At 64.4% G+C, this 109,965-nt stretch carries 113 protein-coding genes and 1 tRNA gene (1 of these 114 cut by a window edge); 46 read left to right on the forward strand and 68 right to left on the reverse strand.

The window, feature by feature from the left end; genetic code table 11:
* The 4 genes from CGZ66_RS09295 to CGZ66_RS09310 form a co-directional block, all read left to right on the forward strand.
* Positions 1 to 108 carry the 3' portion of a DUF1330 domain-containing protein gene (locus CGZ66_RS09295; RefSeq protein WP_095083689.1) on the forward strand. Its footprint begins 180 nt before the window's first position, so the window shows 108 of its 288 coding nt (coding positions 181-288); the start codon falls outside the window, past its left edge; the stop codon is at positions 106 to 108.
* 307 nt (positions 109 to 415) lie between these two features.
* Complete coding sequence (locus CGZ66_RS09300) at positions 416 to 736, forward strand: ArsR/SmtB family transcription factor (protein WP_095084355.1); 321 nt, start codon at positions 416 to 418, stop codon at positions 734 to 736.
* Entirely contained in the window at positions 733 to 1,197 is a 465-nt protein-coding gene (locus tag CGZ66_RS09305) for an SRPBCC family protein (protein ID WP_095083690.1), read from the forward strand. The genes CGZ66_RS09300 and CGZ66_RS09305 overlap by 4 nt, the downstream gene beginning before the upstream one ends.
* A gap of 43 nt (positions 1,198 to 1,240) precedes the next feature.
* Positions 1,241 to 1,654 carry a GFA family protein gene (locus CGZ66_RS09310; protein ID WP_095083692.1) on the forward strand — a complete coding sequence of 138 codons (414 nt, stop codon included), beginning with the start codon at positions 1,241 to 1,243 and terminating at the stop codon, positions 1,652 to 1,654.
* A 99-nt stretch (positions 1,655 to 1,753) separates the two neighbouring features.
* Here CGZ66_RS09310 and CGZ66_RS09315 read toward each other — a convergent pair whose 3' ends face one another.
* From CGZ66_RS09315 to CGZ66_RS09355, 9 genes are all read right to left on the reverse strand, one after another.
* Positions 1,754 to 2,827, reverse strand: coding sequence for a D-alanine--D-alanine ligase family protein (locus CGZ66_RS09315; RefSeq protein ID WP_095084356.1), 1,074 nt, complete (start codon positions 2,825 to 2,827; stop codon positions 1,754 to 1,756).
* A gap of 119 nt (positions 2,828 to 2,946) precedes the next feature.
* Positions 2,947 to 3,828 (reverse strand): SMP-30/gluconolactonase/LRE family protein, encoded by an 882-nt coding sequence (locus tag CGZ66_RS09320; RefSeq protein WP_095083693.1) that lies wholly within the window; start codon positions 3,826 to 3,828, stop codon positions 2,947 to 2,949.
* Positions 3,828 to 4,466, reverse strand: coding sequence for a 2-dehydro-3-deoxy-6-phosphogalactonate aldolase (locus CGZ66_RS09325; protein ID WP_095083695.1), 639 nt, complete (start codon positions 4,464 to 4,466; stop codon positions 3,828 to 3,830). The genes CGZ66_RS09320 and CGZ66_RS09325 overlap by 1 nt, the downstream gene beginning before the upstream one ends.
* Entirely contained in the window at positions 4,463 to 5,422 is a 960-nt protein-coding gene (locus CGZ66_RS09330) for a 2-dehydro-3-deoxygalactonokinase (protein ID WP_095083697.1), read from the reverse strand. Before CGZ66_RS09330 ends, CGZ66_RS09325 begins: the two co-directional genes overlap by 4 nt.
* Positions 5,419 to 6,186 carry an SDR family NAD(P)-dependent oxidoreductase gene (locus tag CGZ66_RS09335; RefSeq protein ID WP_095083698.1) on the reverse strand — a complete coding sequence of 256 codons (768 nt, stop codon included), beginning with the start codon at positions 6,184 to 6,186 and terminating at the stop codon, positions 5,419 to 5,421. The genes CGZ66_RS09330 and CGZ66_RS09335 overlap by 4 nt, the downstream gene beginning before the upstream one ends.
* A 215-nt stretch (positions 6,187 to 6,401) precedes the next feature.
* Positions 6,402 to 7,751, reverse strand: a complete 1,350-nt coding sequence (locus CGZ66_RS09340) for a putative bifunctional diguanylate cyclase/phosphodiesterase (RefSeq protein WP_095083700.1) — start codon at positions 7,749 to 7,751, stop codon at positions 6,402 to 6,404.
* Between the two features lie 149 nt (positions 7,752 to 7,900).
* Positions 7,901 to 9,727 (reverse strand): polysaccharide biosynthesis protein GtrA, encoded by a 1,827-nt coding sequence (locus tag CGZ66_RS09345; protein WP_095083705.1) that lies wholly within the window; start codon positions 9,725 to 9,727, stop codon positions 7,901 to 7,903.
* A gap of 100 nt (positions 9,728 to 9,827) precedes the next feature.
* Entirely contained in the window at positions 9,828 to 10,226 is a 399-nt protein-coding gene (locus CGZ66_RS09350) for a GtrA family protein (RefSeq protein WP_095083708.1), read from the reverse strand.
* Positions 10,223 to 11,509 carry a glycosyltransferase family 2 protein gene (locus tag CGZ66_RS09355; RefSeq protein WP_245331046.1) on the reverse strand — a complete coding sequence of 429 codons (1,287 nt, stop codon included), beginning with the start codon at positions 11,507 to 11,509 and terminating at the stop codon, positions 10,223 to 10,225. The genes CGZ66_RS09350 and CGZ66_RS09355 overlap by 4 nt, the downstream gene beginning before the upstream one ends.
* Before the next feature lie 237 nt (positions 11,510 to 11,746).
* On the opposite strand from CGZ66_RS09355, the gene gshB reads away from it, so the two are divergent.
* Both gshB and CGZ66_RS09365 read left to right on the forward strand, forming a co-directional pair.
* Positions 11,747 to 12,688, forward strand: coding sequence for a glutathione synthase (gene gshB / locus CGZ66_RS09360; protein ID WP_095083711.1), 942 nt, complete (start codon positions 11,747 to 11,749; stop codon positions 12,686 to 12,688).
* A gap of 387 nt (positions 12,689 to 13,075) precedes the next feature.
* A complete protein-coding gene (locus CGZ66_RS09365; RefSeq protein ID WP_095083714.1) occupies positions 13,076 to 14,605 on the forward strand; it encodes a YifB family Mg chelatase-like AAA ATPase in 1,530 nt (509 codons plus the stop codon).
* Between the two features lie 72 nt (positions 14,606 to 14,677).
* Here the strand turns inward: CGZ66_RS09365 and CGZ66_RS09370 are convergent, their stop codons facing one another.
* The 7 genes from CGZ66_RS09370 to CGZ66_RS09400 form a co-directional block, all read right to left on the reverse strand.
* On the reverse strand, positions 14,678 to 16,849 hold the full coding sequence (locus CGZ66_RS09370) for a malate synthase G (RefSeq protein ID WP_095083718.1): 2,172 nt from the start codon (positions 16,847 to 16,849) through the stop codon (positions 14,678 to 14,680).
* A 230-nt stretch (positions 16,850 to 17,079) separates the two neighbouring features.
* Positions 17,080 to 19,122: a hydantoinase/oxoprolinase family protein gene (locus tag CGZ66_RS09375; protein ID WP_095083720.1), complete on the reverse strand. Its 2,043-nt coding sequence runs from the start codon at positions 19,120 to 19,122 to the stop codon at positions 17,080 to 17,082.
* Between the two features lie 267 nt (positions 19,123 to 19,389).
* Positions 19,390 to 20,016, reverse strand: coding sequence for a CDGSH iron-sulfur domain-containing protein (locus CGZ66_RS09380; protein ID WP_095083722.1), 627 nt, complete (start codon positions 20,014 to 20,016; stop codon positions 19,390 to 19,392).
* Between the two features lie 169 nt (positions 20,017 to 20,185).
* Entirely contained in the window at positions 20,186 to 20,557 is a 372-nt protein-coding gene (locus CGZ66_RS09385) for a hypothetical protein (protein WP_095083724.1), read from the reverse strand.
* Positions 20,558 to 20,672: 115 nt separating this feature from the next.
* The gene (locus CGZ66_RS09390) at positions 20,673 to 21,050 is read right to left on the reverse strand and encodes a hypothetical protein (RefSeq protein ID WP_245331047.1); all 378 of its coding nucleotides are present in this window, start codon (positions 21,048 to 21,050) and stop codon (positions 20,673 to 20,675) included.
* A 28-nt stretch (positions 21,051 to 21,078) separates the two neighbouring features.
* On the reverse strand, positions 21,079 to 22,563 hold the full coding sequence (locus CGZ66_RS09395; RefSeq protein ID WP_095083725.1) for a pyridoxal phosphate-dependent decarboxylase family protein: 1,485 nt from the start codon (positions 22,561 to 22,563) through the stop codon (positions 21,079 to 21,081).
* A 12-nt stretch (positions 22,564 to 22,575) separates the two neighbouring features.
* The gene (locus CGZ66_RS09400; RefSeq protein ID WP_095083726.1) at positions 22,576 to 23,664 is read right to left on the reverse strand and encodes a PLP-dependent cysteine synthase family protein; all 1,089 of its coding nucleotides are present in this window, start codon (positions 23,662 to 23,664) and stop codon (positions 22,576 to 22,578) included.
* Between the two features lie 215 nt (positions 23,665 to 23,879).
* Between CGZ66_RS09400 and CGZ66_RS09405 the strand changes: the two genes are divergently transcribed.
* The 3 genes from CGZ66_RS09405 to CGZ66_RS09415 all read left to right on the forward strand — a co-directional run bounded on the left by CGZ66_RS09405 (position 23,880) and on the right by CGZ66_RS09415 (position 26,676).
* Positions 23,880 to 25,898, forward strand: a complete 2,019-nt coding sequence (locus CGZ66_RS09405) for a transcriptional regulator (protein ID WP_167392044.1) — start codon at positions 23,880 to 23,882, stop codon at positions 25,896 to 25,898.
* A 117-nt stretch (positions 25,899 to 26,015) separates the two neighbouring features.
* Positions 26,016 to 26,195 carry a hypothetical protein gene (locus tag CGZ66_RS09410; RefSeq protein ID WP_164548818.1) on the forward strand — a complete coding sequence of 60 codons (180 nt, stop codon included), beginning with the start codon at positions 26,016 to 26,018 and terminating at the stop codon, positions 26,193 to 26,195.
* Between the two features lie 100 nt (positions 26,196 to 26,295).
* Positions 26,296 to 26,676, forward strand: a complete 381-nt coding sequence (locus CGZ66_RS09415) for a YkvA family protein (protein WP_095083729.1) — start codon at positions 26,296 to 26,298, stop codon at positions 26,674 to 26,676.
* Between the two features lie 52 nt (positions 26,677 to 26,728).
* On the opposite strand, the gene CGZ66_RS09420 is transcribed toward CGZ66_RS09415, so the two are convergent.
* The gene (locus CGZ66_RS09420; protein WP_095083731.1) at positions 26,729 to 27,271 is read right to left on the reverse strand and encodes a phosphatase PAP2 family protein; all 543 of its coding nucleotides are present in this window, start codon (positions 27,269 to 27,271) and stop codon (positions 26,729 to 26,731) included.
* A 38-nt stretch (positions 27,272 to 27,309) separates the two neighbouring features.
* Between CGZ66_RS09420 and CGZ66_RS09425 the strand changes: the two genes are divergently transcribed.
* Complete coding sequence (locus CGZ66_RS09425; protein ID WP_095083733.1) at positions 27,310 to 27,792, forward strand: DUF2127 domain-containing protein; 483 nt, start codon at positions 27,310 to 27,312, stop codon at positions 27,790 to 27,792.
* 116 nt (positions 27,793 to 27,908) lie between these two features.
* Positions 27,909 to 28,082 (forward strand): hypothetical protein, encoded by a 174-nt coding sequence (locus tag CGZ66_RS39820; RefSeq protein WP_167391996.1) that lies wholly within the window; start codon positions 27,909 to 27,911, stop codon positions 28,080 to 28,082.
* A gap of 178 nt (positions 28,083 to 28,260) precedes the next feature.
* On the opposite strand, the gene CGZ66_RS09430 is transcribed toward CGZ66_RS39820, so the two are convergent.
* From CGZ66_RS09430 to CGZ66_RS09485, 12 genes are all read right to left on the reverse strand, one after another.
* A complete protein-coding gene (locus CGZ66_RS09430) occupies positions 28,261 to 29,631 on the reverse strand; it encodes an IS1182 family transposase (RefSeq protein ID WP_095081263.1) in 1,371 nt (456 codons plus the stop codon).
* Positions 29,632 to 29,739: 108 nt separating this feature from the next.
* On the reverse strand, positions 29,740 to 30,048 hold the full coding sequence (locus tag CGZ66_RS09435) for a UBP-type zinc finger domain-containing protein (protein ID WP_095083735.1): 309 nt from the start codon (positions 30,046 to 30,048) through the stop codon (positions 29,740 to 29,742).
* Positions 30,048 to 31,742: an FAD-dependent oxidoreductase gene (locus CGZ66_RS09440; protein ID WP_095083736.1), complete on the reverse strand. Its 1,695-nt coding sequence runs from the start codon at positions 31,740 to 31,742 to the stop codon at positions 30,048 to 30,050. The genes CGZ66_RS09435 and CGZ66_RS09440 overlap by 1 nt, the downstream gene beginning before the upstream one ends.
* Positions 31,743 to 31,891: 149 nt before the next feature.
* Positions 31,892 to 31,976, reverse strand: a tRNA-Leu gene (locus CGZ66_RS09445).
* Positions 31,977 to 32,106: 130 nt separating this feature from the next.
* A complete protein-coding gene (locus tag CGZ66_RS09450) occupies positions 32,107 to 32,727 on the reverse strand; it encodes a 2,3-bisphosphoglycerate-dependent phosphoglycerate mutase (RefSeq protein WP_095083738.1) in 621 nt (206 codons plus the stop codon).
* 47 nt (positions 32,728 to 32,774) lie between these two features.
* The gene (gene dapB / locus CGZ66_RS09455) at positions 32,775 to 33,587 is read right to left on the reverse strand and encodes a 4-hydroxy-tetrahydrodipicolinate reductase (protein WP_095083740.1); all 813 of its coding nucleotides are present in this window, start codon (positions 33,585 to 33,587) and stop codon (positions 32,775 to 32,777) included.
* Entirely contained in the window at positions 33,584 to 35,443 is a 1,860-nt protein-coding gene (locus CGZ66_RS09460) for an ABC transporter ATP-binding protein (RefSeq protein ID WP_095084359.1), read from the reverse strand. Before CGZ66_RS09460 ends, dapB begins: the two co-directional genes overlap by 4 nt.
* Before the next feature lie 80 nt (positions 35,444 to 35,523).
* Entirely contained in the window at positions 35,524 to 36,570 is a 1,047-nt protein-coding gene (locus CGZ66_RS09465; RefSeq protein ID WP_095083741.1) for a glucokinase, read from the reverse strand.
* A gap of 188 nt (positions 36,571 to 36,758) precedes the next feature.
* Entirely contained in the window at positions 36,759 to 37,850 is a 1,092-nt protein-coding gene (gene mepA, locus CGZ66_RS09470; RefSeq protein ID WP_095083744.1) for a penicillin-insensitive murein endopeptidase, read from the reverse strand.
* Between the two features lie 64 nt (positions 37,851 to 37,914).
* On the reverse strand, positions 37,915 to 38,817 hold the full coding sequence (locus CGZ66_RS09475) for an SDR family oxidoreductase (protein ID WP_095083746.1): 903 nt from the start codon (positions 38,815 to 38,817) through the stop codon (positions 37,915 to 37,917).
* Positions 38,814 to 39,968, reverse strand: a complete 1,155-nt coding sequence (gene queG / locus CGZ66_RS09480; protein WP_095083748.1) for a tRNA epoxyqueuosine(34) reductase QueG — start codon at positions 39,966 to 39,968, stop codon at positions 38,814 to 38,816. Before queG ends, CGZ66_RS09475 begins: the two co-directional genes overlap by 4 nt.
* The gene (locus CGZ66_RS09485) at positions 39,949 to 40,641 is read right to left on the reverse strand and encodes a glutathione S-transferase family protein (RefSeq protein WP_095083750.1); all 693 of its coding nucleotides are present in this window, start codon (positions 40,639 to 40,641) and stop codon (positions 39,949 to 39,951) included. The genes queG and CGZ66_RS09485 overlap by 20 nt, the downstream gene beginning before the upstream one ends.
* A gap of 160 nt (positions 40,642 to 40,801) precedes the next feature.
* Between CGZ66_RS09485 and CGZ66_RS09490 the strand changes: the two genes are divergently transcribed.
* Complete coding sequence (locus CGZ66_RS09490; RefSeq protein WP_095083752.1) at positions 40,802 to 41,608, forward strand: undecaprenyl-diphosphate phosphatase; 807 nt, start codon at positions 40,802 to 40,804, stop codon at positions 41,606 to 41,608.
* Between the two features lie 89 nt (positions 41,609 to 41,697).
* Here CGZ66_RS09490 and CGZ66_RS09495 read toward each other — a convergent pair whose 3' ends face one another.
* Both CGZ66_RS09495 and rsmI read right to left on the reverse strand, forming a co-directional pair.
* Positions 41,698 to 42,075 carry a YraN family protein gene (locus CGZ66_RS09495; protein WP_167392045.1) on the reverse strand — a complete coding sequence of 126 codons (378 nt, stop codon included), beginning with the start codon at positions 42,073 to 42,075 and terminating at the stop codon, positions 41,698 to 41,700.
* The gene (gene rsmI / locus CGZ66_RS09500; RefSeq protein WP_167392046.1) at positions 42,068 to 42,979 is read right to left on the reverse strand and encodes a 16S rRNA (cytidine(1402)-2'-O)-methyltransferase; all 912 of its coding nucleotides are present in this window, start codon (positions 42,977 to 42,979) and stop codon (positions 42,068 to 42,070) included. The genes CGZ66_RS09495 and rsmI overlap by 8 nt, the downstream gene beginning before the upstream one ends.
* A gap of 148 nt (positions 42,980 to 43,127) precedes the next feature.
* On the opposite strand from rsmI, the gene CGZ66_RS09505 reads away from it, so the two are divergent.
* Positions 43,128 to 43,313: a hypothetical protein gene (locus CGZ66_RS09505; protein ID WP_095083758.1), complete on the forward strand. Its 186-nt coding sequence runs from the start codon at positions 43,128 to 43,130 to the stop codon at positions 43,311 to 43,313.
* Positions 43,314 to 43,320: 7 nt separating this feature from the next.
* Positions 43,321 to 43,509, forward strand: a complete 189-nt coding sequence (locus CGZ66_RS41705; RefSeq protein ID WP_095083760.1) for a hypothetical protein — start codon at positions 43,321 to 43,323, stop codon at positions 43,507 to 43,509.
* Between the two features lie 122 nt (positions 43,510 to 43,631).
* Here CGZ66_RS41705 and CGZ66_RS09515 read toward each other — a convergent pair whose 3' ends face one another.
* The 5 genes from CGZ66_RS09515 to rph all read right to left on the reverse strand — a co-directional run bounded on the left by CGZ66_RS09515 (position 43,632) and on the right by rph (position 47,091).
* The gene (locus CGZ66_RS09515; protein ID WP_095083762.1) at positions 43,632 to 43,955 is read right to left on the reverse strand and encodes a low molecular weight protein tyrosine phosphatase family protein; all 324 of its coding nucleotides are present in this window, start codon (positions 43,953 to 43,955) and stop codon (positions 43,632 to 43,634) included.
* Positions 43,956 to 43,958: 3 nt separating this feature from the next.
* Positions 43,959 to 45,122: a radical SAM family heme chaperone HemW gene (hemW, locus tag CGZ66_RS09520; RefSeq protein ID WP_095083764.1), complete on the reverse strand. Its 1,164-nt coding sequence runs from the start codon at positions 45,120 to 45,122 to the stop codon at positions 43,959 to 43,961.
* The gene (rdgB, locus tag CGZ66_RS09525) at positions 45,119 to 45,766 is read right to left on the reverse strand and encodes an RdgB/HAM1 family non-canonical purine NTP pyrophosphatase (RefSeq protein ID WP_095084360.1); all 648 of its coding nucleotides are present in this window, start codon (positions 45,764 to 45,766) and stop codon (positions 45,119 to 45,121) included. The genes hemW and rdgB overlap by 4 nt, the downstream gene beginning before the upstream one ends.
* Before the next feature lie 14 nt (positions 45,767 to 45,780).
* Complete coding sequence (locus CGZ66_RS09530) at positions 45,781 to 46,191, reverse strand: VOC family protein (RefSeq protein WP_095083766.1); 411 nt, start codon at positions 46,189 to 46,191, stop codon at positions 45,781 to 45,783.
* A gap of 183 nt (positions 46,192 to 46,374) precedes the next feature.
* The gene (gene rph / locus CGZ66_RS09540) at positions 46,375 to 47,091 is read right to left on the reverse strand and encodes a ribonuclease PH (RefSeq protein WP_095083768.1); all 717 of its coding nucleotides are present in this window, start codon (positions 47,089 to 47,091) and stop codon (positions 46,375 to 46,377) included.
* Positions 47,092 to 47,289: 198 nt separating this feature from the next.
* Between rph and hrcA the strand changes: the two genes are divergently transcribed.
* From hrcA to CGZ66_RS09570, 6 genes are all read left to right on the forward strand, one after another.
* Positions 47,290 to 48,375, forward strand: coding sequence for a heat-inducible transcriptional repressor HrcA (hrcA, locus tag CGZ66_RS09545; protein ID WP_095083770.1), 1,086 nt, complete (start codon positions 47,290 to 47,292; stop codon positions 48,373 to 48,375).
* 23 nt (positions 48,376 to 48,398) lie between these two features.
* Positions 48,399 to 48,596 carry a hypothetical protein gene (locus tag CGZ66_RS09550; RefSeq protein ID WP_095084361.1) on the forward strand — a complete coding sequence of 66 codons (198 nt, stop codon included), beginning with the start codon at positions 48,399 to 48,401 and terminating at the stop codon, positions 48,594 to 48,596.
* A 92-nt stretch (positions 48,597 to 48,688) separates the two neighbouring features.
* Positions 48,689 to 50,059: a PQQ-dependent sugar dehydrogenase gene (locus CGZ66_RS09555; protein WP_095083774.1), complete on the forward strand. Its 1,371-nt coding sequence runs from the start codon at positions 48,689 to 48,691 to the stop codon at positions 50,057 to 50,059.
* A 113-nt stretch (positions 50,060 to 50,172) separates the two neighbouring features.
* On the forward strand, positions 50,173 to 50,790 hold the full coding sequence (locus CGZ66_RS09560) for a LysE family translocator (RefSeq protein WP_095083777.1): 618 nt from the start codon (positions 50,173 to 50,175) through the stop codon (positions 50,788 to 50,790).
* Positions 50,791 to 51,004: 214 nt separating this feature from the next.
* A complete protein-coding gene (gene cysK / locus CGZ66_RS09565; RefSeq protein ID WP_095083779.1) occupies positions 51,005 to 51,985 on the forward strand; it encodes a cysteine synthase A in 981 nt (326 codons plus the stop codon).
* A gap of 418 nt (positions 51,986 to 52,403) precedes the next feature.
* The gene (locus CGZ66_RS09570; protein WP_095083782.1) at positions 52,404 to 53,030 is read left to right on the forward strand and encodes a glutathione S-transferase family protein; all 627 of its coding nucleotides are present in this window, start codon (positions 52,404 to 52,406) and stop codon (positions 53,028 to 53,030) included.
* A 20-nt stretch (positions 53,031 to 53,050) separates the two neighbouring features.
* Here CGZ66_RS09570 and CGZ66_RS09575 read toward each other — a convergent pair whose 3' ends face one another.
* The 4 genes from CGZ66_RS09575 to CGZ66_RS09590 all read right to left on the reverse strand — a co-directional run bounded on the left by CGZ66_RS09575 (position 53,051) and on the right by CGZ66_RS09590 (position 55,670).
* Complete coding sequence (locus tag CGZ66_RS09575; RefSeq protein WP_095083786.1) at positions 53,051 to 54,298, reverse strand: RNA polymerase sigma factor; 1,248 nt, start codon at positions 54,296 to 54,298, stop codon at positions 53,051 to 53,053.
* Positions 54,295 to 54,669: a YciI family protein gene (locus CGZ66_RS09580; protein WP_095084362.1), complete on the reverse strand. Its 375-nt coding sequence runs from the start codon at positions 54,667 to 54,669 to the stop codon at positions 54,295 to 54,297. The genes CGZ66_RS09575 and CGZ66_RS09580 overlap by 4 nt, the downstream gene beginning before the upstream one ends.
* Positions 54,670 to 54,876: 207 nt before the next feature.
* Positions 54,877 to 55,263: a thiol-disulfide oxidoreductase DCC family protein gene (locus CGZ66_RS09585; protein ID WP_095083790.1), complete on the reverse strand. Its 387-nt coding sequence runs from the start codon at positions 55,261 to 55,263 to the stop codon at positions 54,877 to 54,879.
* A gap of 266 nt (positions 55,264 to 55,529) precedes the next feature.
* Entirely contained in the window at positions 55,530 to 55,670 is a 141-nt protein-coding gene (locus CGZ66_RS09590) for a hypothetical protein (protein ID WP_095083793.1), read from the reverse strand.
* A gap of 378 nt (positions 55,671 to 56,048) precedes the next feature.
* Here CGZ66_RS09590 and ku point away from each other — a divergent pair, with 378 nt between their 5' ends.
* Both ku and ligD read left to right on the forward strand, forming a co-directional pair.
* Positions 56,049 to 56,915, forward strand: a complete 867-nt coding sequence (gene ku / locus CGZ66_RS09595; protein WP_095083798.1) for a non-homologous end joining protein Ku — start codon at positions 56,049 to 56,051, stop codon at positions 56,913 to 56,915.
* Positions 56,916 to 56,934: 19 nt separating this feature from the next.
* Entirely contained in the window at positions 56,935 to 59,484 is a 2,550-nt protein-coding gene (ligD, locus tag CGZ66_RS09600; protein WP_095083802.1) for a DNA ligase D, read from the forward strand.
* A gap of 247 nt (positions 59,485 to 59,731) precedes the next feature.
* Here ligD and CGZ66_RS09610 read toward each other — a convergent pair whose 3' ends face one another.
* Positions 59,732 to 60,406 (reverse strand): ArsR/SmtB family transcription factor, encoded by a 675-nt coding sequence (locus CGZ66_RS09610; RefSeq protein ID WP_095083807.1) that lies wholly within the window; start codon positions 60,404 to 60,406, stop codon positions 59,732 to 59,734.
* Between the two features lie 68 nt (positions 60,407 to 60,474).
* On the opposite strand from CGZ66_RS09610, the gene CGZ66_RS09615 reads away from it, so the two are divergent.
* The 3 genes from CGZ66_RS09615 (at position 60,475) to CGZ66_RS09625 (ending at position 61,455) form a co-directional block, all read left to right on the forward strand.
* Positions 60,475 to 60,684, forward strand: coding sequence for a DUF1127 domain-containing protein (locus CGZ66_RS09615; RefSeq protein WP_095083811.1), 210 nt, complete (start codon positions 60,475 to 60,477; stop codon positions 60,682 to 60,684).
* Between the two features lie 97 nt (positions 60,685 to 60,781).
* On the forward strand, positions 60,782 to 61,114 hold the full coding sequence (locus CGZ66_RS09620) for an NIPSNAP family protein (RefSeq protein ID WP_095083814.1): 333 nt from the start codon (positions 60,782 to 60,784) through the stop codon (positions 61,112 to 61,114).
* Entirely contained in the window at positions 61,111 to 61,455 is a 345-nt protein-coding gene (locus CGZ66_RS09625) for an antibiotic biosynthesis monooxygenase family protein (RefSeq protein ID WP_095083818.1), read from the forward strand. The genes CGZ66_RS09620 and CGZ66_RS09625 overlap by 4 nt, the downstream gene beginning before the upstream one ends.
* A gap of 162 nt (positions 61,456 to 61,617) precedes the next feature.
* Here CGZ66_RS09625 and mbfA read toward each other — a convergent pair whose 3' ends face one another.
* Positions 61,618 to 62,601, reverse strand: coding sequence for an iron exporter MbfA (gene mbfA, locus CGZ66_RS09630; protein ID WP_095083821.1), 984 nt, complete (start codon positions 62,599 to 62,601; stop codon positions 61,618 to 61,620).
* A gap of 171 nt (positions 62,602 to 62,772) precedes the next feature.
* Between mbfA and CGZ66_RS09635 the strand changes: the two genes are divergently transcribed.
* Both CGZ66_RS09635 and CGZ66_RS09640 read left to right on the forward strand, forming a co-directional pair.
* The gene (locus CGZ66_RS09635) at positions 62,773 to 63,096 is read left to right on the forward strand and encodes a hypothetical protein (protein WP_095083822.1); all 324 of its coding nucleotides are present in this window, start codon (positions 62,773 to 62,775) and stop codon (positions 63,094 to 63,096) included.
* Positions 63,097 to 63,224: 128 nt separating this feature from the next.
* Positions 63,225 to 64,202, forward strand: coding sequence for a threonine/serine dehydratase family protein (locus CGZ66_RS09640; protein ID WP_095084363.1), 978 nt, complete (start codon positions 63,225 to 63,227; stop codon positions 64,200 to 64,202).
* A gap of 248 nt (positions 64,203 to 64,450) precedes the next feature.
* Here CGZ66_RS09640 and CGZ66_RS09650 read toward each other — a convergent pair whose 3' ends face one another.
* From CGZ66_RS09650 to CGZ66_RS09665, 4 genes are read right to left on the reverse strand one after another with little or no spacing between them, the layout of a single operon-like run.
* Positions 64,451 to 65,587, reverse strand: a complete 1,137-nt coding sequence (locus CGZ66_RS09650; protein WP_095083823.1) for an ABC transporter permease — start codon at positions 65,585 to 65,587, stop codon at positions 64,451 to 64,453.
* Positions 65,584 to 66,504, reverse strand: a complete 921-nt coding sequence (locus CGZ66_RS09655; protein WP_095083824.1) for an ABC transporter ATP-binding protein — start codon at positions 66,502 to 66,504, stop codon at positions 65,584 to 65,586. The genes CGZ66_RS09650 and CGZ66_RS09655 overlap by 4 nt, the downstream gene beginning before the upstream one ends.
* Positions 66,501 to 67,454, reverse strand: a complete 954-nt coding sequence (locus CGZ66_RS09660) for an HlyD family secretion protein (RefSeq protein ID WP_095083825.1) — start codon at positions 67,452 to 67,454, stop codon at positions 66,501 to 66,503. Before CGZ66_RS09660 ends, CGZ66_RS09655 begins: the two co-directional genes overlap by 4 nt.
* A gap of 13 nt (positions 67,455 to 67,467) precedes the next feature.
* A complete protein-coding gene (locus tag CGZ66_RS09665) occupies positions 67,468 to 68,160 on the reverse strand; it encodes a CerR family C-terminal domain-containing protein (RefSeq protein ID WP_095083826.1) in 693 nt (230 codons plus the stop codon).
* 104 nt (positions 68,161 to 68,264) lie between these two features.
* Between CGZ66_RS09665 and CGZ66_RS09670 the strand changes: the two genes are divergently transcribed.
* The 3 genes from CGZ66_RS09670 (at position 68,265) to CGZ66_RS09680 (ending at position 70,608) form a co-directional block, all read left to right on the forward strand.
* The gene (locus CGZ66_RS09670; RefSeq protein ID WP_095083827.1) at positions 68,265 to 68,738 is read left to right on the forward strand and encodes a CYTH domain-containing protein; all 474 of its coding nucleotides are present in this window, start codon (positions 68,265 to 68,267) and stop codon (positions 68,736 to 68,738) included.
* Complete coding sequence (locus tag CGZ66_RS09675; RefSeq protein WP_095083828.1) at positions 68,735 to 69,676, forward strand: CHAD domain-containing protein; 942 nt, start codon at positions 68,735 to 68,737, stop codon at positions 69,674 to 69,676. Before CGZ66_RS09670 ends, CGZ66_RS09675 begins: the two co-directional genes overlap by 4 nt.
* A 104-nt stretch (positions 69,677 to 69,780) precedes the next feature.
* Positions 69,781 to 70,608: a C40 family peptidase gene (locus tag CGZ66_RS09680; RefSeq protein WP_095083829.1), complete on the forward strand. Its 828-nt coding sequence runs from the start codon at positions 69,781 to 69,783 to the stop codon at positions 70,606 to 70,608.
* A gap of 71 nt (positions 70,609 to 70,679) precedes the next feature.
* Here CGZ66_RS09680 and CGZ66_RS09685 read toward each other — a convergent pair whose 3' ends face one another.
* Entirely contained in the window at positions 70,680 to 72,053 is a 1,374-nt protein-coding gene (locus tag CGZ66_RS09685; RefSeq protein WP_095083830.1) for an adenylate/guanylate cyclase domain-containing protein, read from the reverse strand.
* A 353-nt stretch (positions 72,054 to 72,406) separates the two neighbouring features.
* Complete coding sequence (locus tag CGZ66_RS09695; RefSeq protein WP_095083831.1) at positions 72,407 to 73,207, reverse strand: helix-turn-helix domain-containing protein; 801 nt, start codon at positions 73,205 to 73,207, stop codon at positions 72,407 to 72,409.
* Between the two features lie 113 nt (positions 73,208 to 73,320).
* On the opposite strand from CGZ66_RS09695, the gene CGZ66_RS09700 reads away from it, so the two are divergent.
* The 4 genes from CGZ66_RS09700 (at position 73,321) to CGZ66_RS09715 (ending at position 76,300) form a co-directional block, all read left to right on the forward strand.
* On the forward strand, positions 73,321 to 74,175 hold the full coding sequence (locus tag CGZ66_RS09700; protein WP_095083832.1) for an SMP-30/gluconolactonase/LRE family protein: 855 nt from the start codon (positions 73,321 to 73,323) through the stop codon (positions 74,173 to 74,175).
* 91 nt (positions 74,176 to 74,266) lie between these two features.
* A complete protein-coding gene (locus CGZ66_RS09705; RefSeq protein WP_095083833.1) occupies positions 74,267 to 74,647 on the forward strand; it encodes a nuclear transport factor 2 family protein in 381 nt (126 codons plus the stop codon).
* 18 nt (positions 74,648 to 74,665) lie between these two features.
* Complete coding sequence (locus tag CGZ66_RS09710; RefSeq protein ID WP_095083834.1) at positions 74,666 to 75,265, forward strand: DNA-3-methyladenine glycosylase; 600 nt, start codon at positions 74,666 to 74,668, stop codon at positions 75,263 to 75,265.
* Between the two features lie 108 nt (positions 75,266 to 75,373).
* Positions 75,374 to 76,300 (forward strand): DMT family transporter, encoded by a 927-nt coding sequence (locus tag CGZ66_RS09715; protein ID WP_095083835.1) that lies wholly within the window; start codon positions 75,374 to 75,376, stop codon positions 76,298 to 76,300.
* 12 nt (positions 76,301 to 76,312) lie between these two features.
* Here the strand turns inward: CGZ66_RS09715 and CGZ66_RS09720 are convergent, their stop codons facing one another.
* From CGZ66_RS09720 to CGZ66_RS09730, 3 genes are all read right to left on the reverse strand, one after another.
* Entirely contained in the window at positions 76,313 to 76,792 is a 480-nt protein-coding gene (locus CGZ66_RS09720) for a VOC family protein (protein ID WP_095083836.1), read from the reverse strand.
* Between the two features lie 178 nt (positions 76,793 to 76,970).
* Positions 76,971 to 78,119, reverse strand: coding sequence for an amidohydrolase (locus CGZ66_RS09725; protein WP_095084364.1), 1,149 nt, complete (start codon positions 78,117 to 78,119; stop codon positions 76,971 to 76,973).
* A gap of 130 nt (positions 78,120 to 78,249) precedes the next feature.
* Complete coding sequence (locus CGZ66_RS09730) at positions 78,250 to 79,146, reverse strand: aminoglycoside phosphotransferase family protein (RefSeq protein ID WP_206073694.1); 897 nt, start codon at positions 79,144 to 79,146, stop codon at positions 78,250 to 78,252.
* 467 nt (positions 79,147 to 79,613) lie between these two features.
* On the opposite strand from CGZ66_RS09730, the gene CGZ66_RS09735 reads away from it, so the two are divergent.
* Complete coding sequence (locus CGZ66_RS09735; RefSeq protein WP_095084366.1) at positions 79,614 to 80,033, forward strand: DOPA 4,5-dioxygenase family protein; 420 nt, start codon at positions 79,614 to 79,616, stop codon at positions 80,031 to 80,033.
* On the opposite strand, the gene CGZ66_RS09740 is transcribed toward CGZ66_RS09735, so the two are convergent.
* The 7 genes from CGZ66_RS09740 to CGZ66_RS09770 form a co-directional block, all read right to left on the reverse strand.
* Positions 80,030 to 81,295: an RNA polymerase sigma factor gene (locus CGZ66_RS09740; protein WP_095083837.1), complete on the reverse strand. Its 1,266-nt coding sequence runs from the start codon at positions 81,293 to 81,295 to the stop codon at positions 80,030 to 80,032. The genes CGZ66_RS09735 and CGZ66_RS09740 overlap by 4 nt on opposite strands.
* 117 nt (positions 81,296 to 81,412) lie before the next feature.
* Positions 81,413 to 81,784, reverse strand: a complete 372-nt coding sequence (locus CGZ66_RS09745) for a YciI family protein (RefSeq protein WP_095084367.1) — start codon at positions 81,782 to 81,784, stop codon at positions 81,413 to 81,415.
* Between the two features lie 190 nt (positions 81,785 to 81,974).
* Complete coding sequence (locus CGZ66_RS09750) at positions 81,975 to 82,472, reverse strand: GNAT family N-acetyltransferase (protein WP_095084368.1); 498 nt, start codon at positions 82,470 to 82,472, stop codon at positions 81,975 to 81,977.
* A gap of 182 nt (positions 82,473 to 82,654) precedes the next feature.
* A complete protein-coding gene (locus tag CGZ66_RS09755) occupies positions 82,655 to 84,403 on the reverse strand; it encodes a SulP family inorganic anion transporter (protein ID WP_095083838.1) in 1,749 nt (582 codons plus the stop codon).
* Positions 84,404 to 84,471: 68 nt separating this feature from the next.
* On the reverse strand, positions 84,472 to 84,750 hold the full coding sequence (locus CGZ66_RS09760) for a helix-turn-helix domain-containing protein (RefSeq protein WP_095083839.1): 279 nt from the start codon (positions 84,748 to 84,750) through the stop codon (positions 84,472 to 84,474).
* A 285-nt stretch (positions 84,751 to 85,035) separates the two neighbouring features.
* Complete coding sequence (locus CGZ66_RS09765) at positions 85,036 to 85,755, reverse strand: phosphatase PAP2 family protein (protein ID WP_095083840.1); 720 nt, start codon at positions 85,753 to 85,755, stop codon at positions 85,036 to 85,038.
* Positions 85,756 to 85,769: 14 nt separating this feature from the next.
* A complete protein-coding gene (locus tag CGZ66_RS09770) occupies positions 85,770 to 86,111 on the reverse strand; it encodes a hypothetical protein (RefSeq protein WP_095083841.1) in 342 nt (113 codons plus the stop codon).
* Positions 86,112 to 86,280: 169 nt separating this feature from the next.
* Here CGZ66_RS09770 and CGZ66_RS09775 point away from each other — a divergent pair, with 169 nt between their 5' ends.
* Positions 86,281 to 87,672 carry a sensor histidine kinase gene (locus CGZ66_RS09775; protein ID WP_095083842.1) on the forward strand — a complete coding sequence of 464 codons (1,392 nt, stop codon included), beginning with the start codon at positions 86,281 to 86,283 and terminating at the stop codon, positions 87,670 to 87,672.
* Positions 87,669 to 88,331 (forward strand): response regulator, encoded by a 663-nt coding sequence (locus CGZ66_RS09780; protein WP_095083843.1) that lies wholly within the window; start codon positions 87,669 to 87,671, stop codon positions 88,329 to 88,331. Before CGZ66_RS09775 ends, CGZ66_RS09780 begins: the two co-directional genes overlap by 4 nt.
* Positions 88,332 to 88,529: 198 nt before the next feature.
* Here CGZ66_RS09780 and CGZ66_RS39830 read toward each other — a convergent pair whose 3' ends face one another.
* Positions 88,530 to 89,108, reverse strand: a complete 579-nt coding sequence (locus CGZ66_RS39830; RefSeq protein WP_095083844.1) for a hypothetical protein — start codon at positions 89,106 to 89,108, stop codon at positions 88,530 to 88,532.
* 315 nt (positions 89,109 to 89,423) lie between these two features.
* On the reverse strand, positions 89,424 to 89,927 hold the full coding sequence (locus CGZ66_RS09790) for a hypothetical protein (RefSeq protein WP_095084369.1): 504 nt from the start codon (positions 89,925 to 89,927) through the stop codon (positions 89,424 to 89,426).
* A 324-nt stretch (positions 89,928 to 90,251) separates the two neighbouring features.
* Here CGZ66_RS09790 and CGZ66_RS09795 point away from each other — a divergent pair, with 324 nt between their 5' ends.
* Entirely contained in the window at positions 90,252 to 92,255 is a 2,004-nt protein-coding gene (locus CGZ66_RS09795) for a PhoX family protein (RefSeq protein ID WP_095083845.1), read from the forward strand.
* 147 nt (positions 92,256 to 92,402) lie between these two features.
* Positions 92,403 to 92,606: a hypothetical protein gene (locus CGZ66_RS09800; protein ID WP_245331048.1), complete on the forward strand. Its 204-nt coding sequence runs from the start codon at positions 92,403 to 92,405 to the stop codon at positions 92,604 to 92,606.
* Here the strand turns inward: CGZ66_RS09800 and CGZ66_RS09805 are convergent.
* A complete protein-coding gene (locus CGZ66_RS09805; protein WP_095084370.1) occupies positions 92,598 to 93,788 on the reverse strand; it encodes a flavin-containing monooxygenase in 1,191 nt (396 codons plus the stop codon). The two genes, CGZ66_RS09800 and CGZ66_RS09805, sit on opposite strands and share 9 nt — an antisense overlap.
* Before the next feature lie 349 nt (positions 93,789 to 94,137).
* Here CGZ66_RS09805 and CGZ66_RS09810 point away from each other — a divergent pair, with 349 nt between their 5' ends.
* The gene (locus CGZ66_RS09810) at positions 94,138 to 95,175 is read left to right on the forward strand and encodes a phosphatidylglycerol lysyltransferase domain-containing protein (protein ID WP_095083846.1); all 1,038 of its coding nucleotides are present in this window, start codon (positions 94,138 to 94,140) and stop codon (positions 95,173 to 95,175) included.
* Positions 95,176 to 95,199: 24 nt separating this feature from the next.
* Here CGZ66_RS09810 and CGZ66_RS09815 read toward each other — a convergent pair whose 3' ends face one another.
* Complete coding sequence (locus tag CGZ66_RS09815; protein ID WP_095083847.1) at positions 95,200 to 95,961, reverse strand: ABC transporter permease; 762 nt, start codon at positions 95,959 to 95,961, stop codon at positions 95,200 to 95,202.
* On the reverse strand, positions 95,958 to 96,884 hold the full coding sequence (locus tag CGZ66_RS09820; RefSeq protein WP_095083848.1) for an ABC transporter ATP-binding protein: 927 nt from the start codon (positions 96,882 to 96,884) through the stop codon (positions 95,958 to 95,960). Before CGZ66_RS09820 ends, CGZ66_RS09815 begins: the two co-directional genes overlap by 4 nt.
* A gap of 269 nt (positions 96,885 to 97,153) precedes the next feature.
* Between CGZ66_RS09820 and CGZ66_RS09825 the strand changes: the two genes are divergently transcribed.
* Together CGZ66_RS09825 and CGZ66_RS09830 are read left to right on the forward strand one after the other, a co-directional pair.
* Positions 97,154 to 98,515, forward strand: coding sequence for a cytochrome ubiquinol oxidase subunit I (locus CGZ66_RS09825; RefSeq protein WP_095083849.1), 1,362 nt, complete (start codon positions 97,154 to 97,156; stop codon positions 98,513 to 98,515).
* A gap of 10 nt (positions 98,516 to 98,525) precedes the next feature.
* The gene (locus CGZ66_RS09830) at positions 98,526 to 99,530 is read left to right on the forward strand and encodes a cytochrome d ubiquinol oxidase subunit II (protein ID WP_095083850.1); all 1,005 of its coding nucleotides are present in this window, start codon (positions 98,526 to 98,528) and stop codon (positions 99,528 to 99,530) included.
* A gap of 53 nt (positions 99,531 to 99,583) precedes the next feature.
* Here the strand turns inward: CGZ66_RS09830 and CGZ66_RS09835 are convergent, their stop codons facing one another.
* The gene (locus CGZ66_RS09835) at positions 99,584 to 102,283 is read right to left on the reverse strand and encodes an ATP-binding protein (protein ID WP_245331049.1); all 2,700 of its coding nucleotides are present in this window, start codon (positions 102,281 to 102,283) and stop codon (positions 99,584 to 99,586) included.
* Between the two features lie 115 nt (positions 102,284 to 102,398).
* Between CGZ66_RS09835 and CGZ66_RS09840 the strand changes: the two genes are divergently transcribed.
* Both CGZ66_RS09840 and CGZ66_RS09845 read left to right on the forward strand, forming a co-directional pair.
* A complete protein-coding gene (locus CGZ66_RS09840) occupies positions 102,399 to 102,671 on the forward strand; it encodes a DUF4242 domain-containing protein (protein WP_095083851.1) in 273 nt (90 codons plus the stop codon).
* 34 nt (positions 102,672 to 102,705) lie between these two features.
* On the forward strand, positions 102,706 to 102,912 hold the full coding sequence (locus CGZ66_RS09845) for a hypothetical protein (RefSeq protein ID WP_095083852.1): 207 nt from the start codon (positions 102,706 to 102,708) through the stop codon (positions 102,910 to 102,912).
* A 132-nt stretch (positions 102,913 to 103,044) separates the two neighbouring features.
* Here CGZ66_RS09845 and msrA read toward each other — a convergent pair whose 3' ends face one another.
* From msrA to CGZ66_RS09865, 4 genes are all read right to left on the reverse strand, one after another.
* Entirely contained in the window at positions 103,045 to 103,782 is a 738-nt protein-coding gene (msrA, locus tag CGZ66_RS09850; RefSeq protein ID WP_095083853.1) for a peptide-methionine (S)-S-oxide reductase MsrA, read from the reverse strand.
* Between the two features lie 144 nt (positions 103,783 to 103,926).
* Positions 103,927 to 104,244 (reverse strand): hypothetical protein, encoded by a 318-nt coding sequence (locus CGZ66_RS09855; RefSeq protein ID WP_095084372.1) that lies wholly within the window; start codon positions 104,242 to 104,244, stop codon positions 103,927 to 103,929.
* Between the two features lie 130 nt (positions 104,245 to 104,374).
* The gene (locus CGZ66_RS09860; protein WP_095083854.1) at positions 104,375 to 105,073 is read right to left on the reverse strand and encodes a DUF1223 domain-containing protein; all 699 of its coding nucleotides are present in this window, start codon (positions 105,071 to 105,073) and stop codon (positions 104,375 to 104,377) included.
* 377 nt (positions 105,074 to 105,450) lie between these two features.
* Positions 105,451 to 106,515, reverse strand: coding sequence for a TadE/TadG family type IV pilus assembly protein (locus CGZ66_RS09865; protein WP_095083855.1), 1,065 nt, complete (start codon positions 106,513 to 106,515; stop codon positions 105,451 to 105,453).
* A gap of 455 nt (positions 106,516 to 106,970) precedes the next feature.
* Between CGZ66_RS09865 and lepA the strand changes: the two genes are divergently transcribed.
* Together lepA and CGZ66_RS39835 are read left to right on the forward strand one after the other, a co-directional pair.
* Entirely contained in the window at positions 106,971 to 108,776 is a 1,806-nt protein-coding gene (gene lepA / locus CGZ66_RS09875; RefSeq protein ID WP_095083856.1) for a translation elongation factor 4, read from the forward strand.
* Positions 108,777 to 109,307: 531 nt separating this feature from the next.
* Positions 109,308 to 109,820, forward strand: a complete 513-nt coding sequence (locus CGZ66_RS39835; protein ID WP_167392048.1) for a hypothetical protein — start codon at positions 109,308 to 109,310, stop codon at positions 109,818 to 109,820.
* The last annotated feature ends 145 nt before the right edge of the window (positions 109,821 to 109,965 follow it).

Raw genomic sequence — 109,965 nt, forward strand, 5'->3', positions numbered from 1 at the left:
TCGCTCGCCGTGGCGCACGATTGCTACCACTCGCCGGAATACCAGCGCGCGGTCGCCATCCGCCAGAAGGTCGCCGACGGCGAGATTGTGCTCGTCGAAGGTATCTGAGGCGATCGTCCAGAGGCTGGCGGCCCGTCAGACGAAGTCTTGCGGGCCCTTCCCTTAGCTCCGCCCAGCTAAGCCGAGCACTCCGATCAGCTGGTGCTTGAAGGCCAGGACAGTTTCACTATGCCCTGGCCGACAACCGGGCGGAGCCGTTCGACAACGACCGCCACATGGCCGGCGCACGGCCCATCCAACAATTGACCGCCGAGCCAGAGTCGCTTTCGCCCGAGGTGAAGCGACCGGGCTGGTTACCAGTTGACATGCAGGTATTTACCTGCATATTACACCTCGAAAGCAACGAGTGAGGCTGATGGACGCTGACAAGGTTTTCAAGGCGCTGGGCGACCCGACACGCAGAAGGCTGCTTGACCTTCTTTGCGAGAAGAACGGGCAGACGCTCAGTCAGCTTTGCGAAAACCTGGACATGGCAAGGCAATCCGCCACCCAGCACATCGACCTGCTGGAAGCGGCGAACCTGGTGAGCACGGTCAAGCGCGGCCGGGAAAAACTGCATTTTATCAACCCCGTGCCGCTGCACGAAGTCTACGAGCGGTGGGTGCGGAAATTCGAACGGCAGCGGCTCAGCCTATTGCACGATCTGAAGCAAGAACTCGAAGGAGAGGACCAATGACCCGAGAGACAACCAGCTTTGTCTACGTGACCTACATCAAATCGACGCCGCAAAAAGTTTTCGAGGCCATAACCAGGCCTGACATTGCGAAACGCTACTGGGGCCATGAGAACGTCTCCGACTGGAAGCCGGGATCGACATGGGAGCATATCCGCGCCAATGACGAGCGGACCGTCGAACTCGTCGGCAAGGTCGTCGAGATCTCGCCGCCGACCCGTCTCGTCATCACCTGGGCGAACGCTTCGCAGGCCAACGATCCCTCGCAATACAGCCGGGTGACTTTCGGCATCGAGGAATACGACACCATGGTGCGGCTGACCGTCACCCATGACGAACTCGAAGCCGGCAGCGGCATGGCGAAAGGCGTCAGCCAGGGGTGGCCGGCGGTGCTGTCCAGCATGAAATCCTTCCTCGAAACCGGCAGCGGCATCGACCTTTTCGCCAAGCCGAAATCGGCCTGATGCCCTGCGATATCATGCAGAACCAGGCCAGTGGAGAACGACAATGACCAAGCGCTATATCGGTGGCTGTGCATGCGGCGCGATCCGCTACGAAACCAGCGGCGAGCCCATCTTCCAGAACCACTGCCAGTGCCTCGACTGCCAGAAGCGCGCAGGCACCGGCCACGGATCCTATCTGACCTTCGGCCGGCGCGCCGACATGAAAATTGCAGGCGAGGCGACCACCTGGCGTGTGAGAGGCGACAGCGGCAACGAAAAGGTCCACGCCTTCTGCCCGACCTGTGGAACGCCGGTCTACCTGACATTCGTCGCCATGCCGGACCTGATTGCGGTCAACGCGACCAGCCTTGACGACCCCGGCCAATTCGACCCGCAGGTGGTCACATACGCCATCCGCGGCCATGCATGGGACACGATCGATCCCACGTTGCAGAAATTCGAGCGAATGCCGGGATAGCGGGTTCGCCCCGGGCTGTCATGTCATGTCGGGTGCTCGTCGCGGGCGCTTGCGCCTGTTGGCAGCGCCCCGAGCATTTCCGGATGCGCGGCCGCGCGTTCAAAAATGGTGGTTTTGGCCGAGTAGCCGGCTGGCAGCGGTTTCGGCCATGGCGTCGGCAAGCTCGAGATCCCATTGCTGGCGGCAGTAGGCGCGGAAATCGAAGCAAGGCAGGCCGGGGCAGACCTCGAACTCGATGAGGTGTACTGTGTCGTCGGCCTCGACGCGAAGGTCGATGGAAAACACATCGCGCAGGCCAAGCCCGCTCATCAGCCGCTCGGCGATCGCGCGAACCCTGGCATCGGCGATCGGCTGGCTGTCGGCGACCGCAACGAGCTCCGGTTCGGCATAGTGCCCGGCCGCCTTCGCCGCCTCGCCGGTGTCGCCGTAAAGCGCCAGGCTGTCCGCCATGGTCTGAAAATCGGCGCCTGAATCGACAAACGCCACGCCAAGCGCTTCGACCCCGGCGCCCGACACCAGGCCGAGGAAACTGGCTCGCACGTTGCGGCCGGCAACGTAGGGCTGGACGACGACATCGTCGCGATAGGCCGCAAACACACGCCGGCTAAGCTCCAGTGCGTGGCCGAGATCGCTGATGCGCGAATCCGCCCAGATGCCGATCTTGGCGCCTAGCCGGTTGGGCTTGACGAACCAGCCGGCGGCCGACGCCGGCGGCTCGACCAGCCATTTGCCGTCGCGCGCAAGACCGGCCTGCGGCACCGGCAGACCGAGCGCGCCAAGCACCGCGCCGGAACGGAACTTGTCCTGGCAGAGCGCAAACAGCGCATCGTCGGCGCCGATCGTCTTGAACCCGCCGAGCCTGGCCAAGGCGGGTGCGGCGGCGCCTCGGAAATAGGCGATGCCGTCGGTCAGCGTCCAGACCAGAGTCGTGCCGGGATGCTCGCCGGTGAGCACGCCTGCGGCATCGTCGAGCGCCACCGGCGTGAACGACAGGCCGCGCGCCTGGCAAGCAGCGGCAAGCGCATCGAATTCATGGGCGAGATCGGTCGACTGCGCCAGATAGGAGGCGATTTCGGCGGCACGCTCCGGTGCATGGCCGTCGGCGACGAGACGGTCGTGGCAGGCTTTTTCCGGTTCGTGGACGAGGATCAGTCTTGGCGTTTGGCACGTCATGGATTTGCATTGTTTTCCAGCGATGGCGTCGCCTACCATCGCATGGGCAGCGCAATCGGCTGCCGCGAAACCGACCGGGTCGGACGGTTGCGTGACAACCAACCGCCGACCGTGTTCAATCAGGCGATCAGCACGCGCGGCTCGAAACGGCCGTTGACAGGGATGTCGAGCAGGAAGGTCATGCCCGCCTGCGGATCGAGCTTGCGCTGCTTCTCGTCCTTGCCCTTCCAGGCGGATGTCACCGCCAACCGGTCGGCGTTCTTGCCGACAAAGGCCGGACAGGATGGCTGTGTCACCGGCATGGCGACGGACCGCAGCAGCGTGCCGTCAGGAGCATAAGCCTTGACCACTTTGCCGCCCCAGACGGCGTTCCACAGCACGCCGTCACGATCGACCACCGAGCCGTCGACATAACCCTTGGACGAGCGGTGATCGACGAAAACTTTCGGCTCGCCGGTGGGCAGGCCGGTCGCCGGGTCGCAGTCCACGCGCATCAACAATCCGGTCGAGGTGTCGGTGTAATAGGCGAGCCCGCCATCTTGCGAAAAGCATATCGAGTTGGAGACCGTGATGTCCGAAAACAGGCGGCGCAATTCGCCCTTGAAGAACCAGTAGATGGAGCCGGCGCCCTTTTGCTCCGTCTTGCCCATCGTGCCGGTCCACAGGGCGCCACAGGGATGGACGCGGGAATCGTTGGAGCGGGTGGCGAGATTGTCGGCCTCGATCGGCGTGTGCAGGCTCATGGTGCCGGTCGCGACATCGCGGACATGAAGCCCGGTCTCGGTGGCGATCAGCTGGCGCTGGTCGTCGATGATAGCGATGGCGCTTGCCATCTGGCCAAGCTCGTGGATTTTCAGCGCGCCGCCGGCTACGGGCTTCTCCAGAAGCTGGCTGTTGACGATGTCGAACCAGAACAGCGCATCGGTGGCGGGATCGTAGCTCGGCCCTTCGCCGAGCTGGCAGATGTGGTCGGAAAAAACCGAAACGATCGCTTCGCCCATCATGCTTCTCCGAACACCGCATCCCAGGCCTCGACGGCGGCATGCGCGCGCGCAGCCACCTCGTCGACGCTCATGCCAGGCTTGAACAGGCTGGAGCCGAGACCAAACACCGTCACCCCCACCGCCTTGTAGCCGGCAAAGACCTTCTCCGAAACGCCGCCAACCGCGCCGACCAATGTCTGCGCCGGCAGCACCGCACGGATCGCTGAAATGCCGCTGGCGCCGAGCACGCTCGCCGGAAAGAATTTCAACGCCGAAGCGCCGAGCCGGATCGCCTGGAAGGCTTCGGAGGGCGTTAACACGCCGGGCATGGTGACCATGCCGTAGTGCATCGCACGCGCCATCACTTCGGCATCGATGTTGGGGCTGACCAGTAGCCGCCCGCCAGCCTTGTGCAAGCCATCGACATCGGTCGGCGTCAGCACCGTGCCGGCGCCGACCAGTGCCGTTTTCGGCAGCACTTCGACGATCCGGGCGATCGACGAAAACGGCTCCGACGAGTTGAGCGGCACTTCGATCGCCTCGATGCCGGCGTCGAACAGCGCATGGCCGATCGCGATCGCTTCGTCCGGCTTTAGCCCGCGCAGGATGGCGACCAGGCCGCGCTTGAGCTTCGGGAAAGGTGCGGTCTGGCTCATGGGGCTGCTCCGGTTCTGGCGATCATGCCGTTCTCGCGTGCCGCTTCGATGAGCCCGGCACGCACCGCCTCGTCGGCATCGACGGTGCGGACCTCAAGTCCAGCAAGGCCGAGGGCGGCCTGGTAAAGCGCTGAAAGCGCACCGGACGCCACCAGCACGACAGGTTCGGCGCCAGCGCCATGGCGGCGGCTGGCCGAGGCGATCTCGCCACCGATCAGCAGGCCGGACAGGCAAGCGGCGGCATCGTCGGCTTTTAGATCCTGCAGCAGGCCCGCGGCACGGATGGAAAACAGCCTCGAGGTGACATCGCCGGCCTCGGCCAGTGCGGTTTCGCACCAACTGCGGAAGAATGGATTGCTAGGGGTGACCGGCTTGGGATGTTCGCCGAGCGAATGGCGCAGGATCGAGTGCGCGGCAAGCACCGAAAACAGCTCGCCGGTCGGCCAAGTCCCGAAACCGGCAACCGCGCCGTCCTCGACCAGCACCCATTTCGAATGGGTGCCGGGCATGCAGACCAGGTGGCGCCCTTTGGCCGGCAGGCCGGCGCCGGCAAGCTGCGTTTCCTCGCCGCGCATCACGTCGGGCGCATCGATCTGGCGCTGGGCGAGGCCCGGCACGATGCGGACATCGCGGTGCTGGCCGGGTACCCGTGCCGCACCCGCCAGGATGGCGCTGAGCGGCGCCGGAACGGTGACATAGGGCGCCTCGAGCCAGCCCTGGCGAGAGCCGGCCATGCCGCAGATGATGACGGGCAGCGCTTCCGGCGCAGCCATGGCTGCGAGGTGCCCTTCGAGAATGGTCGAAAAACCCTTTTGCTGGGCGGTGATCAGACCATCATCGCCACGGCGTTCGGCAAGGACCTTGCCGCCCTTGTCGATCAGCCAAACCCGCATGCGGGTCGTGCCCCAGTCGACGACGGCTACCGCCGGCGCGTTGCCGGCAAACCCTGGGCTCACAGGAAACCTCCATCGACGATCAGCATCTGCGCGGTCAGCATGCGCGAGGCATCCGAGGCGAGGAACAGCACCGTGCCGACGATGTCGTCGGGCTGCATCACCTGCTTGATGCACTGCTTGGCAACATGGGCGGCAAGCGCCTGTTCGGTCACCCAGAGCTCCTTCTGCCGCTCGGTGATCACCCAGCCGGGTGCAATGGCGTTGACGCGGATGCCGTCGACGCCGAGCTTGCCGGCCAGCCCCTTGGTCAGACCGAGGATGCCGGCCTTGGCGGCGGTGTAGGCCGGCATGTCGGGGTGGTTGATCATGTAGGATGTCGAAGTGAAGTTGATGATCGAGCCGCCGCCGGCCCGCTTCATGCCCGGTGCCACCGCTTGCGCGGTGAAGAAATGCGGTCTGAGATTGATCGCCTGGTTGTTGTCCCAGAATTCCACCGTCACGTCTTCGACGGCGTGGCGCTCGTCAAGCGCCGCATTGTTGACCAGCACGGTGACTTCGCCGTGCGCGTCGGCCGCCTTGGCTGCCGAGGTCCGCAAGGCCTCGACGTCGCGCAGGTCGGTCTTGAGATACAGCGGCCGGCGACCAAATGCTTTCTCGATGCGGTCGGCAAGGGCAGTGCTGGGGCCGTCGGCGATGTCGATGAAGGCGACATTGGCGCCCTGGCGCACAAAACCCTCGGTCAGTGCCGCGCCAATTCCAGAGCCGCCGCCGGTGATCAGCACCGAGGCTCCCTCGAGGTCGGCAAAATGCGCCGATGGCATCATATTTTTTCTCCCTGCGCATGACCCCGACAGCGTCCTTTGCGCGTCCTGAAGGACGCGCGGCGCTGTGGTCAGGCCGGCGCGCATCCTAGCCAGAGATGTCGTGCGGGCAAGGGCGAAACGACGGATTGCGGGCTTATGTCAGACAAAACGACAATGCGCCGCAGCGGACGCACAGCTGCCCCATCGGGATTGCGCGGCCGCTTCGAGCTAGCCGGTCAGACCGCCTTGGCGCGCAAGGCGCCGCGGAAGGAATCGCGGAGATAGCCGAGCGTAGCATCGGCATCGACCGGCTTGCCGAACAGATAGCCTTGCCCGCCGGCGCAGCCGAACTGGACCAGGCGATCGGCCTGCGCCTCCTGCTCGATGCCTTCGGCGACCACGTCCATGCCGAGCCCCTCGCACATGGCGAGAATGGCGCGGATGATGTGTTCGGACGGGCGGTCGTCGAGAATGGAGGAGACGAAGGCGCGGTCAATCTTGAGCTTGTCGAAATGGAATTCGCGCAAGCGGCCGAGCGAGGACTGGCCAGTGCCGAAATCGTCGAGCGAAACGCGGATGCCGACGCGGCGCAGATCCTCGACGATCTTCTCGGCCGAGGCCGGATCGTTCATCAGGCCGGTCTCGGTGATCTCGATCTCCAGCCGGCGCGGATCGAAGCCGGTGCGCTCAAGGATCGCCAGAATGTGCAGGCCGGTGTTCTGGTCGACGAGCTGCGAGGGCGACAGGTTGAAGGACAGGAACAGCTCCTTCGGCCAGATCCTGGCCGCTTCGGTCGCCTTGCGAAGCACCAGCTGCGACAGCGGGCCGATGATGCCGCGCTCCTCGGCAATGGGAATGAACACCGTTGGCGGCACCGAGCCGAGATCGCGATCGGTCCAGCGCGCCAACGTCTCGAAACCGATGGTGCGGCGCGTGTTGAGGTCGACGATAGGCTGGAAATGCGGCTCCACCTCGCCGGCCGAGACAGCACGGCGCAGCGCCTGTTCGATGCGGGTGACGCGCTTGGCCGCCTCTTCCATCTCGCGGGTGTAGACGACGACGCGGCCACGGCCGGAACGCTTGGCGTGATAGAGCGCCGTCTCTGCCTTGTTGATGAGGATCTCGGTGGTCTCGTCGCCCGAATAGAACAGCGAGCAGCCGACCGAGGCGGAAAGCCTGGCGGTCCGTTCGCCAACATCATAGGGCGCCGAAAGTATTTCGATCAGCATGCGGGATTTCTCGGCCGCCGCCTCCTCGCTGAACACCATCGGGTAAAGATAGGCGAATTCGTCGGCGCCGATGCGGCAGACGGTGGAATGGCCGTCCATAGAGGCGCGCAGCCGCATCGCGACCTGGATCAGGATATCGTCACCGGCCTTGTGGCCGAACAAATCGTTGATCGGCTTGAAGCCGTCGAGGTCGAGAATGCCGACGGTAAACGGCGCCGGGTCGTCGGCACGGTCGCTGATCAGGCGATCGACCTTGTCGAAGAAGCGGCGATGGTTGCCAAGCCCGGTCAACGGATCGGTGAACGCCAGATCCGTGCTCTCCCTGTTTGCCTGACCGGTGCCAAACGAAGTTTGCATCGGTATCCCTGTTTTGTGACTTCGGAATTTAGCTTCAGATTGGCAGCAAACCCTTTAGGAAACGTATCCCCAAATCGATTATTCGCGGGTAAAGCGCGTCGCGTTCGGAAGGATCGACGCGTGGTGCGTCCAGCCCTTGCTTCAGGCAGTCAGCCCCTGGGCCGGACACGGTAGAGTTCGAGCGAGGCGCCCTTGGTGTCGGCGATCGGCTCCAGCCATTCCGGCACGTTGCCGCGCATCAGCCCGGCAAGAAAACCGTCCGGCGCGGTGGAGGCCAGAAGCTGGCTTTCCGAGTTGCCGCGGCACAGCGCGACAAGGCCGACGTGATGACCGCCGACGATCGACCTGGCTTGCGCATCGGAACCGAGGAACGCGTCGAGCGCAAGCAGGTCTCCCGCGACGTTGCGGTGGTAGGGCCCGGCGAACACGCGATGCCCCGAGTACACCAGGATCGGCGATCCGATATTGGAGACTGCAAGCACGGTGGTATCGGGCAACCTGCCGAGTGTGGCGAACGTGGCCTTGGCCTGGCAGGACGGGTCGACGCTCGCGCCGACACTGGCGTCGCTGGTGATTTTTACACCGGTGGCGAGCGCCGCCGACGCCGCCTGGGCGGCGCCCGACCAGAGCGAGTTCACCGAGAGGAGCCAAGCCGCGGCCATCCGCAGCACCGAGCCGCGCGACGGGCTGGTTTCGGCCCGCTGCCGCCATTTGGCGATCCAGGCCGACAGCGGGATCACCGCGAAGACAATCGAGAATGTCGAGCCGCGCACTTGCCAGACGCTGACCAGGAACGCCACGACCAGCAGCGTGGCGACGAGGCTGTCCTGGCGCCGCCAGCCGCCGCGGCGCAGGCGCAACGCCATCAGCACCAGCGCCACCAGAGGCGTGGCATAGCGCGCCGCCAGCTCGGCGGGATCGTGGGCGGCGAGCTGGAACAGCGACTGCGCCTCGTCGACATAATCGAGCCACAACGTCTTCAGGCGCGGATCGAGCCCGGCATAGGGCGAGGCCAGACATTGCGGGAACAGCAAAAGGAAGACCGCGCCGAGCACGACGCCGAGCACGCCAAGCGACAGCCGACGTTGCCCGCGCCCGGCCGCTTCGAGCGAGGCAATCGCCGCAAGGCCGGTTCCGGCAAGAGCCGCGACGACGAACTGCATCGTCGAGAAGGCATCGCATTGCGCCTGGCCCCAGGCCGAAAGCGGGACGGTGGCGACGAAGACGAGTGCCGCGACGGCGGCAAAGCCAAGGCCGAAATCCCTGGCGATCAGTCTTTCGCCCGATGCGTCAAAGGCAAACAGCGTCGCCACGCAGACGCCGATGGCGGCGACATAGGGAGCGGTTTCCATGCCGACGGCCAGGGTCAGGGCGGCGCACAGGCCAGCAAGCAACGCCGCCGGCCTGCGCATGGGCCCTTCGAGCAGGAAACTCAGGCTGGCGACGGTCAGCATCAGCTGGACATTGTGATGATCGAGCGCGGCCGGCTCGAAGATGCCGATGAAATACAGCGCCGCCGCGCCGACGATGAGGGCGGGCAGCACCGCGCCATCGCCGGCAAAGCTGCGCGCGGCGCGAATGATGAAGACCATCGTCAGGCCGAAAAGCAGCGCCGGCCATGTCACCTGCGCAACGTTCTCGGCAAGCAAGGTGTTGCCGGTCAGGCTCGATACGGCGAGCACGATGGCGGCGATCGGCGCATCGACCAGCCGCGACCAATGCATGACGAAGCCGCCTTCCAGGCCCATCCGGTATTGATGCAGGTCGAACCAGCCCTGGCCGGCCAAGAGGTCGCGCACTTCGACCAGCCGCAGCAGATCGTCATTGTCGCCGCCGGCATTGGTCAGCGCCGGGAAGCCGGCCCAGGCGTTGACGACAAGGAAGCCGAGCGTGGCAAGCAGCGCCAGCACGAGGTCCGCTCGCCAGGAGGCGCGTGCCCCGTCTTTGGAAAGCATCGCGGTACGAGCGGTGGTCATGGAGGGGGCTTTCAGCCTGTGTCTGTCGGCGCACGCTAGCGCCGGCCGCTTCACAAAGCGTAAAGCGGCGCGATTTTGCGCCACTTTTGGGCGCCACGCATCAATCGCGCGCCGGAAACACCCACAGCGACGACAGAATGTAGCTCACCGTGCTTGCGGCAATCGTCATCAGCGCCGACATGGCAAGCGCCGACATGCCGAAACGGGTGACCGCCAGATGCGACACCAGGCCCGAAAACAAGGCGCATCCGACCTGCAGCGCGAGATAGCGCGGCATGGCGCTGGCATGATCGTGCTGGCCGCCGAATGTCCAGCCACGCTGTGCGCTATAGGCGACAACGAAGGTGATCGCATAGGCGACGACGCTGCCAATGAAGGGCGAAAAGCCCAGCGACACCAGGAGCCACGACAGGACGAACAGCAGCAATGCGGCGCCGACGCCGACCGTCAGGAACCGGAACAGGCGCGTCCGCACAAAGACCGGCAATGCCTCGCTCATGCGTCGCGCGCCGGCCGTTGGTTAGCCGGCGATTCACAGGTCGGCAACTCATTGGCCGGCAGCTCACCGGAATGACCGGCCCGGCCGGACTTCAGCCGCTTGACCGGTATTTCCAAGACTCCGAGCAGGAAGGCCGAGAAGAAGACCTGGAATGAAATGACGATCAGGCTCAGGCCCAGCACGACGATGCGTGGGATCTCGGAATCGTTCAGCGGGCCGAAGCCGAGATGCGCCCAGCGCGCCACGGCATAGCCGAAGAACAGGACGCCACCGGCAAAGCAGATGCCGGCATTGGCGGCGAGCCGATCGGTGCTGATGGTCCTGGTCAGCCAGTCGGAACGGCGGCTTGGCGGCAGGATGCCGGTTATCTCGGCATAGTATCGCGAAATGGCGCCGAAGGTGATGAGCTGGACGCCGGTGACGACCATGAAACAGGCGGCGACGAAGGTGTTGAGGTCGAGCGACAGATTGTCGATCACGCGCAGCGGCCCGAACACCAGCAGCGCCGCGAACAACAGGCCAAGGCCGGCGAGCACCGTGCCCGGGATGAAGAACATCCAGCGCGGGTTGTAGACCAGCAGGAACTTCAGGTGCCGCCAGCCATCGCGCCAGGTCCTGAGATGCGGCGGCCGGCTGCGGCCGTCGGGCTTGAGCGTGGTCGGCACTTCCTCGATGCGCAGGCCGGCAAGGGCGCCGCGCACCACCATCTCGCTTGCGAATTCCATGCCGGTCGTCTGCAGGTCGAGCTTCCTGATGCTGTCGGCGTCGAAGCCGCGCAGGCCGCAGTGGAAATCGCCGGTCTTGATGCGGAAGAACAGGCGGCCGACAAAGCTGAGCACCGGATTGCCGAGGTAGCGGTGCAGCGGCGGCATGGCGCCGGCCTCGATGCCGCCCTGGAAGCGATTGCCCATGACCAGGTCGGCGCCGTCGCGCAGCCGCGCGACGAAGGCTTCCAGCGCGCCGAAATCATAACTGTCGTCGGCATCGCCCATAATGATGAAACGGCCCTTAGCAGCGGAGATGCCGCCCAAAAGGGCTGCGCCATAGCCTTTCTGGGCCACCGGGACGACACGGGCGCCACCTTCCGCGGCAATCGCCTGCGATCCGTCGGTGCTGCCATTGTCCGCGATCAGCACCTCGCCGGAGATGCTCGCTTTGTCGAGGAAGGCCTTCGCCTTGCCGATGCAGACGGCGAGCGTCTCGGCCTCGTTGAGGCACGGCATGAGAATGGTGAGTTCGAGCTGTTTGGTTGCGGAGGCGCGGATGGCGGTGACGGCGTTCATTGGTCGTTGTTCCATCGAGTGCCCGGCGCGGCGTCAATTCGGCTGGGCGCATTCGGGCTTACCGTTGCACGGCAAGACTTAAGAAAGCGATGACGCGCAGCCTCGCCTTGTCTCCAATCGATCGGCACGGCGGCTTGCGGTTGTCTGATGCCAATCTTCAAAATGTCGCGATTGGCAGACGGTCAGTGAGCCTGTACAGGCAAGACAGTCGTCCATCCGAGCCGCCGGAGACTTGCCATGAAGCTGAAAATCGCCGTCCAGATGGACCACATCTCCACCGTGTCGATCGCCGGGGACACATCCTTCGCGCTGTCGCTGGAAGCGCAGCGGCGCGGTCATCAGCTGTTCCACTACACGCCCGACCGGCTATCGCTGCGCGAGGGCAAGGTATTTGCCCGCATCGAGGAGATGCAGGTGCGCGACGAGAAGGGCAACCATTATTCGCTGGGCGAAAAGGTGCGCACCGATCTGGAGGAAATGGATGTCGTCCTGCTGCGCCAGGATCCGCCTTTCGACATGAACTACATCACCACCACGCATATCCTCGAACGCATCCACCCGAAGGCGCTGGTGGTCAACGACCCGGCCTGGGTGCGCAACAGCCCGGAAAAGATCTTCGTCACCGAGTTTCCCGACCTGATGCCGGACACGCTGATCACCAAGGATCCGCTCGAAGTCGCCGCCTTCCGCAAGGAGTTCGGCGACATCATCATCAAGCCGCTCTACGGCAATGGCGGCGCCGGCATCTTCCACATGCTGGAGGCCGACCGCAACCTTGCCTCGCTTCTCGAAATGTTCGGCCAGATGTTCCGCGAGCCCTATATCGTGCAGCGCTATTTGAAGGATGTGCGCAAGGGCGACAAGCGCATCATCCTGATCGATGGCGAGCCGGTCGGCGCCATCAACCGGGTGCCGGCCGAGCACGATTCCCGCTCCAACATGCATGTCGGCGGCCGTGCCGAAAAGACCGAGCTGACGACGCGCGAGCGCGAAATCTGCGCCCGCATCGGGCCGGCGCTGAAATCGCGCGGCTTCATCCTCGTCGGCATCGACGTCATCGGCGACTACATGACTGAGATCAACGTAACGTCGCCAACCGGCGTGCGCGAAGTCAGGCGCTTTGGCGGCGCCGACATCGCCAGCCTGTTCTGGGACGCGGTCGAGGACAAGCGGAAGTAAGCCGTTTTCATTTTGTCTTAACCATGTTCCGTTTTTTCAACCGGGCACAACCCGGCCGCAACCGGCGAGGCCGAGTATTCCTGCAATGTTCCTGATTTGATCGATACGATGTATGGCCCAGTGCGGATCGACACCGGCGATGGGCTTTCTTCCCACCCACTGACCTTGCTGTTTCCCGTTGGTTGCGCGACAGTTAATCATTCAAGCTTCCGATCGAAGCCGACTCATGAACGGCGCGTCCTTGCTGGTGGATTCTTCAGCTTACGTGAGACAACCGCATGTTCTTGTAATGTTCTTGCCTAACTCCGAAATCTGTGGTTGTCTTCACCGATCTCGCTCGCGCCCTGATCGCCAAGGCATAAGCGAACCACTTTCCGGGGGCATAAAATGGTGGCGCGGGTTCGCACGGTCGCTTTCCAGGGCATCGAGGCCGTGCCGGTCGACGTGCAGGTGATGATCGCGCCCGGCAAGGTCAACATGCATATCGTCGGCTTGGCCGACAAGGCGGTGGCCGAAAGCCGCGAGCGGGTGCAGGCGGCCCTGCATGCTTCTGGCCTGTCGATGCCGTCGAAGAAGGTCACCGTCAATCTGGCCCCGGCGGACCTGCCCAAGGAGGGCAGCCATTACGATCTGCCGATCGCGCTTGGCCTGATGGCGGCACTGGGTGCGATTCCGGGCGACATGCTGGCCGGCTATGTCGTGCTCGGCGAATTGTCGCTCGACGGTACGATTGCCGCCGTCGCCGGCGCCTTGCCGGCAGCAATCGGCGCCAACGCGGAAGGCAAGGGCCTGATCTGCCCGTTCGCCTGCGGGCCGGAAGCGGCCTGGGCCGGCAAGGATTTCGACATTCTGGCGCCGCGCAGCCTGATTGCGATCGCCAATCATTTCCGCGGCACGCAGGTGCTGTCTCGACCGGAGGCCGGCATCCACGCCTCGGCGCGCGACCTGCCTGACCTTGCCGACATCAAGGGCCAGGAGACTGCCAAGCGGGCGCTGGAAGTGGCGGCGGCCGGCGGGCACAACCTGCTGATGATCGGACCGCCTGGATCGGGCAAGTCGATGCTGGCGCAGCGGCTGCCGTCGATCCTGCCGCCGCTGGCGCCGAAGGAGCTTCTGGAAGTCTCGATGATCGCCTCGGTGGCGGGAGAACTCGGCGAAGGCGAGCTGACCGACCGGCGGCCGTTCCGCGCGCCGCACCATTCGGCCTCGATGGCGGCGATGGTCGGCGGCGGCATACGCGCCCGGCCGGGCGAAGTGTCGCTCGCCCATCACGGCGTGCTGTTCCTCGACGAGTTTCCCGAATTCACGCCACAGACGCTCGACGCGCTGCGCCAGCCGCTGGAGACCGGCGACTGCATGATCGCGCGCGCCAACCATCGGGTCACCTATCCGGCGCGCATCCAGCTGGTCGCGGCGATGAATCCGTGCCGCTGCGGCATGGCGGGCGAGCCGGGCTATCGCTGCCTGCGTGGCGAGCGCTGCCGCACCGATTATCAGGCGCGCATCTCGGGCCCGCTGCTCGACCGCATCGATCTCAGGATCGAGGTACCGGCGGTGTCGGCCAGCGACCTGATCCGGCCCGACCGGGCGGAGAAGAGTGCTTCCGTGGCGCTGCGAGTGGCACGGGCCCGCACCATCCAACGCGAACGTTTCGAACGGCTCGGCGTCAGCGCCACGACCAACGCGCATTGCGCGCCAGCGGTCATCGAGGAGATCGCCATGCCTGATGCCGCCGGCCTGTCGCTGCTCAAGGACGCGAGCGAAAAGCTCGCCTTTTCAGCGCGGGCCTATCATCGCGTGCTGAAAGTGGCGCGCACACTGGCCGATCTCGACGCCAGCGAAACCGTCGGCCGCATCCATCTGGCCGAGGCGATTTCCTACCGCATGAGTTCGGAGCGCGTGGCGCAGGCGGCATGACGCCCCCTCGCCCTTCAAGGGCTGGAAACGCAAGCGGCGGCACCTTGCCCTTGGCACTGATGAAACTTCGGCTCAGTCCGAGGCGCGCGCCTTCAACTCCAGCCGGCGCGCGTGCAGCACCGGCTCGGTGTAGCCATTAGGCTGGATGCGGCCCTTGAAGACCAGGTCGCAGGCGGCCTGGAAGGCGATGGAGTTGTCGAAGTCGGCCGCCATAGGCTGATAGAGTGGGTCGCCGACATTCTGCAGGTCGACGATGGCCGCCATGCGCCGCAGGGAATCCATCACCTGGATGCGCGAGCAGACGTCGTGATGCAGCCAGTTGGCGATGTGCTGCGAGGAGATGCGCAACGTGGCGCGGTCCTCCATCAGGCCGACATCGTTGATGTCGGGGACTTTCGAGCAGCCGACGCCCTGGTCGATCCAGCGCACGACATAGCCCAGGATGCCCTGCGCGTTGTTGTCGAGCTCACGCTGGATCTCGTCGGGAGTCCAGTTCGGGCGCACCGCGACCGGCACGGACAGGATATCGTCGAGCTTGGCCTTGGGCCGATTCTTCAGCGCCGCCTGCACGGCGCGGACATCGACCTTGTGGTAGTGCGTTGCATGCAGTGTCGCCGCCGTCGGCGACGGCACCCAGGCGGTGTTGGCGCCGGCCTTGGGGTGGGCGATCTTCTGTTCCAGCATCGCCGCCATCAAATCCGGCATCGCCCACATGCCCTTGCCGATCTGTGCGTGGCCGGCCAGCCCGCATTCGAGCCCGGTGTCGACATTCCAGGCCTCGTAGGCGGAAATCCAGGCGGCCTGCTTCATGTCGCCCTTGCGGATCATCGGGCCCGCTTCCATCGAGGTGTGGATCTCGTCGCCGGTGCGGTCGAGGAAGCCGGTGTTGATGAACACCACACGTTCCCTGGCGGCGCGGATGGCCTCCTTGAGGTTGACGGTGGTGCGCCGCTCCTCGTCCATGATGCCCATCTTGATGGTGTTCTTCGCCATGCCGAGCAGAGCTTCGACGCGGTCGAATATCTCGACGGCGAAGGCGACTTCCTCCGGCCCGTGCATCTTGGGCTTCACGACATACATCGAGCCGGCGCGGGAGTTGGCGCGGCGACCCTTCGGCGCGACGTCGTGCAGCGCGATCAGCGCCGTCATCGCCGCATCCATGATGCCTTCCGGCACCTCGCTGCCGTCGCGATCAAGGATCGCCGGATTGGTCATCAGGTGGCCGACGTTCCTGACCAGCATCAGCGAGCGGCCTGGCACGGTCAGCGTGCCGCCGGCGGGCGCGGTGTAGGCGCGGTCGGGGTTGAGCTTGCGAACAAAACTCTTGCCGCCCTTGGTGATCTCTTCCGCCAAATCGCCCTTCATCAGGCCGAGCCAGTTGCGATAGACGACGACCTTGTCCTGCGCATCCACCGCCGCGACCGAATCCTCGCAGTCCTGGATGGTGGTCAGCGCCGATTCCAGGATGACATCGGCGATGCCTGCCGGATCTGTCCTGCCGATCTGGTTGTTGCGGTCGATGACGATCTCGATGTGCATGCCGTTCTTGACCAGGAGCACGGCTTCAGGGTTGGCGGCGTCGCCGCGATAGCCGGCGAATTGCTTGGTATTGGCGAGTGTCGTGACACCGGCACCCTCGCCCAGCCGCAGCATGCCGTTGATAAACGAAAGCCCGTTGACGCCCGCCCACTTGCCCGAGGTGAGCGGCACCGACTGGTCGAGGAAATCCTTAGCCCAGGCAACGACCTTGGCGCCGCGCGCCGGATTGAAGCTCTTGCCTTTCCCGGCGCCGTCGGTTTCGGGAATGGCGTCGGTGCCATAGAGCGCATCGTAGAGCGAACCCCAGCGCGCATTGGCGGCGTTGAGCGCGTAGCGGGCATTCATCACTGGCACGACCAGCTGCGGGCCGGCAACGACTGCGATTTCCGGATCGACATTTTCAGTGGACACGCTGAAGGCCGGCCCCTCCGGAACGAGATAGCCGATCTCCTTCAGGAAGGTCTTGTAGCCCTCCATGTCGATGGGCGCGCCATGGTCGCGATACCAGCCGTCGAGCTTCTCCTGCATGGCGTCGCGTTTTGCCAGCAGCGCCCGGTTCTTCGGCGCCAGGTCATGGACAATGACTGAGAAGCCGTTCCAGAAGTCGGCCGCTTCGACGCCGGTGCCGGGCAGCACCTCACCAGCCACAAAATCATGCAGCTCGCGGGCAATCCGCAATCCGGCGATCTCGATGCGATCGGTCATCAGGCTTCTCCAGATGAAAGGCTTTGCGGGCCTTTGGCATGTCAGGTTTGCCGGGTCAATTCAGCTTAGGGTGAAGGTCGGGCATTTACATCGCTTCATACGGCGTGCGCGATTCAGGTCAGGCCGAGTCGAAAATGGTGGTTTCCGAGAACCGGAGCGGAGCGTACTTTTGGGTACGTGAGCACCGGAAGTGCAGGAAGCCGCCATTTGCAGGCCGGCCTGACCTGAATCTACACCGCAATCCTTGGCCTTCCCGAGGCCACCGCCACGACATGCGCCTCGATGAACATGCGCTGGGCTTCGACGGTCGAGACGCGGAATTCGGTCGCGACCTCGATCTCGGCACTGTCGGTGCCGGCATCCCTGGCGCGCTGGGCGACGATGGCGCGGACATCGGCCTCGGCCGCCGCGATCGCCGCCGCTTCGTCGAGGAAATCGCGCACGGTTTCACCCGAGGCAAGTCGAAACAGGCCTTCCTTGGGCTGGCTGACCCGGGCCTCGGCCGAAACCCTGACCTGGCCGACGACGGCGCCGAGCGCGTTGGCGACGTCGGTGTCCTCCGGCACCACGCACTCATTGCCGATCAGCGGCGGCAGGCCGGCATAGTGCAGCGGCGCTGAAGCGCCGAGGCCGATGACAGGGCGGTCGAGCGCGACGCTCAGCCGGGCAATGCCGGGGTGAGAATCGACGGCGCGCTGCACCAGCGCATGCGCCACCGTCGACGCGCCATCGAGCCCGTCCTCGGCGAAGGCGGTTTCGAGGATGTATTCCGCCGACCAGCGTGTCAGCGTCACCAGCACGCGCTCCGAGATCACCTCCGGCGATGCGGCGATGGGCTGGCCACGGCCGTCGCGCTTGCGCGCGAACAGTTCGGCGCCGAGGCGGGCGGCGGCCGGATCCCAGTTCGCCTGCTTGCCCAGCACATGGGCGGCGTCAGACGGGGTGAAGCCGGCGACATGCACCAGCCCGCGCGACACCAGCCGGTTCAAGGTCGCGTTCTGCGCGTTAGAGGTCAGAAGCCTGTCGACGGCGAGCGGAACGGCCCCAATCGCCTCGTAGAGCCGCGCTTCGGCGCCGGTTAGTCCAGCGGCAAGCCGGTCCGGCACACCGGTGCGCACTGCAAAGCGGCCGTCCATGCGGCCGGGATTGGGTGCCCGCAATTGCCGTTCGAGTTCCGCGGTGACGGCGGCGCCATGGGCCATCCCCGCCAGCGCCAAGGGCACCAGGCGGCGGGGCCCGAGCAGGATTTTCGGGTTGAGCGCGCCATCTTCCAGCGCTACTTCGGAATCGCCGCCGAGGCCGAAGGTGCGCATGGCGACGGCCTCGACCATGGTGCGGAAGCCGCCGACGGTGGCGCCTTCCGGGTCGAGCCGCGGCCGGCCCTTGTCGAGCACGGCGACGTCGGTGGTGGTGCCGCCGATGTCGGAGACCATGGCATTGTCGAGCCCGGTCATGTGGCGGGCGCCGACCAGGCTAGCGGCGGGGCCGGACAGGATGGTCTCGATCGGTCGCTGGCGGGCAAACGCCGCCGACACCAGCGCACCGTCGCCGCGCACCACCATAAGGGGTGCGGCGATGTTGCGCTGCTCGAGAAAGCCTTCGGTTGCCGCCACCAGCCGGTCGATCATCGAGATCAGCCGGGCGTTGAGCAGCGTCGTCAGCGCCCGGCGCGGGCCGCCGAGCTTGGCCGACAGCTCGTGGCTTGATGTGACCGGCAGACCGGTCTTTTCGCGGATCAGCTCGCGGGTGGCGATCTCGTGCGCCGGATTGCGGGTCGCGAAATAAGCGCAAACGGCAAAGCCGGAGACCGACACGCCGAGTTCCGGCAGCGCTGCCTCGAGCCCCGACAGGTCGAGCTTGGCCGCATTGCCATGCACATCATGACCGCCGGGGCAGAACACCACCGGGTCGGTGCCGAGTGCAGCCTTCAGCCCGTCACGGGCGAGGTCGGCCTCGGAAAAGCCGATCATCACCAACGCCACGCGGCCGCCCTGGCCCTCGACCAGCGCGTTGGTAGCAAGCGTCGTCGACATCGAGACCAGCTTGATCGCGGTCGGATCGGTGCCGGCCTTCTGCAGCACCGCATCGACGGCGCCGGAAATGCCGACGGCCAGGTCATGCCGCGTGGTCAGCGCCTTGGCCTTGGCCAGCACCTTGCCCTTGTTCGGCCCCTCTTGCTTACCTTCCGTTTCAGACCACAGCACGGCGTCGGTGTAGGTGCCGCCGGTGTCGATCCCGAGGAACAGCGGCTTTGGCTTGGTCTTGGCGGTCATTTCTGATGGTCGTCCGGCTGGGTAAATTTGTTTCCCTGCCCTTAGCCGATACGGGGCGGCCGATAAAGACGCGAGCGCTGGGCCAAGGTGGAGTTCGATCTCCCCCACAAGGGGATTGGCAGTTCCGCTAAGGTGTCGAGATTCAAGTCAGGCCGAGCCGAAAATGGTGGCTTCCGAGAACCGGAGCGGAGCGTACTTTTCGTACGTGAGCACCGGAAGCGCAGGAAGCCGCCGTTTGCAGGCCGGCATCACCTGAATATCGACACCTTAGCCCACAAACCCAACCTTCTTGTGTGTGCCATCGCAAAATGGCTTGTTGGCCGAGTGACCGCAGCGGCAGAGGAACGCGACTGTCGTGCGGTCGACGGTGTGGCCGGTGCCGGTGACGATCTCCATATTGCCCTCGAGCTTGAGCGGGCCGTTTTTCGTCGGAGTGACCTTGAGCGGGCCGTCGCGCATTTCCAGCGCCGGCGTGTCCTTCAGCGGCGGCTCGCCGGTGGCGGTGAAACCTGATTTGTTGTGGCTGCCGTCGCAGAACGGCTTGTTTTCCGAAGCGCCGCAGCGGCAGAGCGTGGCTCGATAGAACGTCTCGCCGTCGAGCACGATCTCGGCATGCACGGCCAGCGGACCGTTTTCTCGCAAGCGCACAGTGTTGACCACCGGCGGCTGTTCCTGCGGGCCGCCGTCCTTCCTGATGTAGGTGATGGCGCCAGAGGGGCAGCTTTCGGCGATGGCGACGATCTTCTCGACGCTGGCCGCCTCGGGATGGATCCACTGCCCCGGCGCGTTGGGCACGAAAACATGCGGATCGCCGAGCACGCAGTTGCGCGAATGAATGCAGCGCTTGCCCGAGAACCCGACGTCGATCTTGTCGCTTTCGACCATACCGGCCATGGCTACGCTCCTGTTGCCTGAAGCGCGTCGCATCCAGACGGACAGACGCGGCGCGCTTTGGGTATTTGTGCAGGCAATGTTTTAACGCAATTCCCGTCGGAACCGCTTCACACTTTTCCTGGAATTGCTGTACGGCTCCAGCAGGAAAACCGTCAAGCTGGCAAACCGGTCAGGGGACCAGATCGATTTCCTCGGTCTCGCCGCCGCTGCAGGTATAGCAGCAGTCCTCGCATTTTTCCTTGTTGCCGGGGCCGACGCCCCAATAGGTCTCCTCGTCGCCGTCGACCCAGGCGCCGTAACAGATCGATTCCCCTTCGTTGCAGGATATCGGCAAGGACTTGGTCTCGCCGTCATTGAGGTAGAAATCCTGGTTGTTGCCCGGCCAGACATAGTCGCGGTCCTGGCTGTAAAGCTCGAGGCGCATGGCATTGGGATGGCTGTTCTTGATGGCAAAGGTAACGTCGCCGGCATGTGCCGACGGCACGACCAGCATGACGAGAGACAGCGCGGCCAGCGTGCGGCGCGCGTAGGCATGAAACATGGTAACCCCCTGGAAAGACACGGCCTACCCGGCCGCGGGGCGACCATGGCACGCCGTGCGCGGCCGCTAAAGGGACGATTGCAACAATTCCAGACTGATTTTGGGGATATCGGAACTAAGGTACCAGATCGATCGTCTCGGTCGTGTGTTCCACGCAGATGAAGCAGCAGGTGTCGCAGGGCTGGTCGTTATCCGGCCCGACGCCGGCGGAGATACTGTCGTTGCCGTTGACCCAGGCGCCGTAGCAGATGTGTTCGCCCTGATGGCAGGAGAGCGGCACCGATTTCTGCGAGGCGGGGTCGATCAGGAATACCTGATCGTTGCCCGGCCAGACCGTTTCGCGGTCGCGGCTGAACAGCTCGACCGCAACCGCTTCCTTGCGCAGGTTCTTGACGAAGAAGGCCATCTCGGCTGCCTCGGACGACGTGGTGAAGACCAAGGCAGCAAATGCAGCCATGCGAAACAGCGTCACGGTCTCGATCTCCCGAATCATGGCGCCAGAATCGCATGCCTGCCGGGAACTAGAAAGACGCAGGGTGCTCCGCCGCGATCTGCCGTCCCAGCCTCGTCACTTGACGCACCAGAAGGTCGAGATCCTCGCGCCGGGTGCGGTGGTTGGTGATCGCCACCCGCAGCCAGTGCTGGCCATGTACGGTGGTGTCGGAGAGTGCTGCAATGCCCTCTTCCTGCAGCCGCAGCATGATTTCGGTGTTGAGCGCCTTCGGCGCCTCGCCGGCGAGGCCCGGCTGATAGCGGAAGCAGACAATGTTGATGGTCGGCAATGCTGCCAGCTCCAGTTCCGGCTCGGCCTCGATCAACCCGGCGAGGTAATCCGCCTGCGCTATGTTCTGGTCGATCAGGCGTCCGAACTTGTCGGCGCCATGCTCCTTCAGCGCCATCCACACCTTGAGCGCGCGAAAGCCGCGCGACGTCTGCAGGCCGTAGTCGTGCAGCCATTCGCCGGAGGCGAGACCGCGCGGGGTCGATTCCAGGTATTCCGGCGTCACCGCGAAGGTCTTGCGATGTGCGACGGCATCCCTGACCAGGGCGCAGCCGACCTCGAATGGCGCGTGCAGCCATTTGTGCGGATCGAGCGCGACCGAATCGGCCCATTCGATGCCGGCGACGCGATGGGCATTTTCGGGTGCAATGGCGATCAGCGCGCCGATGCAGCCGTCGACATGGAACCAGAGGTCTTCCTCATGCGCCAGTTTGGCTAGCGCCCGCAGATCATCGATCGCCCCGGTGTTGACCGTGCCGGCCGTGCCGATGACGCAGGCCGGCTTGAATCCGGCCGCGCGGTCCTCGGCGATCGCGGCGCGCAAGGCAGCGATATCCATGCGCAGGCCGGCATCGGTCGGGATGCGGTGCAGCGCCCGGTTGCCGAGGCCGAGCGCTTCCATCGCCTTGCGGTGGCAGGAGTGGATCTGGTCCGAGCCGTAGAAGCGCAACGGCTTCTCGATGGCGGCAACGCCATGCTCGCGCACGTCGATGCCGGCCTTGACGTTGCGCGCCACGGTCAGCCCAATGATGTTGGCCATCGAGCCGCCGCTGACCAGCGTGCCGCCGGCGGAAGCCGGAAAACCCAGCATCTGCTTGCACCAGTTGACCACCTGGCTGTCCATCAGCCCGGCGGCGTGGTTGCCGCCGCCGAGATTGGAACCCTGGATTGCCGCCAAAAAATCGCCGAGCGCGCCAGCAAAATTGCTCGACCCCATGTACCAGGACCAGAAGCGCGGATGGATGTTGCCCATCGGATAGGACATCACAGTCCGGGAGACCTCGTCATAGACAGCGGCAAGGGGCGACGGCGATCGCGGCAGGGGTGCCGTGAAGACATCTCTCACATCCGCGGGCATCTCCCGCCATACCGGGCGGTCGCGCACGTCGCGTAGGTAATCGACCGCATCGTCGATGACCCGGTGCGACAGGGCCTGCACATCGGCCCAGTCCTGAGGATCAAGCGTTTCCTCGGTCATGCCAAGGGTTTCCAGCACCATGTCCATGATTGGTCTCCGTCAAGCCGCCGGAAACTGGCAGCCGGGCGTCGAGCGCGACAGGGCGATCTCGTCGGCATCCATCTCGGCCTCGATGCCGTCGAACAGCGGCGTCGACATGTAGCGTTCGCCGGTGTCGGGCAGCATGCACAGGATGACCGCGCCGGCCGGCGCCCGTTCGGCGACCTGCCGCGCCACCGCGAAGGTTGCGCCGCCGGAAATGCCGGTGAAGATGCCTTCCTGGCGTGCCAGCGCCTTGGCCCATTTGATGCCGTCGGGCCCGGCAACCGGCATCACCTCGTCATAGAGGCTGGCGTCGATCGCTTCCTGCAGCACGTTGGGGATGAAGTCCGGCGTCCAGCCCTGGATCGGGTGCGGCTCGAAGGCCGGGTGGGTGGCGGGGGGAGCGCCGTCGGCAGCGCGCTGCTGCGCCTTGCCGCTGCCGATGAGCTGCGCGTTGGCCGGCTCGGAGAGCACGATGCGTGTCTCCGGCCGTTCCCTCCGCAGCACGCGCGCCACGCCGACGACAGTACCGCCGGTGCCATAGCCGGTGACGAAGCCGTCGAGCCGCGAACCGGCAAAATCATTGATGATCTCGCGCGCCGTGGTCGCCTCGTGGATGGCGGCATTGGCCGCCGTCTCGAACTGGCGGGCGAGGAACCAGCCATTGGCCTCAGCCAGTTCCACCGCCTTCTTGTACATGCCAAAACCCTTCTCGGCGCGCGGCGTCAGCACCACCTTGGCGCCCAGCATGCGCATCAGTTTGCGGCGCTCGACGGAAAAACTGTCGGCCATGGTGACGACCAGCGGATAGCCCTTCTGCGCACAGACCATGGCCAGCCCGATGCCGGTGTTGCCGCTGGTCGCCTCGACCACCGTCTGGCCCGGCTTCAGCGCGCCGCTGCGCTCGCCCGCCTCGATGATGTTGAGCGCCAGGCGGTCCTTCACCGAGGCGCCCGGGTTGAAGAATTCTGCCTTCACATAGATCGTTGCGTGGGCCGGTCCGAGATTGTTGATACGCACCGCCGGCGTGTCGCCGACGGTGTCGAGAATGCTGTCGAACAGGCGGCCGCGGCCGGCGGTGGTCCTGATTTTCTGCTGCTGCAACATCTTTTTATCTCCTCGATCGTTTGCCATCACAAGCCGGTTACAAACCGGCGGGTTGGGCGGCGAGGTTTCGAGACCTGGCCGCGCTAGGACAGACATGCCGGCATTGCGGCAATGGCGGCATCCGGCACGGAAATACGCCGCCGGATGCGCTTTGTCGGTTTCGGTGATACAGCAAGGGCCGACAGGCCAGCGTGGGAGCAGGCGTGGAAACGCACGTGGAATCCACTCGAACGAGACTGGACGGCCAAGCGACCGGCCTGTCTGTGCGCCTGCTTGGAACGCTGACGATCTCCCGCAACGGCGTTGCGGTGGCGCTGCCGGCCTCACGCAAGCTGCGCGCGCTGTTTGCCTATCTGGCGCTGGCGCCGCACGCCGTCGGCCGCAGTCGCCTGTGCGAGCTGTTGTGGGACGTGCCCAACGACCCCCGCGGCGAGCTGCGCTGGTGCCTCAGCAAACTGCGCGGCGCGCTCGACGAGCCGGATCGGCGCCGCGTCTCCACGCAAGGCGACACGGTCGCGCTTGACCTCAATGATTGCCTGGTCGATGCGCTGGAGGTCAGCCGCGCTGCGGAGCAAGGGATCGGCACCCTCGACGCGGAGCGGCTAGGGGCGCTGGCCAAACTGTTTGCCGGCGATTTCCTCGACGGGCTGGAGCTCGAACGCAGCCCGCATTTCAACAGTTGGCTGGTCGCCCAACGCCGCCGTTTTCACTCATGCCAAGTCGCCGTACTGGAGCATCTTGTTGCAAACCATCAGGCTGACACCCCGGATGTGTCCGCGCATCTCGACAAATGGGTCGAGCTGGCGCCGTTCGACACGCGCGCGCATCTGGCGTTGCTGGCCAATCTGGCGGAACGCGGTGAGATCGGCGCGGCCGAGCAGCATCTGGCGGCGGCAGAACAGTTATTTCAGTCGGAGGCGATCGATTTCGGACCGGTCAATGCCGCCTGGCGGGTGATGCGTGAGCAACGGCCAGCCGTCTTGCAGCTGCCGGCCGGCCTGTCCGCGGTATCGCAATTGGTCGCCACAGCCGGCAATACGGGCCCGGTCGAGCCGAGCCATGCTTCGCTCGCCGTCATGCCGTTTGTCGAAGAAACCGGCGGCGCGCGCGGCGGGCTTGCCGACGGTTTTACCCACGACATCATCACGCGCCTGGCGAAGCTCAGGGATTTCTTCGTCATCGCGCGCGGATCGGTGTTTGCGCTAGCCGAGAAGAACATCGCACCCGAGGATGCCGGCCGCCGGCTGAATGTCGACTATGTCGCCACCGGCACGGTGCGCAGCCCTCCCGGCCGCCTCATTGTCAGCGTCGAACTCATCGAGGTGCGCACGGCCAGGATCGTCTGGGCCGAGACGTTCGAGCGCCGGTCCGACGACATCTTCGGCTTGCTCGACGATATCGGCAACAGCATCGTCTCGTCGATATCGGCCGAGATCGAAACGGTCGAGCGCAACCGCGCCATGCTCAAGGCGCCCAATTCGCTCAACGCCTGGGAGGCCTATCACCGAGGCCTCTGGCACATGTACCGCTTCACCCAGGTCGAAAACGAGCAAGCGCGGCATTTCTTCGACATGGCCTTGCGGCTCGATCCGACCTTTGCCCGCGCCTATGCCGGCCTGTCCTTCACGCATTGGCAGAACGCCTTCCAGCGCTGGGGCGACCGTGACCGGGAAAGCGCGCTGGCCTTCGAGAGCGCCGGCCACAGCCTGCTGGTCGACGACCACAATCCGGCCGCGCACTGGGCGATGGGCCGGGCTCTGTGGCTGCGCGGCGAACAGGACGGTTCGCTTCTCGAACTGGAACGGGCGGTGGACCTCAGCCCCAACTTCGCGCTTGGCCATTACGCGCTGTCCTTCGTCCACTCGCAGTCGGGCGACCCGCAAGCGGCGATCGGCTCGTCCGACCATTCGCGCCATCTCAGCCCGTTCGACCCGCTGCTGTTCGGCATGCTGGGGGCGCGGGCGATGGCGCATGTCCGGCTCGGCCAGTTCGAGGAGGCGGCCGAATGGGCGCTGAAGGCAGCGGCACGACCCAACGCTCACGCCATCATCCTGGCGATCGCCGCACACTGCCTGGCGCTGGCGGGCCGGCTTGACGAGGCGCAGGGCTTTGCCGCCGCCATCCGCAAGACCTTGCCGAACTATTCAAGCGACGATTTCATCGGCACCTTCCGCTTCGATCCGGATGCCGCGGCACTGTTCCGGCAAGGCGCCAGACGCCTCGGGCTGGGCTGAAGCCGGGGATCATGGCCCGGAACTTCGCCTCAATTCCGCCGGGTTAACAAAGTCGGAAGGAGTTGCTTAACCGTTCCCGGCTATGTCACGCGCGGGGGGTCTGACAAAGTGAGTATGATGAGCAACAGCCCCGACAAGCGCAACGAATGGCGCGCCATCTTTTACGTGCAAGCCCGCGTTGCCATCCTGTTCGTGCCGGTTGTGGCCAGCCTGCTGATCATAGCCGCCCTTGCCGGCAACGAACGCAAATCCGTTCCCAGCACGATCGACCCGACCGTAACAGGCTCCGTGCGATAAGGCGGCGGTCGTCAGCTCTTCGGGGCGGCCGACAACGAGGAAGGGCCAGGCGCGTGGCGTGCGCTATCGGCGAGTTGCCATTTGGCGCTAAGGTCGCCCCATGGCACTGAATGAATGGGCACGGACAATCAAGCGCGACGTGCATGCGCTCTACCTCGCCGCGCGCGATCCCCGAACGCCATGGTATGCCAAGGCGCTTGCCGTGTGTGTCGCGGGCTACGCCTTATCCCCAATCGACCTGATACCCGATTTCATCCCGGTGATTGGCTACCTCGACGATGCGATCCTGGTCCCCTTGGGCATCCTTGCTGTGGTCAAGATGATCCCGCCTGAGGTGATGGCGGAACATAGGGAGGCCGCCGCCCTTGCCGTTGACAGGCCCGTGAGCCGCAGCGCCGCGGTAATCATCGCCTGTATCTGGGTTGCTTCGGTCGCGCTGGCGGGATGGCTGGGGTATCGATATTTCGCTGGCAGATTTTGAGGTCGCGTCCTTGGTTGGACGCTGTTCACCGGTCAATCGAAAAGTGCTTGCCCTAAAGAATTTTGGTCACCAGTTTGTCCAGGCGAGAGTTCTCGCGGTAAACCAGCCTGACCACGACCGCACCCAGGACGCCAGTGATGGCCCCAACGACAACGTCGGTCAGGTAGTGCGTCCCGATATAGATCCTCGACCAGCAGATCAGCAATGCCATCACGAGAAGCGCAATCGTCCGGCGCGGAAGGCCTTGCATCGCGAAGGCCGCAACAATCGCAACGGCAGCCGTCGCGTGATCGGACGGGAATGACCAGTCGGCGCTGGGCGCAACCAACAGATGCGTCACGCCTGCGTCGTAGGGCCGTACCCGATGCACGAACAGAAGAATGAACTGGTTGATTGCAAGACCCAGCAGGAACGCCAGGCCGGCCGACACCGCGGCGTGACGAACATGATTGCGGTCAACCTTAGCCCACCATTGCAGGACCACGGCCAGCACCATGAGAGGAACGCCGATTTGTGAGACACCGATCAGTGCTTTATCAAGAACAGGGCTGATACCGGCCGCGGCGTTTATCCAGTGCGTTAAAGCAGCATCCATTTGGCGTCGGTTTCCGTGATTGATCGTGAGGTGAATTTTTGAAGGCCGTCGATGAACGCCGCATCCATCAGATTTTCGAAGTCGGCGTCTGGCTCAAGGGCGCGCATGCCCTGATCGAATGCATCGGGGGGATTCTGCTTTATGTCGTCACCACCGATGCCATCGTCTCCTGGGTCAATGCTTTCACCGCAGAGGAACTGATCGAAGACCCGAACGATTTCATAGCTGGCCATCTGTCGCAGATGGCAAGCCATTTTTCGATCGCCAGCAAGGAATTCTACGCTTTCTACCTGCTCAGCCACGGCCTGATAAAGCTGCTGCTGGTTGTCGGGCTCTTGCGGGGCAAGCTTTGGTCGTATCCGGCATCGCTCGCGGCATTGGGCGCATTCATGGTCTATCAGCTCTACCGCTACTCATACACTCATTCGGTCGGCCTGCTCGTCCTCACCGTCTTCGATGCAGTCGTCATGGTGTTGATCTGGCACGAGTGGAGGGTCTTGCGACAGCACAGGCCGGCGTGACAGCCGGACTGCCGGCCTGGCCCGTTGCAGAGGCCCGGTGGCGACGGGCGCCTGTTTTGCCGGGAACCCCGTGCACCGCCGAACATTGTGTTCCAGAACAGCAACTGGAGGACATGATGACGAGAGCCCTCGACGTGAATGACAACACCGCGCAAAATCCCAAGCGCCCGCCGCAGCCGCGGCCCGATGACGACCTGAAGAAAAAGAAGGTTGAAGGAATAGCCTTCCAGGTGAACGAGAACAGCGTGGACAACCAGGAGCCCGCGTCTGCATCGCCAAAGCGAGGTTGAGCGCGAAATCCGGCCCCTGACGATCAGGCAAGAGCCCGGGAGAACCGGGGTCAGACTGCTGACAAACCCCGTCTATTTTAGGCGGGGTTTTGTTTTATGCGACTGAACGGGTTAGCGATTTCGTTGTCAGGACAATTTGACAGGAGGTTGCAGGACGGGGACCCGTGGTTCGCTGGCCTCAGGCGATGCCTGGTTTTGGCTTTGGCCACAGGCAAAGGGCGATTTTCTTGATGTTCTGGGCGGCGGCTGCAATCAGGCACTGGCAGGCGACGCGAACGTGACTTCGGAAGCGGGCGTAGCGGTGGCCATGCAGTTGCTTGGCGTCCGCGAAGGAGCGCTCGACGGTCTCCTTGCGGCGGCGGTAGATAAGCTTGCCCCAGCCGGTGAGGCGATTGGCGTCGATGCGCTCTCGCGCATCTTGCCAGACATGGCGGGTGATGGTGCGTGTCGCGGCGGCGTTGGTCGTGCAGGAGGCCAGCAGCGGGCAGGTTTGGCAAATGGCCGGGTCGCTCTTGTATTGGCGGTAGCCGTTGCGATCGGTGGTGGCGTAGCTGAGAAGCTGGCCCTGTGGGCAGCGATAGCCATCCAGATCCGGCTCATAAGCGAAGGCGGTTTTCCTCATCATGCCGGGCTTGGGTGGTGTTGGATTGCGATAGCCGGTGACGCCGAGGATGTCGCGGTCCTCCAATCCCTTGGCGATGCCAGCGGTTGCGTATCCCGCATCGAGCCCAACCGCCCCCACTTGGAAGCCGAAGCGTTGGCGCTGTCGGTCGAGGCGTGAGAGATAGACGATCGAGTCATGCACGTTGGCCGGCGTGGCATGGGTGTCGGTGATGATGGCATGGGCGGCGTCCACCGTGCGGTGGTCGAGATAGAAGAAGCCCTTCGGCTTGCCGTCGCGCACCATGTAGCCGCTGTCGGGGTCGGTACGCGACACCTTGGTCTGCTTCTCGGCGGGCTGGCGTTCCTTCTCCTTCAACGGCTTCTTGCCATGTTGGACCCGGTCCTCCTCGATCGCGGCGTCCAGCGCTTCCCAGTAGTCGGCGCGCGACTTGGCCACCACCGCAAGGTCGAAGCGGTTCTTGTTGGCGCTGGCCTTCAGATGCGTACTGTCGGTGTAGAGCACTGTGCCGTCGACAAGCCCATGCCGGATCGCCTGCTCGACGATCCTGTCGAAGATACCCTGCGCGATGGTCTCATCCTGATAGCGCCGGCGTCGGTTCTGCGACAGCGTCGAGGCGTCGAACACCTTGTCCGTCAGCTTCAGCCGCAGGAACCAGCGATAGGCGACGTTGACCTCGATCTCGCGCACCAACTGGCGTTCCGAGCGAACCCCAAACAGGTAGCCGATGAACAGCGCCTTGAACATCAAGGTCGGGTCGAGCGGCGGCCGGCCATTGTCGGCGCAGTACAGCGGCGCGGTCAGATCGTGGATGAACGAAAAGTCGATCGCGCGCTCGATCTTGCGCAACAGATGATCAGCCGGAACAAGCTGATCCAACGTTACCATCTCAAGCGCGGTCTGTTCGGGGGCGGGTCGCTTCAACATGACCCAGTGAATCAAAAACCCCCAGCAAAAGCCAGGGGTTTGTCAGCAGTCTGAGCCCGGGAGAACCGGGCTTTTTTCCTTTTGGGGCTCCAGCCCATCGGCGCTGGCTCAATAGAATCGCGGGATCGGACCGTTCTGGGGCGTCGTGCGGTCGCCGAGGTCGAGAAAGGCCTCGTCGATGTAACACCAGCCCCAGCCTTCCGGCGGATCATAGCCCTCGATGATCGGATGACGGGTGGCGTGAAAATGCTTGGTGGCGTGACGGTTGGGCGAGTCGTCGCAGCAGCCGACATGGCCGCAGGTGCGGCATAGCCGCAGGTGCACCCATTGCGAACCGCTCTTCAGGCATTCCTCGCAGCCGAGCGCGCTCGGCGTCACGTCCTTGATCTCAGCCGCATGTCTGCATTCATCCGCCATCACACTCTCCCGATCAATTGAGGCGCGACGGCGTGGCTGCCGTCTTGCGCTAGATAGGCGTGCAACGCCGCCACCACCTGGGCACCCTCGCCGACGGCCGCCGCGACGCGCTTGACCGAGCCGGCACGGACGTCGCCGATGGCAAACACACCGCTGCGGCTCGTCTCCATCACCCCATGCGCCGATCCCAGGTCGGATCCGGTGCGCACGAAACCGTTGGCATCCAGCGCCACGTTGCAGTGCGCCAGCCAGTCCGTATTCGGGTCGGCGCCGATGAACAGGAAGAGATGGCGGATCGGGCGCGTCGTTTCCACGCCGCTGGCGCGGTTGCGCCACCGCACGGCGGCAAGATTGCCTTCGTCGCCTTCCAGCGCTCGGACCTCGGTCCCGGTCAGCACCTCGATGTTCGGCTGCGCCTTGATGCGCTCGACCAGATAGCGCGACATGCTGGCATCGAGGCTGCCGCCCCGCGCCAGCAGCGCCACCTTGTGCACGTGGCTGGCCAGGTAGACAGCCGCCTGTCCGGCCGAATTGCCGGCACCGACCAGCGCCACCTCCTGGCCCTGGCAAAGCCGCGCCTCGATCGGCGAGGCCCAATAGTGCACACACGTCCCCTCAAACCGCGCCAGATTGGCGACATCGAGGCGGCGGTAGCGCGCACCGCTGGCGATCACCACGGTGCGCGTCCGCACGGTCTCGCCATCGCCGACATCAAGCGTGTAGCGGGCACCGTCGGTCCCAGCGCTCAGCAGCTTCGCCTCGTCGGGTATCACCATTTCAACGCCGAATTTCTGCGCCTGGTTGTAGGCGCGCGCCATCAGCGCCATGCCCGAAATGCCGGTCGGAAAACCGAGATAGTTCTCGATGCGCGAGGAGGCGCCGGCCTGCCCACCGAAGGCCCGGCAATCGAGGACGATGGTCGACAGACCTTCGGACGCCGCATAAACGGCCGCCGCCAGCCCCGCCGGCCCGGCGCCGACGATGGCGACGTCGTACAATTTGTCGGCATCGATCGGCCGCAGCAGGCCGATGCAGCGGGCGAGGTCCTTCTCGCCGGGATTGAGCAGCAGCCGGCCGCTCGGACACAGCACGATCGGCAGATGGTGGAGGTCGACATCGAAGCGCTCGACCAGGGTTTTGGCGCAGGGGTCGCTGTCGGAGTCGAGCACGCGGTGCGGCTGGCCGCTGCGGGCCAGGAATCCCTGCAGCCGCAAGACGTCGGCATTGCCGACGGGTCCGATGATGATCGGCCCGCTGGTTGCGCTTTCCAGCAGCCCGACACGGCGCAGGATCAGCGCCCGCATGATGCGCTCGCCGAGATTGGCCTCCTGCACCATCAGGTCGCGCAGCCTCTGCGAGGCTATGACGAACGCCTTCACCGGCTCGGCCGCCTGCGCATCCACCAGCGAGGGGCGGGCCGAAAGCTGGGCCAGTTCGCCGACGAAGCTGCCCGGACCGTGCGTGACGATCGTTTCGCGCCGGCCGAGCCCGCCGTCCTGGATAATGTCGACCTTGCCCGACAGGACGACGATCAGGCCGGGCGCCACATCGCCGGCCGTGACGATGTACTCGCCGGTGGCGTAGGCGCTGGCCTCGCCGAACCGGCGCATGCGGTCGATATCGGCTTCAGCCAGCGTGGGAAACGCCTGATCGCGACGGGCGCCGAAGATCGGGTTGGTGGTCGTTTGAGACATGGTTTCGACCGTACCGAACCGGCGGCGCAGTTTGAAGCGGTTTGTTCAGCGCCTAGCCGGGAGGAGAGGTTGGCGGCAAAGAAAAAGCCCGGACGAACCGGGCTTTTTCTTTGGGTCTCTGAACCGTCGAATGGTTCGAAACGGGAATTTGGTGCCCAGAAGAGGACTCGAACCTCCACTCCTTGCGGAACACGGACCTGAACCGTGCGCGTCTACCAATTCCGCCATCTGGGCTGGTGCGGGCTCATGTAAGCGGGCAAGCGATGTGTGTCAACGCGCTTTTTTCAAAGCATGATCCCGAAAAGTGGGAACCGGTTTTCGGAAGAGATCATGCCCAATCAAGAAAGGCTTGCCGCTTGCCGGCTCAGCTCTCCAGGACTTCCTTGGAAGCCACCGTCGAATCCGCGTTGAGCGTGTAGATGACCGGCACGCCGGTGCCGAGTTCCAGCTTGACGATCTCCTCGCCGGACTTGCCGTCCAGCGCCATGATCAGCGCGCGCAGCGAGTTGCCGTGCGCGGCGACCAGCACGGTGCCGCCGCGCAGCACGTGCGGCTGCAAATCGTGCAGGTAGTAGGGCCAGACACGCGCGCCGGTGTCCTTCAGGCTTTCGCCGGCGGGCGGCGGCACGTCGTAGGAGCGGCGCCAGACATGCACCTGCTCCTCGCCCCATTTCTTGCGGGCATCATCCTTGTTGAGGCCGGAGAGATCGCCATAGTCACGCTCGTTCAGCGCCTGGTCGCGGATGGTCGTCAGATCGCTCTGGCCGACGGCGTCGAGAATGTGCTGGCAGGTCTTTTGCGCCCGGATCAGCGCCGAGGTGAAGGCGATGTCGAACTTCAGGCCGCGCGCCTTGAGTTTTTGGCCTGCGGCCTTGGCCTCGGCGTGGCCGAGCTCGGTCAGGTCGACGTCGCGCCATCCGGTGAACAGGTTCTTCAGGTTCCATTCGCTCTGGCCGTGGCGCACGAGCACGAGGGTTCTCGACATGTTTGCTCCTTCAAATTGCCAGATAGGCAGGTTGGCAGATTGGCCGCTCAGCTGAGGCCGAGCACGTCCCGCATCGAATAAAGTCCCGGCTTGCGGCCGCGCGCCCATAGCGCCGCCTTGACGGCGCCGCGGGCGAAGATGGCGCGGTCCTCGGCGTGGTGGGACAGGGTGATGCGCTCGCCGGTACCGGCCAGCATCACGCTGTGGTCGCCGACCACCGAGCCGCCGCGCAGCGAGGCAAAGCCGATCGAGCCGGTTTTGCGTACGCCGGTGTGGCCGTCGCGGACACGCACATCGTTGCCGGCGAGCGCGATGCCGCGCCCGGCGGCGGCGGCCTCGCCGAGCAGCAGCGCCGTGCCCGACGGTGCGTCGACCTTGTGCTTGTGGTGCATTTCGAGGATCTCGATGTCGAAATCGTCGGCGTCGAGCACGCGTGCCGCCTGTTCGACCAGCACCGCCAGAAGATTGACGCCGAGGCTCATATTGCCCGACTTGACGATCGTCGCGTGGCGCGCCGCCGCCGCGATCTTGGCGTCATCGTCGGCGGAGCAGCCGGTGGTGCCGATGACATGGGCGATGCGCGCCTGCGCCGCGTAGCCGGCGAATTCGACGCTCGAGGCCGGCGTGGTGAAATCGAGCACACCGTCGGCCCTGGCGAAGACCGGCAGCGGGTCGTCGCCGATCGGCACGTCGATGCGGCCGACGCCGGCAAGTTCGCCGGCATCCTTGCCCAGATAGGGTGAGCCGGCACGCTCGACGGCGCCGATCACGCGGACGCCGGGAATGGTGTGAATGGCGCGGATCAGCGTCTGCCCCATGCGGCCGGCAGCACCTACCACGACCAGGCCCATATCGCTCATGAAGGTCTCCCGACCGCCTTTTTCGCGCGGCTGCGCGGCGGCGGAGTTTGGATTGGCTTGGCGTCGTCGACAAGCCCCAGCCCCTTTTTGCCCTGTACCCGGTGGAAGCGGGCATAGACGCTGTGCGGATCGGCCATCAGCGAGGCATGCGTTCCCTGTTCGACCAGATGGCCCTGTTCAAGCACGATGATGTGGTCGGCATTGACCACCGTCGACAGCCTGTGCGCGATGACGATGGTGGTGCGCCCTGCCATGACCTGGATCAGCGCTTCCTGGACCCGCGCCTCGGCCTCGTTGTCGAGCGCCGAAGTCGCCTCGTCGAGCAGAAGGATCGGCGCCTGCCGCACGATGGCGCGGGCGATCGACACGCGCTGGCGCTGGCCGCCCGACAAGGTCACGCCGTTTTCGCCGACGGGCGTGTCGTAGCCCTGCGGCTGCTGGCGGATGAAGCCGTCGGCCTCGGCCTGCAGCGCGGCCTGTTCGATTTCGGCGTTGGTGGCATTCAACCGGCCATAGCGGATGTTGTCGCGGATGGTGCCTTCGAACAGATAGGGCTGCTGCGAGACATAGGCGATGGAGCTGCGCAGCGAGTGCTTGGTGACCTTGGAAATGTCCTGGCCGTCGATCTCGATCGTTCCCGCCTCGACATCGTAGAAGCGCTGCAGCAGCGCCACCAGCGTCGTCTTACCGGCGCCGGAGGCGCCGACGATGGCGGTCATCTTGCCGGCTGCGGCGACGAAGCTCAGGTCCTGCAGCACCGGCGCCTCCTCGACGTAGCGGAAGGACACGTTGTTGAAGCGCACTTCGCCGGTGGTGAACCTGGCCTCGGCGGCTCCCGGCGTGTCGCCTTGCTGCGGCTCGAGATCGAGAAGTTCGTAGATCATGCGCGCGTTGACCAGCGCGCGTTCCATGCCGACTTGCATGCGCGCCAGCCGCCGTGCCGGATCATAGGCGAGCAACAGCGCGGTGATGAAGGAAAAGACCGCACCCGGCGGCTGTCCAAGAACGATCGCCCGGTAGCCGGAATAGGCGATGACACCGGTGACGGCAAGACCGGCCAGCATGTCGGAGATCGGCGCCAGCCGTTCCGAGACGCGGGCGATCTTGTTTCCCCGCTGCTCGGCGCTGTCGGCGAGCGCGCCGATGCGGCGCGACAGCTCCTCTTCCATGGTGAAGGCCTTGACGATGGCAATGCCTTGCGTGGCCTCCTGCACGGCGCCGATCAGCCGCGAATTGATCTGCACCGATTCGCGGGTGATGCGGCGCACCCGGCGCATCAGATAGGTGACAGTCCAGATCAGCGGCGGTCCGATCAGCAGAGAGCTCAGGGAGAGAACGGGATCCTGGTAGATCATGACCCCAAGAAGGCCGAGCAACGTCACGCCATCGCGCGCGATCGACGTGAGCGTCATCGACAGGAGGTCGCGGATGCCGTTGACGTTCTCGTTCATCTGGGCAGCCAGCCGGCCCGAACGCGTGTCGCTGAAAAAGCCGACGCCGAGCTTCATCAGATGGTCGAAGAGGCGTTTCTGGTAGCGCGCCACCAGATTGTTGCCGACCTTGGCCAGCGTCACCGCCTGGCCGTAACCGGCGAAACCGCGCACGAGGAAGGCCGCCATGATGGCGGCGCAAATCCACACGATCAGATCGCCGCGTCGTTCATAGAATATCGAGTTGACGACGGGGCTCATGACCCAGGCGGTGAAGGCGGTCGTCGCGGACACCGCGATCAGGCAGGCAGCGGCAAAAGCATAGGACCAGCGGTAATCACGGCCGTTTTCAGCGATAATGCGGCGGAGCACCGCCGTGACCGCACGGGGCGTGACTTTCGGCTTGTTGGGTATCTGAAATGTCAAATCGGAGCGCTTCACAGGTTCCTGCTTCCCGTGGCCGGGTTGCGATTCGGCACTCTCTTAGCGCCAAGGGGCCGGCTTGCCTATGCCTTGGGGTGACTAACTTCGTCGCGCCAGCGGCGGTCCGCGGTCTGGACCCCGAACAGCGACGGGTTTCTGGCATAGGCGGCAAGGCCCAAAAGCGCTGCCAGCGGGTCGGTGATCACATAGACCGGCATGGTGCGCATGAGCGCGCTGTGCGGCGCCTTGTCCTCGAAGGCGGCACGGAAATTGCCGGCTTTCAGCGCCGGCACGATCTTCTGCGCGATGCCGCCGGTGAGGAACACGCCGCCGCGGCTCATGAACACCAGCGCAAGATCGCCGGCGGTGCGCCCGAGGCAGGTGACGAAGGTCTCCACCGCCTCTTCGGCAACCGGATCGGTCTTGGCCAGTGCCGCGGCGGTGACTTCCGCCGGCGTGGTGAAGGGGGCAGGCTTGCCGTCCGCCTTGGCCACCGCCCGGTAGACGTTGACGAGGCCGCGTCCGCACAGGATCTGCTCGCCCGAAATGCGGCCCTCGAGCTTCTCGATATGCGGGAAAACCTCGAAATCGCGCGGCGTGCGCGGGCCGATGTCCATATGGCCGCCCTCGCCCGGCACCGGTATCCAGTGGCGAAGCGCATAGACCAGCCCGGCAACGCCGAGCCCGGTTCCGGGACCGAGCACGACGCGCCCGGCATTTGGCTCCGGCGTGCCGCCGCCGATCTTTTCCATGTGCTCCTCGCCGAGCGCGACGACGGCCAGCGCCTGCGCCTCGAAATCATTGAGCACGACGATGTCGCTCAAGCCCAGGCTGGCGAACATCTGCCTGGGCTTGACGATCCACGGGCAGTTGGTGAGCTCGATCTCGTCGCCGTCGACCGGGCCGGCCACCGCCAGCACCGCCGAATTGGGGCGGACCGACGAGCGGTCGAGCACGGCAGCCTGGATCGCCTCATCGATGGTGTTGTAATTGGCGGTCTGCACAATGGTCGGCTCGCCGGCCTCGGAATTGGCGTCGAGCACGATCGAGAAGCGCGCATTGGTGCCGCCAATGTCGCCGATCAGGATCGGAAACCGCAACAAAGTATCGTCATCGCCCGTGCTTGGCATGCTCTCGTCCGTCCCCGGCGCCCGCGACGGCGCAACGCCGTTCTCCCGTTGACTAGCGCATGAGTTTGAAAAGGGAAACGGTTTTCGAGGCCGCTGTCACGGTGAGACAGGTTCTGCGGCCAAACGGCCACTATTTCGCAAAAACGGCACGGCTAAACCGGTTCAACCCTGGATAAACGCTGCAGCGGTCAGTTTCCCGGCCGTGGCCGCGGCAGCGGGATGCCGATCTCGGGGGTCGCGGTGAATGCGTTCACCGAGGCCGGCAACCCGGCTGCACCACTGGTAGTGGTGGCGGGCAGCGAAGGCGCTTCGGGCTCGGGCGCCGCGGCCGCGACCGGCACAGCGCCGCCATAATAGGTTGCCGCCTCGGCAGACGCCGGCCCCGGCGCGTCGAGCACGGCGCGGCATTCCTTCGGCAGGTTCGCCATCGTCATCAGATCACGGGCCTTCGGCGCATCCGGGTTCTTGTTGGGCCTCCAGGGCTCCTGCGTGAACCACCAGGCGAGCGGCTTGCCGCAGCCGTCATCGGCAGGCGTCGCCTCCTGCGCCTTGCAGTTGGGCGAGCCCGGCTGGCAGCCGATGCGCATGTGGAAATGATAGTCGTGGCCCCAGAACGGCCTGATCTTGCGCAGCCAGTCGCGGTCGCCCTTGACGGTGTCGCAAAGCTTTTTCTTGATGCCGGGATTGACCAAGATGCGTTCGACCTCGGGATAGCCCGCCGCCCGCTTCAAAAGCCTCGTATGTTCCGGCGTCCACAGCGCATCCTTCACCAGATGGGTCTTCTCGTCGACCATCAAGGTGGCGCTGATGCTCTCGCGTTGCGCCATCGACAGCGGAGAGCTGGGCATCGGCGTCAACCAGATGTCGGCATCGAGGCCGATCTGGTGCGAGGCGTGGCCAGTCATCATCGGGCCGCCGCGCGGCTGCGAAATGTCGCCGATCAGCAGGCCCGGCCAACCATCGGCCGCGGCGTCTCGCGACAGTTTCTCGATCACCGCGATCATCGCCGGATGGCCCCAGCGACGGTTGCGCGACGGCCGCATCACCTCCCAGGTCGGGCCATCCATGGGAATGGCGACGCCGCCGGCAAAACAGCCCTTGGAATAGAAGCCAATGGATTGCGCTGCGGTCGCCGCCGGCAGCTTCTTGGCGCCGAACAGATCCTTCGCCCGTTCCTCGGCCGCTGCCGGCTGCGCGGCGAGCCCGGCCAGCGCGAACAGGCCGAGCGCTGTGGCCAGCAGTGATTTCCTGCCGAGAGATCGCCGCGTCGCTGTTTTCATGAAACCGGATCCCCACCGTAATCCAAGGCCGAATCATAGCACGCTACGCGCGCCGCTTCGATGATTAGCGCTTCATCGGGCTGCGCGGCTCGCCATCGCGCCAGTCGCCCTTTGCCCACATATGGTCGAAGGCGGCGCGGTAATCCGGAAAGCGCAGGGAATAGGCCGCTGCCTTGATCGCCGCGTTGGCGACACGCTTGTTCTCGCCATAGAAGGAGCGCGCCATAGGCGAAAGTTGGGCGGCGTCGAAGGGAATTTCGGGCGGCGGTGTGATGCCCATCAGCGCCGCGGCATAGGCGACGACATCCTGTGGCGGCGCCGGCAAGTCGTCGGTGACATTGAAGATGCCGCCGAGATCGCGTTCCGCCAAATGCCAGAGCGCGCCGGCAATGTCATCGCAATGGATGCGGTTGAACACCTGGTCCGGCTTGACCAGCCGCCTTGCGGTGCCGTTTTCCAGATTGACCAAGGCGTTGCGGCCCGGCCCGTAGATGCCCGACAGGCGCAGGATCGCCACCGGCCGGCCGATGTCGCGGCCCAATTCCAGCCAGTCCTGTTCGGCGGCCACCCGCATCACCGAGCGCTTCGACACCGGCCGGCACTCGGCCGTTTCATCGACCCAGGCGCCGTCATAATTGCCGTAGACACCGACGGTCGAGAGATAGCCGATCCATGCGAGCGCCGGCATCCCGGCCACGATCGCCGCGCGGGCGGCATTCAGCACGGGATCACCCGCCTCTTTCGGGCCGACCGAAACCACCAGATGTGTTGTCTTTCCCAGCGCATCGCCGATTTCGCCGGTCATCGCGCCGTCGAACAGCAGCGGTACGATGCCGGCCTGCCGCAGCGTCTCGAGTTTATCCGGCGAACGCGTCGTCCCGAAGATCCTGCCGGCACCCTTGTTGGCGCGCGCAAAAGCCTGGCCGGAATAGCCGGCGCCGAAGATGAAGATCTGCTTTTCGCTCATGAATGCACCCTGGTCGGCCGCGCCAGACGCCATTCGTCGCACACGGCCTCGTCGTCCTCGGTTTTCAGGCCGATAGCTGCCCGTTCGGAATATTCGGCATCGGGCACCAGCCGCGCCAGCGCCCATATTGCCGCGCCCCGCACCAGCGGCGAGCCATCCGCCAGCAGTGCACGCACTGCACCGGCGAGCTCGGCATCGCCGGAATTGCCGGCGGCGATCAGCACGTTGCGGACAAAACGATCGCGGCCGACGCGTTTTATCGGCGACCCGGAGAAGAAGGCGCGGAAGGCCGTGTCGTCGAGTTGCAACAGCTGGCCAAGCGGCGGCTCGCGCAAATCGTCGCGCGCGGCAAGCTTTGCCTCTGAAGCCGCCCTGGCGAACTTGTTCCACGGGCAAGCGGCGAGGCAGTCGTCGCAGCCATAGATGCGGTTGCCGATCTTCTCGCGGAATTCATGCGGGATCGGCCCCTTGTTCTCGATGGTGAGATAGGAGATGCAGCGCCGCGCATCGAGGCGGTAGGGTGCCGGGAAAGCATCGGTCGGGCAGGCGTCGAGGCAGGCGCGGCAGGAACCGCAATGGTCGATCTCCGCCCGGTCGGGCACGAGTTCGGCTGTGGTGAAGATGGTGCCTAGGAACAGCCAGGAGCCATGCTCGCGGCTGACCAGGTTGGTGTGCTTGCCTTGCCAGCCAAGCCCTGCGGCCTCAGCCAACGGCTTTTCCATCACCGGTGCGGTGTCGACGAACACCTTCACGTCACCGCCGGCATGCGCCACGAGCTTGCCGGCGATTTCCTTCAGCCGGCCCTTCATCACTTCGTGATAGTCGCGGTTCTGCGCATAGACCGAGATGGCGCCACGGTCGTGCTTGGCCAGCACGGCGTGCGGATCATGGTCGGGGCCGTAATTCATCGCCAGCACGATGATCGAGCGCACCTGCGGCCACAGTGCCGTCGGTTCGCTGCGGCGCTCAAGCGTCTCGGCGATCCAGCCCATCGAACCGTGAAAGCCGTCGGCGACGAATTCGGCCAGGCGCGCAGGCGCGAGCGGGATCGCATCGGGTGTGGTGACGGCGACGGCATCGAAGCCGGCGCGATGCGCCTCAGCGTCGATCAGCGCGCGCAGTTTTGCGGCGTCAGAAGTCGAGGTCCGCATAATGCGACACCGGCGACAGGCCGCGCACCCGGTCGGTCAAAAGCGGCCGGAAGGAGGGCCGCGACTTCATCCGCGTGTACCATTCGCGGGCCGCGGCGTGCTCGCGCCAGTCGATCTCGCCGAGATAATCGAGCACCGACAGCGTCGCGGCGGCCGCGAGATCGGCATAGGTGACCCTGCTGCCGGCCAGCCAATGGCGGGTGCCGGCGAGCCAGTTGGTGTATTTCATGTGCTGGCGGATGTTGGCGCGTGCGGCGCGGATTGCGCCAGAATCGGGCGAGCCGCCACCCGCCGTTTCCGGCATCACCGGCTTCAGCACGCGTTCGCGCACCAAATGGCGGGTGACCTCGCTTTCGGCCTTGTTGAGATACCAGTCGATCAGCCGGCGGATTTCGGCGCGCTGCATCGGGTCCTCGGCGAACAGCCGCTTGTCGCGCTTCAAGACGCCGCGCGTCTCATCGAGATATTCCGATATGACGGTCGCGCCGACGATCGGCACGTCGCCTTCGGCCAAAAGGATCGGCAGCGTGCCGGCCGGGTTCAGCGCCAGGAACTCCTTGCGCCGGGTCCACGGCTTTTCCTCGATCAGGGCCAGCTCCTCACCGTACTCGCCGAAAGCGAGGCGGACGAACCGGCAGGTGGCGAACATGGGGTGGTGGAAAAGCGTCAGCATGGTTCCGCGATGATAAAGCGCACTGGCGAATCGCCGGTCGCACCGGTAAGTCTTGGCCGCCCGCCTAGCGGGCCGTCAGGGTGTTGCGACCTATAGGGGGACTTGCAGGCCATGACAAGCAAGCCGTTCAGTTAGCCGTCACGCCAATGCCGAGGTAGCCATGGAAAGCCAGACCATCGTCGAAGCCCTGCTGCTCGGCCTGCTGGAGGGGCTGACCGAGTTCATCCCGGTCTCGTCGACCGGCCATATCCTGCTCGCCGGCCATTTCCTCGGCTTCCATTCGACCGGCAAGGCCTTCGAGATCCTGATCCAGCTCGGCGCCATCCTGGCGATCCTGAGCGTCTATTTCCGCCGCCTGTGGCAAATGCTCCTCGACCTGCCGCATGACCGGCTGACACGGCATTTCGTGATCGGTATCCTGATCGCCTTCCTGCCGGCGGCGATCATCGGCGCGCTGGCGCATGATTTCATCAAGACGGTGCTGTTCGAATCGCCAAGGCTGATCTGCATCATGCTGATCATCGGCGGCGTCGTGCTGCTGGCGGTGGACCGCATGAACCTCAAGCCGGTCTACCGCGACGTTGAGCGCTTCCCAACCCGGCTTTACCTGCAGATCGGGCTTTTCCAGTGCCTGTCGCTGATCCCCGGCACGTCGCGCTCGGGGTCGACGATCGTCGGCGCGCTGCTCTTGGGCGTCGACAAGCGGGCGGCGGCGGAGTTCTCCTTCTTCCTCGCCATCCCGACGATGGTCGGCGCCTTTGCCTTCGACCTGTTCAAGAACCGCAACGTGCTGAGCAGCGCCGACCTGCCGATCATCGCCATCGGCTTCGTCGCCGCCTTCGTAACGGCGCTCATCGTCGTGCGCTTCCTGCTCGATTACGTTTCGCGCAACGGCTACTCGCTGTTCGGCTGGTGGCGGCTGGTGGTTGGCATTGTCGGGTTGGTGGCGTTGATGATCTGGGGGTGAGGCGTGGTCCGCGAAGCGGACGGAAAACCAATCGCTTGGCTTTCCGAACGACGAACGCCCTGAGCCTGCGAGGGCGAGCACCGCTCCCCTCAGTTCCTTCCATAGAACGCATTCTCCACATGCACCGGCCAGCGCCAGGGCAGCACCGCGACTATGTCGAAACGCATCGACAGCCTGCCATAGTCGGACTGGCGCGACAGCCAGATATCGGCCGCCGCCTCGATGCGGCGCTCCGATTCATGGCCGATCGCCTCCATGGCTTCGATCAGCGTGCGGCGTGCCTTGACCTCGACGAACAGGACCAGATCGCCGCGCCGCGCGATCAGGTCGATCTCGCCGAAACGGGTGCGGTGGCGGCGTGCCAGAATCCGGTAGCCCTTGAACATCAGCGCTGCCGCCGCCAGCCATTCGCCGCGATGGCCGCGCCGATAGGCTTTTTGGCGGCTGGCGCTCGGGCGCTCAGCCACCACCTCCTCCAGTGGCATCCTTAAGCTCCAGCAATCGCCGATAGAGCGCCTGTTTCTGGCCGCCGGTCATTTTCGCCGCTTCCGCCGCAGCCTTGGAGGCCGGCATTTCGGCGGCGAGCGACAACAGCAGGCGATCGATGTCTTCAGGCTCGTCGGCCCTGGCCTCGGCGGGACCGACGCAGACGACGATCTCGCCCTTCGGCGTATCGGCCGCCGCATAATGGTCGGCCAGCGCTTGCAGCGTGCCGGTGCGCACCTCCTCGAAGGTCTTGGTCAGCTCGCGGCCAATCGCGGCCTTTCGGTCGCCGCCGAGGGCCTCGACCATGGCGCCGAGGGATTCGGCCAGCCGGCGCGGCGATTCGAAGAAGATCAGCGTCGCCGGCACGGCTTTCAGGGCTTCGAGCCGCGTCAGCCGCTGCCCGGTCTTCACCGGCAGGAAGCCGGCGAACAGGAAGGCGTCCGACGGCAGGCCGGATGCGGTTAGCGCGGCAAGCGGCGCCGACGGGCCGGGGATCGGCACGACGCGAATGCCATAGTCGAGCGCCTCGCCGACCAGCCGGTAGCCGGGATCGGAGACCAGCGGCGTGCCGGCATCGGAAATCAGCGCCACGCTCTGTCCGGCCTGAAGCGCCGCGATCAGTTTTGGTCCGGCCTCGCCGGCATTGTGCTCATGATAGGCCGTGGTGCGGCGGCGGATGCCGTAGCGGTCGAGCAGCACGCGCGACACCCGCGTGTCTTCGCAGGCGACGATGTCGGCGGCGGCCAGCGTTTCCAGCGCGCGCAGCGTGATGTCGGCGAGATTGCCGATCGGCGTCGCCACCAGATAGAGCGCCGCCTCGAGCGGCCGGGCCGCGATCTCGGTCTGCCCGACCACATAGCTGCGCTTGCCCGTTTCGCCGGTCACCGATGCATCTCCATTCGAACCCTGTTTGGCACGGCTGACGCCGGGTTGCAAAAGCTGACGCCGGATCCGCCTGCCATTCCTTTGCCACAGTAGGGAACGAAACCGGGTTCGGCAGATTTACCCCCTGATTCCGGAGGAGGAGGACAGGATGGACAGCCTAAAAATACAGGACGCTTTCGAACCCTACTATGCCGGCCGCAAACGCGTTGCCGCAGCCAGGGACAAGCGCCTTCCTGCCAAGACCGACACCAGCCTGACCAAGCGGACCACAAGCGCCTTGCCGACGAATGTCAGGCTTTCCGACAACAAACCAGACAGCACGACGGAGCACTGACCGAACGATGCCCAATCGCTTCGATATCTTCATCACCCGTCTTGAAACGAAAAACGCCCGTAACGGCGTGCCGCTATCCCAAGTAGGCGACCAGCATCGCGCCCGCCGCGAGAAGGACGACGCCAAGCCGGTCCGCTCCGGAGACTCGCACGCCGAGAAGGACCGCGCCAAACATCGCCACAAGCACGACGCCTAGCGCAGAGGTTGTGACGGGTTCAGAATTCTACCGTCGCATACCTCGGTAGGTGTCGCGGCATGGATTCTCGGGTCAAGTCCGAGGATGACGAACGCATGGTTGCGAACACTCTGCCAGGTCATTCACGCCAGATATCGTGAAACGCGCGCCTCCAGGAGGCGTATCAACACCGTATCCATGAATTCATAGTCATCGGGGATGTCGAGGCAGATGACACGGGCCTTCTTCAGGCTGGCCTTGAATTTCTTCTGCAATTTGGCGCGGTGCGCCTTTTCCATCACGAAGATGATATCGGCCCAGGCGACGAGTTCATGCGTCAGCGGCGTGTCGGCATCGTGGTTTGTTCCGGCCGACGCAACCTCGATATCCCTGCGCTTGGAAAACACCTGCTCGGCGGTCGGGCTGCGCAAGCGGTTCTGGCTGCAGACGAAGAGCACGTTCTTCAAGGGTTAGCGCGCCAGATCCGCCACCACGGCATCGAGCACGATCATGCCGGCCGGCGTGGCGCGGAGCCGGGCGTTGCCGATCGGCGCCACCAGCCCCTCGCCCTGCAGCACCGCCAACCGTGCGCTCGACAGGCCGCGCCCGGAGAACGCCTCGTAGCGGGAGAGATCGATGCCTTCGGCCAGCCGCAGGCCCATCAGCAGGAACTCGTCGGCCTCTTCGGAGCGTGTCAGGATCTCGCCGCCGGTGACGCCATGGCCCTTGGCCTCGACCAGATTGGCCCAGGTTTCCGGCATCCGCTCGGCGATCGTGACTGTGCGGCGGCCGTTTTCGACAAAACGGCCATGCGCGCCGGGTCCGACCCCGACATATTCGCCATAGCGCCAATAGGTCAGATTGTGCCGGCTTTCGGCGCCAGGCCTGGCGTGGTTTGAAATCTCGTAGGCCGGCAGGCCGTGCGCCGTGGTGATCTCCTGCGTCAGCGCATAGAGGTCGGCGGCCTGGTCATTGTCGGGGATGATGAATTTCTTTGCCGCATGCAGCGCATGGAAAGGCGTGCCTTCCTCAATGGTCAGCTGGTAGAGCGACAGATGATCCGCGGCATGGCCGATCGCCTGTTCGAGCTCGGCCTGCCAGGCCTCCGGTGTCTGCCCGGGCCGGGCATAGATCAGGTCGAAGGAGAGCCGCGGAAATATCTCGCGCGCCAGGCCGATGGCATGCAGCGCTTCCTCGACATTGTGCAGCCGTCCGAGGAAGCGCAAATCCTTGTCGTTCAACGCCTGCACGCCGAGCGAGACGCGGTTGACGCCGGCAGCGCGATAGCCGCGAAACCGCTCGGCCTCGACCGAGGAGGGGTTGGCCTCCAACGTCACCTCGATGCCATCAGGAACGGTCCAATTCTTTGCCACGGCGTCCAGAACCCTGGCCACTGTTTCCGGCTTCATCAGAGACGGCGTGCCGCCGCCGAGAAAAATGCTGGTCACCTCGCGCGGCCCGGTGCGCCGGCGCATAGTCGCGAGCTCGGCCTCGAAGGCGGCGGCAAAGCGCTCCTGGTCGACCGGCTGGTGGCGGACGTGGCTGTTGAAGTCGCAATAGGGGCATTTGGCCGCGCAGAACGGCCAATGGATGTAGACGCCAAAACCGGGCGCCCGGTCGAGCAGCATGCTCATGCCGAACCCAATCTCGCTTCCGCGAATTTCTGGAAAGCGCGGGCGCGGTGCGACAGCGCCGTCGGCTGGCCGGGCTTCCAGCCATGTTTTTCCTCGGCGCTCATCTCGCCGAAGGTCTTTTCAAAGCCGTTGGGCAGGAACACCGGGTCATAGCCGAAGCCAAGGTCGCCGCGCGGCGGCCAGACCAGCGTGCCTTCGGCCTCGCCGCGATAATACTCGGCATCACCGTCGGGAAAGGCCAGGCAGATGACGGCGACAAAGCGCCCCTTGCGCTGTTGGGGCAAGGCGGCACCGACTTCCTGCAGCGCCACTTCGGTGCGCTGCATGGCCATGGCGAAATCGCGCGATCCGTCGGGGGTTTCGGCCCAGTTGGCGGTGTAGACGCCAGGCGCTCCGTCGAGCGCGTCGACGCACAGGCCGGAATCATCCGACAGCGCCGGCAGGCCGGTGGCCCGGGCGGCGGCCAGTGCTTTGATGTACGCGTTCTCCTCGAAGGTGGTGCCGGTCTCGTCCGGCTCCGGCAGGCCATAGTCCTTGGCCGATTTCGCTTCGAAGCCGAACGGCCCCATCAAATCGGCGAATTCGCGCAGCTTGCCGGCATTGTGGCTGGCGACGACGATCTTTTTTCCATCGAGCGAGTGAATGGTTGGCGAATGCATCATATGCCCCAGATCCGTGGCTCGGCGAATTCGATCGAATTGCCCGAGGGGTCGCGTATATAGATCGAACGGCCGCCTTGCGGCCATTCAAATTCGCTTTCGATGGCGATCTTCTTCGCCTCGAGATGCGCTTTCCAGCGCTCGATCTCGTCGGCGCTGGCCGCAAAACAGAGATGACCCTCGCCGACCGCACCGTGCGGCGGCACTTTCAGTCTCGCATCGGGCGCGGGCGGCACTTTCGTCGCCTCGGCGTTGAAGATGAGCAGCACGCCGGGTCCGCAGCGGAAGAAGAGGTGCCTGCCGTCGACCCTGCCGAGCAGGTCGAGGCCGAGGGCGCCGGTGTAGAACTTCTCAGCAGCGTCAAGGTCGGTGACGTAAAGAGCCGATTCCAGGATGGCGGAGGGAATCACGAGGCACCCCCCTCTGCCCTACCGGGCATCTCCCCCGCAAGGGGGGAGATTGGAAGCGTCAACGCCGGCGCACAGCTTGCAACGTTGGTGGTTGGCGAAACCCAAGACCACAGCCGATCTCCCCCCTTGCGGGGGAGATGGCCGGCAGGCCAAAGGGGGGCGCTCAAGCTCGGCATTTGAAAATCAAACCACCGCCATCTGCTGCAGGCTGACCAGGCGCTGGATGCCTTTCTTGGCCAGGCCCATCAGGTCGGCGAACTGGTCCTCGGAGAAGGGCTCGCCCTCGGCGGTGCCCTGGATCTCAACGATGCCGCCCTTGCCGGTCATGACGAAATTGGCGTCGGTGCCGGCCGAGGAATCTTCGAGATAGTCGAGATCGATGACCGGCTGGCCGTCATGGATGCCGCAGGAAATCGCCGCGACATGGTCCTTCAGCACCTTGGCGACGCTGGCCATCTGGCGGGCTTCCATCCAGCGCAGGCAATCATACAGCGCCACCCAGCCGCCGGTGATCGAGGCCGTGCGGGTGCCGCCATCGGCCTGGATGACGTCGCAGTCGACGGTGATCTGCTGCTCGCCCAGCGCCTGCAGGTCGACGACGGCGCGCAAGGAGCGGCCGATCAGCCGCTGTATTTCGAGCGTGCGGCCGCCCTGCTTGCCGGCGGAAGCCTCGCGGCGCATGCGCTCGCCGGTCGAGCGCGGCAGCATGCCGTATTCCGCCGTGACCCAGCCCTTGCCGGAATTGCGCATCCAGCCCGGCACCTTCTCCTCGAGGCTGGCGGTGCACAGGACATGGGTGTCGCCGAACTTCACCAGGCATGAGCCTTCGGCGTGCTTGGAGACGCCGCGCTCAAAGGAGATGGCGCGCATTTCGTCGAATTGGCGTTTGGAGGGGCGCATTCAGGCTTCTTTCCCGTCATTTTTCGGATTCTTGGCCGGCTTGTAACCACATGGGGCGCGTGGCGCAAAGGAAAATGGCCGGTGATCTGACTTCAGACACCTGTGATCTGACACAGACACCGGGGTGATCTGATACAGACACCGGGTTGCGCGGACCATGGTGAAGTCTATATCCTTGGGCCGGAGGTTTTTGGCGCAATGACCAAGGCAGTTGCCGAACCCAGCCTGCTGTCGCCTGCGCTGCAGTCGCTCGACATGCGTTCGCGCGACATCTTCCGGCGCATCGTCGATTCCTACCTGAAGGACGGCGAACCCGTGGGATCACGCAGCCTGTCGCGCATCCTGCCGTCCTCACTGTCGCCCGCCACCATCCGCAACGTGATGAGTGACCTCGAGCATCTCGGCCTGATCTATGCTCCCCACATTTCCGCCGGCCGGTTGCCGACGCAGGCCGGCCTGCGCTTCTTCGTAGATGCCTTCATGGAACTCGGCGACCTCTCTGACGAGGAGCGCCGCACCATCGAGGCGCAGGTGCGCGCGTCCGGCTCGGGTGCGACGCTGGAACACATGCTGACCGAGGCCAGCCAGATGCTGTCGGGCATGTCGCGAGGCGCCGGCCTGGTGCTGGCCGCCAAGAACGAAGTGGCACTGAAGCACATCGAATTCATCCAGCTCGAGCCGACCAAGGCGCTGGCGGTGCTGGTGTCGCAAAACGGCGACGTCGAAAACCGCGTCGTCGAGTTGCCGGCCGGCATCACCGTCTCGCAGTTGCATGAAGCCTCGAATTTCCTCAACGCCCATATTCGCGGCCGCACGCTGGCCGAGGCGCGGATCGAGATTGCCCGCATCAAGGAGGAGACCAGGGCCGCGCTCGACACGCTGTCGCAAGACCTGGTCGAGAAGGGGCTGGCGGTGTGGGCCGGAGCAGAGAGCGGCTTGCCGGCGCGGCTCATCGTGCGCGGCCGCGCCAACCTGCTCGAAAACGTCACCGCCCAGGCCGACATCGAACTGTTGCGTCACCTGTTCGAGGACATGGAGACGCAGGACGGGCTGATCCAACTGCTTGACCTGGCCGAACAGGGATCGGGCGTGCGCATTTTCATCGGTTCGGAAAACAAGCTGTTTTCGCTGTCGGGCTCGTCGCTCGTAGTCGCACCCTATCGCGACAAGGACGCCCGCGTCGTCGGCGCACTTGGCGTCATCGGCCCGACCCGGCTCAACTATGCCCGCATCGTGCCAATGGTCGACTATACGGCGCAGCTGATTTCCCGCATGCTGCGTTGAACTGGGTAACCGAGGAGACGACGATGGCGCTCGAAGAATTCAAGGCCCGGATCAGTCTGTTGCTCGAGGAAATGGTCAACCAGCCGGAGGACCAGCACGAAATCCAGGAGCAGTTGCGCGAGAAACTGCAGGAAATGCGCGCCATGGGCCTGCCGCTGCCGGCCGATCTCGTCGCACTGGAAAAGCGCCTCGACGACGATTTCTACGCCGCCGGCACCTGAGGCTGGAGACCGTTTCACCTCAACTCATCGTGTGAGGCGGAACCGAGGAACAAACAGGCCGTTGATTCCTTCGCGACAAGGTGGAGGACGAAATGATCCGATTGGCCGGGCTGGCGTTTCCCGCCGCACTGTTTCTCACGACCGCGGCATTGGCCCAGCAGGCAGAGCAGCCAGTGCTGAAAGGCGCGGCCGCCTTCGGCGACTGGCGTGCCGACAGGCCGGGGGTGCGCCGCCTGATCAAGCCGCAAGATCTGCCCAGGCCTTACGTCACCAAATCCGCCTCAAACGGCGCAGGCCTTGCCGACAGGCCGGCAGACGCCGAGCCGATCTTGCCACCGGGCTTTTCAGCCGAGCTGATCGCGTCGGGCATCGACAATCCGCGCGTCGTGCGCACCGCGCCAAATGGCGACCTGTTCGTCGCCGACAGCGAAGCCAACCAGATCCGCGTCTATCGCCTTGCCGAGGGCAGCGCGAAGCCGGCGAAGGACGGCATATTTGCCGGCGATCTCAACCAGCCCTACGGCATCGCCTTCTACCCGCCAGGCAACGACCCGCAATGGGTCTATGTCGCCAACAGCGACAGCATCGTGCGCTTTGCCTACCGCAATGGTGACCTGAAGGCGGCCAGTGATCCGGAAACCATCGTCGACAACATCCCTGCCAATCATCACTGGACCCGCGACATCGTCTTCTCGCCGGACGGCAAGACGCTCTATCTGTCGATCGGCTCGGGATCGAACGTCGCCGAGGGCATGGCAAGGGAGCCGGATGGCGGCCTCGACGCCTGGACGAGGTCGCAGCCGCTGGGTGCTGCTTGGGGGTCCGAGGACGGCCGTGCCGACGTGCTGGCCTTCGACCCCGACGGCAAGGATGGCCGCATCGTCGCCACCGGCTTGCGCAACTGTTCGGGCATGACGGTCCAGCCTGCGACCGGGGCGCTGTGGTGCGTCGTCAACGAGCGCGATGCGCTTGGCGATAATGTGCCGTCCGAATATGCGACTGCGGTCAAGGACGGCGCCTTCTATGGCTGGCCCTGGTACTACATCGGCAACAACGAGGATCCGCGCCACCAGGGCGAGCGCCCCGATCTGGCCGGCAAAGCGACCATTCCTGATGTGCTGTTCCAGGCGCATTCGGCGCCGCTCAACATCGCCTTCTACGACGGAAAGGACTTGGCCCTAGGTTCCGGCTTTCCGGCCGAATACAAAGGCGATGCCTTCGTCGCCTTGCACGGTTCATGGAACCGCGGCAACCGAACCGGGTACAAGGTGGTCAGGTTGCTGTTCAAGGACGGCAAGCCGACCGGCGAGTACGAGGACTTCATCACCGGCTTCGTCGTATCCAACGGCGAGGTGTGGGGACGACCGGTCGGCGTCGCGGTGGCCCGGGACGGCGCGCTGATCGTGACCGAGGACGGTAACGGCACCATCTGGCGCGTCACCTATAGTGGCGGCCGTTCCTGACGGCGTGGTCGCACGCCGGCGTGGTGTAATCGAATCCGGCTTCAGGGAATTCCCGCATGGCTGACCTTGTGTCATAAGGCGTTGTTGCAACAGCGTCGCGCAAGGCCGCAACCATGACCCTTACCGGCTTCCTCGCCTACAGTGCCGCCCTCGGAATCGCCGCCGCCATTCCCGGCCCCGGCGTCACCGCGCTCGTCGCGCGGGCGCTCGGCTCTGGCTTCCGTTCGTCGCTGGCCATGTCCTTTGGCCTGATGCTTGGCGATCTCACCTATCTGACCGCCGTGGTGCTGGGCCTCGCCTTCGTCGCGCAGACCTTCGGCATGGTGTTTCTCGCCATCAAATGGCTTGGCGTCGCCTACCTCGCCTTCCTCGGCTGGCGCTTCTGGACCAGCGGCATCACGCCCGAAACGGTCGAGGCGAAGAAAGGCAAGGGCGGGCTGGTCTCGAGCTTCCTCGCCGGCCTCACCGTCACGCTCGGCAATCCGAAGACGATGATCTTCTACCTCGCCATCACGCCGACCATCGTCGACTTGAAGACAATCACGCTGGCCGACTACGGCATACTGGTCGCGCTGACGATCGTCGTGCTTTTGGTGGTGCTGGTGCCCTATCTGGCGCTGGCGGCCAAGGCGCGCTGGTTCCTGAAATCGCCACGCGCGCTCAAGGCGCTGAACCGCACCGCCGCCGGCTTCATGGTCGGCGCCGCGGCGGCGATTGCCGCCCGTCAGTAGGCGCCTTTCGGCCAAATCATTCCAGGGGCAGACTCTTCCGGGAAACGCTTTTCCGGGAGCCCGATGTTTTAGACATGGGTCCCACTCGATATTTTCGACCGACAGTCTATCTTGCGCGGCCGAAGGTCCTATCTTGCCGGTGGCAATGCCACTTGCCTGAAGTCCTACACTTGCCTGACAATCTCACTTGCCTGAAGTTCTGGGAGCGAAACCAATGAACAAGCCCGTCACCCCTGCCCGCGTGCCCGGTCGCGGCCGCGTCTACGATTCCATCACCGACACGATCGGTGACACGCCGCTGGTGCGGCTCGACAAATTCGCCAAGGAAAAGGGCATCGTCGCCAATCTCATCGCCAAGCTCGAATTCTTCAATCCGATCGCCTCGGTCAAGGATCGCATCGGCGTGGCGATGATCGAGTCTCTGGAGGCAGCCGGCAAGATTTCTCCCGGCAAGACCACGCTGATCGAGCCGACCTCCGGCAACACCGGCATCGCGCTTGCCTTCGCCGCGGCCGCCAAGGGCTACAAGCTGATCCTGACGATGCCGGAGACGATGTCGATCGAGCGCAGGAAAATGCTGGCGCTGCTCGGCGCCGAGCTGGTGCTGACCGAGGGACCGAAAGGCATGAAGGGCGCCATCGCCAAGGCCGACGAACTGGCGGCGACGATCCCCAATGCCATCATCCCTCAGCAGTTCGAAAACCCCGCCAATCCGGAAATCCATCGCACGACGACGGCCGAGGAAATCTGGAACGATACGCATGGCGAGGTCGATATCTTCGTCGCCGGCATCGGTACTGGCGGCACCATCACCGGCGTGGGCCAGGTGCTGAAGAAGCGCAAGCCCTCGGTGCATGTCGTTGCCGTCGAGCCGGAATCCTCACCGGTGCTGTCGGGTGGCCAGCCCGGCCCGCACAAGATCCAGGGCATCGGCGCCGGATTTGCGCCAAAAATCCTCGACACCACGATCTATGACGAGATCGTCAAGGTCTCGAACGAGGATTCGGTCGCCAATGCCCGCCTCGTCGCCCGCCTCGAAGGCGTGCCGGTCGGCATCTCGTCGGGCGCCGCCCTGCAGGCGGCGATTGTCGTCGGCTCGCGGCCGGAGAACAAGGGCAAGAACCTCGTCGTGGTCATCCCCTCTTTCGCCGAACGCTATCTATCGACGATCCTGTTCGAGGGGTTGGGGGCTTAGGGTCCCGACGGCGGAGGTTGACCGCGGTATTCCTCCCTTCGTCATCCACGGGCGGAGCGACGCGAAGCGGCGCGCAGACCCTGGGATCCATGCCGCGACGGCGGCCGGGGAATGCCGCGGTGCAAGATGAGGGCCATCCGCACCGTCGCGACGCTGAAATGTCACGGCATGGATCCTCGGGTCTGCGCTGCGTCGCTTCGCTCCTTGCTCCGCCCGTGGATGACGAAGCGAGGGCTCATCACCAATCTCGCAGATCTGCAATGCCACTTGGACATTGGTTGACGACGCTTCAACTAGCGATCGCAGCCCGCTGGCCCCCCGAAAAAACCTCTGGTGGCGGCCGGTACCGGCTTGAGCAGAACCTGCTTCCCGTGCAAATCGTCACCGGCCTGCTTTGCGCAGGCCGGGGAGAAATTTCATGTACAAGCTCTATACCCGTCCGGGCAGCGGCGGCTTCGTCGTCGAGGCGGCGCTGGCGCTGGCGAACGCGCCGTTCGAGCAGGTCGACGTGCCGAAGACGGACAGGCCCGATCCGGCATTTGTCGAAATCAGTCCCTTGAACCAGGTTCCGGCGCTGACCTTGCCGGACGGCAGCTCGATGACCGAATCGGCGGCGATCTGCATCCTGCTTGCCGAGCGTCACCCCGATGCCGGCCTGGCGCCGGCGGTCGACGCGCCGGCCCGCGCTGATTTCCTGCGCTGGATGGCCTTCATGTCGTCCGTGCTCTATCCGGCAATCCTGCGGCTCTACTACGCCCATCGCTATACGACCGACGCCGAAGGCACGAAGGCCGTCAAGCAAGCGGCCATCGCCGAAATGGATCGCGGCTTCGCCGTCCTCGATGCGGCGCTCAAGGACCGCGACTGGTTGGTGGGCGACCGCATGTCGGTGGCCGACATCTACCTCGTCATGCTGGTGGCCTGGCATCCCGACTCCGACAGGGCTCGCGCGGCGTGGCCGAATGTCGAACGCCTGTGGGCCGGACTGCGCGAACATCCGCTGATGAAGACGCTCAACACGTCACATGAGATGTGGCCGGCCTGAACGACTGCCGACGGCGAGGCTTAATGTCTGAGGGCTGCCCGTCTTCCCTGCAGGAACCGGCGCACCGCCGGGTCGCGCTCAAGGCCGATCGCCCGGTCATAGGCCTCGATCGCCTGCGGCACCTGACCGAGCCTGGACAGGAGACCGGCACGCGCCGCCCAATAAGGCTGATAGTCGTTGAGCCGTTTGTCGTCGCCCAGCACATAAAGAGCCGCCAGCCCCGCCACAGCGCCCTCAGCTTCCGCGATCGCCACCGCGCGGTTGATCGCCACCACCGGCGATCCTGCAATGACTGACAGCGCATCGTAGAAATTGCGGATCGCGGCCCAGTCGGTCAGGCCGGTCAGCCGTCGCGCCGCATGAACGGATTGTACGGCTGCTTCGAGCTGGTAACGGCCGATGACGCCCATGGTGGCGGCGCGGTGGAGCAGGGATTCCGCTTCCTCGATCAAGGCAGCGTCCCATTCCGCGCACTTCTGCTCGGCGAGCGGCACATACTCTCCGGCCGCATCGCGCCGCGCCGGGCGGCGTGCCTCGGCAAACAGCATCAGCGAAAGCAGGCCGAGCGCCTCCGGCTCATCCGGCATCAGCGAAGCCACCAGCCGGCCGAGCCAGATGCCCTCGGTCGCCAGGTTACGGCGCTGCGTTTCGGTGCCGGCCGGATCGGACCAGCCTTCGGCGAAGGCGGCGTAGATGGCTTCCAGGACCGCGTCCAGCCGCTCGCCGAGTTCGGCCCGTTCAGGCACTCGGAACGGAATGCCGGTTTCCCGGATGCGGGTCTTGGCGCGCACGAGCCGCTGGCCCATGGTTGCAGGCGAGACCAGGAAGGCAGAGGCGATGGTGGCGGCGTCCAACCCCAGGACCGTCTGCAGGATCAGCGGCGCCCGCACACCCGATTCGATCGCCGGATGCGCGCAAGCAAACATCAGCCGCAGCCGTTCGTCGGGCAGCTCTTCGTCGGTCATGCGCGCTTCCGCCTCCTCGGCAATCAGCTTGAGATGATCGCGGCCGGCCTCGCTGGTCAGCCGCCGCCGCACTGCATCGACGCGCCGGCGCCTTGCCACGGCCAGCAGCCAGGCTTCCGGCTTTTCAGGCACGCCGGTTCGCGGCCAGTGTTCGAGCGCTGCGGCAAAGGCATCGGCCAGCGCATCCTCGGCCGCAGCCACGTCGCGCGTGCGCGCCGCGAGCCAGGCGACCAGCTTGCCGTAGCTCTGCCGGGCGGCGGCCTCGGCGACCGCCCGGGCGGCGTCTGACCCGACAGCCTTCATGCAGCGTATGTTGTCATGTATTCGGCCATCGGCCAGATCGGCCGCACTTCCATTGTGCCGGCGCTGGCACCGGGACAGCGTGCCGCCCACGAGATAGCCGCGTCCATGTCGGGCACCTCGATCAAATAGTAGCCGCCGAGTTGCTCCTTGGTATCGGCATAGGGGCCGTCAATCACATTGGTCTTGCCGCTGGCCACCCGTACGGTGGTTGCTATCTTCGTCGGTTTCAATCGCTCGCCGGCCACGAACACACCGGCCTTCTTCATCGCTTCGGTATAGGCGCCATAGGCGGCGCTCATCTGGGTGAGCGCCTCCTTGGGCGCGGCCGCCATTCCGGCTTCGCTGGAATAGATAAGAAGCAGATACTGCATGATCATCTCCCGTAGTTTCGAAGGCCGCGTTATTGCGAGCCGGACGTATGTCGCGCGGCATCGCCCGATTTCGACAGGCTGCGGAAAAAACTTTCGGCTGCGGCGGCTTTTTGCGCAAGCCGCCAACTGTTTTGTGATCGCCCGCACCCATGGAGGTGCCGTAGCCGACAATGAGACGCCTCATTCGCTGCTCCCAGAGCCGCGCTTTCAGCCCAGGAACCGCTCGCGCAGTTCGGCAGGAGGAATGCCGCAACTGTCCTTCCTGCCGAACAGGGCGTAGCGATTTTCGGCGATGCGGTCGTAAAGCCAGTTGCGCAGCGGGCGCGGCAGCAGCAACAGGACCTTGGCCGCTCGCCACGGCCAGCCGAGCTCCGCCATGACGGCAACGAAGCTGTCTAGCTGCGTGAAGGCGATGCCGTCGATCAGGACGAGATTGGTCTCGTAGGAATCCGTGCGCAGCCCGTGTTGCCTGAACAGCGCTTCTCCGAACGGCGACTGCGCGGTGGCGAAGCGGAAGCGGCCTTGACGGTCGAGCCTGACCACCATGCGCACGAAGCCGGAGCACAGCACGCAGACGCCGTCGAAGACGATCAACGGATGGCTGCGATCGAGGGGGTCAGCGGGACAGGTGGACTTGGGTCGACTGGAATGGGGCCGACTGGAATAGGAAAGGTCGGTCACGTGGGCCTCGGCTGCTTATGCCCTAGGACACTAAGCCAGCCGGAGGCGGTATCAAAGCCGAGGCGATATCGCACGCCGCCTGTCGGCGAGAGCGGGACGCTCGGCGCGATAGGTGGTGGCGCGGGATTCGGCGGCCGGCCGGCAGATCCGGCTGTCGTGGCGGCTCTCGAAGGTCATGGTCAGCGCGCGCTCAACGAATTGCCGCGACGGGCGCTGGCCGGGCCGGGGCCGCGCATGTAGTAGCGCTCCGGCCGATAGGTCGGCGCAACGAATTCGCGGATGGCGGCGGCGTAGCCGATGAGGTGCGTGAGGAAGTTCATTTTACCTGTCCCTGTCCCGATTTTCGGATGTCCCTTCCGAATTGCGGGCATCATAGCGTCGAGGCGTGAATAGTCGGTGAACACGATGTTAATATCTGGTCGAAAAGGCCTTGGTTCGTGGCCGGCATGCGGCTGATTCGGGGTCTTTCCGTGTGGTCCGTCGACATTTCGGCCAATGTGACTTTTGCATCACATATGTTTCGTTTGAATGTCGCCTGCGCGCGGTTCTGTTTCAATTCTTGCCGCGCTGGCGAAATTTCCTTGCTGGCCGACGCAGCCCCGGAAATCCCAGCCTCGCATCCCGACAGGGATCGGTGACGGAACTGGAACAGGCTCCAGTCGTTCTGGATTTCGAGACCTGTTGCGAAGGGAATTGTCATGGCGCCGCGTCCGGCCTGGAAGGGTTATCTGAAGCTGTCGTTGGTCACCTGTGCCGTCGAATTGACCAACGTCGTCACCCAAGCCGAGAAGGTCTCGTTCCGGGTGCTGAACCGCAAGACCGGCAACACCTTGAAGCGCATCTATGTCGACGCAGAAAATGGCAAGCCGTTGCGCGAGGGGGATGAGATCAAGGGCTATGAAGTCGATGACGGCGACTTCGTCCGCATCGAGGAAGACGAGATCGAGGCGGTGCAGATCGAGTCCTCGCACACGATGGCGCTCGACGGTTTCGTCGACAAATCCTCGATCCAGCAGATCTATCTCGACACCCCCTACTATGTGACGCCGGCCGACAAGGTGTCGGAAGAGGCTTTTGCCGTCATCCGCGATGCGATGGCGGACAAGAAGATGGCCGGGCTGGCGCGCATCGTGCTCTACAACCGCGAACGCCCGGTGGTGATCGAACCGCGCGGCATGGGCATGGTGCTGACGACGCTGCGCTACGACGACACGGTGCGCGAACCGAACTCCGTCTTCGGCGATATCAAGGATGTGAAGACCGACCCGGAGATGACCGATCTGGCCGAACGGATCATCGACAAGAAGAAGGCGAAGTTCGATCCCTCTCAGTTCGAGGACAAATATGAGAACGCGCTGCTGGAGCTGATCCGCGCCAGGAAGGCCGGCAGGAAGGCGCCAAAGGCCAAGGCAGAGCCCAAGCCGTCAAACGTCGTCAATCTGTTCGACGCGCTGAAGAAGAGCCTGTCTTCGGATGCCGGCGCATCGGAGGCTTCCACGCCGGCAAAAGCAAAACCCGCGGCCAGACGCACCAAGCCGAAAGCCGGCGCGTCGAAGCGCAAATAGGCCTGAGGATCAGAGACAGATGGCCAGCCTCGAACAGTATCATTCCAAGCGTGATTTCAAGAAGACGTCCGAACCGGCTGGCAAGGTCGGGCGCGGCGAGAACGCCAAGGCGGGCGGCATCTTCGTCATCCACAAGCATGCGGCGACACGGTTGCACTACGACCTTCGCCTGGAGCAGGACGGCGTGCTGTGGAGCTGGGCGGTGACGCGCGGCCCAAGCCTCGACCCGCATGAGAAACGGCTGGCGGTGCATGTCGAGGACCATCCGATCGACTATGCGCCGTTCGAAGGCACCATTCCCAAGGGCGAATATGGTGGCGGGTCGGTGCTCGTCTGGGACGAGGGTACCTGGGTTCCCAAAATCGACCCGGCCAAGGCGATGAAGAAGGGCCATATCACCTTCGAGCTCAAAGGCCACAAGCTGCATGGTCTGTGGCACCTGGTGCGGCTGAAGCCGCGCGCGGGCGAAAAGCGCGAGAACTGGCTGCTGATCAAATCGGACGATGCCGCGGCGCGCCCTGGCGAGGACATTCTGAAGGAGGCGCCGGAATCGGTGAAGTCGGGCCTGACGATCGAGGAGATTGGCGAAGGCAAGGCCGCCAGGGGCGAGAAGCCTGATGTCTGGCATTCCAGCAAGCCGGCCGCCGGCAAGGCAAAGACCGGCAGGTGCCTGGACTTAGTCGAACCGCAGCTTGCCACGCTGGAGCGGGACGCACCGCCGGGCAAGGACTGGCTGCACGAGGTCAAGTTCGACGGCTATCGCATGCAGGCGCAGATTGCCGGCACGGAGGTGCAGCTGCTGACCCGTACCGGGCTCGACTGGACGGAAAAATTCGGCGGCGCGATTGCCGCGGAACTCGCCGGATTGAAATGCAGCGACGCCATCATCGATGGCGAGATCGTCGTGCTGGCCGACAGCGGCGTGTCGTCCTTCGCGCTGCTGCAGGCCGACCTGTCCGCGAAACGGACAGATCGCTTCATCTACTATGTGTTCGACCTGATGCGCCTCGATGGCAAGGATTTGCGCGGCGAGCCGCTGGTCGAGCGCAAGCAGGCCCTGCAGGACCTGCTTGGCAAGCAGCCGGAGAACCCGGCCGTCCGTTTCAGCGACCATTTCGCCGAGCCCGGCAAGATCATGCTGGAGCATGCCTGCCGCATGGGGATGGAAGGCGTCGTCTCCAAGCGCGCCGATGCGCCCTATCGCAGCGGGCGCGGACCTTCCTGGGTGAAGTCGAAATGCACGGCGCGGCAGGAATTCGTCATCGGCGGCTATTTGCCGTCGGACAAGACCGGACGCGGGCTGCGCTCGCTGCTGGTCGGCTATCACGAGGGTGGCGGACTGCACTATGCCGGCCGCGTCGGCACCGGCTTCTCCGCCAAGACCGCCACCGACCTGAAGACAAAACTCGATGCGCTAAAGGCGGAGCATTCGCCCTTTGACAAGGCCGTGCCGAAGGGCAAGGGCCTGGTCTGGGTGAAGCCCGAACTGGTCGGTGAAGTGGAGTTCCGGAGCTGGACATCCGACCGTATAATACGCCATGCATCGTTCCAGGGATTGCGCGAGGACAAGCTGGCGGAGGAAGTCGTGCAGGAAAAGCCCCAGTCTGCGGCAGGGAAGTCTTCGACCGGGGAGGCTTCGACAGGCAAGGCAGGCAAGAGCCCGGCCAAGGCGAAGCCGGTGCCAGGCAGCGCTGGCAGACCTGCCGGAGCGATGACGACCAGCGTAAAGCTTTCCCACCCCGACAAGCTGCTGTGGCCCGAGGAAAAGATTTCCAAGCAGGGCCTGCTCGACCACTACGCGTTGGTGTGGCCACGCATGGAGCAGTTCATCGTCAACCGACCGCTCAGCCTGGTCAGGGCGCCGGACGGCGTCGGCGGCCCGCGCTTCTTCCAAAAGCATGCCTCGGCCGGCATGAGCGACAAGATCGCCCGGATGAAGGACCCGACGGACGGCGAGGAGATCCTATTCATCCGCGATTTCGACGGCGTCGCAGCGCTCGTCCAGTACGGCGTGGTCGAGATCCACATCTGGGGCTGCACCGTCGATGCGCTGGAACAGCCGGACCAGATCATCTTCGATCTCGATCCCGATGAAGGCGTCGACGTGAAAGCCGTGCGCGAGGCCGCACTCGATATCAGAGGCAAGCTCGATGAGCTGTCGCTGCCGAATTTCGTCAAGACCTCAGGCGGCAAGGGTTATCACGTCGTGATGCCACTGAAACCATCTGCGGACTGGGACGCAGTGAAAACCTTTGCCCATGATTTTGCCAAGGCGCTGGAACAGGTCTCGCCCGACCGCTACACGGCGACGCTTTCGAAAAAGGCGCGCACGGGAAAGATCTTCGTCGACTATCTGCGCAATGGCCGGGGCTCGACCACGGTCGCGCCCTATTCGTCACGCGCCAAGAAGGGCGCCACCGTGTCGATGCCTGTGACGTGGGCCGAGATCGAGGCGGGACTGGCACCGAACGCTTTCCCCATCGGTGACAAGACGACGCTGAGGCAGCTGGCGGAAGCCGATCCGTGGGCGGATTTCTTCAGGCAGGGGAAGGTGCTGAGGCGAGAGTAGTCTCTTCCGATACGCGCAAGCGTAGCGATCCTTCCCACCCCCCTCTGTCCTGCCGGACATCTCCCCCGCAAGGGGGGAGATTGGATGTCACGCCGGTTTTCGCCAATCGCCAGCACCAATCGCCAACGTCGAGGAAAGCCGATAGCCGTGGAACTGCTGATCTCGCTCCTTGCGGGGGAGATGTCCGGCAGGACAGAGGGGGGTGCTTCGCGCCAACGAATCGAGGCCGGAAACCAGCCCCGGCATCTCAGCCCAAAAACGCCCTCTCGAAAGCCTGCTTGCCCGGCGGTGAGAAGATCACCGCACGGCTGTCCTTCTCGCGGCGCGCCCATTTTTCGGCGAGGATCTTGTCGAGGATAGCGGCACCCAGCGTGCCGGCGAGGTGCGAACGGCGCACGCTCCAGTCGAGACAGGCGCGGCAGACCGGCCGGCGCGGCTTGGCATCGACATCGATGCCGATGGCGGCGAAATGCGGTGCCGCCGACGGCCCAAGCCTGATCTCCTTGTCGTCGCGCAGCAGGATTTCCTTCTCGACAAGACGATCGAGCATCGCCACCGCCTGCTCGCCGGCGAGGTGGTCGTAACAGACGCGTGCCACGCGCATGGCGCCGTCACGCGGGCCCGGCCGCACGCGCTTTGGGCCAACGGCTTCGGCGACACCGGTGATGGCCTCGATCATGCCCGCCACCTGCGGTCCAGCGAGGCCGTAATAGCGGTGCCTTCCCTGGCTCGCCAATGTCAGCAGCCCGCCCTCCATCAACTTGGACAAATGCGAGCTCGCCGTCGGCAGCGACACGCCGGCCTCGAGCGCCAGTTCGCTCGCGGTCAAAGCCGTGCCGCCCATCAGGGCGTTGAGCATGTTTGCCCGCGCCGGATCGCCAACAAGGCTGGCGATGCGGGCGATGTCGGGTCCTTCACGCATAGTTCGTTCCTCATCGAAGCATTCTTGTCAGGTAAGCATTATTCTCCGGCCAGATCAAGGAGACGACGATGACAACCGCTTCCACCTCCGCACCGCTCGCCAGCCGCCGATCGTTCCCGTTCGTCACCTGGTTCCGTTTGCGGCTGCTGGCTCGCTGGCATGACCGCCATGTGCAGCGCCTCGACCTTGCCGAGATCGACGATCATCTGCTGCGCGACCTCGGCCTGACACCGGAAGACGTGCGCCGTGAATGCGCGAAATCCTTCTGGCAGGCATGACCCGCAAGGGAATTGCCTAGCACATCGACCCTGGGGATGCTTCGACCCCGCTCGAAATGTCGCCGCAAGAAGACATCAACCCGCCAAGGAGACCACTATGACCATCACCTGCTTCATCCGCTATGAGATCGACCCGTTCGGCAAGGCGGCCTTCGAGGAGTATGCCCGCAACTGGGGCCAGGTCATTCCGCGCTGCGGCGCCGACCTGATCGGCTATTTCGCGCCGCATGAGGGCTCGGCCACGACGGCCTACGCCGCCTACAACATCGACAGCCTGGCGGCCTACGAGGCCTACCGCGCCCGGCTTGCCGCCGACCCTGCCGGCAAGGCAAACTATGAGTTCGCCCGCCGTGAAAAGTTCATCCAGAGGGAGGATCGCATGTTCCTGAAACTGGCTTCCGGCCCACACGCAAAACTGGTGCTGCCGTGATCGCCGTCATCTTCGAGGTCGAACCAGCGGCGGGCAGGCGCGATGCCTATCTCCGCATCGCTGCCGACCTGCGCCCTCTGCTCGACGGCATCGACGGGTTTGTCTCGATCGAGCGCTTCCAGAGTCTCTCCGACCCGAACCGCATCCTATCCTTATCGTTCTGGCGCGACGAGGAGGCGGTCAAGGCCTGGCGCAACACCGAGGAGCACCGGCAGGCACAGAAGGCCGGCCGTGGCGGTATCTTTGCCGGCTACCGTCTGCGCATCGCCCATATCGTGCGTGACTACGGGCTGACGGAAAGGGCAGAGGCGCCGGCGGATAGCCGCGCAGTGAATGGATGAGGGGTAGCGGGTAGGTGTCGGCGTTGCCCTCATCCGCCTGCCGGCACCTTCTCCCCGTAAGGGACGGGGAAAAGGGAAGCGCTCCAACGCTGGCGACCCCCTCTCCCCGTTCTTCACGGAAAGAGGGTAAGGGTGAGGGGCGGCGCCGACCCTGTCGTCAAATTAAGCATTCCCGATCAGCACGCCGGCCGCGAACACCAGCGCGCCGCCTAGCACCACCTGGAAGGCGGCACGCAGGAAGGGCGTCTGCATGTAGCGGTTCTGGACGAAGGCGATCGCCCACAATTCGAAGAACACCACCACCGCGGCGACCGCCGTCGCCGTCCAGAATTGCGGGATGAGATAGGGCAGCGCGTGGCCGAGCCCGCCGAGCGTCGTCATGATGCCGACAGTGAGGCCGCGCTTGATCGGCGAGCCGCGGCCCGACAGCTTGCCATCGTCGGATGCGACCTCGGTGAAGCCCATCGAAATGCCGGCGCCGATCGAGGCGGCGAGGCCGACAAGGAGCGTCTGCCAGGTATCATGCGTGGCGAAAGCCGCGGCGAAGATCGGCGCCAGCGTCGACACCGACCCGTCCATCAGCCCGGCCAGCCCCGGCTGCACATAGGTGAGGATGAACTGGCGCTGTTCGGCAACGGCCTCTTCGTCCTTGACTTCGCCCGGCACGTGCTTCTGTTCCAGACGCTGCGCCAGCGTTTCGTGGCCCTGCTCGGCCACCGCCAAATCGTCGAGCAGTTTCCGGGTGGAAGCATCGGTGGTGCGCTTGGCCGCCTCGACGTAGAACAGATAGGCGCGCCGCTCCATCGCCTCGGCCTGGCTGCGCACATGCTCGATGCCGAGCGGTCTCACCAGCCAGTCAGGCTTGCGCTCGAAGTAGCCTTTTACATGTTCGCGCCGGATCAGCGGAATGCGATCGCCGAAACGCTGGCGGAAAAGCTCGATCAACGAGTCGCGATGGCCATCCTCTTCCTCGGCCATCTCCTCGAACACCTTTGCCGATTGCGGGAAGCTTTCCGCCAGTCCGTCGGCGTAGGCCCGGTAGATGCGCCCGTCATCTTCTTCGGACGAAATGGCCAGTGCCAGGATCTCCTGTTCGGAGAGCGATTCGAAGGGACGGCGGCCGAAACCGAAAACACGGGAAAGCATGAGGAATTCACCCTAGTTTAGAATGGTTCTAAACTAGGGTTTGATGTGTCCCAGGTCAATGCGCGCCCGGGTCGCGGTCAACAATTGTTGAAGCCCGCGCGCGCGCCGCACCCCTTCATTATCAGCGAATGTTCACCTATATTTGGCTAAGCCAAGGAAAGGATCCCGCAGATGACGGCAAACCAGCCCCCGCAACACTATGACCCCAAGCCCGTTCTCGATCTCATCGCCAGCATCGAGGCCGATCTGCAGCGCCTTAAAGGCCTGGTCGAGCAGCAGGTCGAGAAATTCGACCCCGCCAACCCGCACAACAAGGCCCCGGACGGCAAGTTGACCGAAGAGGGCGTCGAGTGCTGCTACCGCATGTTCGACGAAGGCAAGTCGCGCTATTCGGTCGCCCAGCAGATGAAAATCTCCTTCGCCGCCGCCACCCACCGCTTCAACAGCTGGCGCAAGCTTGGGGGCACCAGGCGGCAACGGGCGTTGTTGGGATAAGTGGCGGTTGGCCGCACGGCACAAACGCCGGCAAGACTCCCCAACCTTGTAACCGTCACATTTTTTCGTTGGTGTCGCGCGGCCGTTTCCGTGCACCATGGTCGGACCATCTTTTCGCAGGATCCGCCATGACCACCCCTCCCGGCATAGAAGACATCCACCGCGCCGCAGCCCGGCTTGCCGGCCTGATCGTAGAAACGCCGTTGATCGAATCGCAGGAGCTGAACCGGCGCTTCGGCGCCCGCATCCTGTTCAAGCCGGAGACGCTGCAGCGCACCGGCTCGTTCAAGTTCCGCGGCGCCTACAACAAGCTCTCTTCACTCAGTGAAGAGGAGCGCAGCCGTGGCGTCGTCGCCTTCTCGTCGGGCAACCACGCGCAGGGCGTCGCGGCATCGGCGGCGATGTTCGGCGTCAAGGCGGTCATCGCCATGCCGGCCGACGCGCCGGTGATGAAAGTCGGCAATGTCCGGAAGATGGGGGCCGAGGTGGTGCCGTTCGACCGCTTTCGCGACGACCGCATGACCGTGGTGCGCCCTTACGTCGAGAAAGGCATGGTGCTGGTGCCGCCTTTCGACGACCCCGCCATCATCGCCGGCCAGGGCACGATCGGCCTCGAATTGATGCGCCAGGCGAAAGCGCTTAGCGTCAGTCTCGACGCGGTGGTCATTCCTTGCGGCGGCGGTGGCCTGTCGAGCGGCATTTCCATCGCCGTCAAAGACGCCTCGCCCAGCACTTCGGTCTGGGCGGTGGAGCCCGAGCATTTCGACGACACCCGCCGTTCGCTGGCCGCCGGCGCCAGGGTTTCGAACGAGCCGGGCCACAATTCGATCTGCGATGCGATCCTGACCGCCGAGCCCGGCGTGATCACCTTCGAGATCAACCGCAGGAACCTCGCCGGGGCCATCGCCGTCTCCGACAAGGCGACGGCACAGGCGATGCGCGATGCCATGGCCTATCTCAAGCTGGTGGTCGAACCCGGCGGCTGCGTCGCGCTGGCGGCACTGTCATCGGGCGAGATCGAGCTATCCGGCAAATGCGTTGCAGTGGTGCTGTCCGGCGGCAATGTCGATTTCGGGACTTATGCGGAGATCATGGCGGCGGCGTAGGCGAAGAAACTTAGCACGCAGGGCGACAGCCGCAGCGATCCTTCCCACCCCCCCTCTGCCCTGCCGGGCATCTCCCCCGCAAGGGGGGAGATTGGCCGTTATCTCTGCTTTCGCCAATCGCCGCCATCGCAGGAGCAAGCGCAGCGCTGAAACTGCCTATCTCCGCCCTTGCGGGGGAGATGGCCGGCAGGCCAGAGGGGGTGCTGTCCCGCCGACCTCAAAAGTCTCCGGGCAGTAGCGGCCTGACCCTAATCCAGCGTCCGCCTGAACCGGACCAGCGCGACGCCGGCAAACAACGCCACGAACACCACCAGCCAGCCGATCTCCGTCGCCACGGCCGGCAGTTCTGCACCCTTCAGCATCACCGCACGGATGATGCGCAGAAAGTGCGTCAGCGGCAGGATCTCGCCGAACGCCTGCGCCCAAGTCGGCATGCCGCGATAGGGGAACATGAAGCCGGACAGCATGATCGACGGCAGGAAGAAGAAGAAGGTGAGCTGCAGCGCCTGCATCTGCGTGCGGGCGATTGTCGAGATCGTGTAGCCGAGCAGCACCAGCGCCAGCACGAAGATCAGCACGGCGGTCAAGAGCAGCGACATCGACCCTGTGAAGGGGATGGCGAACAAGAGCTTGGCCGCCGCCAGCACCACCACCACCTGCACGCCGCCGACTGCCAGATAGGGCAGCACCTTGCCCATCATGATCTCGAGGGGGCTGGACGGCATCGCCAGCAGGTTTTCCATGGTGCCGCGCTCGGTCTCGCGGGTCAGCGCGATCGAGGTCATCATCACCATCGTCATCTGCAGGATGACGCCGAGCAGACCGGGCACGATGTTGTATTGCGAAATGCCTTCCGGGTTGTAGCGCCGGTGCACCACCACTTCGAGCTGGCCAAGGGCTGCCTCGGCGGCCGCCTCCTGCATGCCGCGCGCCCTGAGCAGCGCCTGGCTGGCGACGGTGCCCAGCGTCGAGATGGCGCCGCTAGCGACAGCCGGGTCGGTGGCGTCGGCCTCGATCAGGATCTGCGGGCTGTCGCCGCGCTCGACCCGCCGGGCAAAATCGGCGGGGATGGTGACGACGAAGGCGACATCGCCGCGCGACATCAGGAACTCCGCGTCGGCCGCACTTTGCGAGACATGATCGAAACGGTAGTAGCCTGTCGTCTGCAGCGCCGAGACCATGGCGCGCGTGTAGGGGTCGCTGCTCGTCGCAACCAGCGCGGCCGGCAGGCTCTTCGGGTCGTTGTTGATGGCATAGCCGAACAACACGAGCTGCATCAGTGGCACGCCGAGCATCATGGCGAAGGTGATGCGGTCGCGCCGCATCTGGATGAACTCCTTGATCAGCAGCGCGCCAAGGCGGGCGAAGGAAAAGACACTGTTCATGCCATGTTGTCCTTCGAGCCGGACATGAACTGGATAAAGACGTCCTCGAGGCTGGTTTCGCCCGGCGCCACCTTCACGCCCTTGTGCTCTTTCTCGACATCGACGAGCGCGGCTTCCAGCTTCTTCCGGTCGGAACCGACGACATGCAGCGTGGCACCGAACGGGGCCACCTGGTCGACGCCGGGCCGGCCCTGAAGCGCTTCCGCCACCTGGTCGAGCCGCGGACCCTGCAGGACGAAAGTGGTCAGCCCGGCATTTTTCACCACCTCGGCGACGGTGCCCGTGGCCAGCATCTTCCCGTAGGAAATGTAGCTGATGCGATGGCAGCGCTCGGCCTCGTCCATATAGTGGGTGGAGACCAGCACGGTCAGCCCGCCGCTGGCGAGGCGATGGATCTCGTCCCAGAACTCGCGTCGCGCCTTTGGATCGACGCCGGCCGTCGGCTCGTCGAGCAACAGCAGCTTCGGCTTGTGCATGATACAGGCGGCCAGCGCCAGCCGCTGCTTCCAGCCGCCCGACAAGGTGCCGGCCAACTGGTTGCGGCGCGTCGTCAGGCCGAGCTCCTCCAGCGTACGCGCCACATGCTCCTCGACCGGCTTCAACCGGTAAAGCCGCGCGACGAATTCGAGATTCTCGCCAATCGTCAGATCCTCGTAGAACGAGAATTTCTGCGTCATGTAGCCGACTTCGCGCTTGATGCGCAGGCTGTCGGTGCGGATGTCGAAGCCGAGCACCGTGCCTTCGCCCTCGTCGGGCGTCAGCAGGCCGCACATGATGCGGATGGTGGTGGTCTTGCCCGAACCGTTGGGGCCAAGAAAGCCGACGATCTCGCCTTCGGCGACTGTCATCGTCACATGGTCGACGACGGTCTTGTCGCCAAACCGCTTGACCAGGCCATGGACGTCGATGGCGTTCATTTTCCGCCATCCGCGAGATCGACATCGACGATCTGGCCCGGCTGCAGCGGGCCGGCGTCGCCCTCCGATCGCGCCTCGACCAGATAGACCAGCTTCTGCCGGTTCTCCAAGGAATAGATCACCGGCGGGGTGAATTCGGGATCCGGCGAGACGTAGCTGACCCGCGCCTTCACGTCCGGGCCGCAGCCGTCGCAATGGACGCCGAGCAAGGTGCCGACCTTGACCGAGGAGAAGGCGGCTTCCGGGATGTAGACGCTGAGTTTTACGGCGCCGTCGGGCAGGATCGAAATGACCGGTGAGGTCGGGCCGGCGGTGTCGCCCGGATTGCGGATGACATCGTTGACGCGGCCCGGCGATGGCGACGCCAGCACCCGCTTCGACAGCCGCCACCGCGCCTGCTCCAGGGTCGCCTGCGCCTGCTTGACCTGGTTGTCGGCGGCCTTGATCGTCTCGGGGCGCGCCGGCAGGCCGCCGACAGCGAGATTGGCATTGGCCTGGCCGACCTGCGCGTTGGCTGTCTCCAGTGTCGCCGAAGCGGTGTCGAAATCGGCCTGCGTGCCGGCGCCGCGCTTGAACAGATCGGCGGCGCGGTCGTATTTGCGCTTGGCGTCGGCGGCCTGCGCGCTGGCCATGTCGACCTCGGCCCTGAGCACCGCGATCTCTTCCGGGCGCTTGCCGATCTGCAGGTCGGCGAATTGCGCCTGGGCCTGGGCCAGGCCGGCCTCGGCCTGCGCGACCGCGATCTTGGCATCGGCGCTTTCCAGCGTCACCACGGTCGTGCCGGGTGTGACACGGTCGCCGCGCTTGACGGTGACGGTCTCGACCTGCGCCACCTCGATCGGCGCCAGCAGCACATAATCGCCCTCGACATAGCCGACGGCCAGCGGCGCTGCCGGCGCGCAGGCGCTGAAAAGCTGCGCGGCGAGTGGCAGCGAACAGAGAAAGCTCATGGTCTTTGCCCCTTCATCTCTGGCCCTTGCGGGCAGCCAATATGGCCTTGAGATTGCCCGATGTGACCGCCACGACCTTGGCTGCCTCGGCGGCGCCAATGTCGTTCCAGCCCATGCGGCGCATCACCGCCTCGCGGCCGATGCGGAAATAGATGACCTGGCCGATCAGCGTGAACACGGTGAGCCTCGTGGCCTCGCTTTCGGCCGGCTCTCCCGTCGCCTGCTCCCAGAGCTGGCACAGCCGGCGGTGCGTCGGCTCGAACACGCCGTCATAGATGCGGTCGAGCGCTGCCGTCGGATGCGAAAGCTCGCGCAGCACGAACTGCACGATCTCGCCGGCCTGCGGGCTGGCAACGACAAAGCCGACCATCCGCTCCAGCGCCGCGAAGAGCAGCGCTTGCGCCGCCTCCGGATTGGCCGGTCCTGCCGCTGCCGCCGGCACATTGCCGAGCACCGGGCCGGCAACCGTCTGGATGGTCTCGACGATGAAGTCGGCGGCTGCGGCGCGAAGGCCCTCCTTGCCGCCGAAATGATAGGCGATCGAGCCGATATTGGCCTCTGCCTCGGCAGCGATCTGGCGCGTCGAGGTGCCGTCGAAACCCTGCCGTCCGAACAGTTTCAGCGCCGCCTGGACGAGGGCCGCGCGCGTCATCTCGGCGGGTGACGTCTCGCGACGGGGACTTCCGGTGTCGGGTAACTTGATCATGAGGTGCACTTTAATCAATCGATTGATTAAAGTCAATGAATGACTCAAACTTGCGTACGCAACCATCTTGCCACGGCCGGCTGTTAACGCTTTAGTGCGCGGCCATGGGCAAGGAAGTCGAACGCAAATTCCTGGTCTCCGGCACAGCATGGCGGGATCTGGTCGAGGCGGATATCCGCATTCGCCAGTTCTATCTTGCCGCGACCCCCGGTCGAACCCTGCGCATCCGTATCAGCGACGACGCTTCCGCCAAGCTGACGCTCAAATTCGGCAGCAGGGCGCGCGTGCGCGACGAATTCGAATATCCGATCCCGCTGGCGGACGCCCTGGAGATGCTGGCCTTCGCGCTCGGACGTGTCATAGAGAAGACACGCCACCATGTTAGGCATCGCGGCCATCTCTATGAGGTGGATGTCTTTGGCGGCCCGCTTGCGGGACTTGTGGTCGCCGAACTTGAGACGCCGGAGGACGTGCCTGACGAAATGCTGCCTGACTGGCTCGGCCGAGAGGTCACTGGCGAGTCTGAATTTTACAACGCGTCGCTCGCCCTCGGGGGGATTCCGGAGATCGCCGCATGAGTTTTCGCATCGATCCGCGCCTGCCGCTGACCGGCGAGGTCAGGCGTATCCTTGCCGAGGAAATCGGCAAGGCAATGGCCCATCTTGACGCCGCGCGCAGCCGGCCGGAACAGGGGCTGCACAAATGCCGCAAGCGGCTGAAGAGCGCGCGCGCCTTGCTGAGGCTTGTTCGTTCCGGTGACGGAACATTCTGCGAGACCGAGAACCAATGCTACCGCAACGTGGCGGGTCTGCTTGCCGGGCCGCGCGAGGCGACGGCGCTGATCGAGACCGTCGACCGGCTGGCGGCAAGCTTTCCCAAGGAGAGCGCCGACGACGGGCTGGCTGCGGTGCGCGACAGGCTGATTGCCCGGCAGCATGAATTGCACGAAGGCGCCGGGCTCGACGCGGCGATCGCTGCTGCGACCGCCGCTTGCGAGGAAGGCCTGCACCGGATCGAAACCCTCGCTCTGCCCGATCAGCCGGAACAGGCCGCCGATGTGCTTGCCGAAGGCGCCCGCGCCACCTTGCGCCGGGCCAGGAAAGCGCTCGACAAGGCCGGATCGCGCGGCGCGGCCAATGATTTCCACGATCTGCGCAAGGCGGCCAAGACGCACGGCATGCATCTGTCGCTGCTCGGCAGGCTGTGGCCGACGCCGATCAAGGCCAGGCGCAAGGCGGTCGACGCACTGGGTGAGCGGCTGGGCGACCTGCATGATCTGTTCGTCATGCGCGACCTGCTCGAGGCCGATGACCGTCCGCTCGGACCGCCCGAAGACACCAGGCTCCTGGGCAAGCTTCTGAAGCGGTCGGAAAAGCAGCTAAAGAAGTCCTGCCTGGCTGAGGCGGCTGAGCTGTTCGGCGACAGTCCCAAACGCTCGACACGCAAGCTGGCACGCAAGGCGCGCGGAGATCTGGCCGAGGCAGCCCAGGACGATCTGATCGCAACCGCCGGCTGACGGAGCTGTCCTCTCCCTTCTCCCCTTGTGGAGGGGGAGCTGACGTCGGCGCAACCACCCTCCCGCTGGCACCCAGCGCCTGCCCGTGCTAATCGGCATTTGGCATGACCGAGCTCAGAGACACGCTTCTGGATCGACTTGGCCGCCGGCTCGCCGGCGCGCTGCAGGAAGAGTCTTCCGGCTACGAACCTTATACCCCGTCCGATGCCGAGACGCTGCGCCGTGCGCTGGAGCCCGGCGACATCCTGTTGATCGAGGGCAATCAGAAGATCTCGGCGGTGATCAAGTACCTGACCCAGTCGACCTGGTCGCATGCGGCCCTTTATGTCGGCGATGCGTTGCCCGAGCCGCAAGACGGAACGGAGCGGCCGCGGCTGATCGAGGTCTCGATGGGCGAAGGCTGCGTTGCCGTGCCGCTGTCGCGCTATCGCACCTACAACACCCGCATCTGCCGGGCAAGCGGCCTGGCGCCGGAGGACCGCGACAGGGTCGTCGCCTTCATGATCGGTAAGCTCGGCCTGAAATACGATCTCAAGAACATTCTCGACATGCTGCGCTATTTCCTGCCGGCGCCGCCGGTGCCGGTGCGCTGGCGCCGACGCATGCTGGCATTCGGCTCCGGCGACCCGACACGGGCCATCTGTTCCTCGCTGATCGCCGAGGCCTACGGCCAGATCCGCTATCCGATCCTGCCCGAAATCACCCGCGCGCCCGGCCGCGCGTCGGCGCAGTCCAACTATTCACGCAGGGAAATCCTGCATATCCGCCACCACTCGCTCTACACGCCGCGCGATTTCGACCTGTCGCCCTATTTCCGCATCGTCAAGCCGACGCTGGAATACGGGTTCGACTACCGGGCGGTGACGTGGGACGACAAGGCAAGCTCAGACGCCGCAGCCGCAAAGGCTGGGGCAATCGCCTCAGACACGTGATGGACATGCCCCCTATGGCGCGGCCTACCGCCTTCCAGCCGGGGTGCAGGCGTTTCACATGGCGGCCTACATCACGCCGAAACCGCACCCTGGTTTTCGGCTCTATGTTCGATCCAGACATGGACCGGTTCGTCCCGGCCCCGGATGCTCACCGGTCCATGATCGCGCGCATTCAACTGTGTCGTGGGCGATTCCGCCTTCGCGGCGTCAATCAGTCGTGACCCAAAGCAAATATTCGCCTGGAGCTCACGGCATAGTGACTGCAAACGGCTGGCAACGTTGACGGTGTCGCCAACCACCGCGAAGGACAGATTGCGCTCGCTGCCGACCGCGCCGATGACAACTGCGCCATATTGTGCACCGATCCGAACGTCCAGCGGCGGGTATCCCCTGGACACCCGCTGTACATTCCAGTCTTCGAGAGCGGCGACCATCGCTTCAGCGCACTGGATGGCCCGAGTCGCGTCGTCATGGCTGGCTTGCGGAACCCCGAATGTCGCCATGATGCAATCGCCGATATAGTTATCGACGGTGCCATGGTGGTCGAAAACGACCTGTTCCATGCGACGGTGGAACTGACGCAGAAGTTCGAACACTGCTTCGGCCGGATGATCCTCGGAATAGTGTGTGAAGCCGACGATGTCGGCGAACAGCACCGCGATATCCTGCCGGCGGACCGGGCCGAAGGGCTCGTCATCGGTGGCGAGCTGGTCGACGACATTGGGCGAAAAATGCCGGGCGAGATTGGCGCGGGCGCGCTCTGCCTTCACATAGTCTTCCGACAGATGTCGGGAACGAAAGACGACCAGCGCCATGATCGCGCCGATAATCAGCACAACCAACACGTTGGTCGCCTGCGCAAATGTATCGACGAAATTGGGGTTGAGATAAAGGTTCAGTCGCTCTGTCATCGGCAGCGAATAGAGGTTCGTCGCCGGAATGACGGTTCCCGGATGATAAATCACCCATTCCACCCCGATCGCCCATGTCAAGGCCGCGAGCGCGCCAAGATAGAGCGCCAATCGTGTCGAAAGGGTCAGCGCGCCAAGGCATACGAAAATCAGCAGGAATTTGAAGCTGCCCTCGCGCAGTTGCATCGCGGCCGGCGCGACCTCCAGGGAAAACGGGTTGGGCGTTACCAGCAGAACGGTCAACAGAATGATGTCCAGCGTACCGACGAGGTAACCGATCCACCATCGCGCCGTCGTGCGACGGCGCGCAAAGAGAAACTGGATCAGGCCGATGAGCTGGAACAGCACGAGGCCCGTCAGCACGAAGAGCAGCGAAGCATCCCAGCGGCTGATCAATGAAAAGAAGCAGGCGATCACAGCGAGCGATGCCGTACGCGCCCAGAACTGCAATGCAGCACCCTGGCGTTCTGCGCGCGCCCGCAAATTTTTCAGGCGCGAATAGCGGCGAAGTTCAAGTGTTGGCGCGGTCGGCATAGGATCACTTCGATTTCACGGGGGACATGCCACGCATTCGGCAAACCCGCCCTCTACAGTCTGACAAATCAGTGCGCGAACTCTATCATGAATGTGATTTCATTCTGAAACGCGGCTGCAGAGAGCAAAAATATCCGGAAAAAAGATCATGGTGAAAACCGAAGCAGGACAGGCGGAAGCTCCCTGTTCAGGTCACCAAAAAACCGCAGCGCCCGGCGCTATTCTCTGCATGGATGCGTTCGGCCGGCGCTGGGCGGCATGGCGGAACGCTTGGCTGCAGAGGGCTATACCGTGTTGGTGCCGGATCTGTTCTATCCCAACGCGCCCTATCCTGCTCGGGATGATTGGCCGTGTCAGGCCGGTAACGGGCGGCGTCCCTTTGTAGGGGCGGCGGGCCGATCGAACGCTCCGGCATCGCGCGGATGCGGCCCAATCGGCATGATCGCCGGAAACGGCGTCGCGCCAAACGCGAACGTCCATTTGTAGCCGACCAGCTCCTCCTCCGGCGTGGTGTGCTGGTCGTGATGGGCAAGCAATTTGGCGCGATTGGCCAGATCCTCCGCCTCGCGTCGTACCATCTCCGCCGTTTCCGGCCGCATCCGCCTGCTGAAACTGACGAAGGTCGCTTCCCGCTCGATATGGGTGATGGCCCAGCCGATGAAATTCTTGTTGGTCATCTCGAAAAGCGGCCTCAGCGGCCCTTCGAAATTCCATTGGATCGGCGTCTCGACCAGCAATCTTGCCGTGAGACCCCGGCCGAGTGCGATCAGGCCGAGCTCCTCGAGATCGCGCAGATAGAGGAACATCGAGGCCTCGCTCAGGCCTTGCGAGCGCATGATGCCTTCGGGGGTGAATTTTTCCGACAGCATGACGAAGATGAACAGCAGCGCCGGCCGGCCGGCGAGCTTGCGCTCGATGTCCGGCGCGATGTGGTTGACCGGTCCCGGCCCGCGGTTCATCGAGCCGAGCACGTTTTCCAGTTCGACCCCGGCTGCCGTGCAGATCTCCATCAGCCGGTCGAGCTTGCAGTTGCGCTCGTGGAAGATGCGCTTCACCGTCGGCTCGGAAACGCCCATGCGTTCGGCAAGCTGGCGATAGGTGACGCCTTTGGCCTTCAGCGTCCGCTTCAGTGCCTCGAAGATCAAACCGTTCATCGGATGCACCTCTTGCCGGCCGTTTCGTATCGATTTACGATACTAGCGGTAATCCGCCTTTTCGGAAAGTATCGAAAACCGTAGCTCTTCCCCGTCATCACAGGAGAGCACTCATGAACCGCTTCATCCCCCTTTTCGCAGTCATCGGCATCATGGCAGCACCCGCCGCCCAGGCTGGCGAGCTCTGGCGCGCGACAGGCCTCGAACAGCCGGAATCGGCACTGTTCGACGCCGCCAACAACCGCATCATCGTCTCCAACATCGTCGGCAATCCCGGCGATGCCGACGGCAATGGGTATCTCTCGGTGCTGTCCAGCGACGGCAAGACGATCACCCAGCACTGGACCGACGGCATGGACGCCCCCAAGGGCATGGCGATATCGGGCGGCAAGCTCTATGTCGCCGACATCACCAAGGTCCGCGTCGTCGATCTCGCCAGCGGCAAACTGGTTTCCAGCATCACGGTGCCGAATGCGGTCTTCCTCAACGACATGACATCAGACCAATCCGGCAAGGTCTATGTCACCGACATGCTGGCCGACGCCATCTACCGCATCGACGGCGACCGGCCGGAGCTGTTCGTCAGGGATGCGGCGCTGGCTTCGCCCAACGGCGTCTTCGCCGACGGCAACCGGCTGATCGTCGCCTCCTGGGGCAAAGGCATCAAGCCCGATTTCAGCACGGCGGAGCCCGGCGGGCTGCTGTCGGTCGACCTCGCCAGCAAGGTGGTTTCGCCCTTGCCCGGCGCGCAGAAATTCGCCGACCTCGACGGCGTCATCGCCATCGGCGACACCATCTACGCCACCGCCTACATGACCGGCACGCTCTACCGCTACCGTGCCGGCGCCGCGCCGGAAGTGGTGGCGCATTTCAAGCCCGGCAGCGCCGACATCGGCACCGACGGCAAGTCGACCATTTTCGTGCCGCTGATGAATGAGGGCGAAGTTGCCGCGCTGACACTCGACTGAGGGTTGTCTTCCAGTATTGTTAGCCGGCTCGTCCGACTTCAAGGCTGGCGTATGGTACGCTGGCCCGGCATAGGCGGCGAAGGAGGTTGATATGGAAGGCGGGGAGATTCGCGCGGCTCTGGATCGCCATTGGGCCGCCTCCGATGCGAGCGATTTCGAGGCCGAGCACGAGATTTATCGGGAGGATGCGGTGCTCGACTATCCGCAATCGGGCGAGCGCATCCGCGGGCGGCAGAACATTCAATCGTCCCGCGCCGCGCAGCCGAACCGGAAGCGCTTCACGGTGCGTCGGATCGCCGGCGCGGGCGACCTCTGGGTCACTGAGTATGTCCTGGCCTATGACGGGCGGCCGTCCTACACCGTGAGCATCATGGAGTTCCTCGATGGCAAGGTGGCCCGCGAGACGCAGTATTTCGGCGATCCGTTCGAGCCAGGGCCTTCGCGCGCGCAATGGGTCGAGCGGATCCCCTGAAACGAGGCCGCCATAAGGATGGTCATTCGTCCACTCGCCCGCTCCGAACTGCCGAACGATACGGCCGCTCTCGCCCGCTATCTCATTGGCAAGGTGGTGGTGCGAGAATTGCCGGAAGGCGTCGCCAGCGGCCGCATTGTCGAGACCGAGGCCTATGTCGTCGGCGATGCCGCCGGGCATGGCTATCGGGGGATGACCCCGCGCAACCGTTCGCTGTTTCTCGAGCCCGGCCACGCCTATGTCTATGTCGCCTACGGCATCTCATACATGCTGAACGTCTCGAGCGACGTGCCTGGGATCGGAACTGGCGTCCTGATCCGGGCGCTCGAGCCGCTCGAAGGCATCGCCATCATGCGGCTCAATCGCGGCATCGAGCGCTTGCGCGACCTGGCGCGAGGACCGGGAAGGCTCGCCACGGCGTTGCGGATCGATCGTTCGCTCGACGGGCTCGATCTTTGCCGGAAAGGCCCGCTATGGCTCGGACATGGTGAGGACGACGAGCCCGGCGAAATCGGGCAGAGCACCAGGATCGGCATTTCGCGGGACGCGAGCCGCCTGCTGCGATTTTACGTCAGGGGGAGCCCGTTCGTCAGCGGGCCGAGATCGCTCAACGAATAAGGGGACAGCCCCCTGTCTCGACGGACACAAAGCCGGTCGGGATTGGACCGCCATATCGACGGGGCTGCCATCTGGTGCTGCCGTTCGCTCCGGGATATCCGGCTGCACATGAGTGAAGCCGTCAAGGCATCCAGCCTGGCCGGCGCCGTTTCCCCGATGACCCCGGTGCTGGTCTGCGCGTTCGCGATCTTCCTGCTGTCGGGGATGGACGCGGCGATGAAGACGCTGGTTATCGCCGTCGGCGTCTACAACACCGTGCTGTGGCGCAGCATGGTCGCGACTGTCGTCGCCGGTGCAGCCTGGTCTGCAGGGGCGCGCTCAAAGCCAACCTTTGCGGTGCTGCGGCTGCATGCGCTGCGTGCCGCTGTCGTCGGCATCGTCCTGATATGCTTCTTTTGGGGTCTGGCCAGGCTGCCGCTGGCGGAGGCGATCGGGCTCAGCTTCATCGCGCCCCTGTTCGCCCTCTTCCTCGCCGCCTTGTTGCTGGGCGAGCGAATCCGACGGCAGACGATATGGGCATCGCTGGCCGGCATCGCCGGCGTCGCGATCATAATGGCCGGCCAGTTCGGGCGGGAAAGCTATTCGCACGATGCCATGCTGGGCACGGCGGCGGTGCTCGTATCGACGGTGTTCTACGGCTACAATCTGATCCTGGCGCGGCAACAGGCGCAGTTGGCCAAGCCAATCGAGATCATGTTGTTCCAGAACCTTTGCGTCGCCATCCTCCTCGGCCTCGCCGCGCCGTGGCTCGCGGTGGCACTGCCGACCAACCTTTGGCTTCCCCTGGCCGGGGTGACAGTGCTGTCGCTTGCCGGGCAATTCCTGATGAGCTGGTCCTACGCCCGCGCCGAGGCGCAATATCTGATCCCGACGGAATACTCGGCCTTCATCTGGGCCATCGCGCTTGGCTGGTTCTTCTTCGACGAGGCGGTTGCCTGGACCACGCTGACCGGAGCATGCTTGATCGTCGCCGGCTGCCTGATCGCGGCGCGCGCAAACCCAAAGCTTGCCGAGCCGATCGAGGCGACAGTCTGACGGTGCCTGTCGTCAGCCGCGCCGCGCGGCTTCGATCGCGGCGACGTCGATTTTCTTCATGTCCATCATCGCATCAAAGGCGCGCTTTGCTTCATCGCCGCCGGCAGCCATCGCCTCGGTCAGCACGCGCGGCGTGATCTGCCAAGAGACACCCCATCTGTCCTTGCACCAGCCGCATGCGCTTTCCTGGCCGCCATTGCCGACGATGGCGTTCCAGTAGCGGTCGGTCTCTTGCTGATCGTCGGTGGCGATCTGGAACGAGAAGGCTTCGTTGTGCTTGAACACCGGCCCGCCATTGAGGCCGAGGCAGGGGATGCCGGCGACCGTGAATTCGACCGTCAACACATCGCCCGCCTTGCCGGACGGATAGTCGCTGGGAGCACGATGGGCGGCACTCACCGCGCTGTCGGGAAAAGTTTCGGCGTAGAAGCGGGCTGCAGCCTCGGCGTCTTTGTCGTACCATACGCAGATCGTGTTCTTGGCAATTGCCATTGCTTGTCCCTTTCCCTTTTGAACCCATTGCGGCCCGGTTTCCCACGCACCCCACGGCGATTCACAGTCAGCCTCGACGGTGCGAACACAGAATGCGCTCATGCCACCGGATGTTCCGCCCACGAAACGATGTTCCTGTGGGCCGGGTTTTCTGCATTCGGGTCGACCGTGGCCGGCGTTAGCCAAGGAGGTTGCGCAGCGTCCGCATGAACACCTTCGACCCGATCGGAATCAGGTCGTCCGGAAAATCATAGTCGGGATTGTGCAGCGCCGGGTGCCGTTCGCCCGCGCCAAGGAAGAACATCGCCGATGCCGCCTTGTGGCCGAACACGCCGAAATCTTCCGAGGCGCGCATCGGCAGGTTTTCCTCTCCGTGCGGGACGCCCTCCTCATCAAGCGCTCGCCGCAGATGCTCAACCGCCTCCGGTGCGTTGACGCTGGCCACGAACACCTCATGATAGTCCCACCGGGGCGACAAACGATGCTCGGCGGCAATGCGCGTGACCAGGGCTTCCGCGGCGGTGCACAAATTTGCCATGCGATCGTCGCGCCGGGTGCGCAGCGTCGCCCAGATCTCGGCCTGGCCGGGCGCGATGCCGAACACGGCTTCGCCCATCTCGGCATGGGTGACGGTGACCATGCTGAAGTCGTCGTCGGCAAAGGTTCCGCGCCCGAGCGCAGGCAGGGCCGGCATCAATTGGCTGATTGCCACCATGGGCGAGATGCCGGTCTCGGGCATCGACGAATGCGCGGTCTTCCCCTCCAGCACGATGCGCATGCCACGCGAGGCACAGTTCACCACGCCCGTCTTGAGCCGGACCTCCCCGAGCGGCACACCCGGCAGATTGTGCAGTGAGAACGCGAAATCCGGCGCGATCGCGCCGAAGCGCGGATCGGCGACGACGCCGGCAGCGCCGTTGCCGGTTTCTTCCGCCGGCTGGAACATCAGCACGACACGGCCGCGGGCCGGCCTCTCGCGCCCCAGCTGACGGCCAAGCGCCGCCAGGATCGCGGTGTGTCCGTCATGGCCGCACATATGCGACTTGCCCGGCACGAGCGATGCATGAGGCGCGCCCGAAAGTTCGTGGATCGGCAGCGCATCGAGTTCCGAGCGGAACAACAGCGTTGGTCCCGCCTCGCCGCTTTCATAGATCGCCGCCACGCCGTGTCCGCCCAATCCGGTCAGCACCTGGTCCGGCCTCGTATCGGCGAGGAAGTCGACGACCTCTTTCGCAGTGCTCTCCTCTTCATTCGAGATTTCCGGGCGCTGGTGCAGCTGGCGCCGCCATGCCGTAAGCTCGACGATGTCTCGATTGGTCAGGGTCACGTTGTCCGTCTCCGCTTGCGCTCTGCATAACACACGCAACGAAACTTCCGCCAAGGGACAAAGGCGGTCAATCCGGAGCGGGTTGTGCCAGAGCGAGTTCCGGAATGGCGCGCGCCCCGACTACCAGAGTTCAGATGTCGGGATCATCGATAATGCGAGAGAGCGTGCTGCGCCCAAGCGCACTCATGGCGGGGTTGGTGCGATGGTAATACCAGACGAGACCCATCGCCTGCTGGAATGCCCAAGCCGCACCACGCTGCCACCAAAGGTCCTCAACTTGAAGGCCGCACCGAAAGGTCGCCCTTCGCTCGCGGTCTAGAAGATGCCACGCGACGACCAAATCCAGCGACGGGTCGGCTGGTCCGAAACTGCCACCATCAAGCACTCCGACAAGACGCTCGCCCTGCACGAGAAGGTTTGGTGGGATAAGGTCCTTATGACTCATCACGACAGGCCCAGCGGATGGCAACTCGCGGAAGCGAGCCCACAAGTCGCGCAGGCGAGCCACGTCGAGAAGGCCCTCGCTGTTTTCAAAGCAAACATTCATCCAATCGTCATGATCGGAGAGATTTCCCCCACGTCCTTGCCCGTCGAAGCGTCGGCCCCGTGTGTCCGCTTGGCGCAACGATGCCACGAGGCGCGCAAGGTCCAGGGCGAACGTCGTCGATCCACAGAGCCCGCGCGGCGTGGCGACCTCGCCTTCGATCCACGTTTGCAATGCCCATGGCATTGGATAGTGAGGACCTGGCTCGCCGAGACCAATCGGTTGAGGCGTCGGAAACAGGCAATGTTCTCCAAGCTCGACCATGGCAGCGGCCTCCGACCGGAGCATATCGGCGCATTCGGCCGGACTCATCGCCCGCAGTGGGAACCGCGCAGTGCCCTTGGAGCCAATGAGGAAGATGGCATTGACGGTTCCCGAAGATCTAACTGAGGTGATGTCCTCAAGACGATACTGGGGAAACTGATCGCGGATCATCTGGCGGGCGATATCGATGTCGATATCCACCTGATCGTCATGCATCATGAGTTCTCGTCCTGCCGAGCTCGGCATGAAGGGCAAATCGTTTGGTGGTTTTAGCGAATGCAGGGACCAATGTCCGCTTCCATGTCTTCGCAGTAGATCCCAGTATGTCTGAAACGAAGCACTTTTCAGACAGGCAGCCCAGGGCCGGGAACTTGCGGCTTCCGGTCCAGTCGCCCGGCCCGAAACAGGAAGCCGACCCCCGCCGCCGCCCAGTCACCATGGGCCAGGACCATCATGAAGTCCGCGCGGCGTATCGAGACGCCTGTCATCGCACACCCCCAGTGAACCCGATGCTCGTCCCGCGTGCCGTCAACACCTAAGGGAAAAATCCCAGGCCCGATGTGCTAACCTGGGAGAAACAGACCGCTGGACCGAACTCGAACGAATCCGCACCGGTTGCAGACAAGGCGTCCCCGCTTCGGCTACAGTTGCGCCGAAAGCGACAATCATCGAAGGAGACTATCGAGGTGAACGAAGACGCCGCCAGCCCAAGGCCGCTCGCGGAGATTGCCAGCTATCATGCCCATATCTACTACGACGGGCAAAGCGAGCGACAACATGCCGAATGGCTGCGGCTTCGCATCGGAGAACGCTTCCGCGTGCGCCTGGGCAATTGGCATGAGCAGAAGGTTGGCCCGCATGATCAGGCAATGTACCAGGTCTCATTTGCTAGCGAGATTTTCGCCTCACTCGTCCCGTGGCTGATGCTGAATCATAGGGGGCTCAGCATACTCATCCACCCGAATACGACCAACCCAAGGCGCGACCATCTGGTCGATCCGGTCTGGATAGGCCGGCCGCTGGCCGTGAACGGCGATAGTCTTCCGCACGTTCATGAGGCGGAAGAGGCGCTGCCGCCCAACACCAACCCGTCCCTCTCGGCCTAGCAATTCTCGGCGCAAGCGTCCGCGCGGGCGAGGAGAAAGGCGGCTTCCCGCATGTTGCGGGTAAGCGTGGCCGCGGTCTCGAATTCGGAGCGGGCCTCGGCCAGCCGGCCGGCCCGAAACAGGAAGTCGCCCCTCGCCGCCGGCAGTGGCGCATAGTTGCGCAGCGCGGCGGCGTCGGCAATCTCGTCCACCAGCCGCAGGCCGGCTTCGGGCCCGAAGGCCATGCTGTGGGCGATCGCTCGATTGAGATCGACCACCGGTGAAGGCATCACGGCCCGCAGCCGGTCGTAGAGCGCTGCAATGCGGGGCCAGTCGGTATCAGCCGGACTGCGTGCGCGCGCATGGCAGGCCGCGAGTGCGGCTTGCAATGCATAGGGGCCATCGCCCCCGAGCGTCTCGGCGCGAGCCAGCGCGTCAAGGCCCCGGCGGATCAGCAATTGGTCCCAGCGTGCGCGATCCTGCTCGGTCAGCGGCACCAGGGCACCGTCCGGGCCAATGCGTGCCGGCAGGCGCGATGCCTGGATTTCCATCAGGGCCAGCAGGCCGAACACTTCGGCATCCTCGGGCATCAGCCCCGCCAGCATGCGGCCCAGCCGTTGCGCTTCCCGGCACAGGCCCGGCCGAACAAGATCGTCGCCCACCGTGGCGGCATAACCTTCATTGAAGATGAGGTAGACGACCTCCAGCACCGAGGAGAGCCGCGCCGTGCGTTCGGCGCCGCGCGGCACCTCGAAACTCAATCCGGCCTTGCCGATCGTCCTCTTGGCGCGGACGATGCGCTGGGCGATCGTCGCCTCAGTCGAGAGGAAGGCACGGGCGATCTCGTCCGTCGTCAGACCGCCGATGACACGCAGCGTGAGCGCGGCACGGGCGTCGGCCGAAAGCACGGGATGGCAGGCCGTGAAAATGAGGCCAAGCAATTCGTCGCCTAGATCGTCGTTCATGGCCGCTTCGATCATCCCGGGCGTGTCGTCGACCTCGCCGTCCAGCTCGCGCGCGATCTCCTCATGCTTGCGCGCGCGCATCTTGTCGCGACGGATCGCGTCGATGGCGCGGCGCTTGGCCACCGTCATCAGCCAGGCACCGGGATTGGCCGGAACGCCGGTACCGGGCCATTGCGACAGGGCAATGACCAGGGCGTCCTGCGCCAGTTCCTCAGCACGGTCGACATTGCGCACGACGCGGGCCAGACCCGCGATGAGCCGGGCCCGTTCAATGCGAAAAATCGCTTCGATCGCCTGGTGCGTCTCGCCTGCTGTCATGCCGCCGCATTGTCGGCCAAAGTCACAAGGCAGGCAAGCAGGCTGCGGCCGACAGTCGCTAGGGCCGCTGAGCTTCGCGCGGGTCCGCTCATGAATTTCCGTGACCTCCGGCGTCCGCTACTCCTGCCAATCAGCCATCTCGTACAACGGCCGGATTTCGATCTCGCTCGGTCCCGGCATCGGATTGGGGCAGCGCTTCACCCAGGCCACCGCCTCGTCCATGTCCTTGACCTCCCAAAGCCAGAAGCCGGCGACCAGCTCGCGGGTCTCGGCGAAAGGCCCGTCGATGACCCTGCGGCCGGGACCATCGAACGCAATACGCTTGCCTTCCGAGGAGGGTTTGAGGCCATCGGCGGTGAGCAGGATGCCGGCATTGCGCAGCTCGTCATTGTACTTGCCCATCGCCTCCATCATCGCCGTCGTCTCGGGCGTGGGGACAAAGCCCTTTTCGCTGTCTTCGGTCGCCTTCACGAACACCATCACTCGCATCGTCTGTCTCCTGTTTTGAGCCGGCCTCATCGGCCTCGCATCGAAACGACGAACGGGGTTTACGGAAATCGACATCGTCCCGCAAATTTCTTCGACGGTTGGGGCGCGCAGGCCGCTTCCGGGCCAGGGATCGAAGTCGGCAATGGTCAAAAGCCGGAAGCGGCCACCCGAAGACAATGGTTGCGAACCGCTAGCCTCCCAGGCCTGGCTCGGCAGGTCGCGATACATACTCGGGAAACTCCGCGGCGCCTCGGCTCAGGGCCTTCACCATGAGAAGGCCGTCATCAAAGAAGCCGTTTCGAACATAAAACTGGTGCGTGGGTTCCTTGCCAAGCACCATGGCGATACGAAAGACAGCGCATCCAGTCCGCTCACCCTCCGCCTCGATCCACGCCATCAGCCTGCTGCCCGTGCCAAGGCGGCGCAGCGTCGTGTCGACCACCACATGGTCGGCTTCGATGTACTTCCCGCACCAGAGCTGAATGCCCGTCCAGAAGCCGGAGACACCCACCATCCGATCGCCGACATAGGCCGCGATACAGCGGTAGTTGCCCTGCGCGAGCATTGCCGAGAGCCGTTTCCGAAACGCTGCTTCGTCCAGGTGCGAGTGGCTCAGCCGGTACACCGGATAGATCGAGAGCATCTCATCGAGCCCATTGAGTTCACGAATAACCACCTCGTCGGCCACGACGGCCCTCCTCCCCTGTCGTTCCACTCTGCGGTCGATCCCGGCTGCGGTCCAGTGGGATCTTCCAAGTCGGGGGGTTTAGCCGATGACCGCTTCGGGTCAAAAGCGGGGCCTGGCGATCGGCGCTGACGGCGGACAAGTTTCACCTGACCAAGTGGCTCCCGGCCGGCAAATCCCGACCACTACTGCGTCTCTCGTTTCCCGTTCAGCTGCGCCCGCGCGTCGCGGATCGAGGCGGCATAGGTCACCAGCGGCCGCTTGACGCCGTGGTTGATCAGCATTCGCCGTGTCTGCGGCGAGGCGCCCGATATGATGAAGCGGACACCGGCGCGCCTGGCCTTGCGGGCGGCGCCCTCGATGACATTGGCCGCGGTCGAATCGAGGAACGGCACGGCCGAGCAGTCGAGGATGAAATTCCTGCGCTGGTCGGCGATGCGGTCGAGCACGGTGCCGACAGTCGATGCGGCGCCGAAGAAGAAGGCGCCGGAGATGCGGTAGACGACGGTGTCGACGTCGCTTGCCTCGCTGGCATCATAGGCGCTGCCGCTGCTGTCTGCGACATCCTCCTGCACCAGCGGTAAGTCGGCCTCGACCGCGATCGACTTGGCCATGCGGTCGATGAACAGGATCGACCCCAGCACGAAGCCGACGACGATGCCCTCGGTCAAGTCGCGGAAGACGACGAGCAGGAAGGTCACCATCAGCACCAGCGCGTCGCCGCGCGACGCGCGCAGCAGCGTGGCGAAAGCCTGTTTCTCGAACATGTTCCAGCACACCACCGCCAGCACGCCGGCAAGGGCGGCAAGGGGGATGTAGCTGGCGAGAGGCGCGGCCACCAGCATCAGAGCAAGCAGGATGGCGGAGTGGATCATGCCGGAAATCGGTCCATGCGCGCCGGCCCGCACATTGGTCGCCGTGCGGGCGATGGTGCCGGTGGCGCAGATGCCGCCAAACAGGGCCGAGGCGATGTTGGCGAAGCCTTGCGCCACCAGTTCACAGTTGGAACGGTGCCGCCGACCGGTCATGCCGTCGGCGACGACGGCCGACAGCAGCGATTCGATCGCGCCGAGCAGGGCAAAGGCTATGGCATCCGGCAGCACGTCAATCATCCTGCCCAGGCTGACCGGCGGCAAGGAAGGCATTTGCAGGCTGCGTGGGATGCCGCCAAAGCGGGTGCCTATCGTCTCCGCAGGCAGCGCAAACAGCGCCACCACCAGCGAGGCCAGGCCGATGGCGACGAGCATGGCGGGCCATGTCGGCCGCCAGCGCTTCAGGCCGGCGATGGTGACGATGGTCAACACCGACACGAAGGTCGCGGCGAGGTTGATGGTGCCGGCCGCCTCACCGATCGCCATCAGTTTCGGCACCAGCGGTCCAGGCTCCTTGCCGGTAAGTTTCAGTCCGAACAGTTCGACGATCTGGCCTGAAAAGATGATGACGGCGATGCCGGCGGTGAAGCCGACCGTCACTGGATAGGGGATGAACTTGATGTAGGTGCCGAGGCGGAGATAGCCGATGGCGAGCAGGAAAACGCCGGCCATCATGGTCGCCAGCAACAGCCCGTCGACGCCGACCCGGGCCACCGTTGCTGCCACCAGCACGATGAAAGCGCCAGCGGGCCCACCGATCTGGAAGCGGCTGCCGCCGAGCGCCGAAATGATGAAACCGCCGATGATCGAGGTGTAGAGGCCACGCTCCGGCGTCACGCCCGAGGCAATCGCGATCGCCATCGACAGCGGCAACGCGACGATGGCGACGGTCAGGCCGGACATGAAGTCGGCCTTGAACTGCGGCAGATGGTAGCCCTCGCGCCAGACCGTCACCAGCTTTGGCGTGAACAATTCGGAAAATGTCGGCTTTGCCGACCCTTGGGCCGACTTCTGGGCCGACCTCTGGCCCGGTTGATGCACTGCCCGCTGCGCCTGATCCATGGACTGGTTTCCGCTCTAGAAAGGCGGCGGGATCGTCGGCAGGACTGTCGGCGGTCGCCGTCGCGACTTTATGCCGGCTCAGCCTTCGGATCCGGCGGCACGACAGGCTTGAGGCGCACGCCCCTGCCGCCGCGCTCGCTGGTCTGGTTCTCGCCGATCAGCTCCACCCCGGCCTCATCGAGAGCCTGGATGACCTTCATCAGCGTATCGACCACGCCCCTGACCACGCCGTCGCTCGCCTCCATCCGCTGGATGGTCGGAAGCGAAACGCCAGCGCGTTCGGCGAGCGTCTTCTGATCGACGCCGGCCAGCGCCCTTGCGGCGCGCATCTGCGCGGCAGTGATCATCGGCCGAAATCCCCGTCTGAGTCTGCGGCTATAGCGTATAATACCATCATTGTGATGTTTCAAGCATCAACATGAATGTCTGAGACGTAAGCGCCTGTTTGTCCATTTTGTCAGATACTTCCTGGGGACTTCGAGCTAGGGTGTTCCATCTGGGGCAGGGGGTAGCGCGGTTGAATCTTTTCAGGAGCGTCATGACATCGGCATGCGTGCTGTCGGTGGCTCTTTTGCTGGCAGGCTGCGGGCATGGGCTGATCAACCGACTGATTTGATTTCTGCCCGGGGCCGTCAATCTGCAATTTCGCTTTCGTCGTTCAGGCGGCGTCCGCGTCCCCGCTGCAACGCGCGGGCCGCCAACCAGCACAGCATTGCCCAGGCGAAGCCGGCGCACCAGCCGGCCAGCACATCCGACGGCCAGTGGACGCCGAGATAGATGCGGCTGACGCCGACCAGCAGCGTCACCAGCACGGCGAGCGACAACACATAGATCTTCGTCACCCTTCCCGGCAGGAAACTCGCCGCCAGCGAGCCGAGCGTCAGATAGGTCACCGCCGACAGCATGGCGTGACCGCTCGGAAAGGACAGCGAAGTTTCGTTGACCAGATGCGAAACGAGTTCGGGCCGCGGCCGGTCGACACCGAGTTTGAGCAGGCTCGACAGCACCTGGCCGCCCGCCACCGCGACGAAGATGAGCAGCGCCGTTGCCGGACGGCGGATCAACAACAGATAGACGATCGTCGCCGCCGTGATCAGCACCAGCACGGCCGAGCTGCCGAGGCTGGTGATATCGCGCATGGCGCCTTCCAGCCAAAGCGGGCCGATCGGCACACCCGGCTGGCCCGGCTGGCGGAAGGCGAGCAGGATTTCGGTGTCGAAGGCGTGCGGCGTGGTGGCCCGCGCCACCTCCATCAACTCCTCGAACCCCCACAGGCAGCCGGCGATGACCAGGCCGGCCAGCAGCACCGGGAATTCGATCCGGTTCAGCAGTGCATTGGCGGCGTTCTTCATCGGCAACTGGCCCGTTACAACCGCCCCTGCAGATAAGGTCCGAGCGTGATCAGCGCCACGGCGGCGATCGCCAGCACGATGCCGGTCGCCTGCAGCGTGTTGACGCGCTCGCCGAAGAACATCAGGGCGACGACATTCACCGAGACCAGCTGGATGACGGCCGAGAGACTGAACGACACCGACATGCCGAATTCGCGGATCAGCCGCAGCATGACCAGATTGCCCAGCGAATAGAGCGCCAGCGTCAGCAGGATCTTGCCAAGGCTCGGCGCCATGCCCCACTGCTTGGCCGCCATCGCCGCCAGCAGGAAGATCACCGTCGAAAAGCCAAGCTGCAGCAACCCCGAAAAACTCAACGTCCTGTCCCCTCTCGAAGCGGATCGCGCCGCGTGTATCGCGGACTTGTTTCCGAAGCGCGCCGGGACGTCAAGCGACGTTGATCAAACGAAGGCCTTGGCAACGGCAAGATGGAAGCTCAAAGTGCCGGCATCGCCCAGCCTGTCGATTGAAGGGCGGTCGGGGGCCATGATTCGCATTCTGCAAAACTTGTTGCGACGCTGGAGCGAGCTTTCTCTCGCGCTGCAATTCCTCGTTGCCGGCGGCTTTGGCCTTCTGGCCGTCATGCTGGTGGTGGGCGCCTGGGTGACGACACAGATCCGGGACGGCGTCATCCGCAATTCGGCTGCCACGACGGCGCTCTATGTCGACAGCGTGATTGCGCCACTGCTGCCCGACCTGCGCAAGAGCCAGGAACTCAGCGATAGCGTCAAACAAGCGCTCGATGAGACGCTCGGCCAGGGCGCGCTCGGCAAGCGCATCGTATCGTTCAGGCTCTGGCGCCGTGACGGCATGGTTCTCTATGCGAAGGAGGCGGGTTTGATCGGTCACCGCTTCGATCTGAGCCCCGGGCTGCGTTCCGCCTTCCAGGGCAATGTCGTCGCCCAATTCGATACGTTCGACGAGAACGAAAGCCAGGCGGAGGCGATCGGCTTGCCGTTGCTCGAGATCTACAATCCCGTGCGCGAGCCGTGGTCCGGCGAAGTGGTGGCCGTCACAGAATTCTATGAGGTCGCCGACGACTTCAAGACCACCCTGGCTTCCGCTCTGCTGTCAAGCTGGCTGATCGTGGCCGGCGCGACCCTGGCGGCATTTGTGCTCCTGTCCGGCATCGTCCTGCGCGGCAGCCGCACCATCGACGACCAGCGCGGGGCGCTGCGCCGCCAGGTGTCGGAGCTGCAGGGCCTGGTGGCGCAAAACAACGCCTTGCGGGTTCGCGTGCAGCGGGCGTCCCGCCGTGCCACCGCGCTCAACGAAAGATACCTGCGCCGCATCGGCGCCGACCTGCATGACGGTCCGGCCCAACTCGTCGCGCTGGCGGCGCTGCGCATGGATAGTCCGGTATTTTCCGGCGATGGCCATTCGAGCGAAAGCCGCTCGACCGAGGTTGCGATGATCCGCAAGACGCTGGAGGATGCGATGCGCGAAATACGCGGCATCTGCACAGGCCTCGTCCTGCCGCAGATCGAGACGGCTGCCACAACGGACATCCTGCGGCTGGCCGTCAACGAACACGAGATGAGGACAGGGACGTCGGTGACACTCACGCTGGCCGGACACTTGCCAGAGCCCGGTGCCTCCGAGAAGATCAGCATCTATCGTTTCGTGCAGGAAGGGTTGAACAATGCCTATCGCCACGGGCGAGGCAAGGATCAGGCGGTGAGTGCGGGGATGAAAGGCAGCAGGCTTTTCGTTGAAGTCTCGGACGGCGGGCCAGGCTTCGATCCGGCACGCGTCGAGGGCCTCGGGCTCGCCGGGCTCAGAGAGCGGGTCGAAAGCATTGGCGGCCAGTTCGAAACCTTGACCGGGCCGCACGGCACGCGATTGGTGATCCGCCTATCGGTCGAGGAGCAAGCATGATCGGCGCCATTCGCATTGCCATTATCGACGACCATCCCCTCTTTCGCGAGGGCGTGACGCGCAGTCTGACGGAAATCGGCGGCTTCGAGATGGTGGGCGAGGGCGCCACGGCGCAGGATGCCGAACGCATCGTCTCGACCGTACGGCCGGACATTCTGCTGCTCGATATCTCCATGCCGGGCGGCGGTCTGACCGCGGTTGCAAGCATCCTCGCCAGCCATCCCGCCCAAAAGATCGTCATGTTGACCGTTTCGGAGGCCAATGCCGACGTGACAAGGGCCCTGAACGCCGGGGTGCGTGGCTATGTCCTCAAAGGTGTCGGGTCGCGCGCGCTCGCAGACATCCTGCACAGCGTGGCGGCCGGGGAAAGCTATCTTTCGCCGACGCTGTCAGCCCGCCTGCTTTCGGATCTCCAGTCCCTGCAGCCGACCGACGGCATAGTGGACCGGCTGCGGCAACTCACCGAGCGACAGGCAGAAATTCTGCGACTGGTGGCGGAGGGCCTGAGCAACAAGGAAGTTGCCTTGCGGCTGGAGCTGCAGGAGAAGACCGTCAAGCATCACATGACCGGCGTGCTGTCGAAGCTCAATGTGCGAAACCGCACCGAAGCAGCCTTGATGATGCGTGAGTCGCGCGACCGGGACCGGAACCATTCGTAGAGGCTTCGGCCATCCGAGAGCGGCTCACCGTTTCACGGAAACGCCGAACAGCTCTATCAGGCGCGCTTTAAGTCTTTGTCGTTGCCTCTGCTTCTGGGCGACACACATCAGCCGGAAACCGGGTGGCAAAAGAGAGGTCACCTCCGCCGGGGGCGGCGGAGGTGACGTGTGAAGCCGGCCGTTGCCTGTTGGCCAACTTCACAACGCTTTGAGGCGGCTGACATCCGCCGGCGTGGCTCCGCGATCGATGATCGTGCGCCCGAGCGAATCCTCCATCCTGAAACGGCCATTCTCGATCTTTTCCATTATGCCGTCGGGATGCTGGACCGTGATCGTCTTGCCCTCCACATCGACCTCGTCACCGGTCTTGGCGTTGACATGACGACCGTTGCCATTTTCGTTCTGCCCCTGGTCGGATTTGGAGTTGCCGCTGGCGGTTCCGCTATTTCCTTTGCCGTTTCCGTCGCCGGCGCCGTTGTTTCCGTTACCGCTGCTATTGCCGCTGTTTCCGTTTCCATTGCCGCCGCTGTTGCCGCCGTTTCCATTGCCGCCGCTGTTGCCGCCGTTTCCGTTGCCGCCGCTGTTCCCACCGTTTCCGCCACCGCCGCCACCACCATTGCCGCCGCCACCGCCGCCCTTGCCGGCCTGTGCGCTGGCGGCGTGGATTCCAGGAGCGGAGCCGTGGAGGTCAATCTGATAGGGAGCGATGGTCAGCGCCAGCGCGGCCGCCGATCTGAGCGCCAGCCGGCAACAACGGGTCGTGATCGATCTATACATGGTGATCTCCGTCGATTGAGCTGGCGTGCCACCGTCGACGTTGGAGTTGCACCAGCATCGCCGAAAGAAAAGATACCCGAAAGCCGTATCCGACCGTTGCGCTTGTCACCCAGGACCTTTGCAAGCGCAAGATTGGACTAAAGTCCCAAGCCTGTGCTAATATATGCTTTGTATGGACGGCGGCGACCGCCATCGCCGACTGGAAGCTGGCTTACCTGATGCCGCCGAACATCAAGTCACCTCCGCCGGGGGCGGCGGAGGTGACTTGTCAAACTAATCGTTCCCCGGTTGACCTGCTTCACAGGGCCTTCTGCTTCACAAGGCCCGAAGACGACTGATGTCGTTTGCAGTCGCCGGACGTTCGACAATCGTGCGGCCGAGCGCATCCTTCATCTGGAAACGGCCGTTCTCGATCTCTTCCGTGATGCCGTCGGGATGCTCGACCTCGATTGTGTTGCCGTCTACTTCGACCCTGTCGCCGGTTTTCGCATTGACGTGATCTCCATCATCGTCGTGACCTTTGCCGACCCCGGAATTGCCGGCTGCGCCGTGATCGTCGCCGGCGCCATTGTCTCCGCCAGCGTTTCCGGAGTTACCGTTTCCGTTGCTGCTGTTGCCACTGCCGCCGCTCCCGCCGCTGCCGTTTCCACCGCCGCCACCGCCACTGCCATGTCCGCCATCCTTGGCATGCGCGCTTGCGGCAACGATGCCTGGACCAGAGCCGTGGAAAGCGAGTTGATAGGGGGCGATGGCCAGCGCCAGTGCCGAGGTCGCCCTCAGCGCCAGCCAGCAACAGCGGGTCGCGATCGATCTGCGCATCCTGGTCTCCTCTTCGATCAGGCAGGCGGATTTCAGGCAGGCGGATTTCACCGCCGGCGTTTTCGCAAGGGACCTACCATCGCCGACATGGCGGCCTCGCGTAACCGGCCCACGACCGATGCGGTGCCGCCAAGGGACCTTTGCCGGACCTGACAAGGGACCTTTGTCCCAGTGTTACGTGCTGCTCGCAGAGTGCTTAGCCGACGTCTCAGAATGCTGTCGCGGCTGAAAGGCTTTTGATGTCACGAAAATGTGATCAGGTGACTATAAGGGGGTTGAAGAGGCAACACGCTCCAGCCACCCGCAAAGCCAGAGGCAAGCCAGATGACCGAACACCGCTCGCCCGACGCCAAATTCCGCACCAGCCTGCTCGAGGAAAACGCCGGCCCGGCCACCAATCCCACCGACAACCGCACCATGGGCGAGATCATCGCCGCGCGGTTCTCGCGCCGTGGTTTCCTGAAAGGCTCGCTGGCCGTCTCGGCGATCGCCGCCACAGTCAGCCCGCTGGCGCTGGTCAGCGCCGACCAGGCCCGGGCCGCCGAAGGCTCCGCCTTCGCGTTCGACGAACTGGAGGCCGGCATCGACGACAAGCACCATGTCGCGCCGGGCTACGATGCCGATGTGCTGTTGCGCTGGGGCGATCCGCTGTTTGCCGATTCGCCTGAGTTCGACCCGACGAAGCAGTCCGCGCAGGCGCAGGCGAAACAGTTCGGCTACAACAACGACTATGTCGGCTACATCGCGATCGACGGTTCGGCCGAACACGGCCTGCTGGTCGTCAACCACGAATACACCAACCCGCATCTGATGTTCCCGGGCATCGTCAAGATCGTCGAGAAGGACGGCAAGAAGTCGGCCGACGTCGCACCGCTCAGCAAGGAACAGGTCGATGTCGAGATGGCGGCGCATGGCGGCACCATCGTCGAGATCCGCAAGGACGGCGGCAAATGGCAAGTGGTGCGCGACGGCAAGCTCAACCGCCGCGTTACTTCCAACACCGAAATGGCGCTGTCCGGCCCGGTTGCCGGCCATGACCGCGTCAAGACCAATGCCGACCCGTCCGGCACGAAGGTTTTGGGCACCTTCAACAATTGCGCCGGCGGCGTCACGCCGTGGGGCACCTATGTGATGGCCGAGGAGAACATCCACGGCTATTTCTCCGGCGAATTGCCCGAGGGCCACAAGGAAGCCGCCAACTACAAGCGCCTCGGCATTCCCGAAGGCGCCTATGAATGGGCGGCGCACTATGACCGCTTCGACCTGGCCAAGGAGCCGAACGAGGCCAACCGCTTCGGCTGGATCGTCGAGGTCGATGTCAACGATCCGACCTCGACGCCGAGGAAGCGCACCGCCATGGGCCGCTTCAAGCACGAGGGCGCCGAATCGATCGTCGCCAAGGATGGCCGCGTCGTCTTCTATCTCGGCGACGACGAGCGCTTCGACTATGCCTACAAGTTCGTCACCAGCGGTAAGTTCAATCCCAATGACCTCGCGGCCAACAAGGATCTGCTCGACGACGGCACGCTGCATGTCGCCAAGTTCGCCGAAGACGGCTCCGTCGAATGGCTGCCGATCGTCTTCGGCCAGGGACCGTTGACCGCCGAAAACGGCTTTGCAAGCCAGGCCGACGTGCTGATCGAGACACGACGCGCCGCCGACCTGCTCGGCGCCACCAAGATGGACCGCCCAGAGGACATCCAGCCCAATGCCGTCAACGGCAAGGTCTATGTCATGCTGACCAACAATTCGAAGCGCAAGGCAGACCAGGTCGATGCCGCCAACCCGCGCACCGAAAACGCTTTTGGCCACATCATCGAGATCGCCGAGGATGGCGGCGATTTCACTGCCACCAAGGGCAAGTGGGAAGTGCTTTTGAAATGTGGCGATCCGGCGGTTGCCGATGTCGGCGCCACCTTCTCGACGGCGACGACGGCCAATGGCTGGTTCGGCATGCCCGACAATTGCGCGGTCGATTCAGCCGGACGCCTGTGGGTCGCCACCGACGGCCAGAGCCCAAAGACCACCGGCCGCACCGATGGGCTGTGGGCGGTCGACACCGAAGGCTCGGCGCGGGCAACCTCGAAACTGTTCTTCCGCGTGCCGATCGGCGCCGAAATGTGTGGCCCGCTGTTCGCCCCTGACGATCAGACCGCCTTTGTCGCCGTCCAGCATCCGGGTGACGGCGGCGAGGACTGGGAAGCGTTCGGCCGCCCATCCTACTATGAGGACCTGTCGACGCGCTGGCCCGACTTCAAGCCCGACATGCCGGTGCGGCCGGCGGTCGTCGCCATCACCAGACAGGGCGGCGGCAAGATCGCGGTTTGATAACAAGCACCGCAATCTCAGGGAGGGGTTTCGGCGAGCCGAAGCCCCTCCTTTTTTGCGTCAATCATTCAAGCCACGGGAAAGATTGGCAATTTACACATGGCGCCCTAGGTCTTTACCAGGAGATTGCCATGCCGAAGTCCGTTTATGACCGTGGCGTGCTCAAACCTGCCGAAGTCGCAACCTTGCAACGTGTGTTCGACCTGCCGGCGCCGCGAAGCGCATCCCGAATCGGCCGAGGCTCGCGAACTGGCTCTCACCCTGCTGGCGCTGCACAATGCCGGCATGGTGGAAGAGGACATGCTGATGAAGGCTGTCGGCTTCCGGAGGCTTGAGCCCAAGTCAGCGTGAAGCGCCGGATTGGTCGGAGGTGCCAGCGGAACTGGCAATCCGTTTGGTGATCGCCTTGGCCATGATGCCGGCATTGGCGAAGCAGCCGCGAATGCTCGGCCGCATGCCGGTGAACCACAGGCCGGGCAATTTTGGATCGGCTTGCCCGCCGTTGAAGAGCGGAACGCCCTTCTTGTCGAGGACGCCGAGCTTGCCGACCATGGGCTCCAGGCCGGTGCGGTAGCCTGTCGCGGCAATGACGATGTCGGGATGGATCAGGTTGCCATTGGCAAGGATCACGCCGTCGCGAGCGAATTCCCGTATCGCCGGCACCACAACGATCTTGCCGGCCTTTATGGCGCTGACGGCGCCGTCATCGGCGGCGATCGCGGTATAGTCCGAGGTCAGGCGGCTGGCGCCACCCGAAGGCGCGGGCGGCATGCCGAATTTGGTCAAGTCGCCGAAAACCAGGCGCTGCGCCGCCGCCATCACCGCATCGGCGACCCGCAAGGGCAAGCGCGCCATGAACGGCGAAAGCCGATGCACGGCGATCTTGCCGATCCGCTTGGGCAGCAGCGCGGGGCCGTTGCGGGCCGACAGCCAGATGGCGGCCGTGTTTATGCCGGCCAGATGATTGAGCGTATCGAAGCCCGAATTGCCGGCGCCGACGACCAGCACTTTCTTGCCGGCATAGTCCCATGCGTCGCCGAAATCCGCCGCGTGGATGATGCGGCCGGCGAAACCCGTCATGCCTTTCCATTCGGGAATGAAGGGCTGCCTGTCGCGGCCGGTGGCGATGACGACATGGCGGGCCAGGCGCAGTCCGGCGCTGGTCAGCAGCGCCCAGTGATCGCCCTTGAAGACGATTTCTTCGACAGCAACGCCAAACTGCACCGGGAGCCGGTTCTCCTCCCTGAAATCATTCATATGGCGGATGACGACAGTCTTATGCGGAAAGGCAGGCGTGCCCGGGGGATAGGCAAGACCGGGCAGAGAAGACAGATCGCGATGGGTGTTGAGATGCAATTGCCGATGCCGCCGGTGCCAGGGCTCGGCCAGGCGGCTTTCCTTTTCCAGGATCGCCGTGGGCACGCCGGCGTTCATCAAGGCATGTGCGACGGCCAGCCCGGCGGCACCGGCGCCGACGACGATCGCCGGCTCGACCGGTTCGTTCGTCACCGGTCTGATGGTCGTTTCAGCCATTCCTTCTTTGATCTCCATTCGACCCTTCCGACGCCACGCTTCCCGTGGTCGCCAAGGGAGGCCGCGGCGGCTCGATCCTGCGGTTGATTTATATATCGCGAATCGAACCCGAATTTCGAGCATGCGCCGTCCGCGATTGCGCACTATATGGCATATGCGCGATATCAGCGGTAATCAGGTCGCGGCAATGTGATTGATTCGAGGCCCTGGGGCTGGCGGGTCTCTGCTATTCCCCCACGTGCATGCCGGAAATCGAGTCGATTTCCGGGGTCATGCGCAGAATCAAAGTGTTACAGCACCTTTGCGCGTCCTGGGCGCGGCGCTGTAGGCGGCTCGCGGAATTTCGACCATGCCCTCCTTGCGGATCTATTTCGACAAAATCCTTGAGGACGTCGCGCCAAAGGTGGCGCGGCAGAGGCTGACCCATGTCCAGCGCCTGGCGCTTGTTCGCCGCCATGGTGACTTCTCGCTTGCCTATTCGACCGCCGTGCAAGGCAAGCTTTCCTATTTCGGCGACGCCGACGGCTACATCGCCTTCGGCACCAAGATGGGGCGCCATTTCGCGCTCGGCGATCCGGTGGTGGCTCCAATGCTGCTGCCCGATTACATCACACGCTTCGTCGAAACCGCCGGCAGCCCGTGGTTCGTGCAGATCGGCGAGGAGACGGCGCGGGTGCTGGCCGGGCTCGGCTACAAGATCAATCGCCTCGGCATCGACACCCGCCTCAACCTGCCCGACCATGATTTTTCCGGAAAGCGCAACGAGACCGTACGCTATTCCGAGCGCTGGCTGTTGAAGAAGGGATTTTGGTTCGACGAGGACAAGCGGACCGTCCATCTCGACGAAATCGCCCGGCTTTCCGAAAACTGGCGCGGCGACCGCATCGTCAAACGCTGGGAGATGGGCTTTCTCAACCGCCCCTTCGCCGACCATCTCGGCACCGACATGCGCCGTTTCGTCCTGCACGGCCCCGATGGCGGACTGGTCGCACTGCTCGACTTCGACCCGCTGTTTCGCGACGGCAAGGTGATCGGCTACACCACGGCGTTCAAGCGCAAGCATATCGACGCCTCGCCGCACGCCGAGATCGGCCTGACCAAATTCGCCGTCGACCGTTTCCGCGAGCAAGGCATCTCGGTGGTCACTCTCGGCCTGTCGCCGATGCTCGATGTGGGCCCGAGCGGGTTTGCCGAAAGCGATTTCTGGCGCAATGCCTTCCAGCGCGCCTACTCCTCGCCTTGGGTCAACCGCCGCAGGTTCAATCTGCAAGGCCAAGCAGCGTTCAAGCGCCGCTTCCACGGTGTCGAGGAGCCGGTCTACATCGCCTTTCGCAAGGGGACGTATGTGGAGATGCTGGGGCTGCTCCGGCTGGTCAAAGCGATCTGACAGGACTTGGATTCAACCAATCCGTCAGTTCCTTAGCCGGTAACCGGTCCTGAAGATCCAGGCGACGATCGCTATGCAAACCAGCAGGAAGACGATCGTCATGCCGAGGCTGACGCCGACCGAGACATCGGACTTGCCGAAAAAGCTCCAGCGGAACCCGCTGATCAAATAGACGACCGGGTTGAACAGCGTCACAGTGCGCCAGATGCCGGGCAGCATGTCGATCGAATAGAAGCTGCCGCCGAGGAAGGTGAGCGGCGTGATGATCAGCAGCGGCACCAGCTGCAATTGCTCGAAGCTCTTCGCCCAGATGCCGATGATGAAACCGAACAGGCTGAAGGTCACCGCCGTCAGCACCAGGAAGCCAACCATCCAGAACGGGTGCTGGATGGTCAGCGGGACGAATAGCGAGGCGGTGGCCAGGATGATCAGGCCAAGCAGGATCGACTTGGTCGCCGCACCGCCGACATAGGCGATGACGATCTCCAGATAGGAGACCGGCGCCGACAGGAGCTCGTAGATCGAGCCGACGAACTTCGGAAAGTAGATGGCAAAGGAGGCGTTGGAGATCGACTGCGTCAGCAGCGACAGCATGATCAGCCCCGGCACGATGAAGGCGCCGTAGCTGATGCCGTCGATCTCGGTGATGCGCGAGCCGATGGCCGAGCCGAAGACGACGAAATAGAGCGACGTGGAGATGACCGGCGAGACAATGCTCTGCAGGACTGTGCGGAAGGCGCGCGCCATTTCCATCCGGTAGATCGCCCATACCGCACGCAGGTTCATGGCTCTCTCCTCACCAGATTGACGAAGATCTCCTCGAGCGAACTGTTTTGCGTGTCGATGTCGCGGAACTGGATGCCGCCGGCCTCGAGATCGCGGATCAACGAGGCGACGCCCGGCCGCTCGGCCTGGTTGTCATAGGTGTAGGTCAGCTGCCCGCCATCCGGCGACAGCTCCAGCGCATAGCGCGAGAACGTTTCGGGAATGGCCGTCAGCGGGCTGCGCAGCTCCATCACCAGCCGCTTGCGGCCGAGCTTGTGCATCAGTTCGGCCTTGTTCTCGACCAGGATGATCTCGCCACGGTTGATGACGCCGACGCGGTCGGCCATCGCCTCGGCTTCCTCGATATAGTGGGTGGTGAGGATGATGGTGACGCCGTCCTCGCGCAGCCGACGCACCATCGCCCACATGTCCTGGCGCAGTTCGACATCGACGCCGGCGGTCGGCTCGTCGAGGAACAAGACGCGCGGCTCATGCGACAGCGCCTTGGCGATCATTAGCCGGCGCTTCATCCCGCCCGACAGCGTAATCGCCTTGGCGTCCCTCTTTTCCCATAGCGACAGATCGCGCAGCACCTTCTCGACGAAGGCCGGGTTGGCCGGCTTGCCGAACAGGCCACGGCTGTAATTGACAGTCGCCCAGACGCTCTCGAAGGCGTCGATGGTCAGTTCCTGCGGCACCAGGCCGATCAGGCTGCGCGCGGCGCGGTAGTCCCTGTTGATGTCGTGACCGTCGACGGTGACGGTGCCCGACGACCGATTGACGATGCCGCATACGATCGAGATCAGCGTCGTCTTGCCGGCGCCGTTGGGGCCGAGCAGCGCGAAGATCTCGCCGCGCTCGATATCGAGGTTGACTTCCTTGAGCGCGGTGAAGCCGGTGGCGTAGGTCTTGGAGACCCCGGAAATGGACAGGATGGAGGGCATGGCTGAAAACGGCTGCCTGAAAGAGGTCCCCTGATATAGGCTGAATGTCGGTGCGTGCAACCGCAAGTCGACGCCGCTGCTGACAGTTCTCGACAATCGTCGCAGGCCGGCCAGTGCAGACCGGCGGCGGTTGCAATCCGACACGGCAGCAGCACGCATGCGTCATCTTGCCCGGGCGCTGCGGCGTTCCGCCTCGCGGCGGGACGCCGCTTTGACCGACAGTAGCGACGGGCTTATTCTTGCCACATTAGAAGCAGCCGGAGCCCACCATGGACCCGCTCATCCTGTCGCGCATGCAATTTGGCGCGAATATTTCGTTCAACATCCTGTTTCCGACGATCACCATTGCGCTTGGCTGGGTGCTGCTGTTCTTCAAGCTCCGCTACAACGCGACAAACGATTCCGCCTGGATGCGCGCCTATTTCACCTGGGTGAAGGTGTTTGCATTGTCCTTCGCCATGGGCGTGGTGTCAGGCGTCACCATGAGCTTCCAGTTCGGCACAAACTGGCCGGGCTACATGGAAAAGGTCGGCAACATTGCCGGGCCGCTGCTGGCCTACGAGATCCTCACCGCCTTCTTCCTCGAAGCGGCCTTCCTCGGCATCATGCTGTTCGGCTTCCGCCGCGTCTCCAACCGCATCCACACGCTGGCGACGGTGCTGGTGGCAGGCGGCACGACCCTCTCGGCGTTCTGGATCATCGCGCTCAATTCCTGGATGCAGACGCCGGCCGGCTTCGAGATACGCGATGGCGTCGCGCACGCTGTCGACTGGTGGGCGATCGTCTTCAACCCGTCGATGCCCTACCGGCTGGTCCACATGCTGCTCGCCTCCGGCCTGACGGTGTCGTTCCTGATCGCCGGTCTGTCGGCGCTGCGCTATCTCTATGGCGACCGCTCGGAATCGATGTGGAAGGCGCTGCGCACCGGCGTCTTCACCGCGGCGATCCTGATCCCGATCCAGATCTTCGCCGGCGACCAGCACGGGCTGAACACGCTGGAGCACCAGCCGCAGAAGATCGCCGCCATGGAGGCCAACTGGAACACCGGCCCCAACGTGCCGCTGGTGCTCTTCGCCCTGCCCGACGAGGCGGCGAAGGAAAACAGGTTCGAGATCGCCATTCCCGACGGCGCCAGCCTGGTGCTGCGGCACCGCACCAGCGGCGTGGTGCCGGGGCTGAACGACTATCCCGGAAACCATCCGCCGGTCTTTCCAATCTTCTGGAGCTTCCGCATCATGGTCGGTACGGGACTGCTGATGCTTGCGGTTTCCTGGTCGGCCGCCTTCTTCCTCAAGCGCCGACACAGCCTGCCGAGGCCGCTCGCCATGCTGATGGTGCCGATGGCGCTGTCGGGCTGGCTGGCGACGCTGGCCGGCTGGTACACCACCGAGATCGGCCGCCAGCCCTGGCTGGTAACCGGCGTGTTGAAGACCGCCGACGCGGTCGGCCCGGTGGCCGGCAGTCATGTCGCGCTGACGCTGGCGATTTACCTCATCCTCTATGTGCTTTTGCTGATCGCCTATCTCGGCGTGCTGGTGCACCTGGCGCTGAAGGCGGCGAAGGACGGCGATTCATCGCCGCTGCCTGGCGTGATGAACGCAGCCCTGTCGCAGCCGGCGGCCGGCGAGTGAGGAGAGGACAATGACCTTCGACTGGCCAACCCTGCTGCCCCTGATCTTCGCCGGCCTGATGGGCCTAGCCATCCTGATCTACGTCATACTCGACGGCTTCGATCTCGGCATCGGCATCTTGTTCGCCGCCGCCGAAGACACCGAGCGGGACACGATGGTCGCGGCCATCGGTCCGTTCTGGGACGCCAACGAGACCTGGCTGGTGCTGGCCGTCGGCCTGCTGCTGGTCGCCTTCCCGCTGGCGCATGGGGTCATCCTGACCGCGCTCTACATCCCGGTTTTCGTGTTGCTGATCGGGCTGATCCTGCGCGGCGTCGCCTTCGATTTTCGCGCCAAGGTGCCGAGCGGCAAGAAGCATCGCTGGAACCGTATTTTCTTCCTGGGTTCGGTCATCGCCTCGCTGGCGCAGGGCTATATGCTGGGCGTCTATGTGCTCGGCCTCGATGTCGGCCCGGGCGGCGTGGCGTTCGGCGTGCTGGTGGCGCTCTGCCTTGCCGCGGCTTACGCGGCGATGGGTGCCGCCTGGGTGATCTACAAGACCGAGGGCGATCTGCAGAAGAAGGCCGTGCGCTGGTTGCGCACCGCCCTTGTGCTGACCGCGCTCGGCATGGCCGCGGTGTCGCTGGCAACGCCGTTCGCCAGCCCGCGCATCTTCGACAAATGGTTCGTCTTTCCCGCGATGCTCTATCTGTCGCCGCTGCCGATCCTGTCGGCACTGTTGTTCCTGTGGCTGTGGCGGCAGACCTTTCATCTGCCCAGGCCCGACGACCGCCATTCGCTGACGCCGTTCCTGACGCTGGCCGCCATCTTCGCGCTCGGCTTTGCCGGTCTTGCCTGGTCGTTCTATCCATTCGTGGTGCCCGACAGGCTGACCATCTGGCAGGCGGCCTCTGCGCCGGAAAGCCTGGCCATCATCCTGGCCGGCACGGTGGTCGTGCTGCCTGTCATCATCTTCTATTCGTTCTATGCCTACCGGGTGTTCGGCGGCAAGGCGACGGATTTGACCTACGACTGACGGCCCTTACCGGTCGCAAATGGCCATCCTGCAGATCAAGCAGGTGCGGTGCTTCAGATCAGCCCCGAGTCGCGTGCCGCAGCCGTGGCTTCGCCACGGGAGATGGCGTCCAGTTTTCCCAGAACCGCCGAGACGTGGTGGTCGACCGTCTTCGGCGAAATGGCGAGGTGGTCGGCAATCCGCTTGTTGGAGAAGCCGCGCTCGATCAACTGCAGCACTTCCATCTGGCGCAGGGTCAGCCCGGCGCTGTTTGCGCGCGTGGTGCGGCGCGGTCCCCGCGCGATGTGATTGACACCGTTTCGCCGCATGAGGTCGCGCACGTGCTGGGCGACCGGCCTGGCGCCGAGGTTTTCGAATATCTCGAGCGCCGAGCGCTGCGCCGCCTCATCGCCCTGAACCAGGGCAAGCCCACGTTCGAAGGGAGCGTCCATCGCGGCCCACAAATCCGCCGCCCCTTGCCAGTCGCCTTCCAGAAGCATCCGGTAGGGCGCGGCCATGCCCGACGTGTCGCCGGGGCCGATCGCCGGCACCAACAAACGCCGCCAGCTGGCCAGTTCGGCAAAGACCGCAGGCTTCGGTGAAAGGCTTTCGGCAAGGTCTATCAGCCGCAGCGCCTCGTCCTCTTCCGCCTCGCCCAGCCATGCCTGTTCGGCGACGACCGCCGCATAGGGCAGCAGCCTCTGCAGCTCAGCACCCTTTTCGAGAAACCGCTTCATTTCCGCCAGAAGCGGCTCGGCTGAAGGATCGCCGCGGCGCAGGCGCAATTTCGCCAGAGCCACCAGTGCGGGATAGCGCACCAACGCGGCTGCGCGGTCGTTGGTGACGACTTCCAGCGCTTCGGCAGCCGCCTCGTCCCATCGTCCGTAACGCAGCAGCAACTGCGCCCGCACGCCGCGCATGTAGTCACGCCAGGTCGCGAGGTCGTTCTCGACGCAATAGTCGATGCCGCGATCGAGAAAGGACTGAGCCTGGTTGTAGTCCAGCTGGTTCATTTCACTGCAGGCGCAATTGGTGAAGGCACGCGCCACGTGTTCCTGGAAATTCTGCTCGAGCGCGATTTCGAGACTGCGGGCAAGGTGCAGCCGCGCGCTGGGCAGGTCCAGCCATTGTTCGGCAGCGCCGACATTGTTGAGCGCATGGCAGACGATGTCCGGCCGGTCCACCTGTTCGGCGAGCCTGATCGCCTTGTCGCCCAACGACAATGTCTCGTCGAGCCTTTCGGCCAGCATCGCCAGCTGTGAGAGATTGGAGTAGGCCATGGCCAGTTCCGGCCCCGCCGGTGTGGTCTCCAGCAACGCGACCGCCTGGGCGCCGAACTGATCGGCGGCCTCACGGTCGCCCATCAGATAGGCGAAACGCGACAGGCATCTGAGGCTGTCGCCTTCCTTCAGCGTATTGCCCAGGGCGCGCTGCAGCGCGCGCGCCTGCTGCTGGGCCTCGATGGCCTCGGCGATCCGGCCGATCAGGTGGCATTCGAAGGCATAGTTCTCGTACAGGCCGGCGCGCTCTTCCATGGGCAGGCCGTCAGCCTGTCGCAAGGCGACCTCGTAGTAGCCGGCGGCATCGCGATGCGCGCCGATGCGGGAAGCCTCCCGGGCGGCGACCGGCGCCAGTTCGCGCACCGCCTCCAGATTGTGCGCCTCGACCGCGTGGTGCACCAGGCGCGCGGTGGCGATGTCGCCCTTTTCGAGCATCGCTGTCAGGGCGCGCTGGTTGAACTCTCTTCTGTGGCTTGTCGTCAGCATCGTCTCGATGGCGCGGCGGGCGATGTCGTGCCGGAAGGCATAGCCGTCGCCCAGATCGTCGAGCAGGCCATTCGAGACGCATTCCGCAAGCTGGCCGGCACTGGCCACGCCGCACAGGCCCTGCAGGGCCCAGGCGTCAGCCCGTCTTGGGAACACCGACACCGCGTCGAGCATCGAGCGGGCGCCGGCCGACAGGCGTTCGGCGCGCGCCAGCACCGCATCGCGCACGCTGGCCGGCAGCGCCGTTTCATTTTCGGCGCTCAACAGTTCGGTGACGAAAAAGGCGTTACCGGCCGTGGCCCGGTAGATGGCATCGCCGTCGCGGCCGGCGGCATCGGCGAGCGACAGCACCGCTGCCTCGCTCAAAAGCGGCACGTCGATGCGCGCGACGCTGCCCGACGGGATTTCGCCCAGCGCGCGGCGCACGCGCATCTGCCCCTCGCTGCGATCGGTACGCGCCGTCACCAGCAGCACGATATGGGTGTTGGCAATGCGACGGCCGAGAAAGCGGACGAAGTCGAGTGTCGCGTCATCGGCCCAGTGCAGGTCTTCGATCACCAGCAGCGTTGCGCCCGTCCTCGCCTCGAAGACATCCAGCGCGTCGGAAAACAGCGGCAGCCGTTGTCCCTGCCGGGCGTCGACCGCCTGCGGCATCGCCCATTGCGCCTCGCGCGCAAGATCGTAAAGCGGCCCGAGCGGATCGGGGATCGACAGATCCTCGCAAGCGCTGCGGAAGATGCGCGCCTCCTGGCCGGCACCGCTGACGAACGCATCGACAAGCGTCGACTTGCCGGCACCCGCCTCGCCCGACAAAGCCGCCACGCGACCACGGCCGCGCGCGGCTTCCGTCAGAAGGTTGTCCAGTTGCGCCAGCTGTGACTGCCGTTCCAGAAGCATCGTCATTCGCTCATGGTGATCCCGGTTGCCGCCACCCCACCCCAGCTCGACCGCCAGGATAGCCCGGCTCGGTATCTGCTTTGTGGCTCCAGCACTGAACGTCGTTAACATGGGGAATCGTCCCGCCAAACATGGGGAAAGGCTCCGATGCGCGTCCTTTGCGAGCGTGATCTTTGTCCAACCGCGCTCAAAATCGAGCGTGAAGCAATGGAAAGGGAAGCCTCCCATGCCCCGTTACCTGATTGAACGTACATTTCCGGATGGCCTCAACGTGCCGATGAACGAAGCCGGCGCCGATGCGCTGGGCGGCGTCATCATGCGCAACGCGGAGAAAGGCGTGACCTGGGTGCAGTCCTTCGTGTCGCCCGACAAGAAGCACACCTTCTGCGTCTACGACGCGCCCTCGCCGGAGGCGATCCGCAGCACCGCCCAGATGAACTCGCTGCCGGTCGACAAGATCACGGAGGTGAGGGTTCTTGAACCCTACTTTTATCGCTGATGAAGATACGATCGCTCGAGGCGGCAATGGCGACATGCCGGCCGGTGTCGCGGCCATGGCAAACAGCGGCCGCGCGCCCTCCTTGCCCGGCCGTCTATGGCGGATCGCGGTGGAGCTGCCCGCGCAACTGCTGGGCAAGCGCCGCTTGCCACCGGAAAGCGACCATCTGAGGCACGATATCGGCTTGCCGGCGCGGCAGATGCGGCGGGACTGGCGAGATTACGACCGGTGGGATCGCTGACGACCCGGCCGCCCGCAGTCGACGCTGTAAGGTGGCCGGGACGGCGTAACTGCCAATCTCCCCCTCAAGGGGGAGATGCCCGGCAGGGCAGAGGGGGCGCGGTCGCGCCGACGCCTCTTCGTCAAAGCTGCCTCAGTTGCTGGCCGACAGCACCAGCACCGGCTTCTCGCTGTACAGCGCCGGGAACAGCTGCTTGAGGTTCGCAACCTTGGGCAGGTCGTTGTAGACGATGTAGGGGTAGGTCGGGTTCAGGGTCAAAAAGTCCTGGTGGTAGTTCTCGGCCGGATAGAAGGTCTTGCCTGTTTCCAGCGTGGTGACGATCGGCTTGGGGAAGACCTTGGCCTGGTCGAGCTGGGCGATGTAGCTCTGCGCAATCTTCTTTTGCGCATCGTTTTCGGCAAAGATCGTCGAGCGGTACTGCGTGCCGCTATCGGGACCCTGGAAATTCAGCTGGGTCGGGTTGTGGGCGACCGAGAAATAGACCTGCAGCAGCTGGCCATAGGTGACAACAGACGGATCATAGGTGATCTCGACGGATTCGGCATGTCCGGTGCTGCCTGAGCCGACGGTCTCGTAGACGGCGGTGTCCTTGCTGCCGCCGGTGTAGCCGGAGACCGCCTTGCTGACGCCCTTGACGTGCTGGAAGACGCCTTGCACGCCCCAAAAGCAGCCGCCGGCGAAGATCGCCTTCTCGCTGCCGCTGGTCGCCTTCTCGTCGATCGACGGCGGCGGGATGACCACCGCGTCCTCGGCGGAAACCGCCGGCGTCAGCCAGAAGGCGGCGCCCACGGCGGCAAGCGCCAACGCGGCGAGCGCGCTCCTGGCAAAATTCGACTGTCGTCTGGCGACTGGTTTTCGAAAGTCGGTCATGGCTGAGCTCCTGTGACGTCCATCATGTGGAGTCTATTGGATAAAAGAGGATCATGCGACGGTGAGTTGCGGCCGAAGCCTCACTTTCACGTGCGTCCAGATCCGGTCCTGGTGTCAGGACCGAAGCCGGGAGCAGCGTCAACTCTAGTTGGCCGGGGCCATGGCATCCGTTGCCGGCTTCATGGCGTCCGTTGCCGGCTTCATCGCATCGGCTGCCGGCTTCATGGCATCGGCGGCCGGCTTCATGGCGTTGTCCGCGGGCTTCATGGCGTTCGTGCTCATCGCGTCGGGTGCCATGGCGTCGGCCGGTTTCATCGCGTCGGTCGCCGGCTTCATGGCGTTGACGGCGGGCTTCATGGCGTTGGTCGCGTCGTCGGCGCGGGCGATGCCGCCGGCAAACAGCGCCGTCGAGCACAGAGCGAGAGCCAGTGCCGGCAGCGTCATCCGGGAAAAAGTCGTCATGGTGGTCTCCTTAGGGTTGGGGATGATGGCGCACTTTTCGGTGAGCCGGGTTGTCGCGGCGCCGCTGCTGCGGCGTTGCGCGGGTCGTTGTCTGCGCATGATCCTTTCCGGGACGATGCGCAGGGGAATATCAGTTGGTCGCGGCGGCCAGGATCGGTCCGCCGCCCGGCGACTGGACCAGCACCGCGGTGCTGAGCCCGCCGGAGGCGGCCGGCACATCGAGTGCGGTGGCGTCGCCGGTCCAGCTGCCAATCTTGTTCAGCGAATGCACGACATTGGCGTGCGGCAAGGTGCGGCCGGTGTTTTCCCCGCGCGCCACCGGCACCTCGACGACACCCTTGGCATAGTGCACCAGCCAGACATCGGCCCGGCCGCCCGGCGCCGCGCCGGCGCCGATGCTGACCTTGCCGCCGTCGAGCGACAGCGACGGGCCGCTGGCGCGGTCGGTGCTCGAGATCAGCTGCTGGATTTCGCCGGGTGCCGCGCCGACGACATCGGCGCGGCCATTGACCACCACTTGCGGGGTGAACGGGCCGTCATGGCCGAGGGAGGGCTCGTAGGTGACCTGGCGCTGGGTGAATTCCTGGCGGCCGAATGTGTCCTTCCAACCGAGATAGTCCCAGTAGGTGACGTTGAACGACAGCGCTAACACATCCGGCTGGTCCTTGACCTTGATCAGATTGGCGTTGGCCGGCGGGCAGGACGAGCAGCCCTGGCTGGTGAACAGCTCGACCACGGTGAGCGGCTGGGCTTGCGTCGCACCTAGCGACGTGGCGAGCGCGAGCGCGCCGAGGCTGGACACGACGAGTGACTTGCAGGAACGCGACATCGGCTGGCTCCGTGGGTGACGGCGCCCCGATGCGCCGCTCATGTCCCCACTTCGCCGCCGGCCGAGGCTTTGTTACAGCGCTCACCGGTTTGTGATCGTTGTCGATAGCGCCTTTGCGACGCTGGAGATCGGCAAAACCGGTCGCGGCAGCCGATCTCCACCCTCGTGGGGGAGATGTCCGGCAGGACAGAGGGGCGCGCCATAGAGCACCAACAGAGGCGCGATCGACGGTGGCGCCGCGCGACAGTGTGCAATGACGGTCAGATCGGTCTGAGAAAAGTGAGGGCGGACATCGCCGACAATGGCAAGGTCGGCGGGACAGCGCCCCCCTCTGGCCTGCCGGCCATCTCCCCCACGAAGGGGGGAGATTGGCAGCTTCACTGCGTCAGCAGCGTCTCGGAGGGCCGCTTGTTGAAGTCGCACTTGCCGGTGACGGTGTAGAAGAAGTCGGCATTGGAGGCTGGTGCCGGCACCGCATTGCCGCCGTCCTCCCAGGCCTGATAGCCCGGAATGCCGCAGGGCACGATGCTGAAGATGTCGACGTTCTGCCCGGTCGCGATCTCCGTCAGGCCGTTCGCGCTCACCCCATTGTAGAGCCGGTTGGAGGTGTTCGGATCGTTCGACATCAGCTTTGTCGGGTTGCCCGATGGTACGTCCATCTGCAGGTAGAGACCGCTCATCTGGCTGACATCGATCACCGCGCCGGAGCCAGTGGACGGATACATCGTATCGACACAGTAATATTTCGTACCACTCGCATCGGTCTTGACCGACACCCCGTTCGGCGGATTGTTGCCGACGGAGCAGACCTGCTTCTGGACCATCGTGGTGACGTCCTGGCCGCCCGAATTGGTGATGGTGTTGACGGTGGTGGTGCCGTAGCCCTTGGGATCCTTGGTGTTGCCATAGGTATAGTTGATCGTCATCAGCGGTTTGGCCACCGTGGCACCGAATTGCGTGCCGTAGAGCGTCATCGTCTTGTTCCAGTAACCTGACACCCCGGTTACCTTGAAGGTGGTCTGCACCAGCGCCGGCGACTTGCTCACCGCCGACGCGACGGCGACCGGCACAGTGTTGATCCTGGCGATCTGCATGAAAACGGTCGGCATCGAGTAATTTGCGGTGGCCTGCGCGGTGGCGGTGCCGTCAGTGCCGACCACGAAACTGTTCAGCGTCGCGGTGGCCCCCGTCGGTGCACCATTGGCGGCGAAGGAATCCTGCAGCACCACCTGGCGCTGCGCCAGCGTCGAGGTCGTCGCCATCGTGGTGATCGACAGGATGCCGGCATCGAGCGCCGACTGCATGTCCGACCTGGTCTGGACCGCCGAGGTGTAGTCGACCGAGAAGCCGATGGCGGCAATAATCGGCATCATGGCGAAGATGAGGATCGGCGTGAACGAGCCGCTCCTCGACCTGACAAACCTGCCTGCTAACCCCCGCATGTCGTGATCCTTACAAACGAATATCTCCACGGGCTAACATGGCAGTCACGAATATTGCTCTAACGCACTTGGTTAAAATTTATCGACTTTCCGCGACATCCCCCGATAAAGCCGACAAGTTGCCGCGCTTGTAGCGGTAACCACCGTTCTCCGGACGTCGGCGCCGCCCCTCACCTGCCTGCCGGCATCCTCTCCCCGTATAGTGACGGGGAGAGGGCATTGTCATCGCCGGTTTCGCCAATCACCAGCGTTGCAAGACGAGCGCCGTCGTTGCGGTCAGCCCCTTCTCCCCGTCACTATACGGGGAGAAGTGCCCGGCAGGGCGATGAGGGGCGGCGGCGACTTCGACAATTGGTGGTTTCCGTCACAGATTGGACCTGTCAGAGGTTTGAGGCGCTTGCCCCCGCAGCGGTACAGCGCTTGCCGCAGCAACAAGCCCCTGCTAAAGCGCCGCCATGAGCACGCCCCTCGACCACATCCGAAATTTCTCCATCGTCGCCCATATCGACCATGGCAAATCCACGCTTGCCGACCGGCTGATCCAGCTGACCGGCGGGCTGGAGCTGCGCGACATGAAGGAACAGGTGCTGGACTCGATGGACATCGAGCGCGAGCGCGGCATCACCATCAAGGCGCAGACGGTGCGGCTGAAATACCGTGCCAACAATGGCGAGGACTATATCCTCAACCTGATCGACACGCCCGGCCATGTCGACTTCGCCTATGAAGTGTCGCGCTCGCTGGCCGCCTGCGAGGGCTCGCTGCTGGTGGTCGACGCCTCGCAGGGCGTCGAGGCGCAGACGCTGGCCAATGTCTACCAGGCGATCGACAACAACCACGAGATCGTCGTGGTGCTGAACAAGGTCGACCTGCCGGCCGCCGAGCCCGAGCGCATCCGCGAGCAGGTCGAGGAGGTGATCGGCATCGACGCCTCCAACGCCGTGCTGATCTCGGCCAAGACCGGCTTAGGCATTCCCGACGTGCTGGAGGCGATCGTCCACCAATTGCCGCCGCCGCGCGAGGGCGACGCAACGGCTCCGTTGAAGGCCATGCTGGTCGACAGCTGGTACGACGCCTATCTCGGCGTCATCGTGCTGGTGCGCATCATCGACGGCGTGCTGAAGAAGGGCCAGACCATCCGCATGATGGGCACCGGCGCCAAATACCTGGTCGAGCGCACCGGCGTGTTCACGCCCGCCCGCATCAATGTCGACGAGCTCGGCCCCGGCGAGTTCGGCTTCTTCACCGGCTCGATCAAGGAAGTGGCCGACACCCGCGTCGGCGACACCATCACCGAGGACAAGCGCCCAACCGCCAAGGCGCTGCCCGGCTTCAAGCCGGCGCAGCCGGTGGTGTTCTGCGGCCTGTTCCCGGTCGACGCCGCCGATTTCGAGGATCTGCGCGCCGCGGTCGGCAAACTGCGCCTCAACGACGCCAGCTTCTCCTATGAAATGGAAACGAGTGCGGCGCTCGGCTTCGGCTACCGCTGCGGCTTCCTTGGCCTGCTGCATCTCGAAATCATCCAGGAGCGGCTGGAGCGCGAATTCAACCTCGACCTGATCGCCACCGCGCCGAGCGTCGTCTACCGGCTGCTTTTGACCGACGGCTCGATGAAGGAACTGCACAACCCGGCCGACATGCCCGACGTGGTCAAGATCTCGGCGATTGAGGAACCATGGATCCGCGCCACCATCCTGACCCCCGACGACTATCTCGGCGGCATCCTGAAACTCTGCCAGGACCGGCGCGGCATCCAGGCCGACCTGTCCTATGTCGGCAAGCGCGCCATGCTGACCTACGATCTGCCGCTCAACGAAGTCGTCTTCGATTTCTACGACCGGCTGAAGTCGATCTCCAAGGGCTATGCCTCGTTCGACTATCACCTGACCGACTACAAGGAAGGCGACCTCGTGAAGATGTCGATCCTGGTCAATGAGGAGCCGGTCGACGCGCTGTCGATGCTGGTGCACCGCACGGCGGCCGAAAAGCGCGGCCGGCAGATGTGCGAGAAGCTGAAGGAGCTGATCCCGCACCACCTGTTCAAGATCCCGATCCAGGCCGCCATCGGCGGCAAGGTCATTGCCCGCGAAACCATCTCGGCGCTGCGCAAGGACGTGACCGCCAAATGCTACGGCGGCGACGTCTCGCGCAAGCGCAAGCTGCTGGACAAGCAGAAAGAGGGCAAGAAGCGGATGCGCCAGTTCGGCAAGGTGGATATCCCGCAGGAGGCGTTTATCCAGGCCTTGAAAATGGGCGATTGAGAAGCCGGTCGCCTATCTGCTGACAGGCCTAGTGAAGCTACGGATGTCTTCAAATCTCCGTAAGCTCGCAGCCATTTCAGGATCAAGTATGATCTCTGTCCCAGAACGGATTGGTGGCGCTCGGCTGTGTCGGCTTCGGGCTGTTCATGACGTGCGGGGCGTTTAACCGCAGCTTTCAGGTGGTGCTGGACGCACACGGCTTTCCCGATCATCGCGCGGACGACACCCAGTTCCCGCAATAACAAATGATGCCAGGGAAGGTTGGTACGAGTCCGCACCAACCCTGAGTTGGTTGATCCTGCAGCGCCGGAGCGGTAGAAAAATCGGGCGGCGGACCTTAATCAGTTCGCCAGTGGCCGGCGCGGGCTCAGGCAGCTGCCCTCACCGGCATTCGCGCCGGCCATTTTGCCCCGCCGCTGGATCGCCAGAGGCCGACGGCAACCTCTCGACACTCTGCTTCGCTTTCGCACAGCTCCCTTTGAGAATGCACCGCGTGGGCGTATCCTCCGCACGGCTTGGGGAGACATAAAAATGCGTTCCAATCTGGACACCGTCGCCGCGATCGGCCTCGCCATCGGTGGCGCCCTGGGAATGGCCGGCACTTTCGTCGCCAGCGACGCGTTGCGTGAAACGCTGTGGGCGATCGACGGCACAGCGCTGGTGGTGGCGACCGCTCTGTTGACGATGAAGTATCAGCGGCTGGGGAATGACTGCGTCGCGGCCGGGTTCCTGACCTTCCTCGCCGGCGAGAGCCTGCTGTTGGCCGGCAATGCGGCGGGGCTGCAGGCCAGCGTTCCCTCCTATGCTGGCGGCATCTCGCTTTGGGCGGCCGCACTGGTCATGGTCAGCGTACCGAATACTTTTGCGATCTGGATGCGGCTGACGGCTGTCGTGGCTGCCGCGCTGTTTGTCGCCTCAGCGGGCATGATCCTGTGGGGCGCGCCCTTGCTGCCGACCTCGTCGCCGCTGCCCGCCGCCGGCTATCCGTTCCTGGTGCTGACTTTTATTGGGTGGATCTGGACTTTGGTGAGGCCTGGGCGGTGAGGTTGGCGTGCCGCGCTGTTGATGTATCGCCAAGCTGGAACACCCCTCATCCGTCTTGCCGCTTTGCGGCAATCCACCGCCCTGGGCGAGTCACGGGCCTCGCCCGCCCTTCGGGCCCCACAGGGGGAGAAGGGAAGATCAGCGG

The sequence above is a fragment of the Mesorhizobium sophorae genome (genome assembly GCF_002270415.1).
In the GTDB taxonomy this organism is placed as follows: domain Bacteria; phylum Pseudomonadota; class Alphaproteobacteria; order Rhizobiales; family Rhizobiaceae; genus Mesorhizobium; species Mesorhizobium sophorae.

What these genes read in the sequence shown, in the direction of transcription:
- CGZ66_RS09300 (WP_095084355.1), top strand. Translation starts at nt 416, where the DNA reads ATGGACGCTGACAAGGTTTTCAAGGCGCTGGGCGACCCGACACGCAGA.
- CGZ66_RS09305 (WP_095083690.1), top strand. Translation starts at nt 733, where the DNA reads ATGACCCGAGAGACAACCAGCTTTGTCTACGTGACCTACATCAAATCG.
- CGZ66_RS09310 (WP_095083692.1), top strand. Translation starts at nt 1,241, where the DNA reads ATGACCAAGCGCTATATCGGTGGCTGTGCATGCGGCGCGATCCGCTAC.
- CGZ66_RS09315 (WP_095084356.1), bottom strand. Translation starts at nt 2,827, where the DNA reads ATGACGTGCCAAACGCCAAGACTGATCCTCGTCCACGAACCGGAAAAA.
- CGZ66_RS09320 (WP_095083693.1), bottom strand. Translation starts at nt 3,828, where the DNA reads ATGGGCGAAGCGATCGTTTCGGTTTTTTCCGACCACATCTGCCAGCTC.
- CGZ66_RS09325 (WP_095083695.1), bottom strand. Translation starts at nt 4,466, where the DNA reads ATGAGCCAGACCGCACCTTTCCCGAAGCTCAAGCGCGGCCTGGTCGCC.
- CGZ66_RS09335 (WP_095083698.1), bottom strand. Translation starts at nt 6,186, where the DNA reads ATGATGCCATCGGCGCATTTTGCCGACCTCGAGGGAGCCTCGGTGCTG.
- CGZ66_RS09340 (WP_095083700.1), bottom strand. Translation starts at nt 7,751, where the DNA reads ATGCAAACTTCGTTTGGCACCGGTCAGGCAAACAGGGAGAGCACGGAT.
- CGZ66_RS09345 (WP_095083705.1), bottom strand. Translation starts at nt 9,727, where the DNA reads ATGACCACCGCTCGTACCGCGATGCTTTCCAAAGACGGGGCACGCGCC.
- CGZ66_RS09350 (WP_095083708.1), bottom strand. Translation starts at nt 10,226, where the DNA reads ATGAGCGAGGCATTGCCGGTCTTTGTGCGGACGCGCCTGTTCCGGTTC.
- CGZ66_RS09355 (WP_245331046.1), bottom strand. Translation starts at nt 11,509, where the DNA reads ATGAACGCCGTCACCGCCATCCGCGCCTCCGCAACCAAACAGCTCGAA.
- gshB (WP_095083711.1), top strand. Translation starts at nt 11,747, where the DNA reads ATGAAGCTGAAAATCGCCGTCCAGATGGACCACATCTCCACCGTGTCG.
- CGZ66_RS09365 (WP_095083714.1), top strand. Translation starts at nt 13,076, where the DNA reads ATGGTGGCGCGGGTTCGCACGGTCGCTTTCCAGGGCATCGAGGCCGTG.
- CGZ66_RS09370 (WP_095083718.1), bottom strand. Translation starts at nt 16,849, where the DNA reads ATGACCGATCGCATCGAGATCGCCGGATTGCGGATTGCCCGCGAGCTG.
- CGZ66_RS09375 (WP_095083720.1), bottom strand. Translation starts at nt 19,122, where the DNA reads ATGACCGCCAAGACCAAGCCAAAGCCGCTGTTCCTCGGGATCGACACC.
- CGZ66_RS09380 (WP_095083722.1), bottom strand. Translation starts at nt 20,016, where the DNA reads ATGGCCGGTATGGTCGAAAGCGACAAGATCGACGTCGGGTTCTCGGGC.
- CGZ66_RS09385 (WP_095083724.1), bottom strand. Translation starts at nt 20,557, where the DNA reads ATGTTTCATGCCTACGCGCGCCGCACGCTGGCCGCGCTGTCTCTCGTC.
- CGZ66_RS09390 (WP_245331047.1), bottom strand. Translation starts at nt 21,050, where the DNA reads ATGATTCGGGAGATCGAGACCGTGACGCTGTTTCGCATGGCTGCATTT.
- CGZ66_RS09395 (WP_095083725.1), bottom strand. Translation starts at nt 22,563, where the DNA reads ATGGACATGGTGCTGGAAACCCTTGGCATGACCGAGGAAACGCTTGAT.
- CGZ66_RS09400 (WP_095083726.1), bottom strand. Translation starts at nt 23,664, where the DNA reads ATGTTGCAGCAGCAGAAAATCAGGACCACCGCCGGCCGCGGCCGCCTG.
- CGZ66_RS09410 (WP_164548818.1), top strand. Translation starts at nt 26,016, where the DNA reads ATGAGCAACAGCCCCGACAAGCGCAACGAATGGCGCGCCATCTTTTAC.
- CGZ66_RS09415 (WP_095083729.1), top strand. Translation starts at nt 26,296, where the DNA reads ATGGCACTGAATGAATGGGCACGGACAATCAAGCGCGACGTGCATGCG.
- CGZ66_RS09420 (WP_095083731.1), bottom strand. Translation starts at nt 27,271, where the DNA reads ATGGATGCTGCTTTAACGCACTGGATAAACGCCGCGGCCGGTATCAGC.
- CGZ66_RS39820 (WP_167391996.1), top strand. Translation starts at nt 27,909, where the DNA reads ATGACGAGAGCCCTCGACGTGAATGACAACACCGCGCAAAATCCCAAG.
- CGZ66_RS09430 (WP_095081263.1), bottom strand. Translation starts at nt 29,631, where the DNA reads ATGTTGAAGCGACCCGCCCCCGAACAGACCGCGCTTGAGATGGTAACG.
- CGZ66_RS09435 (WP_095083735.1), bottom strand. Translation starts at nt 30,048, where the DNA reads ATGGCGGATGAATGCAGACATGCGGCTGAGATCAAGGACGTGACGCCG.
- CGZ66_RS09440 (WP_095083736.1), bottom strand. Translation starts at nt 31,742, where the DNA reads ATGTCTCAAACGACCACCAACCCGATCTTCGGCGCCCGTCGCGATCAG.
- CGZ66_RS09450 (WP_095083738.1), bottom strand. Translation starts at nt 32,727, where the DNA reads ATGTCGAGAACCCTCGTGCTCGTGCGCCACGGCCAGAGCGAATGGAAC.
- dapB (WP_095083740.1), bottom strand. Translation starts at nt 33,587, where the DNA reads ATGAGCGATATGGGCCTGGTCGTGGTAGGTGCTGCCGGCCGCATGGGG.
- CGZ66_RS09465 (WP_095083741.1), bottom strand. Translation starts at nt 36,570, where the DNA reads ATGCCAAGCACGGGCGATGACGATACTTTGTTGCGGTTTCCGATCCTG.
- mepA (WP_095083744.1), bottom strand. Translation starts at nt 37,850, where the DNA reads ATGAAAACAGCGACGCGGCGATCTCTCGGCAGGAAATCACTGCTGGCC.
- CGZ66_RS09475 (WP_095083746.1), bottom strand. Translation starts at nt 38,817, where the DNA reads ATGAGCGAAAAGCAGATCTTCATCTTCGGCGCCGGCTATTCCGGCCAG.
- queG (WP_095083748.1), bottom strand. Translation starts at nt 39,968, where the DNA reads ATGCGGACCTCGACTTCTGACGCCGCAAAACTGCGCGCGCTGATCGAC.
- CGZ66_RS09485 (WP_095083750.1), bottom strand. Translation starts at nt 40,641, where the DNA reads ATGCTGACGCTTTTCCACCACCCCATGTTCGCCACCTGCCGGTTCGTC.
- CGZ66_RS09490 (WP_095083752.1), top strand. Translation starts at nt 40,802, where the DNA reads ATGGAAAGCCAGACCATCGTCGAAGCCCTGCTGCTCGGCCTGCTGGAG.
- CGZ66_RS09505 (WP_095083758.1), top strand. Translation starts at nt 43,128, where the DNA reads ATGGACAGCCTAAAAATACAGGACGCTTTCGAACCCTACTATGCCGGC.
- CGZ66_RS41705 (WP_095083760.1), top strand. Translation starts at nt 43,321, where the DNA reads ATGCCCAATCGCTTCGATATCTTCATCACCCGTCTTGAAACGAAAAAC.
- hemW (WP_095083764.1), bottom strand. Translation starts at nt 45,122, where the DNA reads ATGAGCATGCTGCTCGACCGGGCGCCCGGTTTTGGCGTCTACATCCAT.
- rph (WP_095083768.1), bottom strand. Translation starts at nt 47,091, where the DNA reads ATGCGCCCCTCCAAACGCCAATTCGACGAAATGCGCGCCATCTCCTTT.
- hrcA (WP_095083770.1), top strand. Translation starts at nt 47,290, where the DNA reads ATGACCAAGGCAGTTGCCGAACCCAGCCTGCTGTCGCCTGCGCTGCAG.
- CGZ66_RS09550 (WP_095084361.1), top strand. Translation starts at nt 48,399, where the DNA reads ATGGCGCTCGAAGAATTCAAGGCCCGGATCAGTCTGTTGCTCGAGGAA.
- CGZ66_RS09555 (WP_095083774.1), top strand. Translation starts at nt 48,689, where the DNA reads ATGATCCGATTGGCCGGGCTGGCGTTTCCCGCCGCACTGTTTCTCACG.
- CGZ66_RS09560 (WP_095083777.1), top strand. Translation starts at nt 50,173, where the DNA reads ATGACCCTTACCGGCTTCCTCGCCTACAGTGCCGCCCTCGGAATCGCC.
- cysK (WP_095083779.1), top strand. Translation starts at nt 51,005, where the DNA reads ATGAACAAGCCCGTCACCCCTGCCCGCGTGCCCGGTCGCGGCCGCGTC.
- CGZ66_RS09570 (WP_095083782.1), top strand. Translation starts at nt 52,404, where the DNA reads ATGTACAAGCTCTATACCCGTCCGGGCAGCGGCGGCTTCGTCGTCGAG.
- CGZ66_RS09575 (WP_095083786.1), bottom strand. Translation starts at nt 54,298, where the DNA reads ATGAAGGCTGTCGGGTCAGACGCCGCCCGGGCGGTCGCCGAGGCCGCC.
- CGZ66_RS09580 (WP_095084362.1), bottom strand. Translation starts at nt 54,669, where the DNA reads ATGCAGTATCTGCTTCTTATCTATTCCAGCGAAGCCGGAATGGCGGCC.
- CGZ66_RS09590 (WP_095083793.1), bottom strand. Translation starts at nt 55,670, where the DNA reads ATGAACTTCCTCACGCACCTCATCGGCTACGCCGCCGCCATCCGCGAA.
- ku (WP_095083798.1), top strand. Translation starts at nt 56,049, where the DNA reads ATGGCGCCGCGTCCGGCCTGGAAGGGTTATCTGAAGCTGTCGTTGGTC.
- ligD (WP_095083802.1), top strand. Translation starts at nt 56,935, where the DNA reads ATGGCCAGCCTCGAACAGTATCATTCCAAGCGTGATTTCAAGAAGACG.
- CGZ66_RS09610 (WP_095083807.1), bottom strand. Translation starts at nt 60,406, where the DNA reads ATGCGTGAAGGACCCGACATCGCCCGCATCGCCAGCCTTGTTGGCGAT.
- CGZ66_RS09615 (WP_095083811.1), top strand. Translation starts at nt 60,475, where the DNA reads ATGACAACCGCTTCCACCTCCGCACCGCTCGCCAGCCGCCGATCGTTC.
- CGZ66_RS09620 (WP_095083814.1), top strand. Translation starts at nt 60,782, where the DNA reads ATGACCATCACCTGCTTCATCCGCTATGAGATCGACCCGTTCGGCAAG.
- mbfA (WP_095083821.1), bottom strand. Translation starts at nt 62,601, where the DNA reads ATGCTTTCCCGTGTTTTCGGTTTCGGCCGCCGTCCCTTCGAATCGCTC.
- CGZ66_RS09635 (WP_095083822.1), top strand. Translation starts at nt 62,773, where the DNA reads ATGACGGCAAACCAGCCCCCGCAACACTATGACCCCAAGCCCGTTCTC.
- CGZ66_RS09640 (WP_095084363.1), top strand. Translation starts at nt 63,225, where the DNA reads ATGACCACCCCTCCCGGCATAGAAGACATCCACCGCGCCGCAGCCCGG.
- CGZ66_RS09650 (WP_095083823.1), bottom strand. Translation starts at nt 65,587, where the DNA reads ATGAACAGTGTCTTTTCCTTCGCCCGCCTTGGCGCGCTGCTGATCAAG.
- CGZ66_RS09655 (WP_095083824.1), bottom strand. Translation starts at nt 66,504, where the DNA reads ATGAACGCCATCGACGTCCATGGCCTGGTCAAGCGGTTTGGCGACAAG.
- CGZ66_RS09660 (WP_095083825.1), bottom strand. Translation starts at nt 67,454, where the DNA reads ATGAGCTTTCTCTGTTCGCTGCCACTCGCCGCGCAGCTTTTCAGCGCC.
- CGZ66_RS09665 (WP_095083826.1), bottom strand. Translation starts at nt 68,160, where the DNA reads ATGATCAAGTTACCCGACACCGGAAGTCCCCGTCGCGAGACGTCACCC.
- CGZ66_RS09670 (WP_095083827.1), top strand. Translation starts at nt 68,265, where the DNA reads ATGGGCAAGGAAGTCGAACGCAAATTCCTGGTCTCCGGCACAGCATGG.
- CGZ66_RS09675 (WP_095083828.1), top strand. Translation starts at nt 68,735, where the DNA reads ATGAGTTTTCGCATCGATCCGCGCCTGCCGCTGACCGGCGAGGTCAGG.
- CGZ66_RS09680 (WP_095083829.1), top strand. Translation starts at nt 69,781, where the DNA reads ATGACCGAGCTCAGAGACACGCTTCTGGATCGACTTGGCCGCCGGCTC.
- CGZ66_RS09685 (WP_095083830.1), bottom strand. Translation starts at nt 72,053, where the DNA reads ATGCCGACCGCGCCAACACTTGAACTTCGCCGCTATTCGCGCCTGAAA.
- CGZ66_RS09695 (WP_095083831.1), bottom strand. Translation starts at nt 73,207, where the DNA reads ATGAACGGTTTGATCTTCGAGGCACTGAAGCGGACGCTGAAGGCCAAA.
- CGZ66_RS09700 (WP_095083832.1), top strand. Translation starts at nt 73,321, where the DNA reads ATGAACCGCTTCATCCCCCTTTTCGCAGTCATCGGCATCATGGCAGCA.
- CGZ66_RS09705 (WP_095083833.1), top strand. Translation starts at nt 74,267, where the DNA reads ATGGAAGGCGGGGAGATTCGCGCGGCTCTGGATCGCCATTGGGCCGCC.
- CGZ66_RS09710 (WP_095083834.1), top strand. Translation starts at nt 74,666, where the DNA reads ATGGTCATTCGTCCACTCGCCCGCTCCGAACTGCCGAACGATACGGCC.
- CGZ66_RS09715 (WP_095083835.1), top strand. Translation starts at nt 75,374, where the DNA reads ATGAGTGAAGCCGTCAAGGCATCCAGCCTGGCCGGCGCCGTTTCCCCG.
- CGZ66_RS09720 (WP_095083836.1), bottom strand. Translation starts at nt 76,792, where the DNA reads ATGGCAATTGCCAAGAACACGATCTGCGTATGGTACGACAAAGACGCC.
- CGZ66_RS09730 (WP_206073694.1), bottom strand. Translation starts at nt 79,146, where the DNA reads ATGATGCATGACGATCAGGTGGATATCGACATCGATATCGCCCGCCAG.
- CGZ66_RS09740 (WP_095083837.1), bottom strand. Translation starts at nt 81,295, where the DNA reads ATGACAGCAGGCGAGACGCACCAGGCGATCGAAGCGATTTTTCGCATT.
- CGZ66_RS09745 (WP_095084367.1), bottom strand. Translation starts at nt 81,784, where the DNA reads ATGCGAGTGATGGTGTTCGTGAAGGCGACCGAAGACAGCGAAAAGGGC.
- CGZ66_RS09755 (WP_095083838.1), bottom strand. Translation starts at nt 84,403, where the DNA reads ATGGATCAGGCGCAGCGGGCAGTGCATCAACCGGGCCAGAGGTCGGCC.
- CGZ66_RS09760 (WP_095083839.1), bottom strand. Translation starts at nt 84,750, where the DNA reads ATGATCACTGCCGCGCAGATGCGCGCCGCAAGGGCGCTGGCCGGCGTC.
- CGZ66_RS09765 (WP_095083840.1), bottom strand. Translation starts at nt 85,755, where the DNA reads ATGAAGAACGCCGCCAATGCACTGCTGAACCGGATCGAATTCCCGGTG.
- CGZ66_RS09775 (WP_095083842.1), top strand. Translation starts at nt 86,281, where the DNA reads ATGATTCGCATTCTGCAAAACTTGTTGCGACGCTGGAGCGAGCTTTCT.
- CGZ66_RS09780 (WP_095083843.1), top strand. Translation starts at nt 87,669, where the DNA reads ATGATCGGCGCCATTCGCATTGCCATTATCGACGACCATCCCCTCTTT.
- CGZ66_RS39830 (WP_095083844.1), bottom strand. Translation starts at nt 89,108, where the DNA reads ATGTATAGATCGATCACGACCCGTTGTTGCCGGCTGGCGCTCAGATCG.
- CGZ66_RS09790 (WP_095084369.1), bottom strand. Translation starts at nt 89,927, where the DNA reads ATGCGCAGATCGATCGCGACCCGCTGTTGCTGGCTGGCGCTGAGGGCG.
- CGZ66_RS09795 (WP_095083845.1), top strand. Translation starts at nt 90,252, where the DNA reads ATGACCGAACACCGCTCGCCCGACGCCAAATTCCGCACCAGCCTGCTC.
- CGZ66_RS09800 (WP_245331048.1), top strand. Translation starts at nt 92,403, where the DNA reads ATGACCGTGGCGTGCTCAAACCTGCCGAAGTCGCAACCTTGCAACGTG.
- CGZ66_RS09805 (WP_095084370.1), bottom strand. Translation starts at nt 93,788, where the DNA reads ATGGCTGAAACGACCATCAGACCGGTGACGAACGAACCGGTCGAGCCG.
- CGZ66_RS09810 (WP_095083846.1), top strand. Translation starts at nt 94,138, where the DNA reads ATGCCCTCCTTGCGGATCTATTTCGACAAAATCCTTGAGGACGTCGCG.
- CGZ66_RS09815 (WP_095083847.1), bottom strand. Translation starts at nt 95,961, where the DNA reads ATGAACCTGCGTGCGGTATGGGCGATCTACCGGATGGAAATGGCGCGC.
- CGZ66_RS09820 (WP_095083848.1), bottom strand. Translation starts at nt 96,884, where the DNA reads ATGCCCTCCATCCTGTCCATTTCCGGGGTCTCCAAGACCTACGCCACC.
- CGZ66_RS09825 (WP_095083849.1), top strand. Translation starts at nt 97,154, where the DNA reads ATGGACCCGCTCATCCTGTCGCGCATGCAATTTGGCGCGAATATTTCG.
- CGZ66_RS09830 (WP_095083850.1), top strand. Translation starts at nt 98,526, where the DNA reads ATGACCTTCGACTGGCCAACCCTGCTGCCCCTGATCTTCGCCGGCCTG.
- CGZ66_RS09835 (WP_245331049.1), bottom strand. Translation starts at nt 102,283, where the DNA reads ATGTTAACGACGTTCAGTGCTGGAGCCACAAAGCAGATACCGAGCCGG.
- CGZ66_RS09840 (WP_095083851.1), top strand. Translation starts at nt 102,399, where the DNA reads ATGCCCCGTTACCTGATTGAACGTACATTTCCGGATGGCCTCAACGTG.
- CGZ66_RS09845 (WP_095083852.1), top strand. Translation starts at nt 102,706, where the DNA reads ATGCCGGCCGGTGTCGCGGCCATGGCAAACAGCGGCCGCGCGCCCTCC.
- msrA (WP_095083853.1), bottom strand. Translation starts at nt 103,782, where the DNA reads ATGACCGACTTTCGAAAACCAGTCGCCAGACGACAGTCGAATTTTGCC.
- CGZ66_RS09855 (WP_095084372.1), bottom strand. Translation starts at nt 104,244, where the DNA reads ATGACGACTTTTTCCCGGATGACGCTGCCGGCACTGGCTCTCGCTCTG.
- CGZ66_RS09860 (WP_095083854.1), bottom strand. Translation starts at nt 105,073, where the DNA reads ATGTCGCGTTCCTGCAAGTCACTCGTCGTGTCCAGCCTCGGCGCGCTC.
- CGZ66_RS09865 (WP_095083855.1), bottom strand. Translation starts at nt 106,515, where the DNA reads ATGCGGGGGTTAGCAGGCAGGTTTGTCAGGTCGAGGAGCGGCTCGTTC.
- lepA (WP_095083856.1), top strand. Translation starts at nt 106,971, where the DNA reads ATGAGCACGCCCCTCGACCACATCCGAAATTTCTCCATCGTCGCCCAT.
- CGZ66_RS39835 (WP_167392048.1), top strand. Translation starts at nt 109,308, where the DNA reads ATGCGTTCCAATCTGGACACCGTCGCCGCGATCGGCCTCGCCATCGGT.